This window comes from Paenibacillus montanisoli, assembly GCF_003268025.1.
GTDB classification, from domain to species: domain Bacteria; phylum Bacillota; class Bacilli; order Paenibacillales; family Paenibacillaceae; genus Paenibacillus_Z; species Paenibacillus_Z montanisoli.
Genome location: NZ_QLUW01000005.1, coordinates 230,687 through 346,029, shown reverse-complemented (window position 1 = coordinate 346,029; position 115,343 = coordinate 230,687). Strand labels below are relative to the sequence as shown.

The window sequence follows — 115,343 nt, the reverse complement described above, 5'->3', positions numbered from 1 at the left end:
CGATGAGGGCATCTCGGCGCTGCCGAACGTATGGCGCTCCGTTTGGATCACGGTAGAGGTGGAACGCGCCGATCAAGGCGGGACGTATCCGATCGAAGTCCGCTTCACATCTGCTGGAGGCGAGGCGATCGGCAGCGAAACGTTCGAACTGACCGTCATCCCGCGTGAACTTCCGGAGCAGAAGCTGATCCATACCGAATGGTTCCATTCCGATTGCATTGCAACGTACTATAACGTACCGGTGTTCAGCGAAGAGCACTGGGATTTGCTGGAGGCTTATATTAAGACGGCCGTGAAGCATGGCATCAACATGCTGCTGACGCCTCTTTTCACGCCGCCGCTGGATACCGCTGTCGGCGGCGAGCGCCCGACCGTGCAGCTGGTCGATGTCGAGAAGACGGGCGATCGATACGCATTCGGCTTCGATAAGCTGGATCGGTGGGCGGATCTCTGTCTGGCCGCGGGCATTCGCTACTTCGAATTTTCCCACCTCTATACCCAATGGGGAGCGAAGCACGCACCGAAAATCATGGCCGCAGAGAATGGGACGCACAAGCGGATTTTCGGCTGGGAAACGGAAGCCGCCGGCGAAGCGTACCGCAGCTTCCTCGGCCAGTTCGTGCCGGAGCTGCTGAAATGGGTGGAGAAACGCGGCCTTCAGCAGAAGGTGTACTTCCATATTTCCGATGAGCCGTACATGAATACCTTGGAAAACTACCGCTTGGCCAGCGACTTCCTGAGGCCGATGCTGAAAGGCTACCCGGTCATCGACGCTCTCTCGGATTTTGCCTTCTATGAGTCGGGTCTTGTACCCCGTCCGATTCCGGCGACCAATCATATCGAGCCCTTCCTGGAGGCGGGCGTCGCGGATTTATGGACGTATTATTGCTGCGGGCAGTACAAGGACGTAGCCAACCGGTTCTTCACTTTCCCGTCCGCCCGCAACCGGATCATCGGGGTGCAGCTGCACAAGTTCGGCATCACAGGATTCCTGCACTGGGGCTTTAATTTCTGGTTCAGCCAGTACTCGCGGAAGGCGATTGATCCGTTCGTTACGACCGATGCCGGCCACGCATTTCCTTCCGGCGATGCGTTCCTCGTTTATCCCGGAGAGGAAGGGCCGATTGAATCGATCCGCATGGAGGTCTTCTATGAAGCGCTGCAAGATATGAGAGCGTTCGCCCTGCTGGAAGAGCTGGGCGGCAAGGAAGAACTGCGGACGCTGATGGACGGCATTACGTTCAGCAGCTATCCCGAAGAGAGTGAATGGCTGCTTGCGCTGAGGGAAACCGTGAATCAGCGGATTGCCGCTTTCACCGAATAGGCTGGCCATGTAAGCGATCCGCCCTTGTGTTCGCCCCGGAATTTTGGGACAATACTAGTTAAAGTGTTCTAACGGGACGAAATTCATAGGGATTGAAATGAGGATAACGGATCATGCACAAACCATCCATCTACGGCTTCACATTCGACAAGCTGGCCGGCTGGCTTGCGGAGCGCGGACATAAACCATCGCGGGCGCGTCAGGTCTGGGATTGGCTGTACCGGAAGCGGGTCACGGCTTTCGCCGACATGACCGACGTGAACGCTGCTTGCCTTCAGCTATTGGAGGAGCACTTCGAGCTTCGGACGCTGTCCGAGCATACGAAGCAGGAGTCGGCTGACGGCACGGTGAAATTTCTGCTCAAGCTGCAGGACGGCAACCTGATTGAGACCGTGCTGATGCGGCATAAATTCGGGCTGTCCGTCTGCGTGACGACGCAGGTCGGCTGCAACATCGGCTGCAGCTTCTGCGCGAGCGGGCTGCTAGCCAAGAGCCGCGACCTGTCGGCAGGCGAAATCGTCGGCCAAATCATGAAGGTTCAGCTGTATCTGGATGCCGCGGGGCAAGAGGAGCGGGTCAGCCATATCGTCGTGATGGGCATCGGGGAGCCGTTCGACAACTTCGAAAACATGGTCGATTTCCTTGAAATCGTCAAGGATCATAAAGGGCTGGCGATCGGAGCAAGGCATATCACCGTCTCCACAAGCGGACTCGCGGACAAAATCGTCGAATTCACCGACCGCAATCTCGGCGTCAACCTGGCGGTATCGCTCCATGCGCCGAATGACGAGCTGCGCACGCGCATCATGAAGATTAACCGCGCCATTCCGATCGAGCCGCTGATGAAGGCGATCGATTATTATTTGAGCAAGAATAAGCGCCGCGTGACGCTGGAATATATTTTGCTGAGAGACGTCAATGACCGGATGGAGCATGCGCTCGAGCTGGCGGAGCTGATCGGCGACCGCCGCCCGATGGTGAACGTGAACCTTATCCCGTATAATCCGGTAGATGAGCACAGTCAGTACCAGCGCAGCGAGCAAGAATCGATCCGCGTCTTCTACGACACGCTCAAAAAGCAGTCCGTCAGCGTCAGCGTCCGGCTCGAGCACGGAACCGACATCGATGCGGCCTGCGGGCAGCTGCGCAGCAAGCAGATCAAAGCTTCCGTATAAACCGAACAACCATGAAGGCGTATCCCGCGAAAACAACCGGAGATGCGCCTTTTTTCATCCAACACCGCAAGAAAAGTCAGGTGCCGGATGCCGTCATGGCCTACCATTAGAGGCAAGGAGGTGATCCGAATGGAAAAAGACGACGAGCGGTATGCCGCGGTTTGGCGGACGGCCGCCTATGTGGAGGCGCATCTGCAGGAGGAGCTTCATCTGGAGGAGCTTGCCCGGATGGCGGGCTATTCCCCGTTTCACTTTCACCGGTTGTTCTATGCCTGCATGGGCGAGACGCTGTCGCAGTTCATTCGCGAGCGTCGCCTCGCGTATGCGGCGCGGAAGCTGAGGAGTTCGCGGCAATCCGGCACGGGAATCGGCTTCGATATCGGATATAACAGCCATGAGTCGTTCATCCGTTCGTTCATGAAGCGGTTCGGAGAGCCCCCGGAATCTCTACGAAGGAGAGCGTGTACGATGAGAGAGCCGAAACTGATCGAATGCCGGACGATGTATGTAGCAGGGGTCAAGTGCACGACGGATACGACAAAGGATCGCAATATTGCGCAGGCTTGGAAAGCGCTCAGCGGAATCTGGTCCGGGCTGCCGGGCAAGGCCGATGAACGGATCTGCTACGGGCTGGAGATCTACGACCCGCAATCGGCCGGCAGAGAGGGAGCGTTCGTCTATGTAGCGGGCACAGAGGTAGCAGACCCGGCGGGTCTTCCGGATGGCGCGCAGGCGTATGCCGTACCGGGCGGCCGGTATGCGGTCTTCACGCATATCGGCTCCACCGAGCTGCTCGGCGAGACATTCCGCTACATCTACGGCGAATGGCTGCCGGCCTCCGGGGAAGCGCTGCGCGGCTTGGACGATGCGGGCGGCAGCGGATTCGATTTCGAGCGCTACGACGAACGGTTCCGTGAAGGGCTTGCCGATTCCGAACTGGACATCTATGTGCCGCTGCGTCCAAGCGCCCCCGTGCCTTCCGAATAGGATAGCGTAGGAGCAAGCGACTACGCGATGAAAGAAGGATTCGGGAGATGGCGGGATTGAAAGCGAAGGATATCAGGAAAGAGAACCAGGTCTATTCGAGTCGGGTGGTTCGTTCGGAGTTCGACAGTAACTGGCGCGCGTTAATTGCCAGAAGCGGATATGTCGTGTACACGGCAACCCGAAACAACGCCAAGGTAACCGTCCTGCTCAGTACCGGGGCCTCTAAGCTGATTGTTTTTCCCAGGGGTGGGAAGGTGCTGGTGGGCGGCGGAGGAACGAGCCATTACAGCAAGCCGCACGCTGCCATCGACCTTTGACCGTCGCGCGCGTTTTTAACAATTTTTGCAAGGGCTGCCCTCTTATAGGGAGCTCTTTTTTTGTCAACAATTATTGAGGTGGGATCGAGGCGACGTATGGCCCCAAATCGGGTAAAATAGAGGTAATCCATGGAACGGGAGCGGTGAACATGTCCGGTGAAGAAATGATTCTGACCAAAGAAGGCTACGCCAAGCTGCAGGAGGAGCTCGACGATCTCAAATACGTGAAGCGCAAAGAGCTGGCCGAACGGATCAAGCTGGCTATCAGCTATGGCGATTTGAAGGAGAACAGCGAATATCACTCCGCGAAGAACGACCAGTCGTTCATGGAGACCCGGATTATAATGCTGGAGAAAATGCTGAATACCGCGCGCATTGTCGAGACGGACCCGAGCAATACGAATACGGTTCAAATCGGTGCGACGGTCGTCTTGAACGATGTGGAGTTTAACGAACGGATCGAGTACCAAATCGTAGCTCCCGCTGAGGCGGACGTTTCGGCGAATAAAATTTCGTACGAGAGCCCGCTTGGCAAGGAGTTGCTCGGGAAGAAGGTCGGAAGCAGGATCCAGGTCAATGCACCGATGGGTATTATCGAGTACGAGCTGCTAGAGATCAAAGCGCTCTAATCCGCGTACATAACATGCATCAAAGCTGCCGGGGCAATTGTCCCTAGGCGGCTTTTTTCATGCGGACAGCTGCCTCGCCGGCATCCGTCCCGTCCGGAAGACGGCTGAACAATGACAGGCTATCGCCTTCCATGGCAAGAGTACAGGCCACCTTGCTCGTTTGTGAATACGATGTGTTGTATTCCAAATCAGGAAGGAGCGAATACTTTGAAACGTAACTACTGGAATCAAATGATGCCGGTTGCCGGCGCGAACATGGGCCCAAGCAATGTTGCGGGCGCGAATATGGGCCCAAGCAACGTTGCGGGCGCAAACATGGGACCAAGCAACGTCGCTGGCGCGATGGACTTTATGCCGGACTGTCCGCCCCAAACAATCTATGATCAGCCGGAGACCGTATTAGAAGACGTTTACCATCCACAGCAAGTCAACGTCGTGCATCCTATCAATATCGTGAAGCAACATCACTGCTGCCCAGTATATAATCACTGCTACACGTATTCGGAGAAAGATGTCATGGTGTCGAGCGTAAAGCGCGGCAAACGTACTAGAACGTCCTCGAAAAGAAGCAAAAAAAGATAAGCCGCTAGAATGACCAAAAGACCCGCCGTACGGATAACCGTGCTGCGGGTCTTTTGCTGCCGGCGGGATGAGCCGGATGCTAGCCGATGGTACGTTCCCTCAGGAGCGAGCGGGCGACAAGCAGGGCGGCTTCGGTGTTGCCGGTGTCGGCATAATACTGAAACAGCTGCTTCTCCGACCGCTCGATCAGGAAGGCATAGCCGAATTTGCGGAAGACCGGAAGCGCCTCATCGCTTAGATAGCGGTAGTATTGAGCTTCTTCGCCGCGGATCAGATGAAGCAGCAGCGTGAAGAGCAGGATGAACAGTTTATCCTTGGCTGCCGAAGCGGACTTCAACCCTTCCTGCGTCAGTCTCTCCAGCTCGTCCTTCTCCAGCAGCTTGCCTTCGTAGCAGCTGCGGATATGGCCTTCTAAGGACAGGAGATAAGGCCTGGTGCGGGGCAGCTTGAGTTCCATGGACTGTTTATACAGCTTGCCCGACTTTACATACTCCTTGCGCCGGAAATACTCGAAGGCCAGGTTATGGACAACCTTCGCTTTCCGGTCCGGCGCATTGCACATATCACAGCTCTGGATTAAGTTCTCAAAGCGGGTGATCACTTCTTGAAAATTATGCCCGACGTCGTCTTTGACCTGGATGAGCATGATCATTTCCGCGTCGATGACCCGCAGGAAGCAATTGATGTCCTTGAAAAAATTGCGTGCCTTCTCGGCGCAGAAATAAGCCATCACCTCGGACATCAGCGTATGATAGGCAATGGCCATGTGGTGGTAATACTCAGGGTTATTGTATTCTTTCTCTTGAATCGTCTTCATCGTTTCGATCGCCTGCTGATAGTTATCCTGCGACAGATGATACATGCCTTCGATGTGTTTGAGCAGATTGCTTTCGAAGGGAGGCAGCCGCTCGGCCGTTTTACCGATCCGCTTGATGATCCGCAGCGCCTTGTCGGGCTCGATCTGCTGAAGCAGATACTTGGCCTGAAGCAGCAAATAAAGCGTCTCATACTCGGATATTTGCAGCAGCGCTTCCTGTTCAAGCTCCTCCTTGATGGCTTCCATCTCCGGCTTGATCTGCTTCACGATGGCGTCATGCCAGTCGTAAAGCCGTTGCTTGATGCGGCCGAATTTGGCGAGCTCGCGGTCCATGGAAATGCCGAGGCGCTCGCACAGCAAATCCAGCACCTCCTGCGAATAGTCGGTGATGCCGCGCTCGATCTTGCTGATATGGGTATCGGAGCAGATGCCCGTGCCCAGCTGATCTTGGGTCAGGTTCGCTTTTTCCCGGTAAAATTTGATGATCTTCCCCTCATGCATCGGGAGCCCCCCCTTTAAGCTGCATTACGGATACGTGATGGCATATGTAAAGCTATTGTACCAAAGTGGCGGCCGCTAGGTAAAATTGGGCTATAATAGAACGTATCAAACGGAAGAAGGAGTCTACTATGCAGGGCAACAGCTTTCATACCTATCCGCTCAGCGAGGACATTGTCCGCGCTTTAGACCAGCTTGGCTTTAAGGAGCCGACGCCGGTTCAGCGGGAAGTCATCCCGCAAGTGCTTGCGCAGCGGGACCTGACCGTCCGTTCCAAGACGGGCAGCGGCAAGACAGCCGCCTTCGGCATCCCGATCTGCGAGCTCGTGGAATGGGAGGAGAACAAACCGCAGGCGCTCGTGCTGACGCCGACGCGGGAGCTGGCCGGACAGGTGAAAGAGGACCTGATCGCGCTCGGCCGGTTCAAGCGCATTAAGGCGGTCGCCATCTACGGGAAGCAGCCATTCGCCCGGCAGAAGCTGGAGCTGCAGCAGAAGGTCCACATCGTCGCCGGCACGCCGGGACGGGTGCTCGATCATATTCAGCGCGGCACGATGGAGGTCAAACGGCTGCGCTATTTGGTTCTTGACGAAGCCGATGAGATGCTGAGCCGCGGCTTTATCGAGCAGGTGGATGCCATTCTGCAGGCGCTGCCCAAAAACCGCGTCACGCTGTTGTTCTCGGCGACGCTGCCGCCCGAAGTCGAGCGGCTATGCCAACGGTATATGAATAATCCAATAAGCGTCGAAATCGAGGCGGAGGGCGCGATGGCCGAAAAGGTCGTACATACGCTCTATATGGTGAACGAGGCGCAGAAGCCGGAGCTGTTGAAGGCGGTCACGACGATCCAAAACCCGGACAGCTGCATGATATTCTGCCGCATGCAGGAGACGGTGGACCAGGTAGCAAGGCTGCTTCGCCAAAACGGCTATCCCTGCGATAAGATCCATGGCGGCATGGAGCAAAATGACCGCTTCAGCGTTATGCACGCCTTCAGGCGTCGGGAGTTCCGCTACCTGGTGGCGACCGATCTGGCCGCCCGGGGCATCGATATCGACAAGATTACGCATGTAATCAACTATGACCTGCCGATGGACAAGGAAAACTTCGTGCACCGCATCGGCCGGACGGGCCGGGCCGGTCATAGCGGCATCGCCATTACGTTCGCTGCGCCCGGCGAGGACAAGTACCTCGCCGATATCGAGGGCTACATCGGCTTCGAGCTGCCGCGGGCGGAGCCGCCGAGCGCGGAGGAGGCCGCCTCGGCGAAGGCGGCGTTCGAGCGGAAGCTGCGCGCCGGAGCTGCCGTGCAGCCGGACAAACGGGAGCTGCTCAGCCGGGATATTACGAGGCTGTATTTTGGCGGAGGGAAGAAGAAGAAGCTGCGCGCGGTCGATTTCGTCGGGACGATCGCGAAGCTCGAGGGCATGACCGCGGAGGATATCGGGATCATCACGATCGAGGACAGCGCTACCTTCGTCGACATTTTGAACGGGAAAGGGCCGCTTGTGCTGCGCGCCATGAAGCAGACGACCGTGAAGGGGAAGCTGCTGAAGGTGCATGTGGCGAAGAAGTAATCGGACGGTTCAGGCTTTGCTTGGCGTTGAAGGTCCTGTTAGTCCTGCCGCATGCCGAGCAGCGTCTTATGGATCCAAATCGCCGCCTGGGCGCCTTCGCCCATCGCAATGGATACCTGCTCCGAATGAACGGCAACGTCGCCTGCGGCCCAGACGCCGGGAACGCTGGTCATTTTGCTGCGCGGGTCATTCCAGATATGGCTGTTCTCGTGCATCTTCGCGCCCAGCTGCTTGGCAAGCGATGATTTCACCTCATTGCCGCCATAAGCGACGAAAGCGCGCTCCGCTTCCAGTATGGTGCCGTCCGGCAGAATTACGCCATGGAAGTTGCCGTCGCAATCGGCGTTTACGCGGAGCTCGCGTTCATAGCGGTAAGCAATGGAAGCGGCCGCGAGCTGCTCCTGCATGGAGCCGCTTGCCGCTTGCCGCTGCTCGGCCGCCTGGTCGATGTACAGCAGCTTGTCGGTCCAAATCCGCAGCGTAAGCGCCATGCGCGCGCCGACATCGCCGGCTCCGAGTACGATTGTGCTGCGGCCTCGAATCTCGTAGCCGTCGCAGTCCGGACAGACGAATACGGTCAGCCCGAGGCAAGGCCGCAGCTCCGGATAGTCGGGCAGCCGGTCCATCACCCCGGTGGCGATCAGAAGCGTCTTCGCCTGATAAGCAGGAGCGCCCGGCTTGCTGCAGCGCAGCTCGAAGCCGCCGGGACTGCCCGGAATGGGACGAGCTTCCATGACGGTGTCCGTAACGACCTCGATGCCGTAAGCGGCCAGCTGAGAGCGCCCGGCTTGGCGCAGCGCGGTGCCGGACACGCCCTCGGGATAGCCGAGCAGGTTCCGGTAGCTCCGGCAAATGGCGGAGCGGCCGTCCCCCGCATCGATGACGAGCACGTTATGAATAGCGTAGCGGCCCAGCTGGATCGCGGCCTGAAGCCCTGCGATGCCGCCGCCGATGATGATGCAGTCCATCATGAGGAAAATGCCCCCTTGTCGCGTAACATATTTCAAGTGTGTCAGGTATGGGGACTTTCTATGTATTGCTAATGAATTCGAGAGATTGGAGAACCGGTATGATCAAACTGAAAGAAGGCCCGTTTACGCTGTTTGAGAGCGCGCTCTACAAAACGATGTCTGCCGTAATCGACCTAGGGGACGCCGTTCTCATCGTCGATCCGTGCTGGCTCCCGCACGAGGTCGAGGAGATTCGCGGGTACGCGGCCGATCTTGCAGGAGGAAGGAAGAACTATGTGCTGTTCACGCACTCCGACTATGACCACATCATCGGATACGGGGCGTTACCGGACGCGGAGGTGATCGCATCCGCCGCCTTGGCGGATAAGCGCGAAGAGGAGCGGGAAGCGATTTTGGAGCAGATCCGCGACTTTGAGGACAGCTACTATTTGGAGCGGGACTATGAGATTGCTTATCCAGTCGTTCAGCATCGGGTGGAACGGGACGGGCAAACGCTTCAGCTTGGGGATGCGAGGCTGACGTTTTATCTGTCGCCTGGACATAACGACGACGGCATCTATACCGTTGTGGAGCCGCTGGGCCTTCTGCTTGCCGGGGACTATTGGTCGGATATCGAGTTTCCGTACATCTATCACAGCAGCACGCTGTACGAAGAGAGCATCCGGAAGCTGGACGTGATGCTGGCTTCGCATTCGATCACGCGGCTGATTCCGGGACACGGCAATTCGACGATGGATAGGGGCGAGATGAAACGCCGTCAAACGGCTGATTTTGCTTACGTCGCAGCAATGCGTAAGGCTGTGCGCGAAGGGGATCAAGCCGCGATCGACGCACTAATCGACGGCTGTAAGTTCCCTCGCAATTTGCGGAAGTTTCACCGGGGGAATCAGGAGCTGTTCGAACGGGAATGGAAGGGCGATGCGCGGATCAAGGAATAAAAAAGAGGCTATCCCGGACGGCGGCAAGCTTGAAACTGCTTGCCTGCAACGGGATAGCCTTTTTTATGAGCGCTAGAGGCGAAGTTTGGCCAGGTCGAACGCAGGGACCAAGCCCTCCTTGGCGGCCCGTCCGAGCAGCGCTTCAACGGCTGCATAGCCGCTCTCGCCGAGATTGGCCGAGAAGTCGTTGACGTACAGCGCGATGTGCTGCTTGGCGACGTCCGGCGACATCTCTTGGGCGTGCTGCATGACATAAGCTGCCGATTCTTGAGGATGCGCCCATGCGTACTCGACGGAAGCGCTGATCCAAGCCGTCAGCGAAGCCGCGTCCAGCGACCTGCGGGCAATGATGGCGCCGAGCGGAATGGGCAGCCCGGTATCGGCCTCCCACCAGCTGCCGAGGTCGGCGAGCATGCTGAGCCCGTAATTCTGGTACGTGAAGCGGGCTTCATGGATGACGAGACCCGCATCGATGGCGCCGTCTCGGACGGCGGGCATGATTTCGTGGAACGGCATGACGACGATGTCCATGCCGCCCTCCGGAACGACTTGCGCCGCCCACAGGCGGAAGAGCAGGTAAGCGGTCGAGCGGTCGCTCGGAACGGCCACCTGTTTGCCTGCGAGCGCCGCGGGATTGCAGGCGGCGCCCTTCGTCAGCACGAGCGGACCGCAGCCGCGGCCAAGCGCGCCGCCGCAAGGCAGCAGCGCGTAGTCGTCCAGCACCCACGGCAGGGCGGCGTAGGAAATTTTCAATACCTCGGGGCCGGTATGGTTGGCAGCCCAATGGTTCGTAATATCGATATCGGCGTACGTAACATTAAACGCCGGGGCACCGGGAATGAGCCCGTGCACCAAGGCGTGGAAGACAAAAGTATCGTTCGGACATGGCGAGAATGCGATGTTCATGCTCACTCGAGCACCTCCTTTAGTATGGCGCAGCCGCGTTCGAGCGCCTGCAGCGCGTCGCCGATGCGCCACGCGTCGCGGTCGCGCGGGCCGACCGCGTTCGAGATCGCCCGCAGCTCCAGCACGGGCACGCCCATGTGCCGCGCAGCGGCGGCCACGCCGAAGCCTTCCATCGCTTCGGCCGCGGCCTCCGGCACCCGCCGCAGATGCTCCGCTGCTGTGGCGGCAGTGCCTGTTGCCGTGGTCACGGTGAGCACCGGCCCCGTGACGACCGGCAGTCCGGCCGCGCGAAGCGCCGCGGCCAAAGCGCCCGCCGTGCGGGTGCAGACCCCGGCGCGCGACGAGCCGAAGCCGAGCTCGTCGACGCTGGCGAAGCCGCCCGGGGTCTCGACCCCGAGGTCGGCGGCGATGAGCTCGTCCGCGACCACGAGCGCGCCCAGCGCGGCGCGGCCGGGAAAGCCGCCGGCGATGCCTGCGCTGACGACCAGGCGATAGCCGCCCGGTCGCTGCGCTGCTTCCGCCGAGGGCGGCATGCCAGCGCTGGGCGCGCTCGCGGCTGCACCGGCGCTGGCACCAGCGTTCGCACTGCCGCTCACCGCTCTGCCGCTCGTTTCGCTGCTCACCGGCTCTGCTCCGCCTTCCGCGGCCAGCGTTGCAGCCGTCACGGCCGCCGCCGCGGCAGGCCCGACGCCTGCCGCGATGACGCGGAACCGCGGATCGCCGCCGAGCCCGCGCAGCACCGCGTCGCGCTCAGCATCAACGGCGGTTACGATCAGGATTCGCCGCGTATCTTTTGTATCCCCGCTTGCTTGTACCACCGTCAACCATCTCCCCAGATCTCGCATTTTAACTTAGCCGAACCTTGCTCATATGGAGTATTGTATCACGTTTTTACACGAATCTCCTAAGAGCGGCCGCCTCGGCCCGACTTGAGACAAGGCTGCGGGAAGAGTAAGCTAGAAGGTAAATTCATATCCGAGGTGACGGACATCATGAAAGCGTTGGTTTTTCACTCATTCGGAGGACCGGAGGTACTGGCCCTTCAAGAGATCCCGGACCCGCCGCTTGCAGCGGGCTCGGTGAAGGTGCGGATGCGCGCCATCGGCCTCAATTATGCGGATATCTATCGGCGCCGCGGCAATTACCATCTGGTGGGCCAGCCGCCTTTCATCCTAGGCTATGAAGGAGCGGGCGTCGTCGAAGAGGTGGCGCCTGACGTAGCGGGCATCCAGGTCGGCGACCGCATCGGGTTCGCGGATGCGCCGCATGCCAACGCCGAAATCGTAGCCGTTCCCGCCGATCGGGCCATTAAGCTGCCCGAGGGAATCGGCTTTGAAGCCGCCGCTTCGGTTCTGCTGCAGGGACTGACGGCGCATTATCTCGTGAACGACAGCTATGCCGTGAAGCCGGGCGACAGGGTGCTCGTTCATGCCGCGGCCGGCGGCGTCGGCCAACTGCTCATTCAACTCTGCAAGGCCAAGGGGGCCAAGGTCGTCGGGCTTACCTCTAGCAGCGCGAAGCGCGAGATGGCGCTGGCAGCCGGGGCCGACGAGGTGTTACTTTATAATACCGACTGGGTGAGCCGCGTCCTGGAATGGACCTCGAAGATCGGCAGCGGCGCAGAGGCGGGGGCGGATGTCGCGTACGACTCCGTAGGCTCCACCCTAATGGACAGCTTCCGCAGCGTTCGGACGAAAGGGCACGTCGTCTTCTTCGGCATGGCCGGCGGCGATCCGGCCCCGGTCGATCCGCGTATGCTGATGGATACGAGCAAAACGTTGACCGGCGGCGATCTGTGGAACCACGTCACGACGGCCGAGGAGCGGCGCAAGCGGGGACAGGAGCTTTTCACCGCGATGCTGGAGGGCCAGCTGCGCTTGCAGCCGCCGAAAACTTTCCCGCTCGCTGACGGAGCGGAAGCGCACCGCTACTTGGAGAGTCGGGCCAGCACGGGCAAAATCCTCCTGATTCCGTAGCGTCCCGATTTTGAGAAACGGTTCGCGGCTGTGCTACAATATAGTCTGATGTTCCAAAATGAACCATAACGAGTAGGAGCTGACCTTACGTGAGCGAAGAGATCAATATGCAGGAGCTTGTCCAGTTCATTGCCGGCAAAACGGGTGCTGCGCCAAGCAGCATCGAGCTAGTGCTGAAGCATGAGCAAACGTTCATCAACAACGCGCAAGAGGACAAGAACGGCGACGTGAATATCGACAGCGACGAGCTGGTGGATTATATTTTGAGCCGTCCCGGCTTGAAGCTGGACGAGCCGACGGTGGAAACGATTTTGGATGCGGAAATGGATTATTTAATGGATAAGGGCATCGCCGGTTACATCGACTGATCCCTCCAAGCACAAAGGCCCGTAACTCTTCGATGAAGAGCTGCGGGCCTTTTTGGCATGCGCGAAAAAATCTGGGAACCACGCCATAGTGCCGTTTCCTCTTCTTCGCCGGCTGCACATACATAGTACTAGATTAATAGTTGTGGACCATTCCATTAAGGAGGATCGTATGCCTCATACCGCGTTGGCCCTATTATTCAAAGAGATGTATGTCGTCATCGAAGAAGCGAATCAGAGAAAAGTTCCTTTTGAACAAGTGATTTACGAATGGAAACGAAAAGCCGCCCATCCGCTCGCCCACCCCCCTTCATCGCCGGTTTTGTCCCATTTTCCGTCCGGAGTGTCCGCTTTCTCCTCACCCCCCGCAGCGCAGATCGCCATCGTCGGCGCAGGCCTTGCCGGTTTGACCTGTGCCTATCGGCTGGAGCAGGCAGGGCTTGAGCCCATCATCCTTGAAGCCGATCATAAAAAAATCCCCGGCCGCATCGATACGCGCCGCGGCGCGTTCGCCGAAGAGCAGTCGATCGAACGCGGCGGCATGCTGATCGATACCGGTCATTACGCGCTGCGCAGGCTGATCGAGGAGCTGGGTCTGACGCTGAATGATTTGATCGCGGCAGAGGCGGATGATACGGAGCCTTGCTATTATTTTGACGGGAAGCCATACACGTTTGGGGACGCTACAAGAGACTTTCAGGCGGTGGTGCCGAAGCTGAACGAGGATTTGAAAGCGGCGGGCTTCCCGACGCGATATAACCGGTTCACGCCGCGCGGACAGGAGCTTGACCGCATGTCGGTCGTCGATTGGATCGAAGAAAGCGTGCCTGGCGGGAAGGACTCGAAATTCGGGCGGCTGATCGATATCGCATGCAATATCGAGTACGGCGCGGAGTCATCGCAGCAGAGCGCATTGAATTTTCTCTATCTGCATGATCATGTCCCGGATGGGGAGCGGTTCAGTCCGTTCGGCGTATCGGATGAGCGTTTCCATGTGCGTGGCGGCAACGATCAAATCGTGCGGAGGCTGATGGACAGGCTAGCGCCCGGTGCGCTGCTGCGCGGACGGAGGCTGATTGCCATAGCGGAGGAAGCCGGCGGCTCCGGCTACCGGCTCACCTATCAGGACCGTGATGGCACGCATGAGACGAAGGCGGACCATGTCGTGCTTACGATTCCGTTCTCGATCCTGCGCAGCTCGGTCGATTTCAGCAAGGCAGGCTTTCGTCCGCTGAAGATGACGGCAATCGAGGAGTTGGGCATGGGGGCGAACAGCAAGCTGCACCTGCAGTTCATTGACCGCTATTGGCATGCGGCGGGGTGCAACGGCGATACGATCGCGGACAGCGGGTATCAAAATACATTCGACGTGACGCGCGGCCAGCCTGGCACCTCCGGTATTTTGGTCGATTACACGGGAGGCCATGTCGCGGAGGGGATGAATTTCGGCTCGCTGCCGGAGCGGGCGCAGCAGTTTCTTCGTCAGCTGGAGCCGGTCATGCCTGGCATTACCCAGCGCTGGAACGGCAAAGTTACCCGCGATTATTGGCCGGGCAATCCGTTCTCGCTTGGCTCGTATGCGTACCGCAAGGTAGGGCAGTACACCAAGTTCACCGGGATCGAGGAGGAGTGCGAAGGCCGGGAGGGCCGCTGCCATTTTGCAGGGGAGCACACTTCCGTGGTGTACCAGGGCTACATGAATGGCGCCGTCGAAAGCGGCGAACGCGCCGCTGCCGAAATTATCGCGGCACTGCAGGCGGAGCGAGGCGCGGATACGGGGTAGCGGGAGAGGACACGGTCCGCTAGGTGGTGGCGGCCAATGACTCGCGGGCGTTGGACTGCGGCCTGCGGTTGGCGGCTGAAATGCCCGAGCACTATGGCGGGAACGCGGGAACGAGCAAAGAGGAGCTTCAAAAGCACTACATTGGCGTGAGTTTGGCGGAAACGAGTAAAGAGGTGTTCCAGGAGCACTACATCGTCGTGAGTTTGGCGGTAACGAGCAAAGAGGAGCTCTAGGAGCACTAAATTGGTGGAGATATGGCGGGAACGAGCAAAGAGGTGCTCCAGGAGCACTACATTGGCGGAGATATGGCGGGAACGAGCAAAGAGGTGCTCCAGGAGCACTACATTGGCGTGAGTTTGGCGGAAACGAGTAAAGAGGTGTTCCAGAAGCACTACATTGGCGTGAGTTTGGCGGTAACGAGCAAAGAGGAGCTTCAGGGGCACTACATTGGCGGAGATTTGGCGGGAACGAGCAAAGAGGAGCTCCAGGAGCACTACATTGACCACAAAACAAGAGGCGGAGCAGTCCAAAACCTGCTCCGCCTCCTGCTCGTCTGAGTTACTTGTTAGTGCTGTGCTGCTTGTTGGCCAGTTGCTTCCCCGGGGAGCCTTTACCCTGCCGGTGCTTATTGCTTTCGGCTTTTGCCTGCGTATCGTGCAGCTTGTTTATGAAGTTCTGATCCACGTGATAACCTCCTTCTGAATGGACTCCCATAGTCTTCCCGCAGCAGCATCAAACATGCAGGAATCCCCCGTTTTACGCAGGCTTTGCGCCGCTGGCGTAGGTCTAACCGGAGGACGCCTTATTTCTGTATAATGGGAGAGGAAACGCTCACTTCACGAAACGAGGTACTTATAATAGCTATGCTTCAACCAGATGCTTTGTTATGGGACATTCCCACGCTGCTGCTGCTATTCGCGCTTGGGCTGATCGCTTCGACCTTCGGTGCGATCGTCGGCCTCGGAGGCGGCGTGATCATCGTGCCCGCGCTGCTGCTGCTCGGCCCGTCTATGCTGGGCATGACGATCGATACCGCGATGGCGGTCGGCGTCTCGCTCGGCGTTCTCGTATTTACGTCGCTGACATCGACGCTCACGTTTATGAAGGAACGCAAAACCGATCTGCGCTGCGCGCTGTTCTTCTCGCTCTCGAGCGCCCCGATGTCCATGGTCGGAGCGAGCTTGACCTCGCTGTTTCACCCGGAGGCTTTCCGGCGGGCATTCGGCGTGTTCATGCTGTTCATGGTCGTGCTGCTCCTGCTTCGCCACCGGATGAAACCGTTCAGCGGGACTTGGCGTTATGTCCGCACCTTTACTGATCCCAGCGGCTCAGAGCACCAGTATGGCTACAGCCTGCTTCCGGCTCTTTTGATCGGCGGAGCGGTCGGCCTGATCTCCGGCCTGCTCGGCATTGGAGGCGGCGTGCTGCTGATCCCTGCCATGGTGCTGCTCTTTCGGTTTCCGCCGCACATAGCGACGGCAACCTCCATGTCGGTCATCCTGGTTTCCGCGCTCTTCGGCAGCGGCATGCATCTGTATCGCGGCGAGTGGGATTGGCAGCTCGTGCTGCCGCTTGCCCCCGGAGCGCTGCTGGGCGGTTATCTCGGCGCGATCGTCTCCCGCCGTATCGGCAGCAAGATGCTAATCCGCATTATGTGCGCGGCGCTCGCCTTTTTTGCTTTGCGGATGATTTTGACGTAACTCCATAATGAGGCTTAAAAGCAGGTATTCGGTACATGAAAAAATCCCCTTATCCGGGCGGGGCAGCGTGAAGGCTGCCCGCTGGATGAAGGGGATTATTTTTTGGCTGCCGCGGCGGTTGCCGCTGCCGTCGCTTTGCCGGCCAGCAGCAGGAAAATCAGCAGCGCGAGGCATTCGAGTGCAGCGATGATCACGCCCATTGGAATGGCGGTACCGCTGCCGGCTATGCCGACAAACGGCGCAACGATGGAGCCGAACAGCTGCGACATCAGCCCTTGCAGGGCGGATGCGCTGCCTGCGGCTCGGCCTTGATTGCGCATGGCGAGCGAGAAGCCCATCGTGGTGACAATCCCGATGCTCGAAACCACGAAGAATAGCGGAATTAGGACAAGCAGCAGCGGCGCATGGATAAGCAGCATAAGCAGCAAGGCGACGCCTCCTGCCGTGGCTAGTCCCAGCCCGGTGAGGAAGAGCTTCGTCTCGTTTACGCGATCCGCCAGGCGGCCGGCCGTTTGGCTCGCGAGGATGATGCCGAGGCCGTTGATCGCAAAGCAAAGGCTGAAGGTTTGCGGCGATACGCCGTACACCTCCTGCAGCACGAACGGCGAGCCGGAGATGTAGGCGAACAGTGCCGCCATGACAAATCCTTGCGCGAGCGCGTAGCCCATGAACGTCCGATCGCTCAACAATCGGCGGAACGTTGCCAAGGTGTTTTTGATGCCGCCTTTTGCTCTGCGGCTGGCAGGCAGCGTTTCCGGCAAGCCGAACAGCACCGTTAGAAACATGATCAGTCCGATTGCGGCGAGAACGACAAACACCCCGTGCCACGTCGTGAAGCGCAGCAGTTGGCCGCCGACGATCGGGGCGGCGATCGGCGCGACGCCGTTAACCAGCATGAGCAGCGAGAAAAACTTGGTCAGCTCCGGCCCGGCGTACAAATCACGCGCGATAGCTCGGGCGATTACAATGCCTGCGGCGCCGGCCAACCCTTGCACGAACCGCAGCGCGATAAAGGTGCCGATCGTAGGCGCAAACGCGCATAGCAGCGAGGATGCCGTGTACAGCAGCAGCCCGATGAGGAGCGGCTTGCGGCGGCCGCGAACGTCGCTGATCGGGCCAGCGAACAGCTGCCCCAGCGCGAGCCCAATCAGGCAAGCTGTCAGGCTGAGCTGCGTGAGCGAGGTGCCGGTGTTCAGATCATCCGCGAGCTTAGGAAGGGCGGGCAAATACATATCGATTGACAGAGGCGCGAATGCGCTCAGCGAGCCGAGCACCGCCGCCGTCCAAAGCCGCCTGGACCGCGACATAGCGGCGGCTTCGCCGGTCATGAGGTTCATAGTTGCTGGTTCCTTTCTTCTGACGTGTGTAGAAAGCTCAATTCAATTATAGTACACCCCCCTGAGCTGTCAAAGAACGGGCAGCGGGCGGCCGCCCACCGTCGGTGCTCGCCATTGGTTCACTAATGTGTTGCACGAGGTGCGCCATTTCCACTACAATCTCGCCACAGAGAGGAAGTAGATTCAAACCGCCCAAGAGAGGAACGAGTTACCGCACATGAGCCCAAAACGGCCGCAGCCCCGCCCAAGAGAGGAACGAGTTACCGCACATGAGCCCAAAACGGCCGCAGCCCCGCCCAAGAGAGGAACGAGTTACCGCACAAGAGCCCAAAACGGCCGCAAACCGTCCAAGAGAGGAACGAGTTACCGCACATGAGCCCAAAACAGCCGCAAACCCGCCCAAGAGAGGAACCAGTTACCGCACATGAGCCCAAAACGGCCGAAGACCCGCTCAAGAGAGGAACGAGTTACCGCACATGAGCCGCGCTACGCCGCTCCACGCCAGTTCTGGAGGAATGAACCAATCTGAAAGTCCGCATACTACTCTCAAAGTTTCTATATTGGGGGGAATTGCAAAGATGACAGGCACAAACCGCTTCTATTTCGCGCTCGCTGCGACCGCGCTGCTGGCTTTCAATCTGTCGGCATGCGGCAAGCAGGAGTCGGGCAACGAGGCAAATGCACCGGGTAAAGCGACTTTGCTTGAAACGATCAAGTCCAACGGAGAGATTACGATTGGCACCGAAGGAACCTATGCTCCGTTCACTTTTCATGACAAGGACGGGAAGCTGACCGGCTTCGACGTCCAAATTGCCGAGGAGGTCGCCAAGCGGCTCGGGGTGAAAGCCAAATTCATTGAGACAAATTGGGACGGCATGCTGGCCGGGCTCGATGCGGGCCGCTACAATATGGTGGCGAACGAGGTAACGATCAAGGATGACCGCAAGGCGAAATACGACTTTTCCGATCCGTACATCGTTTCCAAAGCGGTGCTGATCGTGCAGGAGGGCAACACGGACATCAAGAAGCTGGCAGACTTGAAGGGCAAAAAATCCGGGCAGTCGTTGACGAGCAATCTTGCCGACATCGCGAAGGCAAACGGCGCGGAGATCGTTCAGATCGATGGCTTCAACCAGGCGATCGACCTGCTGACTTCGAAGCGGATCGATGCCACGATTAACGACGAGTTGAGCTTCCTAGATCTGAAGAAGCAGCGTCCGGACGTGCCGATCAAAGTGGTCGACGAGACGGAGAGCGCGTCGGAGAGCGGCCTGCTGTTCCAGAAAGGCAATGCGGATCTGGTCAGCGCCGTCAATAAGGCGCTCGCCGATATGAAAGCGGACGGCACCTATCTGAACATATCCAAAACGTATTTCGGCGAGGATGTGTCGAAGTAAAGGCGGTAAGTCATCATGAGCGATCGCACAGAGCGTCTGCTGCACATCTTTATCGAATCCTTCATGCCTCTGCTGAAGGCGGGGCTTCTCTTCACCGTGCCGCTTACGCTGATCTCGTTCGCGCTCGGCCTTGCACTGGCGATTGCGACCGCGCTTGTGCGGCTGTCGGATTTCCGCGCGCTGGCTGAGCTGGCGCGCTTCTATGTGTGGATAATCCGCGGCACTCCGCTGCTGGTGCAGCTGTTCATTATTTTCTACGGGCTGCCGAGCATCGGCATTACGATCGATGCCTTTCCCGCGGCGGTCATCGGCTTCACGCTCAGCGTGGGCGCATACGGCTCCGAAATTATCCGCGCCGCGATTATTTCGATACCGCGCGGGCAATGGGAGGCCGCTTACTCGCTTGGACAGACGCGGCTAACGACCCTGCGCCGGATCATCCTGCCGCAAGCCGCGCGGGTGTCCGTCCCGCCGTTATCCAATTCGTTCATCAGCCTCGTGAAGGACACCTCGCTGGCGGCGACGGTAACGTTAACGGAGATGTTCCGGAAAGGGCAGGAAATAACGGCGACGGTCTACGAGCCCTTGCTCATCTATTGCGAGGTTGCCTTAATCTATTTGATGCTGTGCACCGTACTATCCGCGCTTCAGCATAGGCTGGAGCGTTACTACGAACGTTATCACGCCAAGTAGGGAGCGTACCGATTATGATGCTTGAGGTTCAAAATCTAACGAAGTCGTTCGGAGACGCCTCCGTTCTGAATGGCATCGATCTGCAGCTGGAGCAGGGCCATGTTCTCGTGATCATTGGCCCGTCCGGCTCCGGCAAATCGACGCTGCTGCGCTGCTTGAACGTTCTGGAGACGCCCACCTCGGGCACGATCGCGATTGGCGCGCAGCGCATTCGCTTCGAGCCCGGCAGCAAGCCGAAGCATGCCGAAGTGCTGTTGCTGCGCCGCCAGACGGGGATGGTCTTTCAAGCCTATCATCTGTTCCCCCATATGACCGCGCTTCAGAACGTGATGGAGGGCCAGATTACCGCTTTGCGCCGCACGAAGACAGAGGCCGAGACGAGAGCGCTCTCGCTGCTCGAGAAGGTGGGGTTAACGGATAAAGCCGATGCTTATCCGCACCAGCTCTCCGGCGGCCAGCAGCAGCGGGTTGGCATCGCGAGGGCGATGTCCATCGATCCGAAGCTGCTGCTATTCGACGAACCGACCTCGGCGCTCGATCCCGAGCTTGTGCGGGAGGTGCTAAAGGTAATCCGTCAATTGGCAGCGGAAGGCCGTACGATGATAATCGTCACGCATGAAATGAGATTCGCCCGCGATGTCGCTGACCGCATTATGCTGATCGATGATGGCGTAATCGTCGAAGAAGGCCCACCCGAGCAATTATTTGGCAGCCCTCGGCACGAGAGAACGCGGCAGTTTCTATCGAAATTGTCTGAAAATTATAACTAATAATGGATCGATTGGTATTTATTTATAGTTGAAAGCCCCGTCCTGTCTAAGGACGGGGCTTTTTGACGTGCAAAATTCCCCCCATTTACCTCTAGCGGCAATGCAAGTAGATTAGAAGATAGGTATTCTAGCATTCTTTATTTTTTTACTTTTTTTTCAATTAAGGAGAGTCGGTATGCAAAAAAGCAGCAGGAATAAACTTGTCTCGAAAGTTGTCGTCGGCAGCATGCTACTATCGCTTGCCCTTCCCTTTAATGTTTTTGCAGCGAATCCGCACGAGGATCCGAGTTATCTTCTGAATCAATTGTCGCCGGAGCAACAAAACGCACTAAACCAGCTGGATTTCAAGCGGCCCGTCATTTCGCCCGACCTGAACCTCAAGAGCTCGGGTTCCGTCGCCGTCATCGTGGAATTTAAGCAGGCGCCGGCGCAGGTGGAAGTGCTCAAACAATCGTCCAGAGGCGTGAAAATTTCCCCCAATGAAGCGCTGGAGGAAGCAGAGGATGACCATGCGACGTTCAAAAGCTTTGTGCGGCAACTGGCAGAGAAGAAAGCGGCCGAGCAAGGCCCAGCTGCCTTTGGAGCAGAAGAGATAGCAATCACTAGAGAATATCGTCATGCCTTTAATGGCGTTGCCATGTCTTTGCCTGGCAAAGACATCGAAAGCCTGCTAAGTTCGGGCGTCGTCAAACATATTTATAAGGATAATGTCGTACAGCTGGACCCGAAAGAGATGGAGCTGCTAACCGGGGCGGAGACCGCCCAGCAATCGGATGCCCCGTCCACCGATAACTCGATTCCGCTGGATGGCATTTACGACCTGCATGCGAAGGGCATTAAAGGCCAAGGGATTAAAGTGGGCGTACTGGACACGGGGATTGACTATAATCATCCTGATTTGACGCACGCCTATAAAGGCTACCGCGCGCAAGAGGGCGTAGATCCGAAGACGATTGATCCAACTACCGTCAAAGGCTGGGACGCCATCGATAACGATGCGGACCCCATGGAAACCACCTATAAGGATTGGCAAGCCTCCGGTCAACCGGAGGATCAGGGAAGCGGGACCTACTATACGTCTCACGGCACGCACGTGTCCGGAACGATCGCTGCCCGCGCGGAGAACGGCGCGACCGATGCGCCGACGCTTGGCGTAGCCCCTGAAGCGGATCTGTATGCGTACCGTGTATTAGGCCCTTACGGCGGCGGCACGGAGAGCCAGATTATGGCGGGGATTGATAAGGCCGTTCAAGACGGCATGGATGTCATCAACCTTTCTCTTGGGGTTATGGTTAATGACCCGCTCATGGCCGAGGCCGTCTCGATCAACAACGCAACGCTGCTTGGCGTAGTATGCGCGGTAGCGGCAGGCAATGCAGGACCGGATGAGAAAACGGTAACCTCTCCGGGCACGTCGCCGCTCGGCATTACGGTTGGCGCAAGCGATTTTGCGATTACGCTGAAGACCATGACGGGCAGCGTGTCGGATGCATCGGGTTCGATTTCGCTGGATGAGATGCATGTTATTGCGTACAACTATTCCTCGATGGAAAGCTTGTTGAACACGGAACAACCCTTCGAGATCGTTGATGTAGGATTAGCGGATACGGCTGACTTCGAAGGCAAGGACCTTACGGGAAAAATCGCATTCATTCAGCGCGGCACGCTTTCCCTCCAGACCAAAGTGGAAAATGCGGCGAAAGCAGGCGCTATTGCCGCGATCATGTCGAATAACGCGGATGGCGATATTCCGTTTGTAGGCGATGGCTCTGGCTTGATCCCGACCTTCGGAACGACTCAAGCGGTAGGCGAAGCCTTGAAAGCAATGGCGGATCCGAAGGTGTCGTTCAACTCCATCGGAAGCACCGTTACCGAAGGCGGCCATTTGGCTAATTTCAGCGGCAGAGGCCCCGTTAACGGCAGCTACGATATTAAGCCGGATGTCGTCGGGCCGGGCGTGAACGTGTACTCGACTTACCCGGAGTATATTCACAGCCCTGAAGAAGGCATTGACTATTCGCATGCGTATGCGCGCATTTCGGGCACATCGATGGCAACGCCGCATGTAGCGGGTATTATCGCCCTTATTTTGCAGCAGCAACCCGACTACACGCCGTTTGACGTTAGAGCGGCTCTGATGAATACGGCGGACGATCTGAACGGCGACTACTCCGTTTATCAAGCGGGTGCTGGCGAAGTCGACGTGACGGAAGCCGTGAATGCGGATGTGTCTATAACGGTATTGAACAAAGTCCAGACGCTCGATCAGAAAGGAATGCCGGTTACGATTGACAACCCTACAGGTTCGATTTCCTTCGGCAACCATGCTAAGTTCCAGGAGATCGGCGAAAGCAGAAGCATGACCATCACGAACCGCGGCGCAATCAATAAAACCTTTACGATAGCTGCCGAGTATTTTGCGGGCGGCAGCGTGAACGCGGCGGACAACAACGTTTCGGTTGATGTTGGAGGCGTAGATTCCGTAATGGTTCCTGCCGGAGCATCGGTCACCTTGCCGGTAACCGTTGTCGTTCCGTCCACTGCGGCCAACGGCAGATATGAAGGCTATGTCCACCTTGCCAACGCGGAAAATGCAGAAGAGAAGTATCAGCTTCCGTTTGCGATTCGCGTCGTGGAGCCGGGCATCGACTATATGCGCCTGTTAAATCCGGCGTTCATGTCGGAGTATCCGTCGGTTGCTCATCCGTTCCAAGACAGCATGAAGTTTTTGATGTTCAAGCTGAACAGTCCTATGGTCTCCGTGGAAACCGTAGTGACGGATAAAGACGGAAATCCGATCGGAAGCTTCGCTGCACAACCCCGTGATGCAACGGATGCCCCGGTCGATGAAGAGCTTTGGATTCAAGTGGGCGAGCATATACTCCCGTATATCGGCGATCCAGCGGACAATCGGATTTCGACGCAATATGAGCTATTAAACGAAGGCGAATATAAGCTTCGTCTAATTGCGAAGGATGCAGAGGGCCGCACCTACACGAAGGAACAAATGTTTATTATCGATAATAAGCGCCCTACGCTGACGTTCAATGATTATGCGCCAGGCGTGTATGAAGTCGACGATTCGATGTTTACGACGGAAGAATTGCAAGGCACGAGCCACGATGCGATTTGGATTCATGCTAACCTGAGCGACGAGGGGACGGCAAAGCTGGCGCCGCTTGGCATCACGCAAGCCGCTAACCGTCTGTTCTATTACCAGAACCAGAATATCTACCCCGACGGCGAGTTCAAAGTCGAGGACAATGGCGATGTGAAGTTCGGCGTCACGCGCGAAGATTTGATCGATCCGGAAACGAAAAAGGACAAGCCGCTTACGCTGGCGCTATTCCCGATCGATTTGGCGACGAACGGTTACCTGGTCGCGGATTTCCAGCATTACGGATTTATCAAAGCGGGCTCCCCTTATGTTGTTCCAGAGTATGATAAGGACAAATTGTATTTAAACGATGAAGTCACCATGACGCTCAACCTTCATAATGTTGAGGATTTGATCGCAGGCACATACGATGTGAGCTACTACAGAGAACTTGAATTTGTAAATGTGAAAGTAAACGATGCATTCCAGGCAAAAGCAGACGAAGCAGGCGTAACCGTTAAACTGGATGAACCGGTCATTCACGAGGACCCGGTTTGGTCTTCCAAGAACGTAGTGAACGTCGGTGCCTCCGTAGTCGGCGATAACTTCGCCGGATTCGACGGAGACATGCCCTTCGTTGATGTGACGTTCAAATTGATTGATGACAGGTTGTACACCGGTCTCGATAAGATGAATATCGAACAGAACATCGAGAAGTTTTTCTATACGAAAGCCGGAGAGGAAGCTGCTGTGGAAATTCCTCTTTTCAATCAAGTCGACAGCTACAAAGTGGCAGCTAAGCATTCCAATGTAGAAGGGTCATTGTGGCCTGAAGCCTTCATGACCTTCGACGGTGATTTTGGCAATCTGGATTATTCCAAAGACTACGGCAAAATGGGAGCTAAAGTGACCGCGAACTTAGATGGTACTGCGTATGAGGGGACTATTGAGCGAAATGGCAGGGTCTTTTTCAATAATCTCCCGCTCAGCGAAACCGAGACGGAATTCACCATTGAAATTCCAGGGCATTTGACTAGCCAAGTCTCTATGAAAATCGGTAAAACGATGTTTGATGAACGTGTTGGGGAGAATGCTATGTTAGCTCAAGCCCTCAACCTTGCCGGCGATGTGAACGGCGATCATAGGATCGATATTCTGGATGCGCAGCGGGTGGCCGCTCAAGCCTATAAGCGCTCCGACACGAATTTCCCGGCGGAAGATTTGAACCAGGATGGGCTCGTTGACGAGAAGGACATGGCTTTTATCGTCAAGAACTTCCTGAAGGCAGACTTCGAGGCTACGGGAACGCCGCAAGAGACAGTCGGCGGTAAAGGCGTGCAGGATTTCGTCGATGAATTGGCAGATACTGCACCGATCAGCGACCTTATGAATAAATCGTTCAACGAGCATGAAGCTAAATTCAAATGGAGTGCTGCAGAAGGCGCGGAGGCGATCTCCATCGACCAGTCTAGCGATGACGGCGCTACTTGGAAGGTGGCGGAGACGGTAAAACCGCTTGCGCTGGACGCAACGACAGCAAAGGTACAAGGCTTGAAAGCAGGTACAGCCTATAAATTCAGAATCGTTGTAACAGGCGGGCCGAACGCGGGCATTTCCAATATCGTGGATGTGACGACACCAGTGACGCCAATCAGCGATTTCACGAACAAATCCGTTACCGAGAAAGAAGCTGAGTTCCAATGGAGCGCTGCATCGGAAGCATGGGAGCTTGCGATTGAACAATCGACCGATAATGGCGCGACTTGGACGAAATCCGAGGTGAAGGATGGGCTGGCTGCCGACGCCGCCGCAGCAACGGTAACGGGATTAACGGCAGGTACGGCGTATAAGTTCAGAATCGTCGTATCGGGCGGGCCGAACGCGGGTGTATCCAATATCGTATCGGTGAAGACTGCACGAAAAAATAAATTGAAATGATCGCTTCGGGGTTGTTGTTAAAGGCACTTCGGTAGCTTCGCGCCGAACGCTACGATTATGCGAGAAGAGATGGCGGTTATGCTGGCCGGCGCGCTAAAATTCGCGGGCAAAGCATCTGGTTCATCGACGAAGCTTTCGTTTACGGACAAGGGAAGCATCGCAAACTGGGCACAGGCTGCGGTCGCACAAGCGACTGGAGCAGGCATTCTGCAAGGCAACAAGGAAGGCGCATTCTTGCCGAAGGCGAGAGCGACTCGTGCGGAAGCTGCTGTCGTGTTGAAGCGTTGGCTGCAATACGTGGGCTTCATGAAGTAAACAGATGGGACTGGGCAGGCATGAATCTGCTCAGTCCTATTTTTTATGCCGACTTTATCGAATCTGGGCGATAGGCAATGATCTCGACCCGGCATCCGTCATTCCGGGGTATCTATCAAGCGTTGATAGATGATGGTTTTCATAGAGTTGGGGGTATTGTCCAGTACGAGCCATCTGTCTTGTACATATAAATACAGTAGATCACGGATAGAAAGGGGCGTGAGAAAGAGGAATCTATGAAAATAAGCACGGCAGCAAGCGTTGCGATTCGGTGTTGAAAGGAGACAAAAGACTAGAGATATGAACATCTGAAGAGAGGTAAAGACATGCACAACATGCACGACTTAATGGCTTTGATTACAGTGTGCACCTTCTTGCTTACCATCGGCTTCATCCTGTGGCGTCCTAACATCAATGAAGCCTACCCGGCAACGGTCGGCGCCTTTATCGTGTTCCTGACCGGCACCGTGACGTTCGCCGATCTCGGAGCCATCACGGAAACAATCGGCGGCGCCGCCATTACGATCATGGCGACCATCGTAATGGCGATCGTGCTCGAGAGCTTCGGCTTCTTCAACTGGGCGGCCGAAATCTTAACCCGAACGGCTCGCGGCTCCGGCATTCGTCTGTTTTGGCTGACAAACCTGTTCTGTTTTCTGATGACGCTCTTCGTCAACAACGACGGCAGCATTTTGATCACGACACCGATCCTGCTTATGCTTCTCAAGAACATGGGGCTCAAGAACCGCCAGAAAATTCCGTATCTCCTCTCCGGCGCACTGATCGCCACCGCCTCCAGCGCCCCTATCGGCGTCAGCAACATCGTCAATCTGATCGCACTGAAAATCGTTGATATGGATCTCTACATGCAAACAGCGATGATGTTCGTACCTTCCTTCCTGGGGCTCTTGCTGCTTACGGTGCTGCTGTTCGCCATGTTCTACCGGACGCTCCCGAAGAAGCTGCCCGCCGTCAAGAAATGGCATTTCCCGCCGGGAGGCCATCCGCTCAAAGGCGGTGTGCTGAACACGGAGAACCGCGGCAAGTTCATGCGGAACGTGCTCATCTTCATCTTCTGCGTGCGCGTTAGCCTGTTCGTCGCATCCTATATTCATTTCCCGGTGTCGCTCATGGCGGTGATCGGCTCGGCCGCTCTGCTCGGATGGCGCTGGATCTACTTGAAAATACCGCCGCTCGACATGGTCAAGAAAACGCCGTGGTATATTCTGATCTTTGCTTTCGGTATGTACGTCATTATTTACGGGTTGAAAAATATCGGCTTGACCGAATTGCTCATCCACTATTTACAGCCGCTCATCTCCGGCAGCCTATTGCATGCAAGCGTTCTAATGGGCGCCTTGATGACCATCATGTCCAACCTGTTCAACAATCATCCGGCCTTGATGATCGGTACATTGACGCTAACGAATATGGGACTCGATCCGCTTACGCTGAAAGTCTCCTACCTGGCAAGCGTCATTGGCAGCGACATCGGCTCGCTTCTGCTTCCGATCGGCACGCTGGCCACCATCATGTGGATGCACATCATTCGAAAAGGGGGCGTGAAACTCAACTGGGGCGAGTATTTGAAAGTCACGATCATCGTCATTCCGGTGACGGTGTTAGCAACGCTTGTTATGCTCACGTACTGGGTGTACTGGATTTTTTGATTATGCAGCAAACAAAAAAGGAGGGACTGGCTTGAACGAATTGTTACCCTATCTTGCGGAAAATATGATCGTGGAGGTGACCGGCAAACAGCTGCTACCGGGTAAGTTGGTCGATGTCGGTCCGGATATTCTCGTTCTGTATCACCAAGACAGGTACTTGTATATTCCGACCGCGCACGTGTACAGCTTAAAGCCTGACGCGGTTGGCAGCGACGATTCCATTGGCGGGACCGATGAGCCTTCCGTACTCTTGCATACGGATCCAATCACGCTTTCATCGGTGCTGCAGGAAGCGAAAGGATTGTTCGTCGAAATCTACGTCAGCGGCAGCAAACCGATCCATGGCTATTTGCACGGCATCATGAACGATTTCCTCGTCATTCATTCACCGATCTATAATGCGGTTTACGTCTCCACGCGCCACATGAAATGGCTCATTCCTTATCCGACATCCCATATCCCCTATGCAAGAAGCGTGGACAAAATGTCGATGAAGCCCCTTGCTCCGGTCGGTGCCGGAAGCTTCGAGGATTTATGTAAAAAAGAAGAAGGCAACATGGTGGTGATGGATGTAGGCGGCCAAACCGCTAAACTTGGCGTGATCAAGAAGGTGAACAGCGGGATTATCGATTTCATCGATGCGAACGGAAGCAATAAATTAATCAACGTTCACCATGTCAAAACCATGTATGCGCCTAAGTAACCCTCGCGGAACTGCGGACATGCGGGGTATTGTCGCGTTGATGGACAGCTTTATAAAAAAAAAAAGAAGACCCCCACAAGAAGGTCGCAGAAGAGATCCATGCACATCAATAGCTTATGTCACGTTGAATTTGCGCGACTGGGTATTTTGGTCAAGATTTTACAAGGCTTGAACAACTATTTGTTCAAGCTTTTGTTGTGGGCAGGCATTTTCTGGGTCATGCATCTATATAATTTTAGTATTTAGACGAGAGGTGCTGAAGTGATGCTGCATATTGTCGCCTGCATTAAGCAAGTGCCGGATACGAAAATCATCAAGATGAACCCCAAAACCAATACGATGGATCGTGCCAGCGCGCCGGCGATTCTGAATCCATACGACGCGCACGCGGTGGAGGAAGCGGTTCGGCTGAAGCAGCGCTACGGCGGAACCGTTTCGGTCCTTACGATGGGGCCGCCGCCGGCTGTCAAAGCGATTCGCAAATGCATCGAGATCGGCGCAGACGAGGGGTATATGATTTCGGACCGCGCATTCGCCGGAGCGGATACGCTCGCCACTAGCTACGCCTTAACGAAAGCGCTTAACAAAATCGCCAAGGAGAGACCGATCGACCTGATTATCTGCGGCAAAATGACGATCGACGGCGATACCGGCCAAGTAGGTCCGGGCATCGCGCGGCGGCTGGACATTCCGCCGCTTACCTCGGTGAAGAAGATTGTGGAGATCGACAAGGAGAAGGGCATCGCGATTCTTCACCGCAAGCTGGAGGACGGCTATGAGGTCGTTTCCTCGACGATGCCGTGCCTGTTCTCCGTCGAGAAGGATATTAACGAGGTGCCTTATTCGACGATGCCTAACATGTTAAGAGCAGCCCGGTATAACCCGCATATATGGTCCGTCAACGATTTGGAGGATGTCGACAAAGCGCAGCTGGGCTTGAAAGGGTCGCCGACCATCGTATCGTCGGTGTGGGCGCCGCAGAAGCCTCAGGGCGGGCAAATGCTGGATGGCAAGGCGGCGGATCAGGTCAGCCAGCTGCTTGGCATCATGTTGGAGAAGAAGGAGCTGTTCCAAGTGAAGGGGGAATCGACGTCATGAGCTTCGAGGATTACCGCGGCGTGTGGGTGTTCATGGAAGTGAAGGACGGGGCGATCGTACCCGTGGCGAAGGAACTGCTGGGCGCGGGAAGGCAGTTGGCCGACAAACGGAAGACGGAGCTGGCCGGCGTACTTATTGGCGATGGGGTGAGCGCGCTTGCAGAGGAAGCCATCTATTACGGTGCGGATCAGGTTTACGTCTATGACGCGCCGATTTTCAAGCATTACCGTACCGAAACGTACATGCGGGCGCTGCTCGCCTGCACGGAGAAATACAAGCCCGAGATTATCCTCTATGGCGCAACGTCGACGGGCAAGGATTTGGCAAGCGCCGTCGCCACGGACCTCCCGACAGGCCTCACCGCTGATACTACGCAGCTGGACGTGGAAGAGGACACAGGTCTCCTGCTCGCAAGCCGGCCCGCCTTCGGCGGCAACATCATGGCGACGATCCTATGCAAGAAATACCGGCCGCAAATGGCCACGGTAAGGCCGAAGGTCGTGCGGGCGCTTCCGCGCGACGCGTCCCGCATCGGGACGATCACCCGGGAGTCCATCGAGCTGCGCGAGGAGGATGTCCGGACGAAGGTGCTCGAGATCGTGCGCCAAACGGTGCAACGCGTGCGCATCGACGAGGCGGACATTATCGTCGCCGGCGGCAAGGGGCTCGGCAGCCCGGCCGGCTTTCAGCTCATCCATGAGTTTGCGGATGTGATCGGCGCCGCCGTAGGCGCAAGCCGCGACGTGGTCGAGGCCGGCTGGATCGGCCATCATCACCAGGTCGGCCAGACGGGCGTGACGGTGACGCCGAAGATTTATTTTGCCATCGGCATCTCCGGCGCCATTCAGCATATCGTTGGCATGCAAAACTCCGGCCTGATTATTGCGATCAATAAAGACCCTGGCGCGCTCATCTTCCAATCCTGCCACTACGGCATCGTTGGCGATGCCTTCGAAATCGTGCCGATGCTCATCGAGCAGTTCAAGCATGCGCTTGGGAAGGAGAGTTCATATGCCCGAAAAGTTTGATTGTATCGTCGTAGGCGCGGGACCGGCCGGCATTGCCTGCGCTTACGAGCTTGCGAAGGCCGGCGTGAACGTGCTGCTGCTGGAGAGAGGGGAGTATCCAGGCTCCAAAAACGTCATGGGCGGCGTGCTGTACCGGCAGATGATGGAGGATGTCATTCCCGAGTTCTACAAGGAAGCGCCGCTCGAGCGCCCGATCGTGGAGCAGCGCTTCATGATGATGGATAAAGAATCGGCGCTTACGTTCGGCTACAAGGGACTGGAATGGGCGCGCGAGCCTTATAACAACTTCACCGTCCTGCGGGCCAAGTTCGACCAGTGGTTTGCGGGCAAGGCGGTGGAGCAGGGCGCGCTGCTGATCAACGAAACGGTCGCGCTCTCCTGCATCGTGGAGAACGGCAAGGTGGTGGGCGTGCAGACCGACCGCCCGGACGGCCAGCTCTACGCCGACGTCGTCGTGCTTGCCGACGGAGTCAACTCGCTGCTCGCCAAGTCGCTCGGCTTCCACAGAGAGTTCAAGCCCGACGAAGTGGCGCTGGCGACGATGGAAATATTGAAGCTGGATAAGAAGGTGATCGAGGATCGCTTCAACTTGGAGGAAGGCCAAGGCTGCACGATCGAGCTGTTCGGCGACGCGACCAAAGGCATCCTCGGCACCGGCTTCCTCTATACCAACAAGGATACGCTGAGCCTCGGCGTCGGCACGCTGCTCTCGGGCATGATCAAGCATAAGCTGAAGCCGCACCATCTGCTTGATTACGTGAAGAACCACCCGATGATCCGCCCGTTTGTCCAAGGCGCGGAGTCGCAGGAATATCTCGCGCATTTGATTCCGGAAGGCGGCTACCATTCCATGCCGAAGGTGGTCGGCGACGGCGTGCTAGTCGTGGGCGACGCGGCGCAGCTCGTCAATGCGATCCATCGCGAAGGCTCGAATATGGCGATGACGTCGGGACGGCTGGCCGCGGAAACGATCGTGCTCGCGAAGCAGGCGGGCGATTTCTCGGAGGCGTTCCTGGACCGTTACCGGAAGGAGCTGATGGGCAGCTTTGTCGGGGAGGATTTGAAGAAGTACAAGGATTCCACGCATCACTTTGACAAATTCCCGCAATACTTCGAACAATACATCCCGATGATGAACCGCGCCGCAAGCCAAATGTTCACCGTGGACGGAACCTCGAAACGGGAGAAACAGAAGAAGATCTGGCGGGATATCGGCTCAGCCAAGGAGAAGGTGAAAATCGCGCGGGATATGTACCGGGCTTGGAAGGTGATGAAGTAAATGAGCGAGTTGCCAAAAGGCCAGTCCATCGAGGAGAAGCAATATCTCCTGCGGTTCAATGCCGACACGAAGTCGCATTTGACCGTCCTTGACGCAGAGGTGTGCATGTCGAGCTGCCCGGACAAATTATGCACCATCTTCTGTCCGGCCGAGGTGTACAAGTGGGAGGATATCCGCATGCATGTCGGCTACGAAGGCTGCCATGAGTGCGGAAGCTGCCGGATCGGCTGTCCGCATCAGAACATCAAATGGGAATATCCGAAAGGTGGTCACGGAATCGTTTTCAGACTGGGGTGATAACGATGTTCGAGGTCGGGGATTATGTCGTGTTCTTGCTGGACGGTACGAGAGGGACGATTATGGAAATCGAGGGCGGATTATGCCATATCGCGTGGGAGGACCAGTTTGTCAGCTGGGAGCTGATCGAGCTGTTGGAGAAGCTTTAACGCGCGATTGCGCCGCATGCCGCCTAATTCGCGCTTAGACCGCAACCGGGTGGAGTTTGTATGCGCTCCTGCGCTCGTGCTCTAGCATGAAGAAGGGCTGACCCCTTGGGGAGTCAGCCCTTTTCTGCTGCCAATTCATACTCCGGTGAATGGTTGCTTAGGATGCGAGGAATCGAATCCGCCTTCTGAGGCGGGTAATACAGGTAGCCTTGAATATCGTGACAATGATTATGCTGCAGGAAAGCCAGCTGATCTTTCGTTTCGACGCCCTCCGCTATGATGGTCAATCCCAAGTGGCTGGCTAACAGCAGAATAGCCTGAATGATAGCCTCATCCTTGGGCTCCTTCGAGATGCCGCCTACGAAAGAGCGGTCGATTTTGATTTTGTCGATCGGCAGCCGTTTCAAGTAGCTGAGCGAGGAGTAATGGGTCCCGAAGTCGTCGATCGAAATCGTAATCTGCAGATTGCGCAGCTCCTGGAGCGTTTCCGCGTTCTCGTCCTGCATGGCGAGGTTCTCGGTAATCTCCAGCTCCAGATAGGCCGGGTCCAGTCCCGTTTCGGCCAGAATCGTCTTGATCATCTCCGTCAGCTTGCCCCGCTGCTTGAATTGGCGGGCGGATAGATTGACCGCGACCCGGATCGGGTCGGCACCGGCGTCCTGCCAGGCTCTGCTCTGTTTGCAGACGGTTCGCAGCACCCATTCCCCGATCGGCTCGATCAGGCCGCATTCTTCCGCGATCGGGATAAAGACGGAAGGGGGAATGGGCCCTCGCTTCGGATGGTTCCACCGGATGAGCGCTTCCAGACCGATGATTTCCCGGCTCTTGATTTCCACTTGAGGCTGATAGTAGATGTCGAACTCGTCGTTGTCGAGCGCGCGCCTTAAGCTGTTTTTGATATAAATCTTCTCTTCCGCATCCACGTTGAGCGTATCGTCGTAGATCCGGTAATTGTTCTTGCCCTCATCCTTCGCGCGATACATCGCCGCATCGGCATACTTCATCAGCTGCTCGGCCCCGTCGCTGTGATCCGGGAAGATGGTCACGCCGATGCTTGCGGTGACGTAGTACTCGATCTGCTGAAGGATGAACGGCTGCTGAAACAGGTTCATGACTTGCTGCGCCGTATGCTGCACGTGCGCTAAGTCCTTCATCACCGGCATGATGATCGTAAATTCGTCCCCGCCGATCCGCGAGAGCGATTCGCCGCACGTCAGCAGCATCGACAGCCGCTGGCCGACTTTCATGAGCAGCAGGTCGCCGTATGAATGGCCGAGCGTATCGTTGATGAGCTTGAATTGATCCAGATCGATGAAGAGCAGGGCGAAGCGGCGGTTTTTGCTTTTGGATGACAGGATTGTCTCTTCCAGCCGTTCCTGAAAGAATACCCGGTTGCCCAGTCCCGTCACCGCGTCGCGGTAGGCCACCTGTCTGAGCGTCTGCTCGGTGCCCACCAGCAAGCGGTACTGCGTCCGAAGCTCATCCTCGGTTGCGATCAACTCCTCGTACGTCGCCTCCAGCTGCTGGTTGGCTAATGTCAGGTTATTGGTGCGCTCCCGGACCATCACCTTCAGCTTATGTTTCTGCGTCAGCTGAATATAGATAAGATAGACGAGCAGAACGAGCCCTAGGAGACAGATCAGCTGAATGATCTGCATCTTCGTATCGGCCGCGTCGAGCTTCGATTTGTTTGGCAGAGCGGCGATTTCCCAGCTGCCTTCGACGAAAACCACTTTATCGAGGAGCGGAGAACGGTCAAAGAGATGCGGATCTCCGAAAATCACGTTTCCGTTCGCTTTCACGGCCAGGTCGATGCCCTTATTGGCCCTCGTCAGGCCGGCTTCCTCCAGGATCGGCGGCACATCCAGCACGATAGAGACGAAGCCCCAGAACTGCCCGTCAACGAAGATCGATTGCCTCGACAGCATGCCAAGCCCGCCTTGCGTCAGTTCGAAGGGGCCGACGATCGTCTTCGTACGAAGTTCCTTCGTCCGGACCGCATTGTCCCGGATGCCGGGGTCCGGATCAGCAAAGAGATCAAGCCCGAGGATGCTCTTGTTGCTCTGAAGCGGGTACACGAATTTCGCCACGCCGCCCGGGTAGACCGATAAGTTGCGAATGCAGCGAATGCTCCCGATAAAGTTCTCCGAAAATCTCTCAAAATGCTGCTGGTCAAGCGATCCGCCATCCATCAGCGATGTATCGACAAACGCCTTCAGACCGTCCGCCAATAGCAGCTTGCGCTCAAGCGCAAGCGTCAGCGAAGAAGCATTTGCGGCAAGCTCGTGAGAGGCGTCATGATAAACTTCTTTATGCAGCCAGCGGCCGTAGGCGCCCATGATCAACCAGAAGCAGCTGCCAAGCGCAATCGTGATCAGCAGAAGGAGGAACCATGTTCTTCGAGGAGTCGCGTACCGCAATTGCATATCGTCATTAAAGCTATCCAAGGTACACAAACTCCTTCCAAGCGGAACCGGGAAATTATACCCAGTTCGCTTGGTAATGTAGTTCGTCACCAATCGACAGAATCCTCCAATGTCCGATATAATAGGCTATCTTCTTATCAAAACCTTTCCAATTGGCTACACTAGCGAAACAATACATAACGAAAGGAAGTTTCGGATGAAGAACAAATGGCATCTGTTGCCGAAGGTGGACCTACATGTTCATCTGGACGGAAGCTTAAGTCCGGAGACCGCCCTTGAGATTGCGGCGGCCGAGGGGATAGAGCTGCCGGCTCGCGATGCTGCAGGCTTGGTCCCCTATATGCAGGTGGATGAAGAATGCCGCAGCTTGGTGGAATACTTAAGCAAGTTTGACTTCACGACGCGCTTCCTTCAGTCAGGCGCGGCGCTTGAGCGCGTTGCATACGAGACGCTGGCGCGGGCCGCCGCGCACAACTGCCGCTATATTGAGGTGCGGTTTGCGCCTCAGCTGCATACGCGGCACTGGCTTCACCCGGAACAGGCGATTCATCATGTTATCGAGGGCATCAAGCGGGCGGAGAAGGAACACGATATCGTGGGCCGCGCCATCGCCATTTGCATGCGCCACCACGAACGCGAGGACAATCTCGAGGTGATCGAGGCCGCCGCGAAGTACGAGGGTCGCGGCCTGGTTGCCGTCGATTTGGCGGGGGACGAGGCTTCCTTTCCTCCGGAGCTGTTCCGCGAGGTATTCGCGCTTGCTCATAAGCGGTCGCTGCCTGTCACGATTCATGCCGGCGAAGCGGCCGGGGCAGAGAACGTCTACGTTGCCGTGAAGCATCTCGGCGCCTCCCGGATCGGGCATGGCGTCAGACTGCGGGAAAATCCGGCTATTCTGCAGATGATGCTGGAGCAGCGCATTCCGCTGGAAATGTGCCCGGTCAGCAACATTCAGACGAAGGCGGTGGCGGACTGGGACGTGTATCCGATTCGCGACTACTATGATCAAGGGCTCGTCATAACGCTCAATACCGACAATCCCGGCGTTTCGGGCACCGACATTACGCGCGAGTACCGCATTGTGTCGGAGAAGTTTGATTTTACGGATGCGGAGCTGGGGGCGATAATCCGCAACGGCGTGAATGCAGCTTTCCTGGAGGATACCGCGAAGAAGGCGCTGAAGCAGCGGGTCGATCAGGAGCTGCAGGCGCTCGGGATAAAATAAAATGCGAGCATCCGTTCGGGTATCGGCAGGAATTCGTTACCATTTAGGCGAAGAATATGGAGAAGGATTCAGCCATATTAGCCAAGGAGGAATTCACTTAAATGGGAAAACGGGTTGTTTTGTTGATCGGAACGAATAAAGGGGTATTTCAATATACCTCGAACCTGGAGAGGAAGGAATGGAAGCTAAGCGGTCCATTCTTGCCGGGCTGGGAAGCGTATAGCGTGCTAGGCGACAGCAGGCACGGCAACCGGATTTATGCAGGCACTTCGCATGCCGCTTACGGCGCATCCATACGCGTATCGGATGATATGGGCGAGAGCTGGAGGCAAATCGAGAACGGCCCGTCCTATTCCCAGGAAAGCGGATTCGCCTTGAACCGGATCTGGCAGCTCGTACCCGGTCCGGCATCGGAGCCGGATACGCTGTACGCCGGGGCCGAGGAAGCGGGCTTGTTCGTCAGTTATGACCGAGGCGAGAATTGGCGCGAGATGAAGGGCTTGACGTCGCATCCGACGCGGCCGAATTGGTACCCTGGCGCAGGCGGCATGTGCCTGCATACGATTATCATCGATCCGGACAATAAACAGCGCATGTGGGTCGCCATGTCGGCAGTCGGCGTCTTCCGGAGCGAGGACGGCGGCGAAACGTGGAAGGCGTGCAATAAAGGGCTGGGGCGCGTGCCGACAGGGCAGCCGGAAGACGAGATCGGCTACTGCATTCATAAGATGGTTATCAACCCGGTTGACCCGAACACCCTCTACATGCAGGAGCATGGCGGCGTGTTCAAAACGACGGACGGCGGAGACAATTGGTTCCCGATCGAGGAAGGCTTGACCTTGAAAGGCGATGACGCGCCATTCGGCTTCCCGATCAGCGTTTCGCCGACGGGCGATCTGTTCCTCGTGCCGCTGGAGAGCAGCGAGCAGCGTTCGATGAAAGGCGGCAGGATGCTGGTTTACGGCATGCGGCCGGGAGAAAGCCGCTGGGAGCCGATCGGCGATGTCATGCCGGACGAGGAGCGCCATGTCAGCGTGCTTCGCGACGCGATGGCTGTCGATTCGCTCGACCCATACGGCCTCTATTTCGGCACAACATCGGGCGAGATCTACTGCTCGCTTGACCGCGGCGTGACGTGGGACAGGCTGCCGGGGCAGTTTTCCCGTATTTTGACCGTCAAACCTTGGATCATAGAGGAGTAATGCGCGTGCGTATTCAAGTATCTGTGCCGCTTCTGCTCAGCGATTGTACGAAGGGCAAGACGAAATTCGAGCTGGAAGCACGGACGCTTCAAGAAGCGCTGCAGCTGCTCGTGCAGGAGTATCCGCTGTTGAGGGTGCATTTGTACACGGAGCAAGGCGAGGTGCGCAAGCATGTGCTGCTTTACTATAACGACGACAATATTGCTTGGCTGGAGAAGCTGGATATTCCGCTGGCCGCAGGGGATAAGCTGCGCGTGCTGCAGGCTGTCTCCGGCGGATAACCGGAACCATTTATGGAGCTGCCCTCACTAGAGAGGGCGGCTCGACTTGCCCGGAGAGGAGTACGATTGTGCGTGAGCGTTTTTGATGAACAATATCCGTCGCCGCCAGCCCATGATGAGGATCAGCCGTCTGCGGAGCTAGAGTGTTTCGACGGTCTCGTGGAGGAGGACGGCAGAAGGTCCGCAGGTGCTTCTATGGACCCGGACCGGCAGAGAGAGCGCTATTCCAGGCAAATGCTGTTCCCGCCGATCGGCAGGAGCGGCCAGCAGAAGCTTGAAGCGGCAACGGTTGCCGTCGTCGGGATGGGCGCGCTCGGCACCGTCATCGCGAACCATATGGCCAGAGCGGGCGTTGGCACGCTGCGGATTATCGACCGCGACTATGTGGAGCGGAGCAATTTGCAGCGTCAGATGCTGTACGACGAAGACGATGCCCGGCAGGCTAGACCCAAAGCCGTCGCCGCCCAGCGGAAGCTCGCGCGCATTAACGGCGACGTCTTCGTTGAGGCGATCGTCTCGCATGTGACAGCGGAGAATGCGGAGGAGCTGCTGGATGGCGTCGATCTCGTGCTGGACGGGACGGACAATTTCCAGACGCGGCTGCTGCTGAACGACGTGTGCTTCAAGCGGGGCATTCCGTTCATCTATGGCGGCGCCGTAAGCTCGCACGGCATGACAGCCGTATTCATACCCGGCAAGACGTCTTGCCTCCGGTGCCTGCTGGGCGCCGGCGACAGCGGCGGAGACACTTGCGATACAGTAGGCGTCATATCGCCAATCGTTGATATCATCGCTTCGTTTCAAGCGGTGGAGGCGCTGAAATTTATCGTAGGCGCAGAGGGGGCGCAGCGGAAAGGGCTGCTCTCGCTTGAGATCTGGCAGTATCAGAGCATGGATTTGAAGCTGCCGCCGCCAAGACCGGACTGTCCGACCTGCGGTTTGCGGGAGTACCCGTCGCTGCATGCGGCGGGCGACGGCGGAGCCGTGACGCTGTGCGGCAGAGAAACGGTGCAAATCAACGGAAAGAAACCGCTTGATCTGGAGCAGATGAGCGCGAAGCTTGCGCCTGCCTGCGACGTGCAGCGCAATCCGTATCTTCTGAAGGCAGCGCTCCCGGAGGGAGAGCGGCTTGTCCTGTTTGCCGACGGTCGCGTGCTCGTGCAGGGAACGGAAGATCGGGCGCGGGCCCAATCGTTGTATGATCGTTATGTCGGATCCTGAATTTTTTTGTCCATTCGCGTATGGAAGCGGCAGCGGCCGGTCATAATAGCAAAGGGCAAGCATCTTACTTGCTTGCGCTTTGCGGCCGGATCACAATTGAATTAGACATACTCGCTAACAAATGGTACCACATTGCTTTTCACATATGGTTATGCTAATATGATCTTAGTCATAAAAGAACGAACCTGAATTCACATATTGAAAAGGGTTGTCATTTGTGCGAGATGGTACCTTTTTCAATGTGTGATTTTTTTATTTCGCAAAAACGAAGAAAAAAGTACATGTTAATTTAATTTTGGAGGTAATTCCTAATGCAAACAGGAACAGTTAAATGGTTTAACGCAGAGAAAGGTTTCGGCTTCATCGAAGTTGAAGGCGGCAACGATGTATTCGTACACTTCTCCGCAATCGTAGGTGAAGGCTTCAAAACGCTTGACGAAGGCCAACGCGTTGAGTTCAACGTTGTTCAAGGCAACCGTGGACCACAAGCAGAAAACGTTGTAAAACTGTAGTTTTATAACGAGCCATAAACAGCCCTTAACGAATTTTCGTTAAGGGCTGTTTTTTGTCTGCCCGCACATGATCTGTGGTACAATGGAGGAACAAATGTTCTAATACGGCTTGAGGGAGATGCCATGCGGGAAAGAGTGGAGCTGTCGGTGCGCGCTTTGGTGGAATACGCCTACCGGGGCGGCGATATCGAATCGGGGTTTCATGCGGTCTGCTCGATGACCGAGGGAACGAAGGCACATCAGCGCATTCAGAAGCAGTACGGCGAGCTGGACGAGAAGGAAGTGTACGTCAGCGCGGAGATTGCGATGGAAGGACTTCTCTTTGTCATCGACGGACGCTGCGACGGATTGCTCGCCGCGGATGATGAGGACGGGCTTATTGTCATTGACGAGATCAAGTCCACCGCGGGGCGGCTGCCGGAGGAAATCGGGCATACGTATCCCGTGCACTGGGCGCAGGCTAAGAGCTACGCCTACATGATCGCCAAGGACCGGGGGCTTGAAGAGCTGGCTGTGCAGCTTACCTATGTGCAGGTGGAGAGCGAAGAAGAGCGCCGTTTCCGGCAGACAATGACGCTAGCGGAGCTGGCGCGATTCGTCCAGGAGATGGTCAGCTGCTACTACGCTTGCGCCGCGCAGCAAATTCGGCATGAAGCGCTGCGGGACCGGAGCATTAAGGAGCTGGCGTTTCCTTTCTCATCTTACCGGGAAGGACAGCGGAAGCTGGCGGGGGCGGTCTATCAGTCCATAGCCGGCGGGCATAAGCTGTTTGCCAAGGCTCCCACGGGCATCGGCAAAACGATCTCGACGATCTTTCCATCCGTTAAGGCGATCGGTGAAGGAGTGCTGCAGCGTTTCGTGTATTTGACGGCGAAGACGATTACGCGCACCGCGGCGGAGGAGGCCTTTGCCTTGCTGCAGGCCAAGGGGCTGCATATTCAAGTCGTAACGATGACGGCTAAAGAGAAGATCTGCTTTCAGGAGGAAGTCCGCTGCACGAAGGAGCATTGTCCCTTCGCTGACGGGCATTACGACCGGATTAACGAGGCGCTGCTGGACCTGCGCTCGAATGAGACGTTGATCACGCGCGAGGTGGTGGAGCGGTATGCGCGCAAGCACCGCGTCTGTCCGTTCGAGTTCTCGCTCGATGCGGCTTACGGGGCGGATGCGATGATCGGCGACTACAACTACGTGTTCGATCCTCGCGTCAGCTTGAAGCGGCTATTCGAGGAGCAGAAGCGGCGGACGGCCGTGCTTGTTGACGAGGCGCATAACCTGGTCGACAGGGCGCGGGAAATGTATTCGAGCGAGTTGAACAAAGCGGATTTTCTAGAGGCGCAGCGCGCGTTCAAAGGCGTTTCCGCCGAGATCCATAAGGCGGCGAAGGCGGTCAACGATTATTACATCGCGCAGCGCAAATCGATCGGCGAATCGCGTCAGGATGTAACGGAGGAGCTGCCGCAAACGCTGGTGGAGCTGGTGGGGCATTTTGCGGCGGCGGCGGAGAGGGAGCTGCTGGCCGGCGGCGGCGGAAGCGGCGGAAGCGGGGGGAACCCGCAGCTGCTGGAGCTGTATTTTCGCTGCCAAAGCTTCGTGCGCATCGCGGAGTTGTTCGATGAGCGGTACATCGCTTATACGGAAGTTGTGCGCAGTGACGTGCAGACGAAGCTGTTCTGCCTTGACCCTTCGCATCTGCTGCGCGTAATGAGCAAGGCCTATAAGGCGATGGTGTTTTTCTCGGCGACGCTGACGCCGCTTCACTATTTCATGGATATGCTGGGCGGAAGCGGGGGCGAGGGCGGCGATTATTCGATCGTCATTCCGTCGCCGTTCTCGGCGGAGCAGCTGGAGGTGACGATCGCGCCGCTGTCGACCCGGTACCAGGATCGGGAGCGGACAAAGGCGCCGATCGCGTCGCTCATCGGCAAGCTGACGAAGGAGCTGAAGGGCAATTATTTGGTGTTTTTCCCATCGTACGCCTACATGAAAGACGCCTATGAGCAGTACTGCATATATGTCGGCTGCGATGGGGATACGGGGGGCGAGCCGGCAGGCGGCGTTCGAACGATCATACAGACGCAAGGGATGGCCGAGGAGGAGCGGGAGGCGTTTCTGTCTGCATTTCAAGGGGGCTCCGAGGATACGCTGGTTGGTTTTGCCGTGATGGGCGGCATGTTCTCCGAGGGGATCGATCTGGTCGGAGACCGGCTGACGGGCGTCGTTGTGGTCGGGGTCGGGCTGCCGCAAATCGGGCTGGAGCGCGACATTATGAAGGCATACTTCGACCGCAGCGGGCGAAACGGCTTCGAATACGCGTTTCTGTATCCCGGGATGAATAAAGTGCTGCAGGCAGGCGGGCGCCTTATCCGCTCCGAGCAAGACCGCGGATGCTTGCTGCTGATTGACGACCGCTACCTGCAGCCCCAATATAATCGGCTTTTGCCGCCGGAGTGGCGGAATTACAGCGTACTGCGGCGCGGCGATGCGGCTCAGACCGACCCGAATACCTTTGTGCCGCGCGGCTGATCGCCCCGGTCATCCGGTTCAATCGTAATGCCGATGCTGTCAAAATCCAGTTTCGCCGACGCCATCGGCATCGCCAGTAAACCAATGCCTCGATCCGCCTCGCCGACGCGGAAGGTGCCGGCGCTTGTGCGCAAGCCGTCCTTGATCAGCCATACTTGGTAAGCCTCCTCGCCCTTCGTCGGCGCCGCGCCGAATAAGTAGACGACGAACTGGCGGCTCTTGCCGTTGTCCACGATGCAAGCGACGCCGGTGGATTCGCCGGCGAGAGGCCCTTGCGCCTTCAGCGAGACGAGCTCGGTGATCTGGGCTGCGGATACCTGCAGCGCCTGCTCGACCGGCAAAGGAGCGGCTTGCTGATTATTCAGCAGCTGCACATTCCAGGCGGCCATCAGGACGATGCCCGCAATCGAAGCTGCCAGCAGCGCGGGAAGCAGCTTCTTTCCTCCAAAACGTTTGGTCTGCTTCTCCGGCTGTTCCGGAAAACGGCTTGCGGTATAGTGCTGGTTACTGTCTTCCGGCCGCACGGCCAGCGCCGCGCTCATCACTTGCTTCTTGAGATCGCGAGGCGGCTCGATCCACTCGATATCGGTCGGAAGCGCCTCCCAGGCGGTACGCAATTCGTCCAGCTCCTTCCGGCAGCTGCGGCAGTGAGGGAGATGATGCTCGAAAGCGAGCGATTCTTCTTCCGTGCAAGCGCCCGAGACGTATTCCAGGCAAAGCTCGCATGGAGATGCGGACGGCATATTTTTGTTCTCCATCACATTCCCTCCTCTTCCGCCGGCAAATGTCTGCGTAATATTTTGAGCGTTTGATGCAGCCTATTCTTCACCGTGCCGAGCGGCTGGTTATAGGCGGCGGCCAGCTCGCTTAAGCTGTAGCCCTGCCAATAGAAATGCTCCAGGAGCATGATTTGCTGCGAGCTTAAATGGCGGTATGCGCCGCGGATTTGTTCCTTGAGCGATTGCCGCTCGGCGCTTTCCTCCGGCGAAGCGACGGCTGCATCCGGGATGCGCTCCAGCTCCTCCGGCGCATACGGGAGAAGCTGGGCGTTGATGCGCCGCTGCTTGCGCAGCCAGTCGGTCGTCATATTCCGGGTCACGGTCAGCAGCCAGCTCGTGAAGCGGCCTTTGTCCGGGTTATAGTCCGATTCCGTCGTCCACAGCCGCATGAATACGGATTGGACGATGTCCCGCGCGGACTGCTCCTCCTTTAGCGCCTTCAGGGCGAAGGAGTACACAAGCGCCGCGTACCGGTCGTACAGGACGGAAAGCGCCTTGTGCTGCTTGGCTTTGATGAGCAGCATCAATTCGTGATCGGCAAGATTGTGCATACCTCAGCCTCCAGAACAGACTTCATGCCTAAATCTTATCAAAATAACGCAGAGAGGGTAACCGTTTTATGGCGGTTACCCTTAATCGTGCGGATCGGATTGCTGCTACTTGGCAGAGACGATAATGGTGGCCTGCATCGCCGGATGGGGCGCGCAGTGGTAAGGGAATTCGCCTTCTTTGTCAAAGGTGACCGTCTTCTCCTCGTCTTGGCCGAGGAGACCCGTATCGAAGCTGCTTCCGTCATCGGCGGTAGCCGTGTGCTTCACTGTGTCGCGGTTGATGAATTTGACCGAATCGCCCGGGCGGATCGTGAGGCTGGCCGTGGCAAAAGCGAACTCCTTGATCTCGACGACATACGTCTTCGGCTTCGTGTCGACAGGAGCGGGCTTCGGCTTAGGCGCCGGCTTCGGAGTTGGCTTTGGTTTAGGGGCCGGCGGTGGATCCGCCTTCGTGTCTTTGGCCGGTTCGGCCTTCGCATCATCCGGCTTCTCTCCGGCATCCTTCGGCGGCTCCGCATTTTGCTTGCCGTCATTTCCGGCCTTCGCGTCGGATGGATCTGCAGCCGATGCGTTGCCGCCTGAGCCGCTGTCATCGGTTTGCGGAGCAGGATCCGTCGCAGGCGTATTGCCGCTTGAAGCGCCATCGTCCGCTTGCGGAGCAGGATCGGCGGCAGGTTCGTCGCCGGTCGAAGCCCCATCAGCTGCCGCATTGCCAGTGCCTTCATTCGCGGTCCCGTTCACCGCCATGTCATTGTGGCTGCCATGATCCGCCGTGTTCGGGCTGTCGTTCCTGCCGCAAGCGGCCAGTACTAGACTAAGCAGCAGGAACAAAGCGGCCAGCGTTCCTGCAGACATCGCGACTCTTCGCTTGTTCCGTGCAACCTTCCTCATCGGCATTCACTCATTTCACTATAATTTGACCCGTCATGAACTTCTTATGGGCTTCGCAGAAATAATCGTACGTACCCGGTTTATTGACCGTGATCGTATACGATTCGCCCTTCTTAAGCATCGGCGTGCTGAAGCTGCCGTCGGCCGCAACGGCGTTATGCTCCATATCGTCGTAGTTGGTGAATACGATTTTGGAACCGGCTTCGACCGTTAACGGACCGATGCCGAACGAATAGTCCTTGATGTCGACGCGATAGGTTTTGACCGCCGCGGCGGCCGTCGTGCCTTTGAACGTGGCGGGGTTAATGACATACCACACCTTATTGACATCTTGACCGTTGAAATCGCCGTGCTTGGTGTCCTTAATGAAATAATAGAGCGGGTAGCCTTTATAAGTCGATTGCTTGCTGCCGTCCGAACGCGTGATGGTGCCGAAATCGCCGCTTGCAACGCCGGTCGGCGCGCTGTCGCCATCAGCGTGGTAAGCCGGCCAATTCACGAGGCACTGGCCTTCGCACACGCTGCGATCCGGTGTATCCTTGTCAAAATAGTACAGAGTCCGTCCGTTCGCGTCCGTCAAATAGTTGCCGAGCTCAACAGACGTGCCGAGCATGGCGGCATAGTCCGATTTAGCGACGAACCAGACGCCGTTCACGTTCTCGCCCAGCACATCGCCGGCCTTGGCGTCTTTGACGAAGTAGTAGAGCGGCCATCCTTTATAAGTCGATTGCTTCGTGCCGTCGGCACGGGTGTAAACTCCGAAGTCGCTCGCGTTCAGCGAGGCCGGAATTTGCAGTTGGTCGGCATAGAAGATCGGCCATGCCTGCAAGCATTGACCTTGGCAGGCTTCCAGATTGGCGGCGTCCTTCGTGAAGAAGTACAGCGTCCGCCCCTTGCTGTCCGTTAAATAGGTGCCTACATCGGCCGCCTTGCCGAGGCCGATCCGCTCGCCGGACGGAAGCTGGGCCGATGCGTCGATGACCTTTCTTTGCTGCAGCTGTGCGAAGAGCGTGGAGCCCGCGCTGCCGGTCGCGTTCAGCGCCTCGATCAGCGCCGTAGCGATGTCGGCGTTCGACAATGCAGAGGCGCCCGCAATGTTCTTCAGCCCTTTGCCCGCGGCAAAAGCAAGCGTGCCGCTGTAAGTATAGGCCGTGCCGGATTTGTACCCCAGTACCTCCAGCAGCACTTTATAGAACTGCTGCGCGGTAATGGTTGCGAGCGGGTCGAATTTGCCGCCGCCCGTGCCGTTCCAGCCGAGCTCGGCATGATGATGCAGATAGGCGAGAATCTTTCGGTTGGTCGTGCCTACGAGAGAAGCGTCCTTGAAGCTGCTTCCGTCGCCTTTATAGGCCTCTGCTTCAGCGAGCTTGCCTTGAAGGCGCAGGGAAATGATCGCGGCTTGCATGCGCGTGGAGGTCTTAGCCAAATACGCGTCCGAAACGCCGCTGCCATCACCGAGCAGCAGGCCGAGCTTAGCGGCCGTTTGCGCGTCCGTCGTGACGGACGCACTCGATGTTCCGGCTGCCGAGGCGCTTGCCATTGGCAGCAGTGCAGCTAAACAAACGGTTAAAGATAACAAAAAAAGCCCAAATCGTCGTGCCTTCCTCATCGATCTTCCTCCTTGAATGATTCGTTCTCATAGGGAGGTAACGCAGGGAAGAGCCTAGCGGTTTGAGCCTTCGCAGAATAATTTAATATTTATTTTTCCGGGGCGAGCGATTTCTCGTAGACATTGATCCAAAACCCGTCTATTACGGAGGCTCCGCGGTGCGCGTAGCCGTTATTGAGGAAGAGCCGCTTGGCGCCAAGCTGATTCGTTAAGGCATCTAAGTAGATATGACGGAAGCCAAGCTCCGCCGCCCGCCGCTCCAGCCTAGTCAGCATCTGCAGGCCGTACCCTCGCTGCTGGTAGCTTGGGTGGACGCGCAGTCTTTTAATCTCAGCCGCTTCATTGTCCAGCTTCTTCAGCCCGCCCATCGCCACGACGAGGCCGTCCGGCCCGGTGCCGATAAGAAAATCGCCGCCGTTGTTAAAGTACTCCTCTTCAATATGAAAAATATCGTGGTAATGCTGGTGGGTCGGCTCTACGCCCGCTGCCGGGATCGCAAGAAGATGAAGCTGCCAGATGTCGTCATGGTCTGCGGTGGAATAACGCCTAATGTTGAACATCGCACTCGCTCCTTTTTCCAACCGGATGTAAGCAAGCAAAGCTAAGCCTATTGTAATATAATCTAACATAGGATAAGGCTAGAGTGACAAAACTTTATTGTATATAGCAAGTAAACGAACGGCCATCGTTTGAAACAGCATGTGCATGTCAGGTTGTACATTTGGAATGGATAACTGTTGAATACATGGTGCTTTTGCACAATAATGAAGGTAATAGATAGCGGACGGACGGGCGGCGCGGAAAATGGCGGTCTGCCGGGCACGCGGAGTAAGGGGCTGAAGGCGGCATGAAAGTGGTCGTAGTATCGGACACGCATATGACGCGGATGGCGAAGAAGCTGCCGGAACGGCTGATTCAGGAGCTTCGGGATGCGGATGCGATTTTGCACGCGGGGGATTGGACGGCGTTTTCGGTATTGGACATGCTGCAGGCTTATGCCACAACCGAGGGCGTGGCGGGGAACAATGATGGCGACGAAATCATTGCGAGATTCGGCCACCTCAAGGTGCTCGATATCGGCGGCGTACGGATTGGGCTTGTGCATGGGCATATCGGGACAGGGAAAAGAGAAGATACGGTGACGAATGCGTTCAAATCGTTCGGGCCGGGCAGCGTGGATGTCATCGTTTTCGGCCATTCGCATGTGCCGGTTATTCAAAAGCGCAACGAGGTGCTGATGTTTAACCCGGGCTCACCGACAGATAAGCGGAGGCAAAAGCAGTATTCCTTCGGCGTGTTTACGATTGAGGAAGGCGCGCTTGTTCGTGCCGAGCATGTTTTTTACGACGACAAGAGCTAAATCAGGGGGAGATTGGAAGCTATGAGCGCGCACATGCGTAATGTTGGCATATTCGCTCACGTCGATGCGGGCAAAACGACGACGACCGAGCAAATGCTCTATCAGAGCGGGCATATTCGCGCGCTGGGCAGCGTGGATACGGGAACGACGCACACGGATTGGCTGGACGTGGAGCGAGAGCGCGGCATTTCCGTGCGAGCTGCCGTGACGCGGTTTGCATGGAAGGATGTCGCGATCAACCTCGTGGATACGCCGGGGCACGTCGATTTTCTGTCCGAGGTGGAGCGGTCGCTGCGCGTCATGGACGGCGCGGTACTGATTGTATCCGCCGTGGAAGGCGTACAGGCTCAGACGGAGGTCATTTGGCAGGCGCTGCGCGACCTGTCGATTCCGACCCTGATCTATGTGAACAAAATGGATCGCGTCGGCGCCGATGCTTCCGCGGTTCTCGCCCAGCTGCAACGCCTGCTGTCGCGGCAGTCGGTGCCGGTGATGGCCCCGATCGGAGCAGAGGCCGCATTCGACGGCTGCGTGCCGGTATTGGCCGAGCGGTCGGCGGCTCTGCATCCTTGGGCGGAGCCTTACCGGCGCATGCTGCTCGAGGCCGCGGCAGAGCAGGATGAGGCGCTGCTAGAAGCTTATTTGGAAGGGCAGCCGCTGGACGATGCGCAGCTGGAGCGCGTGCTCGTCGAAGGTGTGCATCGGTGCACGCTGTTTCCGGTGCTGTTCGGGGCATCCAACCGGGGCATCGGGGTGAAGGAGCTGATGGATGCGGTGCTGGCGTATTTGCCGGCTCCGGGAGGCTCGGAGGATGCGCCGGTTTCCGGCGTTATTTTTAAGATGGAACGGGACCCCGTCATGGGTAAAATCGCTTATGTCCGACTCTACGACGGAGTGATCCGCAATCGCGATACGGTGCTGAACTACAGCCGCGACATGCAGGATAAAGTGACGCAAATCCGCCGCGTGCAGGGGCAGAAGACCGAGGATATCGGCGTGCTGAAGGCTGGCGATATCGCGGCGGTCTACGGCTGGAGCCGCGCGCGGATCGGCGATATTATCGGCTCGCCGGAAGGCGTGCCGGGTGAGAAGCGGCTTGCGGTGCCTTTGCTAACCGTACAGGTGCAGTGGCAGAATGAGGCGGAATACCCGGCGGTCGTTGCGGCATTCCAGGAGCTGGCGGACGAGGATCCGCTGTTGGATTTGCAGTGGCTGCAGGATGAGCGGGAGCTGCATTTGAAGGTGATGGGGCCGATTCAGATGGAGGTGCTAACCTCCATTCTGATGAGCCGCTTCAAGCTCGCGGTCAGCTTCGGCGCGCCATCGGTCATATACAAGGAGACGCCGGCCGCGGCAGGGGAAGGGTTTATCGCGTATACGATGCCGAAGCCGTGCTGGGCGATTTTGCGGTTTACGATTGAACCGGGGGAGCGGGGCAGCGGGCTGCTGTACAAGTCGGTCGTGCGCAACGAGAGGCTGCTCGATAGCTACCAGAACGAGGTCGCCCGCCGCGTGCCGGAGGCGCTGCAGCAGGGGCTCCGCGGCTGGGAAGTCACGGATCTGCGCGTGACGCTCATCGAGGGCGAGCACCATGTGTGGCATACCCATCCGCTCGACTTCGTGATCGCAACGCCCATGGGCATCATGAACGGGCTGGCGAACACGGGCACGAAGATGCTCGAGCCGATGCTTCGCTTCCGGCTGTCCGTGCCGGAGGAGTATGGCGGCAAGGTGATGAACGAGCTTGTCCTCATGCGGGGCGAGTTCGGCGCGCCTGTCGTGCGCCAGGAGCGGATGGAGCTGGAGGGGACGCTGCCGGTCGCGACGACGCTCGACTTCCCGGCGCGCCTCGGCTCCATGACGAAGGGCCGCGGCACGCTCACGACCTTCTTCGCGGGCTACAACGAATGCCCGCCCGACGTCGACGTCTCGCGCCAGCGCCGCGGCGTCAACCCGCTCGATCAGGCGCGGTACATCCTCGCCGTGCGCAATGCGCTGAGCGGGTAGTGGGCGGCGATTGAGAGGCAGCAGTTACCGCACATTGGCGGGAAAGCGGTGGAAAGCAGCCCAAGAGAGGCACCGGTTACCGCACATTGGCGGGGAATCGGTGGAAAGCAGCCCAAGAGAGGTACCGGTTACCGCACATTGGCGGGAAATCGGTGGAAAGCAGCCCAAGAGAGGTACCGGTTACCGCACATTGGCGGGAAAGCGGCGAAAAAACTAGGGGGGCGATATTGTGGATGCGCGCATTCAAATCCGGCAGATGATTAGCGATGATGTGGATTTGGTTTTCCATGCACTTGAAGAACACTATATGGGCAAACCGCTAGATTACATTAACAAGTGCTGGGAAGAAAATAAATCGGGTGCAAGAATTACGCTTATAGCCTTATACGATCAGAAGTTTGCAGGATGGCTGCACCTTTTATCGACATCCTATTATCCGTATTTCGTCGATGAAGGAATCCCGGAAATCAACAATTTTGAGGTCGTCCCGACGCTGCGCCGCAAGGGGATCGGCAATGCCTTAATGGATGCCATTGAACAAATCTCGTTCGATAAGTATGGAATTGTCGGAATCGGCGTCGGACTTTATTATGATTACGGAAATGCGCAGCGGCTCTATGTTAAGCGAGGATACATCCCTGACGGAAGAGGAGTCTTCTATGAAGGTAAATACGCGGAGCCTGGCCGTTTCGTGCAAATCGGGCATGAACTCGCGTTGTATTTGACGAAAGAAAAGCCGGCGGGCCGCTAGAACGTAACAGACAAAAAGCTGAGGGCGCAGACATCTAACTGTCTGCAGCCTCTCAGCTTTTTCACGTTCAACCCGTTACGCGGTCACCGCGCGTCGTCGGTGACGAGATGACGAGGAACTCCACCGCTTCGACTGTGGAGCCGAGCATTTGATGCGGCGTCAGCGGCGGCACCTCCACGCCATCCGAAGGGCCAAGAACGACGGGTACGCCGTCTATTTCAAGCGTCGCCGTACCGGCCAGCATGAAGAAAAACTGCCGCGCCCGCTCGTGGTAATGCCGCACCTCGCTGGCTCCGGCCTGCATGCGTTCATGAATGACGCTAAGCCCGTCTTGCTTCACGAGATGCCAGCCGTCGCACAGCCCGCCCCACACGTAATGCTCCGCATTCTGCTTGCTTATCTTCATCCGGGCACCTCGCCGACGGCCTTAATAGCCGCGCTGATATTGACGCGGAATGAATGCCGCCGCTTCGCCGGAGCCCTTCTCTTCGACGGCCTGCAGCGCATGCAGCGCCCAGTACGGGTCGCGCAGCATGCCGCGGGCAACGGCGACGAGATCGGCATGGCCATGGGCGATCGTAGCGTTCGCGAGCTTCGGCTCGTCGAGCAAGCCGACGGCAATGACCGGAACGCCTAGCGCATCCTTCAGCGCCCGGGCAAAAGGCACCTGGTACCCGGCATAGATGGCCGGCCGGGGCGCTCCGCCCAGCGGCGCTTCGCCGCCGCTCGAAACATGGAACATGTCGATGCCGGCATCGCGGTACCGGCGGAAGATCTCGATGCCCTCCTCTAAGGAATAGCCGCCCGGCGAGAACTCGGCCGCGGACACGCGAATGAGAAGCGGCATATCCGCAGGCATAACGCTCCGAACCGCCTGAATGATTTCCACGCCGAACAAAGCGCGGTCGGCGCCGTACTCATCATCGCGTTTGTTAGTGACCGGCGAGTGGAATTGATGGATCAAATAACCGTGAGCGCCGTGAAGCTCGATCGTATCGACGCCGGCTTCCACCGCGCGGCGGGCAGCCTCGCGGAATTTGACGACAAGCTCTTTCACTTCCTCCGTCTTCAAGGCGCGAGGCGTACGGTAAGCTTCGCTAAAGGCAATGGCGGAAGGAGCGACAGGCTCGATCGCATCCTCGGCCTTGCGTCCGGCATGGGCAATTTGAATGCCGATCTTCGCGCCGTAGCGGTGCACTTCCGAAATAATCCGGCGGTAAGCCGGAATCTGCTCATCCGACCATAAGCCGAGGCAGCGGTCCGAAATGCGGCCGTCCGGCTCCACGTCCGTCATCTCCATAATGATGAGACCGGTACCCCCAACCGCGCGGGATACATAATGAACATAATGCCACTCATTCGGCGTGCCGTCCTTGGCCTCAACGGAATACTGGCACATCGGCGCCATGACGATCCGGTTTTTGAGCGCAAGATTTTTCAATGTAAACGCATCTGCTAATCGATTCAACTTCCTTCACTCCTTCATAGCCCCAAAATTAAGGTCAACTAATGCCCAGTATACCCTTGTCACTTACATTTTGAAAGTAGAAATCCATCCACAATTCGTCCACGGGCATTCCAACCGCGTATCCGCTATAATGGAGTCACCATGATTCGGACAGGCAGGAGTCACATCATATGCATAGACATCAAGCTGTTTTAGGCAACGCGCAGCTGCTGCAGAATGCGGAAGCCTATATCAGGCAGTACGGCAGCGAGCTGCAAATCGACGAGGCGGCTACGGCAGCGAGAATAGCCGAGGCTGCGGCGGAGATCGCCGAAAAAGGCACCTACACCCATACCTACGAGGAGCTGGCCTACGGGGCAAAGCTGGCATGGCGCAACAGCAACCGCTGCATCGGCCGGCTGTTCTGGGATTCGTTAACGGTGCAGGATGCCAGGGAAGCGAGAACCGCGGGCGAGATTGCCGAGGCGGTTTTCCATCATATTGAATATGCCACGGGCGGAGGTAAAATATTGCCGACCATTACCGTATTTGCTCCCACGGAAGACGCGGATCGGCCCAACGTCCGGATTTGGAACGACCAGCTCATCCGATATGCCGGCTATGAACAGCGCGACGGCACGGTGCTCGGCGATCCGATTTCGCTGCAATTGACGCGCAAGTGCATGGAGCTTGGCTGGCGCGGCGCCGGTACCGCATTCGACGTGCTGCCGCTTGTCATCCAAGTCGGCACGAAACCGCCGGAGTGGTTCGACATCCCGAAAGACATCGTCCTGGAGGTGCCGCTGACGCACCCGGACTACCCGGCTTTCGAAACGGAGCTGCAGCTCAAATGGTATGCGGTCCCGTTCGTCTCGAACATGCGGCTTGAGATCGGCGGGCTTCATTATACGGCGGCACCGTTCAACGGCTGGTACATGGGGACCGAGATCGGCGCCCGCAACTTGGCCGATCCGTTCCGTTACAATAAGTTGCCTGCCGTCGGGTCGCTGTTGGGTCTGGATACAAGCAGCGAGGTTACGCTGTGGCGGGACCGGGCGCTTGTGGAACTGAACGTGGCGGTGCTGCATTCCTACAAAACGCAAGGCGTGGCGATCGTCGACCACCATACCGCTGGCAAGCAGTTTATGCTGTTCGCGGAGAAGGAGCGGCAGCAAGGGCGGACGCCCACGGGGCGGTGGTCATGGCTGATTCCGCCGATGTCTCCGGCGACGACGGCGATTTATCATAACCGGTACGAGGATACCGAGCTGACGCCGAATTATTTTTATCAACAGTCCCCCTTCGACCAGTGAAAATAAGCGCAGTCTGCATGGACTGCGCCTTTATTTTTGCATAGGCGTTAGATTTCGTGAATAGCGACGGGTTTGGCGGCGTTTCCCCCGGAAGGCCGTTTCTTCGCGCCAGCGGAGCGTTTGGTTGCGCGGACTGCGGTTAGCCCTAGAATGAGCAGAGCCGACAGGGCGTACAGCATCCGTATGATGGGCAGTTCGCTGTCTGTGCCGAGGAAGAAGCCGTGAACGAACGCGGTGGCGTAAATCGGATAGGACAGCAGGTGAAACAACAGCCAGAGCGGCCGTTTCAGCTTGTTGCGCAGGTCCGTGGTCAAAATCACAATCAGCATGCCATAGCCGCAGAGCGTGCCGAGTCCGCTTAATATCGGAGCATGGGCGGCCGAGAAGGGGATCAGCAGATCGCGCCAAGAGTACGGACTGTAGGTATCGATAACCGTAGTGGCGCCGTGCAGGAGGCCAATGGCCGTACCGGCAATGGTCAAAAAAGAGTGGACCCGATAGACGCTTCGTTTGGCCGACTTCCACCAGAAGGAGTACGAGATGCCAAGCGCCATGCCAAGCGTCAGCAGCAAGAAGGCGGCTAAGCCGGCGACACGAATGATCTGCCATGTAGAAAGCTGCAATAAGAATTCAATCAAGACGTTCACCTTCTTTTTATCGTAATGGAGTATTAGGCAATATGATCGATCTGCACATTGCGCCAGGTGGTATGAACGGACGAAGGGCTGCCGTAGAAAATAATCCGTTTATCGCGTCCGAACAGGAGCGCTTCGACTGGAGCGGCGCGGCGTGCCAGCAAAGCGAGGCCGGCTTCGCTGCCGAGGATGCACAGCGTCTTCGCCCATATTTCGCAGGCGACTGGATCGCTGCCGGCGGTTGTACATTGCACGATATCGCTGCTGCTTGGAAGCAGCGTCGCAGGATCGATGAGATGATGCATGCGGCCGAGTTTCGTCTGCCATTGCCGGCCAAGCGTGCTCGAGGTGGCGGATGCGCCGTTCGTGAAACAGATATGGCCGATATCGGCCCTGCTGTCCCAGGGATTCTCAATGCCGATGCGCCAAGGCTTCGCTTCGGGCAGTCCCCAGGCGGTGAGGTCGCCCCCGGCATTAATAAGGCCGAATGCGGCCTGGCGCTTGGTGCGGAACCAGCCTGCGAGCCGCTTCACGGCCCAGCTCTTGACGATGCCGCCTAGATCGAGCGAGCTGCCCGCGGGCAGCGTAACGGAGCGCATGGCCGCATGAAGCGTGAAGGGCTGCCGCACCGCCAAAGGCTGCGACGGCTGAACAGGCGATGCAGCCGTCCCGGCTGCGAGCTTCTCGAAGGAACGGCTGTATCCGCAGAGCCGCAGCGCTTCATGGACGAAAGGGTCGAATGCGCCGTCGGTCAGGTCTTGATACAGCGAGGATAGCTGCAGCACCTCCAACATCGCCGCGGAGACGAGGACAGGGCTTCCGGCATGCCGGTTCAGCCGGCTAAGCTCGCTGTGGGGCAGGAAACAACTGAAACCGCTCCTCGGCCTGGTCGAACCAGGATTGCGCCTCGCGCTCAAGGAGATCGGCTTCCGCTTCGCAGCTGCATGGAAGAGTGCAGGTAACCGCGGTGTTCATCGACTCGAATTGAAAGGTTACCGTGTCGTTCAGGCTTTTCATCACGGGGTTACACTCCTTTCCTAAGGGGTAAGGCTTCGATATCAGGAGCGGCTTGTACGGGTATCGGAGCCGCCGTCTGATGAAGAGAAGCCGGAATCGCCGCGCCCCGAGAAATGGCGGCTTCCTCTTCGCTGCTGCCGATCGCCGCCGGGGGCGTCGTCACTGACTGACGATTGCCACTCTTGCATAACCGAATCATCTTGCCCTTGCTGGAATGCGGGCGTATCTTCGGGGGTGTTTTTAGCTGCTGCAACCCGGTCAAGCTGAAGCTCGAATTGCGGACTCGATTTGACGAGCTGGAACACAACGACGAGGAGCGCGGCGCAGACGGCGCCGATTTTCCATTTCAGCCATTTTGCTGCGTGCATGGAGAAAGGCCTCCTTTTTACTTGAATTCATCTTGATGATCATTGTAGCGCTTCAAGATGAAATTTAGGTGAAAGGCATTTTGAAGAGAGAATGGGAAGATCCGTTACATGAGCGGGTCCATAATGTGGTAGGATAGGAATGCCGGTTTTTTTTGGAGACGGGAAAGGCTTTTATAACTAAATGAGGTGGATGTATTGGCGGATTTTGAACAATTGGGTATTGCCAAGGAGCAAGTGCAGTCGCTGCGCAACGAAGGAATTCACGAAGCGACGCCGATCCAGGAGGGCGCAATACCGGTTATTATGCAGGGCAGCGACGTGATCTGTCAGGCGCAGACAGGTACGGGCAAAACGCTCGCGTTCCTGCTTCCGATGCTGGAGCGGATCAAGGCGGACCGCGATGAGCTGCAGGGGTTGATCTTGACGCCGACACGGGAGCTGGCTCTGCAAATTACGACGGAGCTGAAAAAGCGGGTTGCCGTGAATAAAGCGATCAGCGTGCTCGCGGTATATGGCGGCCAGGACGTGGAATCGCAGCTGCGGAAGCTGAAGCGCGCGGTTCATATCGTCGTGGCGACGCCGGGCCGGCTGCTGGACCATATCCGCAGAGGAACGGTTAAGCTTGGTTCGGTCAAAATGCTCGTGCTCGACGAGGCCGATCAAATGCTGCATATGGGGTTCTTGACGGAGGTCGAGGAGATATTGAACCAGACGCCTTACCGCAAGCAGACGATGCTGTTCTCGGCTACGATGCCGGGCGGCGTCCGCTCGCTGGCGGCGCGGTTCATGATCGAGCCGAAGGATATTACGGTGCGCGCCCCGCAGGTGACGGTGAAGGCGATTCGCCAGCTGGCGGTCGAAGTCAGCGCGCGCAACAAGCAGGAGCAGCTGAAGCGGCTGTTGGAGGAGCATAATCCGTATTTAGGCGTTATTTTTTGCCGCACGAAGAAGCGGGTGAACGCGGTCAACGAATACCTGCAGGAGAATGGCTTCAACAGCGCCGAGCTGCACGGCGACCTGTCGCAGGCGAAGCGCGAGCAGGTCATGAAGCGGTTCCGCGACGCGAAGATTCATTTGCTGGTCGCGACGGACGTTGCGGCCCGCGGCCTCGACGTGGAAGGCGTGACGCATGTTTTCAACTTCGACATACCGGAAAATGCGGAGAGCTATATTCACCGGATCGGACGGACGGGACGCGCGGGCGAAGAGGGATTGGCGATTACGCTCGTGTCCCCGCATGACCGGCATGAGCTGGCGGCGATCGAGCGCGGCATCCATCAGACGATACCGCGGGAAAACATCAACGGCGGCAAGGGTAGAGCTTTTCCCCAGGACAGCGATCTGCAGCTGGACGAGAAGCCGGAGCGCCAAGGCGGCGCTCGCCGCGGCGCGGGCCGCAGAGGCGCGGCCGCGGCAGGCGGCCAGCGCGCGGCGAAGAGCGGCGGGCGCTCGGGCCAGCAAGGCCGCGGCGGCGAGAAGCGCGCCAGCACCGGCGGCGCGTTCGCGGGAGCGGCTAAGCGCGGCGAAGCGCGCCGAGCGGGCTCCGCTCGCGGCGGTGCGGACGAGCCGCCGCAATGGGGCGCGGCGGCCCGTGCCGCGGAAGCGCCACGCGGCCGCGGCGGAGCGGGCGCACGCGATGGCGCAGATGCCGGCGGACGCGTGCGCTACAGCATGCCGGCGCGCGAGGAAGGCGCACGCGGCGAGTTCGGCGGCGCAGCAGCGCGCAGCGGCAACCGCGGTGCAGCCGAGCGCAGCGGCAGCAGCCGCGGTGCAGCTGAGCGCAGCGGCAGCCGTGGTTCAGCCGAGCGCAGCGGCAACCGAGGCGCAGCCGCTCCGCGCGGCGGACGCGCAGGCGCGCCGCAGTTCCCGAACGCGGGCGGCGGCGGTGCCCGCGGCCGTTCAGGCGGCGGGAAGCAAGGGCCGGGCGGGCGCCCGCAGCGTACGCGGTCACGCTAGCATTTCGGTTGGAGGCAGGCGCAGGAGCAGTCATCCGGCGGGCTGCCTCTTTTTTTACGAAGGAGGAGAAGCGATATGGTCCATCTAGTGAAGCCTTCAGTCGGGCTGCGGGAGTCTTATATGGCGTTCTACCGGGAGTGGGTAGAGAGCAGGGAAGATATCGTGCCTTGGATCGTCGGGCAAGACCCGAGCGACTTTGAGGACTATGTCCGCTTCACGAACGAAGCGGATAAGGAGGAGAATATCCAAGAGGGCTTCGTGGCGCATTCCACATACTGGCTGCAGGATGAGGAAGGCCGGATCGTAGGCGCGACCAACATCCGCCATCGGCTCAATCAGAAGCTGCTCGAAAGCGGCGGCCATATCGGCTATGGCATTATCCCTTCGCAGCGACGCAGGGGCTACGCGACCAAGCTGCTTGAGCTTGCGCTTCTGAAGACGGATGAGCTCGGCATCGAACGGGCGCTGCTCGTCTGCGACGAAAGCAATGCCGCATCGGAGCGCACGATTCTGCGCAATGGCGGGCAATTCGAATCGACCTTTACGGAAGGCAGCGGCAATGTGGTCAAACGGTTCTGGATTCATCGAAATCTATAATGAGGGAGGCAAAAACATCATGACAAAGCTTCGTCCATACTTGTATAGCGAGAACGCACAAGAACAAGCGAACTTTTATGTGGAGGCGCTGGGCGGAGAGATCATCAGCCTCCAAACGTACGGCGAAATGCCGGGCGCCGACCCGGAGATGAAAGACAGTATCTTGCATTTGGTGCTGCAAGCGGCCGGTCTGCTCTTCTATATGGCCGATGCCGGACCGATCGAGCGCGGAAACGGGATGGATCTGACGCTGGAGTTCGAAACCGAGGAAGAAGCGGAGGATGCCTTCCGCCGCCTGTCGCAGGATGGCATCGTGATGATGCCGTTCGAGCGGATGTTCTGGGGCAGCATGTTCGGCCGGGTGCAGGACAAGTACGGCGTCCGTTGGCAAATCGCCACGCAGCCGGGCCATTAATGACAAAAAAGCCGTTCAAGAAGGAGCGCATGCGGCGCCTTTCTTGAACGGCTCTTTTTTACGATTGGGCAGGTACGGTCAGGTTGGCGCTTCGAACGGATGACGTCCATTCCACTTGCAGGCCGAAAGCTTGCGCAGCAGCGCGCAAAGGCAGGTACAGCCTGCTGTTGATGAGGACGGGCTTGCTTCCCGTTCCGGTAAGCCGCTTGCCGTTCTCCCAGACGGAGAGGGCGCCGCCTGCTTCGCTCAGCTGATCGCCAGTCGGCATGGGAGACCCGAGCAGTGCCGCTTTGCGGGCGGAGTCCCAGGCCGCCTGCCAGCCGAGCTTATCGGCAAGCGCGCGCATCGGAAGCAGCATGATGCCGTTCTGCACAACCGGCTTCAGAGCGGGGTCGTTCACCGGCTTGCCGTTTATGGAGAGAATCGGCTTCGCCGGCGCGAGAACGGTCAGCTCCTTCATGCCGGCTAAGCTGCCGGTGTCGTAGAAGATCCAAGACTTCCCCGGCTTAAGCGGCTTTAAGGAGCCGTTAACGTCGATTCCGTAGGCCGGCATCGTAAACGTGAAATCGTACCGGCCGTTCACGATAGGGGCTTCATGTACGAGCAACGCGCTTTTGGTCGGGAACGATATCCCATTCACGGCTCTTACGCTGCTGAACATGCCGCCTTGCCCGACGAAGATGCGGATTGTGCCTTTTTCGGACATCGCATTATTGCCCTTGATGCGTACAGCGGCACCGATCTGCGGCTTCGTCGTGCTGAAGTACGTCTGATCCGGAACGACGAGCAGCTTTTGGAGTGATTGAATCGCCGCGCTATCCTCCGCCGAGTAGTCGGTGCCACCATAGATGAAGTACACCTTCTTCTGATCGGCGATCAGCATGTTGAAGAAGGAGCCGTCCTTTAATGTAACGTCAATTTTGGTAGAGAAGAAAGCCTGCTCGGAATCTAAGGAAGACGTATCTTCCTTGGCTTTGCCCATTAAGCGGGTCATGAGGGAAGCGACCTGCACAATAGCGGGCTTGTCTTCCTGGCGCGAGCTGAACAGCGGAATGTAAGCCATATCGGAATGGCGCATATGAACGGTTGATATTTGCTCAGCCTGGAACTGTGCGGCGACTGCTTCCGTCTGTGCCGCGGGAGCAGCGTTAACGCCCAAAGGGAGAACGCCGCTGCCGGCAATCATGAGGGCGGATAAGCCGATCATGAGCTTGCGTGAATAGGTCATGACGGTACCTCCTTAACGGATGAGATACCTTATAGACTCCGCTCCCCGCCAAAAGGTTTCGGCCGCGGCCAAAATAAGCGCCGGCCTAGTTATTCCTACTGAAGCTTCACCAGTCCGTTCTCGAAGGTGTACGCGAGATGGAGCGGATGGAGGGGCGAGCCGTCCTTCGCGCCCGAATCGTAGATCGTTAAGACACCGGTCGTGCTGGTCGGCGCTTCCGTGAGCGTGACCGTAAATTCGAAATCGCCCCACTCCGGCGCCCCCTTATCCGCCGTGGCATGCCCTTCGGCAAGCACGTTGTGCCCGTCCTCGAGGGAGTAACTGAACGCCGCCTCGAAGACGCGCGCTTGCCCTTTCACCGTAATGGCTTTGCCCACGACGCTTCCCTCCGCGGGCTCGAATATCCGGAACGCTTCGTTGCCGGCCACGATCTGGGGCGAATGCCCATCCTGCTCGTCGGCATCGGCAGCATTGCTTATTACTGGCTCGTGATCGGGGACGTAGGCGCGGTGCTCGGCGCAGCCGTTCATCAGTGTTGCGGCCAACAGCAGCGCTGCAAGCCGGGGCCGTATGATTTTCATAGAATCGACCTGCTTTCGGCGATAATGTACTTATAAATCCTCTCGCAACATGCTTCAAAATAGTATACGCTTGAGGAAATGGCTTCCATTCACCAAAAGCGGTTACCGGGACAAAATAATCACGAAGAGCAGGGGGAGTGCGCATTCATGTTTGAATGGCGTCGGTTGCTTCGGTTCAACAGATACATAGGACGAGAGCATGAGCCCATCGATTATCAGTGGCCTGCGGCCAAGTTTCCGATTATCAGCATCCGTTCCAGCGTCGGGCAAGGCAAGCCGAAGGTCGCGATCGGACTCGTTGCGCTTGGCGATATCGCCGTCGGACTGATTGCCGGGGGAGCCATATCGGTCGGCATTTTCTCCGTCGGCGCGGTTGCGATGGGCTGGATGCTGGCACTCGGCGCCGTAGCGATATCCAGCGGCTTGTCAGCCGGCGCGGTAGCGATCGGGGAACTGGCAATCGGCGCGGTCGCCATCGGCCAGTCGGCCGTCGGGGCTGTGGGCATCGGCCAAAATGCGCTCGGCGCGGTAGCGATCGGGGAGCATGTGCTCGGGGCGGTGGCCATCGGCGAGCGCGTGTACGGGATTGTCGCCATCGGGGAGCATGGCTTCGGGCTTGTGCCGATCGTAGGCGATTTCATCCGGTGGATTGCCGGGCTGTTCCGCTGATTTCAATTGAATTGACCATTTATGCTACAATATGAGACAGCATGAGTGTATGGAGGAAAAACTAGCATGAATACCGTCAATATATTGGGCGTTCCGTTCTCGAAGCGGACGCTCCTTCAAACGGTGGCGCTCGTTCAAGCGCAAATCGCAGCAGAGGGCAAACCGCTCTTTCACTTGATTACGGCGAACCCGGAGATCGTAATGGCAGCCCGCTCGGACCAGCAGCTGGAAACGATTGTGAAAGAAGCGGATATGGTTACGCCGGACGGCATCGGCGTCGTGCTTGCGGCAAAATGGCAGGGAGAGCCGCTCCAAGAGCGCGTAACCGGCTATGATCTGCTGATCCGTTTGTTCGAGGAAGCGAAGGAGCACCGATTCTCGCTTTATGTCGTGGGAGCGGACGAGGAAACGAACGCGAAAGCGTCGCAAATTATCGCCGATAATTACGAAGGCGTGACCGTGGTCGGCAGGCATAACGGCTTTTTCAAGCCCGGCCAGGAGGAAGCGCTTGTCGCGGATATCGAGCAGAAGCGCCCGGACGTGCTGATCGTAGCCCTCGGAGCGCCGAGAGCGGAGCGTTGGATCTATAAATACAAGAGCCGGCTGAAGGCGAAGGTCGCCTTCGGTGTCGGCGGCAGTTTGGACGTTATTGCGGGCAAAGTAAAACGCGCGCCCGTGATTTGGCAGAAGCTGAACGTGGAGTGGCTGTACCGTCTGCTCAAGCAGCCGTCCCGCTTGCGCCGCCAGCTTGTGCTGCCGAAGTTCGCGGTCACCGTTTTGAAGACGCGCCGCAAGTAAACGATGAAGAGACCCGACGTGTCGGGGTTCTTTTAAAGTTTGAAAGGCTGCGTCTAACGAACTCCAGATTGCTTATTTAGGCGAAATCGCCGGATTCTCAGATCTAACGAACTCCAGAGACGTTATTTGAAGCGAAAATGCTGAGAACCGCCTCTACATGGCTAAATAGCGACGCTGCGGTTTGTTAGATCGATTTTGCGGGCTTTTCGCGCAAATAAGCGTTATACGGTTCGTTAGCTCGAGGCGGGAGCCGCCGATACATGCCGCCGACCGCTGTGCTGAGTGTCAGGGTGGCGCAGCCGCCCCGCGGCGACAGCCAACTAAAAAAGGACAGCCATCGTTGGCTGTCCTTTTAAGCTTGTACCCGCTTAAGCGTTCGTCGGCGGCACGAACGTCCGCTGAGCGAACTCGTTATCGAGCATGAAGAAGGCGTTGCTGTCTTGATCGATGCGCTTCAGCTTGTTGATGATGCTGTCGAACATCGATTCCTCCTCCACCTGCTCGTCAATGAACCATTTCAAGAACTGGATTGTCGCATGCTCGCGGTCGTTCAAGGCTAGGTCGGACAAGTGGTAGATCCGCTTGGTCACTTCCTGCTCATGCTGATACGCCTGCTGGAAGGCATCTTGAATCGAGCTATATTCATTGTTAGGTGTGCTCATGCCGACTAGTTTGACGCGTTGCCCGCGATCGTTCAGATATTTATAGATCTTCATCGCGTGGAAACGTTCTTCTTCGGCTTGAACAATAAAGAAATTCGCAAAACCGTCAAGGCTCTCTCCGGAGCAGTAGGCGGCAATTGCCAAGTACACGTGCGCGGAGTAGAACTCGAAATTCAATTGATCGTTCAAAGCTTGGCTGAGTGTTTCGTTTATCATCGGCCGCACCTCCCTTTCGACATTATTATAATTAAAAAAGAGACGAAGTATCAAACCTCTCTAAGGGGGCTCGACAACCTCATCTCCCATATTACCATACTATTCCACATTATCCTATCCGGTGCTTCAGCTTCGCATACAACACTTCCGCGGTCGGAGCCACGACGACTTCCGTCTTGCCGATCATTACGATGCATTGCTTGGAACATAGCTTGCAGTTGCCAAGGCAGTCCTTCTTCTTCTGCTTCAAATCGGGATATTCCTGCTTTAACGTCTTGAACACCGATTTGGAGCCGTGCTTGAAGTTCCTGCAACAGTATTTGATCTTCTTCATCCGCACGTTACCGACCTCTCTGGATGGTGTTGTGTTGCTCTATAGCCAATGATAGTAATTCTCATTATCAATGTCAATCGTTTCTTTAAGAGGTTTCCGCATTTCTTTACTTCGTTTCTCGTCTGGCCTATTATAGGGAGCAAAACCAACTGCTTTGTCAAAAGGAGACGTAGTGACCATGAGCTTAAACGGACAGCAGCGCTCGGCCATTCGGCCGGGGCTTACCGTAGATATTGTATTGAAGAAGGATCAGGCATCGGGCAAAACGACCCGTGGGATCGTGAAGGATATTTTGACGAATTCGCCTAACCATCCGCATGGCATTAAAGTACGGCTCCAAAGCGGCGACGTAGGCCGGGTAAAAGCGATCATAGAAGGGGCGTAACGACGATGATATTCAGCGATTTGACGAATTGGGAGCGGGAGCGGCATACGTTCCCCGCGCCGGTGCGCCGGGCGATCGAGCGGCTTCAGCAGACCGATCTGGATGGGCTGCCTGCAGGCCGGCATGATTTCGGGGAGCCTGGGATGTTTCTTCTCATAAATGAGCCGGTCACGAGAGACTGGCGCGAAATTAAGCCGGAGACTCATAGGCTGTATACCGATATTCAGCTGCTGCTGAGCGGACGCGAGCGGATGCGCGTGGCCAAGGTGTCGGAGGAGCAGGTTGTCACCGATGACAAGTACGAGGCGCAGGACATCGCTTTCTATGAGAACGTACATAACGAGAATACGATTGATATGGTGCCGGGTGATTTTATCGTGCTGTTTCCTACGGATATTCACCGTCCGAATTGCTCGGTGGAGGAGGATATGCCGATCCGCAAGGCGGTCGTAAAGGTGCACCGCGATCTATTTGCAACCGAGCTGTAAAATGAGTAGGATTAGAGAAAACAGCGCTTTCTTGGATGAAACTTGGTTTCTTCCTGCGGGCATGAAAGGAGCTGCGTCATTATGAGCTTTTTCCCACAATCGTTTTCTCTGCCTCATCTGGCTTCTATCGTCTTGACGCTGCTCTCGGGCGCTGCAGTAACGTTTCTTCGGCTGCGCGCCAGCAACCGGCCCACGACGCTGCGCAAAATCATTATTCCGCCTATCGGCATGTCGACAGGCTTTCTCATGTTCGCCGTTCCGGAGACGCACGTGCCGTGGCTGTGGGCGATCGCGGCGTTCTTGGTCGGGGCAGTGCTGTTTTCGTATCCGCTGATCCGCACGTCCAAGCTGGAGCGGGTCGGGAACGACATCGTTCTTAAACGGTCCAAAATGTTCATCTTCATTCTGCTGGGCTTGCTGACCGTGCGCCTGCTGATTCACGATTTGGTGGAGCGGTCGGTGAGCATACCGCAAACGGGAGCCCTTTTCTTCGTTCTGGCGTTTGGCATGATCGTTGTTTGGCGAATCGCGATGCTTCAAGCTTATTTGAAAATAAAGCGGGGGGAAGCGAAATGACGAAGGAAGCGTCCATAAGGCGATTGATTGATTTAAGCGCAGCGGGAGAAACCGCCCTCATCGAAGACCTGCTCCGGAACGAACCCGATCTGGCGCAGGGAGGCTGGGGGTATTTCTCGCCGCTGCATTTTGCCGTTCGGGAGGGCCGCCGCGATGCGGTTGAGCTGCTGCTGGCGCACGGCGCGGATGCCGCCGAGAAGCCCGTACTGAGCTGGCAGGATTCGCTGCTGCAGAAGGCGCGGGACCGCGGGTATGCGGACATCGAGGCGCTGCTTGGCGCTCATTTGGAGCGAACGCTGCAGGTGAAGCCGATCGGCGATACGGCAGCGGAGCTGATTCGCGCAGGCAAGCGAGGAGAGCTGCTAGCTTGGCTGGAAGCGCACCCGGAAGCCGTACGCGCAGGCGATGAGCGCGGCAACACGCCGCTGCACTGGGCCGTGATGACGCGCTGGATCGAGCTGATCGATCTGCTGCTGGCTAAAGGAGCGGACCCGCTTGCGACGCGGTCGGACGGGTGTCAGCCGGTTCACCTGGCGCTTGAGGGCGATTACTTCTACCGTCCCGGAAGGGACCTGCCTTCCGAGGCGGTTCGGGATAACCGGTTTCTGCTTGGCTATTTGATCGGAAAAGGAGTCCCATACGATCTCTTCATCGCGGCTGCGGTTGGCGATGCGGCAAAGGTGAAGGAACTGCTGGCGGCTGATCCGCAGCTGGTGAGCGCCCGAGACACGTCTGGTCGCTCTGCGCTTTATTATGCCGCCAAGCAGGGCTATGCCGAAGTCGTGCGCAGCCTGCTCGATTCCGGCGCCGACCCGAATCAGGCGGAGAGGGATGCCGCCGGCGGCGCAGCGCTCTATGCGGCCGTAAGAGGGAGACATACCGACTGCGTGAAGCTGCTGCTGGCGCATGGCGCGGATCCGAACGCGGAAATCGATGCGAGCGGCAATTCGGTCTATGCCGCGATGCAGCAAGGCGCGCAGGAGCTGTTGGAGCTGCTCTACGCGCACGGCGGCACCGTGACGATGGCCGGTGCCTGCGCGCTCGGCCGCATCGACTTGGTCGGCGAGCTGCTTGCGGTCAATCCGGCCGCTGCGAATGACGGTGATTACGGCCCGCTCGCCCAGGCGGCAAGCTGCGGCTATACATCGATCGTGAAGCTGCTGCTGCGGCATGGCGCTGAGCTCAATGGCCCCTGGTACGCCAGCAATTATATGGTGTACGCCTGCCGGTACGCGGACAAAGAAATGGTAGAACTGCTGCTTCGCCAAGGAGCCGATCCGAATGTCCGCAACTGGATAGGCATCAGCTATCTGCACCTGGCAGCCCAGGCAGGGGATATCGAGCTGGCGGAGCTGCTGCTTCGCTTTGGCGCCGATCTTCATGCGGTAGATGAGGAATACGCCACGACGCCGCTCGGCTGGGCGGCCAAATACGGCCAAACCGGCATGATCGAATATCTGCTTCGGAAAGGCGCTGCCATCGAGCCGGCAGACGTTCCGGATTGGGCGCGGCCGCTTGCGTGGGCAAGACGGAGAGGGCACCATGCCGCGGAGGATTTGCTGGCTGCCCGCACGAAGGGCGCCGTCTAGCTGTTGACATTGGCTGCGGCAGCTGATATTCTAACGGCATAAATTGCATGCAATTAAATTGTGTTATTTACTATAAATGGTTATCCGACAAGAGAGAGGAAGACTGCAATGGAACAAGGCGCCCAGCTGGAGCTCGACAATCAGCTCTGCTTTGCCCTCTACGCCTGCGCCCGCGAAGTGATGAAGCTGTATCGGCCGTATCTGGATGAACTCGGCATTACGTATACGCAGTACGTAACCTTGCTTGCGCTGTGGGAGAAGGACGGCGTTCCCGTGAAGGAGCTTGGCAGCCGATTGTACCTGGATTCCGGTACGCTTACGCCGCTCTTGAAGAAGCTCGAGGGCATGGCCTTGATCCGCCGCGAGCGCGATCGGGGCGACGAGCGCAGCGTCATCGTCCGGCTGACCGAGCAAGGACGCGAGCTGAAGACGCGGGCGATGACCATTCCGGAGCGTGTCTACTGCCAGACTAGTATACCTGAGGAGGAAATCGTGCAGCTAAGGGACCAGCTGCGCAAGCTGACGGCTGCCGTTCATGAGCAGTCGTGCGGTCCTGCATCATCCTAACATAACGATGAGAGACGATTTTATGCAATAAGGCCATTTCAGCACTGCGGAAGCAGGGCGGCTGAGATGGTCTTTTTTTTGTGGTGAACAGATAATTCCACATGATAATTTCAATCAAATATATAGCGCTTTCATTATGAATCGGCTATATTCAAATTCAAGTTGCAAGACATCATTTGCCGGGGGGAAGCCAGTTGAAACGGCTGCGGGGGATATCGCTTCAGAAGAAGCTGCTGATCATGATGATATGTATATATTTTCCATTACCCGTGATCGGGTGGATTTGGTACGAACGAACTTATAACGTGATTGAACGCAATGCGGTGGATTCCAGCATTCAGATGGTGAACCAGGTGAATGCCCACTTGGAGACTTATTTTACCGAAGTGCAGCGGACGATGCTGCCAATGCTGGCCAGCAGCTTGACGGCCGAGTTTCTCACTAACCAAGATGATGACCCGATTAAGCGTTACGAGCTTTCCTATCAGATCGAGAAAGAGTTTGCCAAAATCGTCATGAACCGCCAGGATATCTATGGCATTTCGCTCATTTCGGATAAGGCAAAAGCGACATCCAGCTCCAGCTTCATCATGGCGGAGCAGCGCTATACCTCTTATGTTGGCCGGCTGAAGTCTTCCGGGCGGTTTGCCATTATGGGGCTGGAGAAGACGCCAACCAATGAGGTTGTGGCGATGGCAATGAAGTTTACGCCGCCGCAAAGCCATATGAAGCAAGGGATGCTGATCGTCGATTTGAAACGGGACGAGATGGTCAGCGTCATCCGGAACGTCCAGCTCGGCCAAACCGGCTTTGTATGGGTAGCGGATTCCTTCAATCAGGTGCTGTACTACCCTCAAGGAGACTCTATGCCGAAGGTTGTGCCCGCCAACTATCTTAAAGAGATGGGCGCGAAGAAGAGCGGCGCTTTTACGGTCCAAACGGACAAGGGCAAGAAACTGGTTGTCTTTATCCGCTCCGACCGGACGGATTTGACCTTGATTTCCGAAGTGCTGATCTCGGAGCTGAACCGCTCGATCGTGACCGTCAGCCGAATCTCGATCGTCGTGCTGCTGCTGCTGTTCCTGCTCTCCATGCTGGCTGCAAGCGGCATCGTTTATTCCATGACCAAGTCCCTTCTCAAGCTGCTGCGGCTCATGAAGAGCGCGGAGATGGGCGACTTTACCGTAAAGGCTCCGGATGAAGGCACGCATGAAATCGGCAGTCTGTTCCGAGGGTTTAACAAAATGGTCGAGGAAATCAAGCGGCTTATTGAAATCGTGCACGTGTCGGAGCTTCGGGAAAAGGAGCTTGAGGTGAGGCAGAAGGAATCGCTGCTGCATGCGATGCAGGCGCAAATCAACCCGCATTTTCTATATAACACGCTCGAATTTATTAATTCCAACGCGATCATTGAAGGAAATGAGAAGATTAGCAATATGATCGTCTCTCTTGGGGACATGTTTCGCTATAATGTTCAAAATCCGAACGGCCTCGTCTATCTCGCAGATGAAATCAAACATATCGAAGTCTATCTGGCCATTCAGTCCGAGCGCTACCCGTCTTTCACCTACAGTATTGAGGTCGACCGTCAAATGGCAGCGCTCATTCCGGCGGTTCGTTCCACGCTGCAGCCTATTGTGGAGAATTGCTTTAAGCATGGCTATGAGCGCCATAAAATACGTCCGGGGATGATTCGAATTGCGGGCTTGATGACCGCAGATCAGCATTACTTACTGGAAATCAGCGACACAGGAAAAGGTATGCCGCCTGAAGTAATGGAGCGATACAACGCGTCTTTTGCTTTCAACGAGTCTGAGGAGCCGGGCGGCTTGAAACTAATGGCCGGCAGTACGCCTTCCATTGGCCTGCATAATGTTCACAGCCGGCTTCGCATGCTTTTCGGCCAATCCTGCGGACTCTACATCGCCGCCTCGGGCGAGAGCGGTACCACGATACGAATTACTCTGCCGTTTCAAGAGACAGCTAAGGGGGATCACGATAACGATGAACTACCGCATCTTGCTGGTTGACGATGAACCGATGATTAAGCTGAGCCTGCGCAAAATCATTACCGATACCCATCCCGATTTCGTGATTGTCGGCGATGCATCGGATGGGCAGGAAGCGCTTGAAATCGCGGAACGGGAAAAACCTCACGTCATCATCACCGACATCAGCATGCCGGTCATGAGCGGCTTAGAACTGCTGCAGGCGGTACACGAGCGGGGATGGAAGCCGGAGCTCGTCATTTTGTCCGGCTACGGGGAGTTTGATTACGCGCGGGAAGCGTTGAGATACGGCGTGGTGGATTACATTTTAAAACCGGTTCGTATCTCCGCAGTGAAGGATTTGATGCTCGGATTGTACGCCAAGCATCGGGAGAAGATGGAGGCAAGCTGTGCTAAGAGCGAGCTCATGTGCCGGTGTTTGCATGTTGCCGGCCAGCTGTTTGAGCGCATTTGGATGGTGGACGAGCCCGGCATGAACACGGTGGCCGAAGAGCTGCTGACGACGGTAACCGACTACCGGCTGCCGGATGAGATCAAGAAAAGCGTGCTCCTGGATATGGCGTCGGCTTTGCGCCATCAATCCGAGGATCGGGGAACGCCGATCGTCTTTGAGCTTGAATGGAGCGACAAGTATAGCGAGCTGATCCTGCGCTTTCGGGCTATGCTGCAGCAGGCATTAACCCAGGTCAGAAGCAGCCGGAATTGGGGGAAGCAGGGTGCCATTCACGACGCTGTTCAAGTGATTCATGCCCGCTATGCCGACCCGGAGTTCAAGCTCGAAGAGCTGCTGTCGCAGCTGAATATGTCGGTCACCCATTTCTATAATTTGTTTAAGCAAGAGACGGGGAAGTCCTTTATAGCCTACCTGATTGAGTGCCGGATTGAGAAAGCAAAGGAGCTGCTCGCCCGGTCGAATGGCTGCAAAACGTACGAAATCGGGGAGCAAGTGGGCTATCCCGATTATCCGCATTTTACGAAGTTGTTTAAGAAAGTCGTGGGGGTCACGCCGAGCGAGTACAAGAAACGGGTGTGCACGTAGCCAACCGAGTGATGAAAAACACAATAACTTGAAGATATGTACATCCTAAAGCTTTCCGTCTTCTCCTAATATTTTAGATGTAAGCGCAACCAAGAAACGGAATGAATTCCAAACTAGGGGGAGAACGAAGCATGAGGCTAAGAATAAGCACGGCTTTGGTATTGGGCTCGGTACTGCTGACCGGCGGATTGCTGGCGGGCTGTTCGAGCAACGGCAATGAGTCAAGTAATGGAAACCAAGCGAATCAGCCGGCAAATGACGCGCAGCAGACGACGAATACGGCTGCGGAGCCTAAAGTCAATGAGTATGGCTGGACGGTGCCTGAGAAGACCATCAACATCGATTATTACTCGGCCGATAAGGACAATCCCGACAAATCAGCCAAGAAATTGGCGGCCATTCACGATTACCTGCTGGAACAGTTCAACGTAGACGTCAAGAAAACTCAGTACGACGTGGACGGCAAAGAGAAGCTGAACCTAATGCTGGCCTCCAATGATTATCCGGGCGTGATTTCGTCCATCGACAGCGATACGATGGATAAATGGCGTTCGCAGGGCAAGCTGATCGATCTCGCCCCGCTCGTAGATAAGTACGGCTCGAACATTAAGAAGGAGCTTGGCGATAAGTACAACTCCTATCTCGATAAGGACGGCAAGCTTTGGGGCATTCCGAGAGGCTGGGGCTACCTGCCGATTCCGGATTTCAGCGCGCATATCCGCTGGGATTGGTATCAGGAAATGGGATCGCCGAAGATCGAAACGCCGGAGGACTACTACAATGTGCTGAAGCAAATGGTAGCGGCGCATCCGAAGAATGCCCAAGGGGAGAAGACGTACGCGATTTCCTGGAACGATCAAATCGGCATCAATAACGTGATGGGGATTTGGGGATTAAAGGACGGTTATAAAGATGATGCGGACCACAATCTGACGCACTGGCTCAAAACGGACGAAGGATTGGAAGCGGTCAAATATTATAACAAGTTCTACCGCGAAGGTCTCATGGATCCGGACAGCTTCTTGAACAAGTACGATGACTGGAAGCTGAAATTTTCGAACGAACGGATTTTAGGCCATATCGGTCCTTGGTGGCATTCCTGGAACGCCGGACATGAGGTGTGGAAGACGACGATGGAGGGTTGGACGGATAATCAGCGCTATGTCCAAATTGGCCTGAAAGCACCGAACGCCGAAGCGTCGTACTTATCGCCGAAGGATACGACAGGCTGGAACTATACCGTCATTACCGACAAAGAAGCCAAGCCGGAAGATATCATTAAGTTCCTCGATTTCGAAATCACGCCGATCGGTACGCGCCTGCTGGGCTGGGGCATTCCGAACCTGCCGGATTCGGTCTGGAACTATGAGCAAGGCGGCAAGTGGTCCTTCAACGATGCGCAGAAACAGAAGCTGTTCGCAGGCACGTTCGAATACGACAAGACGGATGAGGTTACGGGCAGCAACCAAATCTGGCTCTCTCACCCGCAGGGCATAATGAGCGACGACAACAAGAGCACGGCTTGGTACGACCAGAACTTCAACATGGAAGACAAGTGGAAAGCGCTCATGAATACGAACCTCAAGGACACGATCTATGACAACACGGCAAGACGGATCGTCTTCACCGCCGATAACCCGCTGACGATCGTAAATCAGCAAATCGAAGACCTGATTAAGACCGGCTTCGCAAAAGCCGTCATGAGCAAGACCGAGCAGGATGCCGTCAATGCCTTTAACGATATGCGCGATAAGGCCATTAAGATCGGCTTAGAGGATATTGAAGCATTCCGCACAGAGGCGTACAAGGCAAATTTAGCTAAAGTCCAATAGGCGTCAAGCGGGGGAAACGTTCCTGTTCCGAACGAATCCCCCGTTTCGTTTGAGTGACCGGAAAAGGAGGTTTACGTATGGCTGAAGTATGGAAAAGAGTACGGCGCGAACGGCAAATTTGGCTCCTTTGCATCCCGATGATCGCATGGGTGCTTATCTTCTCGTATTATCCGATGTACGGGCTTCTCATTTCGTTCCAACACTACGTGCCGGGACAATCCATGTTCTCGAATTGGGTCGGCTTCGATCATTTTGTCCGTTTTTTCAATGAGCCTGATTTTCTGCAAATCATTCGCAATACGCTTGTCATTAGCTTGCTCAATCTGGCGATCGGCTTCCCGGCGCCGATTATTTTGGCGCTGCTCCTTAATGAGGTCAGGGGCCGCCTGTTCAAAAAGACGATCCAATCCTTGTCGTACATTCCCTATTTTATCTCGTGGGTAGTCGTGGCCAATATCCTCTTCACGCTCTTGGGAAGCGATGGGATTCTGAATGATATGCTGCAAAGGCTTGGCATTATCGATGCGCCGCTGGAGTTCCTGACGAAGGGCAGTTATTTCTGGGGTATTCTTGTCGCGAGCAACGTGTGGAAGGATATGGGTTTCTCCGCCATTATCTATTTATCCGCCATCGCCGGTATCGACAAGGAGCTGTATGAAGCGGGGCGCGTGGACGGGCTTGGCCGATTCGGACTGATCCGTCATATTACGCTGCCCGGCATACGCTCGACGGCCGTGCTTCTGTTCATTCTGGCCATCGGCGGCATCTTGAATGCGGGCTTCGAGCAGCAGCTGCTGATCGGCAATCCGCTGACGCAGGATCACTATGAGGTCATTGACACCTATGTGTACCGCTTCGGCGTACAGCTCGGCAACTATTCCTACGGAACGGCCGTTGGCTTGATGAAGAGCGGCATTGGGCTTGTGCTTGTCATCCTTGCCAATCGCCTGTCTAAACGCTATATGCAATCCTCGATATTCTGATAAGGAGGCTGTTCGATATGGAATACCGATCACGCAGAGGATCGTTAACAAACCTTGCAGCCGACGCCGCGATCATCATCGTTCTGCTATTGCTCGGTTTCGTTGTGGTCTATCCGTTCATCAACCTGCTGGCGCTTTCTTTTAATGACGGTAAGGATGCGGCGCGGGGCGGCATTTATTTTTTCCCGAGGAAGGTCTCTTTCTCCGCTTATAACATGCTGTTTGAGAACAAGAAGCTGCTTTCAGGGCTGGGCTGGTCCGTTTTGCGCGTGGCGGTCGGAACGGTCACCTGCTTGTTCGTAACTGGTTTGCTGTCTTATATCATCAGCATCCGGACCTTCTCCGGCCGGAAGTTTATGCGCGTGTTGTTCTTTATGACCATGTACTTCAGCGGCGGGATCATCCCTACGTACATTCTCATGAACCAGCTGCATCTGACCAATACGTTTCAGGTGTATTGGATTCCGGGGCTGATCAATGCTTACTTTATGCTGCTAATGGCGTCGTATATTTCCGACTTGCCCGAGGCGCTGTTTGAATCGGCTCGTATTGACGGAGCGGGGGAACTGCGCATCTATATGCGCATCGTCATCCCTGTCGCCATGCCGGTGTTTGCCGCTGTTTCGATCTATGCCGCCGTTGGCCACTGGAATTCGTGGTTCGACGTCATTCTTTACAATTTCAACGGTCAATTCGATACGCTTCAGGTTTATCTGCGCCGGCTCTTGCTGGAGGTAGAGGCGACGCAGCAAATTCGCGACCAACAGCTGCTGCTGCACAAGTTCCAAGGCCTATCGCCGCAAACGCTGCGCGCAGCAACGACCATTCTTGTTACGGTACCGATTCTTTGCGTGTATCCTTTCTTGCAGAAGTATTTTATCGGGGGCATTACGCTGGGTTCCGTGAAAGGATAAGCTCCGTTCTACATTTGTACGTATAGGGAGGCAGGCTTAGCCATGTCGATTACGAGTCCGTTTAAACTGAAATCCTCATCGCCTGAGCTTGAAGCAGCGGTCCAATGGGCCAAGGATCAGGCGCTGGCCTGTGCATCGGATCGCGATCCCGTCGGATTGTGGTATGAAGCGGCGCTGCCGGGGCGCGCGGCATTCTGTATGCGCGATGTAGCGCACATGAGCACAGGCGCGGCCGTGCTTGGGTTAGGCGAGTATACGAAAAATATGCTGTTGAAGTTTGCGGAGAACATCAGCGAGTCCAAAGATTGGTGCACCTATTGGGAGATCACCAAGGATGGGCAGCCTTGCCCCGACGATTATACAAGCGATGCCGATTTCTGGTACAACCTGCCGGCCAATTTCGATGTCGTGGCATGCTGTTTCCGGCAATATCTATGGAGCGGCGACGCCGATTATTTGAACGATGACCGGCTGCTTCACTTCTATGAACGGAGCTTGAACGAGTATGTAGAGCGCTGGGACCGCGACGGTGACGGCATCCCCGACCATGTGAGAGGCGAGGGCAGGCGAGGGATTGCGTCTTATGTGGAAGACGCGCTTACGCCTAAGGCCGGCGGCGATCTAATCGCCGCTCAATACGCCGCCTATGCCGCTTACGGTGCGATGGCCAAGCTTCGCGGAGAAGAGAGCAACGCCGCTCGGTACGGCAGCCTGGCCAAGCGACTGCAGCATATCTATGACACGCAGTGGTGGAATGGGGAGATTGAGCGTTTTAGCTCGGCTATTCTACAGGACGGCAGCTATTATACGAAGTACTACTTGTCCGCTCAATATATGCCGATCTATTTCGGATTGATCGATTCCGAGGAGAAACGCCAGCAGGCCGTCCGGGATATTATTCGAAACGGCGTCTCGAACGTAGAGGAAATGTCGCACTTACCGGAAGTGTATTATGCAACGGGCGAGAAGGAGGAGGCTTATCAAGTCCTTCTCAAGCTTTGTGACGAGCGGACCAAGCGCAGAGAATATCCGGAAGTGTCCTATGCCGTCATCGGCAGCGTTGTGACCGGCTTATTGGGAGTAAGGCCGCTGGCCGAGCGGGCGGTCGTGGAGATTGCTCCGCAGCTGCCGGACGGCATGGAGTGGGTGAAGGCGGAAGGGATCGCCTTGTTTCGCAATAAACTCGCAGTAGAAGTTCGCGAAGGCCGGGTTACGGTAACGAACCAGGATGGGCCGGCTGTTCAGGTATGTATCGGCAATCAAACGTTTAGGATCGGCGAGAAGGAGGAGATAAACGTATGGCAGTAAGGAGCATTCAGGCACAGGCTCAGGTTCAGGCGGGCGGGTATACCGTTACGTTGGAAAAGGAGGCGGCAGTGCATGCTTTCGAAGTGACGCTTACGGCCTCTGAGTATAGTGATGGCGTTCATGTTGTCCATTTGCGATTGGCAGCAGCAGTGGCGGCCGTCCCGCCTGTCTTGCAGCTGAAATGGACGCTGCCCATCGTGGATATGCATGGCTTGTGGCATCCGGGAGCCGACCGCAATCGCTCTTTTCCCGCCGATTGGGCACACGGCCGCACGGTGAAAGCGACAAGCTCGGCGCCTGTAGGCTGCATCTACAATAACGAGGGCTTGAATCGGCACACCTTTGCGTTCTCCGATACCTTATCGCCGATCGGAATCAAGGTTGGCGTTCACGAGGAAACGGCGGATTTCCATTGCGTCGTTTCGCTTTTCCATGAGCCTACTGCTCCTATTGCCGAATACGAAGCTTCGCTGCTGCTGGATACCCGGGAGCTGCCTTATTATGATTGCCTCGGCGATGTTTCCCGTTGGTGGGCAAGCATGAAGGGCGTGGAGCCGGCATTCGTACCGGCTGCGGCAAGAGAACCGATGTTATCGACGTGGTACAGCTTCCACCAGCGTCTGACACCGGAGGCCATTGAAGCTGAATGTGCGCTTGCCAAAGCGATTGGCTGCGAGGCGGTCATCGTAGATGACGGCTGGCAAACGTCCGACAACGAGCGGGGATACCTGTACTGCGGCGATTGGGAAGCGAGCGTAGAGAAGTTTCCGGATATGCGGGCTCATGTCGATCGCGTTCATGCCGTAGGCATGAAGTATTTGCTATGGTATTCCGTTCCCTTCATCGGCAAGAAGAGCCGGGCATGGGAGCGGTTTGAAGGAAAGCTGCTGTACGTCAATGAAGAGCTCGGCGCCGGCGTCATCGATCCGAGGTACCCCGAAGCCCGTGAATACCTGATTGGCTTGTACGAGCAAGCCGTGCGGGAATGGGATTTGGATGGTTTGAAGCTGGACTTTGTCGATATGTTCGCGCAACGGGCGGATGCCGATCGGAACGGCGGCGAAGGCATGGATTATATTTCGGTGCCGGCCGCCGCGGACCGGCTGTTGACGGATGTGATCGGGCGGCTACGCGAGCTCAAGCCGGATATCCTTATCGAGTTCCGTCAATCCTATGTCGGGCCGCAGATGCGCAAATACGGGAATATTTTCAGAGCGGCCGACTGTCCGAATGACCCGGTCACGAATCGGATCCGTACGCTCGACATTCGACTCTTATGCGGTAATACCGCGGCGCACGCCGATATGATCATGTGGCATGTTAACGAGCCGGTCGAGTGTGCCGCCATGCATCTCCTTAATGTACTGTTCGCGGTGCCGCAGATATCGGTGCGGCTTGACCGCATTCCCGAAGATCACCGGCGTATGCTGGCCTATTGGCTGGCGTTCTTCCGCTCGCATCGGGAGACGCTGCTGGATGGAAGGCTGGAGCCGTTTCGTCCGGAGCTGCTGTATCCGCTTGTCCGGGCAACCTCGGCCGACCAGCAGATTATTGCGGCCTATAACGATAGCGTCATTCCAGCTGGCAGCGGTCTCCCGCCCGAGCTGGTCGTTGTGAATGGAACGGCAAAGGAGCGGCTCATTCTGGAGTTCGAGGAAGCACTGGAGAACGTAACCATTGAAGTGCACAATTGTATGGGAGAGATCGTCCGCAGGGAGGAGGCTGCCGCAATTGGCCAAGGCCTCTATGTACTGGAGGTTCCGAGTTCGGGAGCTGCGTATTTGAGACGGAATGTTATTTAATGGCGAAAAAGGTTCTCCATGACGGAGAACCTTTTTTTTATTCATGGAAGCTTAAGCCTGCTTGGAAGCTTCGATTTCAATCGTGAACTTCACTTCGTCGCCGATCAGTACGCCGCCGGTTTCAAGCGCCGCGTTGTACGTCAGGCCGTAATCGCTGCGTTTGATCGCGCCTTTGCCGCTGAAGCCGACCTTCTCGTTGCCCCATGGATCTTTGCCGCTGCCTTCGTATGTCACCGAGAACGTTTCCGTGCGCGTTACGCCGTGCAGGCTCAGCTCGCCCGTAATGTCGTATTCGCCTTCATCGGACTTGGAAATCTTCGTCGAACGGAAGGACATCGTCGGATGCTGCTCGATATCGAAGAAATCGCCGGAGCGCAGGTGGTTGTCGCGGTCGGAGTTGCGCGTATCGATGCTCGTCAGCGCGACGTTAAATTCGATGTTCGCCGTCGTCAGATCGGCCGGATCAGCCTCAATGACCGCATCGAAATCGTGAAACGTTCCTTTCACTTTCGCAATCATCATGTGTCTAATCGTGAAATCAACACTGCTGTGGCTTGCATCGACGATCCATTTGGACGTGGACATTATAATAGGCCTCCTAAATTAACTTACATATGTTTATAAACTTAATAATATAAAGTAAGTTTAATTGGGGAAGCTCATCCTTGTCAATAGCCATCACGAAATTTTCCTGACCGATTACTGAGCCTCCGGATAAGGAAACAAATCAACGATCCGGGTCGTCTGGCCGCTTTCGTTCGTGTAGACGACATGCTCCCGCCGCAGCCCTTTCGGGCTTTCCAGCCCGCATGCCGCAGACAGCGAGAACAAGCCTTCCCTCAGCTGCAAAATATAGTTCATGACGCGCCACTGCTTCTCTTCCGGCGCCAGCGCGGCCTGATACTTGGCATCGGTCGTCGTGATGCCGGTCGGGCATTTGCCGGTATGGCATTGCAGCGCCATAATGCAGCCGTTCGCCATCATGAAGCCTCGCGCCGAGTTGACGCAGTCGGCGCCGAGCGCGAGGGCGATGGCGACCTTATCCGGCGTAATGAGCTTGCCGGAGGCGAAGATGCGGATACGGTCGCGGACGCCGAATTTGCGGGCGGTGTCGTCGAGGATGATGAGCGCCGCGTAGAGCGGCAGACCCATGCCGTCGGCCATCGCCTTGAACGTTGCGCCCGACCCGCCCTCGGAGCCGTCCACCGTAATGAAGTCGGGGTAGATGTTCAGCTCCAGCATAGCCTTAAACAACGGCTCGAGCCGCTTCGGATCGCCCACCACGATCTTAATGCCGACCGGTTTGCCGCCGGCTTCCTGCAGCGTGCCGATGAAACGGAGCGCTTCCTCGGGGCTCGTTAGAAACTCGAAGCGGTTTGGGGAATTGACCGTTTTTCCGATGGGAACGAGCCTTGCCGCAGCTACCGCTTCGGTAACCTTTGAGCCCTCGAGGTGCCCGCCGCGGATCTTCGCGCCCTGATGGAATTTCAACTCGAACGCCTTGATGTTCGGGTGGCTTGCTTTGCGCTTGTATTCCTCTATGGAGAATCGGCCTTCATTGTCGCGGAAACCGAACATACCCGGCCCAATCTGCGAAATGACATCCGCCCCGGAGGCGAGATGAACGTCGGCGACGCCGCCCTCGCCGGTGTTAATCCACGATCCGCCCGCCATCGCGGCGCCATTGCCCGTCGATTGGATGTAATGCTCGCCGACCGCGCCGAAGGAGGTGGCCGATGCGCCGAACATCCCTTTAAGCCGCCACGGCTCGCGGCGTTCGGCGCCGACAACGATGACGTCCTCATCCGCGAGAAGCCAGCGCTTGACGCTCTCGTCGACGGTTTTCTCCTTGCGGGTGAACAGACCCTCGTCGGTAATGACGTATTTTCGGCCCGGGACAAGCTCCAGGTTGTCGACCTTCAGTTCGCTCGTCAATTTCGGAAACATCGCGTTGGACAAGTAGAAGCCCGGCTTCTCGTAGTCGCGCCGGCCGCCGAAGGAAATCAGATCGGTGCGGTATTTGGCCGCATACACGATGCCGACGAAATCGGCCCGCGAGAACGGGCGGCCTTCCGTATCGTTGTCGAACCAATATTGCCGGAATTCCGGTCCGAGCTTCTCGAGCAGGTAGCGGATCCAGCCGAGAAACGGATGCGAACGGATAATGGAATGCTTGGGACGTCTGGACAGGATGTACATGTAGCCGAAGAACGAGAGCAGGGGCAGCGCGATTAGAACAACGAGTGCTATCAGCAGAATCGTGGTTACCATGGTCGGAATTCCTCCAGTTTACAAATTGACTTGAAATAAATCCCATTTCAGTATACCATGCACGTTCAGCTTTTAACCGCGATACGACAACTGGGACGTGAAAATAGAAAAAGCCTCCATATCCATCCCGAAACAGGTGGATATGGAGGCTTGATGCGATCGTTTAGCTGACGTCCTGCCGTTTACGGCTGCTGAACTGGCTTTCATACAGGTCGGCGTAGAAGCCGCCGGCCGCCAGCAATTCCTCATGCGAGCCTTGCTCGATCACCGTGCCATGATTCATGACGAGGATGAGATCGGCATCGCGGATCGTTGAGAGGCGGTGCGCGATAACGAAGCTGGTTCTGCCGCGCATCAGCTCATTCATCGCATGCTGGATATGAATTTCGGTTCGCGTATCGACGCTGCTGGTCGCCTCGTCGAGAATAAGGATGGCCGGATCGGCCAGTACGGCACGGGCTATCGTAAGCAGCTGCTTCTGGCCTTGAGAGATATTCGAGGCCTCTTCATTGAGCACGGTGTCGTAGCCTTCCGGCAATGTGCGGATGAAATGGTCCGCATAAGCGGCCCTGGCAGCGGCGACTACCTCGTCCTCGGTAACGTCGGCGCGCCCATAAGCGATGTTGTCGCGGATCGTCCCGTTGAACAGCCACGTGTCCTGGAGCACCATGCCGAACAGGCTCCGCAGCTCGCCCCGCCGAAGCTTCGTCAAGTCGGCGCCGTCGATCGTAATGCTCCCGCCGTTCAGCTCGTAGAACCGCATCAGCAGGTTGATCAGCGTCGTTTTGCCTGCGCCGGTCGGGCCGACGATCGCAATCGTTTGGCCGGCGCGGACGTGAATGTCCATGTCTTCGATAATAGGCGTGTCATCCTTGTAGCGGAAGCTCACGTGATTGAAGCTGACGTCGCCTTTGGCCTTCGCAGATTGGCCTAGGCCAGCCGCGATCGTGACCGGACTCGCTGCTTCCTGCACTTCCTCTTCCTCATCCAGCAGCTCGAAAATCCGTTCCGCCGACGCGATCGTCGACTGAATGATGTTGGCGATTTGGGCCGTCTGCGTAATCGGCATCATGAATTGGCGCGAGTAGGAGATGAAGGCCTGCACGTCGCCGATCGTTATCGATTTGTGCAGGACGAAGATGCCGCCCGCCACGCTGACGAGCACGTAGCCGATGTTGCCGATGAAGCCCATGATCGGCATGATCATGCCGGAGACGAACTGCGCCCGCCAGCCTGATTCGTAAAGCTGCTCGTTGACGGCGTTGAACTTGTCGACCGACTTGCGCTCATGGCCGAACGCCTTCACGATGTTGTGCCCCGTATACATCTCCTCGACGTGCCCGTTTAGCTCGCCGAGCGCTTTTTGCTGGCCTTTGAAATACAGCTGCGAGCGTCCGGCTATCAGTTTAATCGCGAGGAAGCTGAGCGGGAGCGTCACGATCGTGATCAGCGTCAGCAGCGGACTGATTGTCAGCATCATGACAATGACGCCGATCAGCGTCACGAAGGACGTGATGAATTGGGTCAAGCTTTGCTGCAGCGTGCCGCTGATGTTGTCCACGTCGTTGACGGCGCGGCTTAGAATTTCCCCGTGCGTGCGGGAATCGAAGAACTTCAGCGGCAAGCGCGCCAGCTTCTCGCTGACATCCTTGCGCAAGCCGTAAACCGTCTTCTGCGCGACGCTTGCCATGACATATTGTTGAATGAATCCAAATAGTGCACTGATGACGTATAAGACCGCAAGGACGACGAGTATGTGCCAGATGTAGCCGAAATCGATCTCCGCGCCGGGAACTTTATTGTACTTGGCCATAAGTCCTTCAAACAGCTTCGTCGTTGCGTTCCCCATGATCTTCGGTCCGATGATGGAAAACACGGTGCTGAGCACCGCCGTCAGCAGGACGACGAACAAGGAGAACCGGTACGGGCGCAAGTAGCCGGTCAGCCTGCGCAAGGTGCCTTTGAAATCCTTCGCCTTCTGCACCGGCATGCCCATCATGCCGCCTGGACCGCCGCGTCCCGGTCCGAAGCCGAAGTTGCCCGGTGCAGGGCCGCCCGGGCCGCCAGGCCGCTGGCCGCCGGATCCTCCGGTACCGCCCGGTCCGCCGCCCGCAGGGCCTCTATGCCGTTCACTCATGCGATCTCCTCCTCTGACAGCTGTGACGTTACGATTTCGCGGTAAACCTTGGATGTCGAAAGCAGCTCCCTGTGCGTGCCGATAGCCGAAATGCGGCCGTCATCGAGTACGATGATGCGGTCGGCATCCATGACGGTGCTGACCCGCTGGGCGACGATCAGCACGGCCGCGTCGGTCGTCTCGCTCCGCAGCGCCTCGCGAAGCTTGGCGTCGGTCTTGAAGTCTAGCGCGGAGAAGCTGTCGTCGAACAGGTAGATGGCCGGCTTGCGCACGAGCGCGCGGGCGATGGACAGCCGCTGTTTCTGACCGCCGGAGACGTTCGTTCCGCCTTGTGAGATCGGAGAGTCGAAGCCGTCTTTCATCTCGGAGACGAAATCGTAGGCTTGGGCGACAACCGCCGCATGGCGGATTTCCTCGTCGGTGGCATCCTCTTTGCCGAAGCGGATGTTATCGGCCACGGTGCCCGTGAAGAGCACCGCCTTCTGCGGAACAAGGCCGACCAGGGCGCGAAGCGATTCCTGCTTCATCCGGCGTATGTCGACGCCGCCGATCGTAATGCTTCCTTCCGTCGCGTCATAGAAGCGGGGAATGAGATTGATGAGCGTCGATTTACCGGAGCCGGTCCCGCCGATAATCGCAGTCACTTCGCCGCGTCCGGCTTTGAACGAAATATTGGAGAGCGCAGGCATTTCCGCGCCCGGGTAGTTGAACGACACATTGTTGAAGGCCAGCTCGCTGTTTGAAGCATCGTTGGATTCGGACGATGACTCCGGGTCCGTAATGTCCGGATTCATGTTCAGCACCTCGTTGATGCGGGCGGCGGAAGCGGACGCGCGCGGAATCATGACGAACATCATGGAGGCGAAGATGAGCGAGAACATGATCTGCCACGCATACTGAATGAACGCCATCAGGTCGCCGACCTCCATATGTCCGCCGTCGATGCGGATGCCGCCGTACCAAACGATCGCGAGGCTCGCTATATTAAGCACGAGCATCATCACCGGCATGAGCGACGCCATGATGCGGTTTACCTTGATCGCGGTTTCCGTCAAATCGGCGTTGGCTTCGTTGAACCGGTCCTGTTCATGCACGGTCCGGTTAAAAGCGCGGATGACGCGGATGCCGGTCAGATTTTCGCGGAGCACGAGGTTCAGTTTGTCGATCTTCGTCTGCATCGCCTTAAACAGCGGAACGCCGCGGCTGACGATGGCATAGATGATGAGCGCCAGAATCGGTACGATTCCGATGATGATGAGCGACAGCGTGGCGTCCTTGTAGAGCGCCATAATGATCCCGCCGAAGCACATCATCGGCGCCATGACCATGACCCGCATCATCATCGTCAGCACCTGCTGCACCTGCGTAATATCGTTGGTCGTCCGCGTAATGAGCGATGCGGTGCCGATTTGGTCGAATTCATGCAGCGAATACTGCTCGACATGACCGAACACGCGGCTGCGCAGATCGCGGCCGAAGCCGCCCGCCGCCTTGGCGGACAGGTAGCTGGCGCCGATCGAGCAGAGGCCGCCGCCAAGCGCGATGAGCAGCATGAAGCCGCCGATCTGCCATATGTAGGAGGTGTCCCCTTGGACGACGCCCTTATCGACGATATCCGCAAGCAGCGTAGGGAGATACAGATCCGATAGCGACTGAAGAAACACGAAGAACAGCACGAATACAACAGGAATGCGGTAAGGCTGCAGCATGCGAAGCAGTTTCAACATAAGCGCTATTCACCTTCTTTAGTAGTGGTTGATTGGGTTTCGTCCGAGTCTTCTCCTTGATAGAATGCGTAAACATCGTCAAGCAGCTCGACCAGAAGCTTGGCGCGGTCATCGCCGAGATAGCCGATGAGCGCCGTCATCTTCGCGTGCATGGCCTCCCGGGCCAATTGCGTCAGGCGGGCGCCCTCCTCCGTCAGTTTAATCCGCACCACCCGGCGGTCGGACGGATCCGCGCTGCGTTCAAGCAGTCCTCGGGCCGTCAGCACGTTGACCGTCTGCGTGATGGTCGGCGAAGCGACGTTCATCATGGCGCTCAGCTCCGACGCTTTCAACCCGTCCGGATGGGCGCACATGCCTCTGCCGATGCAGAACAGCGTCATCGTTTCGGCCGGCGTGCAGTTCTCGATCGGCCTGCGGTTGTTCCACGCAATATTCCGTAGCTGGCGCATCACGCGGATAAGCTCGCTTGCGGTACTGTTGTTATGAAGGTGGTCTCCTTTCATGGGGCTTGAACTCCTTTTGCGGCATTTAATTTAGTTAGCTAACCTAAGTATATGGACGCGGTTAAATGAAAGTCAAGTTGGCTATTTATAAACACTCTGAAAATTGTGTATGATAGTAGGATAACATTTAGGTTTTGAAAGGTTGGTCGTTTATGGAAAACAAGACATCATCCTCTAATTTTATCAAGAACATCGTGGCTGATGATTTAAAGGCCGGCAAAGTAAGCGAGGTGGTCACCCGCTTCCCGCCGGAGCCGAACGGCTATCTGCATATTGGCCATGCCAAGTCGATCTGCCTGAACTTCGAGCTTGCCGACGAGTACGGCGGGAAGACGAACCTGCGCTTCGACGATACGAATCCGGTGAAGGAAGATACGGAATACGTAGAATCGATTCAAGAAGACGTTACCTGGCTTGGCTTTGAATGGGATGAACTTCGGTTCGCCTCGGATTATTTTGAAGAAATGTATAACCGGGCGGTGCTTCTCATTAAGAAAGGGAAGGCGTTCGTCTGCGACCTGACGGCGGAGAAGGTGCGCGAAATGCGCGGCTCGCTGACGGAGCCGGGCAAGAACAGTCCGTACCGCGACCGCAGCGTGGAAGAGAACCTGGATTTATTCGCGCGCATGCGCGCAGGCGAGTTCAAGGACGGCGAGCGGATCCTGCGCGCCAAGATCGATATGGCTTCGCCGAATATCAACCTGCGCGACCCTGCGCTGTACCGGATCGCGCACGCGCATCATCACCGGACGGGCGACGCTTGGTGCATCTATCCGATGTACGATTACGCGCATCCGATCAGCGATGCGATCGAAGGCGTCACGCACTCCGTCTGCACGCTGGAATTCGAAGACCACCGTCCGCTTTATGACTGGGTAATCGAAGAATGCGAAATGTCGTCGCGGCCGCGCCAATATGAGTTTGCCCGCTTGAATGTCACGAACACCATTATGAGCAAGCGTTACCTCAAAATGCTGGTCGACCAAGGCGTCGTCGAGAGCTGGGACGACCCGCGCATGCCAACGATCAGCGGCCTGCGCCGCAAAGGCTTCACGCCTGAAGCGCTGCGCGCGTTCTGCCGCGAAATCGGCGTCGCCCGCGCGTACAGCGTCGTGGACGAGCGGATGCTGGAGTTCTTCATCCGCGAGGACCTGAAACTGAAGGCGCCGCGCACGATGGCGGTGCTAGCGCCATTGAAGGTCGTCATCACCAACTACCCGGAAGGGCAAGTGGAGATGCTGGAGGCCGAGAACAACGCCGAGAACGAAGAGATGGGCAGCCGCCAAATTCCGTTCTCGCGCGAAATCTATATCGAGCAGGACGACTTCATGGAGAACCCGCCGAGCAAATATTTCCGTTTGTTCCCGGGCAACGAGGTTCGTCTGAAGCACGCTTACTTCATCACTTGCCAAGAAGTAATCAAGGATGAGGCGGGCAATGTCGTGGAACTGCGCTGCACGTACGATCCGGAGACGAAGAGCGGAACGGGCTTTACCGGCCGCAAAGTGAAGGGCACCATCCACTGGGTGGAAGCATCCCAGGCGGTCCCTGCGGAATTCCGCTTGTTCGAGCCGCTGCTCCTCGACAATCCGGAGGACGAAGGCAAGGAATTCCTCGAGCGCATCAATCCGAACTCGCTTGAAGTGCTGCAAGGCTTCGTTGAGCCGAACATGAAGGAAGCGCGCGGCCAGGATAAGTTCCAATTTTTCCGCCACGGCTACTTCAACGTCGATCCGAAGCATGCAAGCGATTCGAAGGTTGTGTTCAACCGCATTGTGTCGCTGAAGAGCTCTTTTGATCCGAAGGCTTGATCGCAAGGATGAAAGGTAAGCAAGGCCGAAGGCCGCCCCTTAAGGGCGGCCTTTTGGTTGTCGAAAACGTAATTAGGATCAATCGCGAGTCCGGATGCTGCCACGCATACGCTAACGGTTGCCACGCACGCTATTTAGCCTCAAATGGCCCTTTTGAAAGGCTAACGGTTCTAGGAAACGCTATTTGGCGATTGGGGCAGCAAATTCTTTCGATTTGGGCCAAGTAACGCCTCTGGCAACCGTTAGATGTTAAGAAAGGCGATTTATATGCAAATAAGCGCTGGAGCATTCGCTAGAATTTTCGGGCGTTCTCTCGTGCTGCCGCGCACACGCTAACCATATAAAAGTCAACAAACCCTCCAAATTAAACGTTGGTAGGTTCTCTACAACCTGAGGCGCGCCCAACGGGCCGTTAAAGAAGCCGACCCATCCGGCGGTAATCCGTCGGCGCGGCGCCCATCCATTGATGGAACGATTTGGTGAAGACGTGCAGCGAGGAATACCCGTATCGCTCGGCGATCTCCGTCACGGAATCGTTCGTGCCGAGCAGGTCGGTCTGCGCTTTCCGGATGCGGCATTGGTTCCAATACCTCTTGGGCGTCATTCCGGTCTGGGCGCGGAATAGAGCATGGAAGTGGCTGCGGCTTAATCCGAGCGATTCCGCCCAGCCGTCAACATCCCGGTACGCTCCTCCGGCGTGCTGCTCCATGGCCGCCAACAATTTCGCGATTCGCGGATCCATCGGATCGTTCTGTCGCTCCGCAAGCTGATAGACCTGGTGCAGCAGGATGTGGAAATGCCCGTTAACGGCAAGCGTCCGCGGATAATCGCCAGCATGGAGCACCTGATAATTCGTATCCGCCGCTTCGAACAGCCCTTTCCAATACGGAACGGAGTCGACCGCGAGACGTTCGGGCAAACCGCATTCAAACGGTTCGTCCAACAAGTCTTCTTCGTTCTCGGCCCGGGTTTGACTAAGTAAATCGAGGGTTACGCGAAGCGTCGGTTTCGGACGGTACGACCACTCGAAGAACACGCAGCGAAAAGCAAACGGATCGGGTCCCTCAATCACCCAGGTATGCGCGATTCCGGGCTGCAGAAAAAACAAGGCGCCCGTTTGCAAGCGGACGGCCTTTCCGTCCTCGAATAATACGGTGGCGGAGCCGGACTCTACAAGATAGAGGGATGGGACGTAGCAGTACCGCGGGCCGTGCCGTTCACCCGGCCGAAGAGGCACTCGAATGGCAAATCGCACAAAAGGGCAAATCGGAACCATAATGCGCCTAACCTCCTGCAGATGGGCGAAATATTGTAAGACAAAAGGATAACTATCATACTTCTCGATAAAGACGGAAACTCCTTCCGAGTGTCATACTTGAGGCAGCGTTGCAGCGATCTTATGAGGAGGACGAAGAAAATGCCATATGCCAACGGAATGCCCACACCGGAAGACATAGCTTTTTTTAAGGAAAACGGATATTGGATCTCGCCGAAAATCATCAGCGACGAGCGGCTCGAGAAGCTGCGCGACCGGATGGAGAGGGTGTACAAACACGAATTCGAGACCGGAATATCGCCGACTGCCGCTTGGAGCCACGAAACTTCGCGACCGAACTCGCTTCGCAAGACGGACAACGCGCACTGGTCGGATTTGACGATCCGCGCGCTCGCCTACGATCCCTTGATCGGGAAAATCGCCGCCGCTTTGTCGGGGGCGGACACCATTCGTTTCTGGGAAGATCAGCTGCTGCTAAAGCCTGCGCGCTCCGGCGGAAACGCAGCCAATGTCGGCTGGCATCAGGACTACCATTACTGGCCTTGCTATCAGAATTCGGAGACGCTGCTCACGGCATGGGTCGCCTACGATGACGTGGACGAAGAGAACGGATGCATGCAAATGGTGCCTGGAAGCCATCGATGCGGAGTCCTGCAAGGCAGCGACTTTTACGAGCAGGACCTCCGCAAACAAATGGATTATATAGCCGCGACAATGGAGCAATGCGCCGGTCCCGTCCCGATCGTCATGAAAGCGGGACAGATCAGCTTCCATCACAGCTTGACGATTCATGGCAGCGGGCCGAACGTATCGGACCGGGTCCGCCGTTCGTCGGCGCTTCATTATGTGACCGGGGAGACTCGTTATCGGGCCGGATACGCCGACGGGTACGCGGAGATTCAACAGTTTGTCGCTGCCGGCGGCAAAGACGGCGATATTGTTCACGGCGAAATGTTTCCGGTCGTTTATAAGAGAGCCTAACATACGTAAAAAAGCCATGTGCACCGGCGAGTGCACATGGCTTCTATTTTTGCTAGATGTTCGACGATGCCAGCCTCTTCTGGTTCTCCCGGATCTCCTCGATGAACGCAGGCCACCATTCCTTTTGCTCCGACCACGTTGCCGTTTTCGCTGCCGCTTGCCCCCAGGCTCTCATGGCATGATCCGCGATTTCCGTCGTAGCCGCCAGGCTGCCGTAATCCGGCACGAGCCATTTGCGGCCGATCTGGGCATGAAGCACCTCGTCCGCCCAATCGTAATCCTGAATCAACTGCGAAATCGGATTGCCGGTTTCGCTCGCGATCTCCCATTCCTTCTGCTTGCCGGTCTGCTTCGGCATAAGGCTCTGCTCGATCCGCCACAATATCAGGTGCGCTTCCGTAGGGGTGAGATCCGTGTTGAGGATCATGGAGGCTCCCAGTGGAATCGGGTATTTATAGAACGGGACGCCGCCGTAATAAAGGCCGATTTCCCCGAGCATCGCATGTCTCGTTTCATCCCACAGCTGCCGGCTCAGATCGGTGTAGTACTCCCACGGCTTGCCTTCGATCCGGTACAGAATCGGCCCCATCCATTCCGGCACGTCCATCTCGCGGAGCCGTTTATAGATGAGCGAGTAGGCCTTCTCCTCCGGAGAGCTGTCCTCCTCCCAGGGGTAAGAGTCGATCTTCGCGGACGTATTGTAGGGATCGATAAACCGCTCGTCTCTTTGCGGTGCCGGGTCCATTTCGTACCGTTGTCCGTCCGAGCGCGGCACTGCCGTGCAAGGCTCTGAAACGTCGCTGCCGTCAACGCCTCCGGCTGCTTTCAGAAATGCCCGAAGATGGGCTTCCCACTGCGCCGCGGACGCGGTTTGTTCCGGGGTTTGAACGAGCGCTTCCAACGCTTGCTCGCCCCATGCGACCATCTCTTCCTCTTCCTGCAGCATGCCGCGAAGCAGCCGGTAGGTAGGGTGTTCGGCGATGCGGTTCATCTCGTTTAAGTAGCGGTTAAAGGCCAGGATCAATTCCGGCCTGATGACGCGATAAACGCCGACGAGCAGCTCGACGGTATTCTCCGCGCGGATGGCCTCATCGAGCCAATCGTGAAGCCGTTCATCCGGCACATGGTCAAGCCCTAGCGGAGGCTCGCGCATTTCCGATACCCGTTTGCGGATCGCGGCGCTGTGCTCGGCGTCCAGCCACAGGTGATAGCCGAAGGCGCACTTCACTTCCCATTCGGGCACCCGGGCCAGATGCGCGGCCAGCGTTTGATTCAACATTTTCGCGATATAGTTGAACCGCTTCAGCAGCTCGACGCTCCGATCGACGGTAAAACCGGGCTTGCACGCTTCTTCATATGTGCAAATGCCTGCTAGAGGGGGAATACCTTTATTGTCAATAATAGCTCTGTTCAAAGCATGCCACTCCCTTAACAATATGATAATATCTTTATTATATTAGCCGTAAGGGAGTTAATCTTGGTCTAAACGAGCTCAATTCATTGTCAAAAACAGTTGTTCATAAAGGGAGGAAACCGTGAGCGATACATTCGACCACTATGTTCAAAGCCATCCGATAGTGCCGTATATCCGTCTGGCCGATTATGCGGTAAGAGAGCCGTGGTTTATTCCTGAGCGGAGAATTTTGGATTACTTGCTCGTTTACATCCAAGAAGGGCAGTGTTTGTTTGAGGTCGATAAAGTACCCTATCACCTAGGCGCCGGAGAGCTGTGCCTCATTCAGCCGAACTCGGTCCTGGCTTTGCGGGGCTTGACGAAAACGTTGACGCCCTTTGTTCACATGGATATTTTCTACAATGCTCAAAGGGAGCTCAGCTTCTCTACGCTGCCCGGGCAGCTTGACTTAAGCGCCTACGACCATCTCCTTCAGCCCGGGCTTAATGATTTTACCGATCTCAACCTCCCCGTCGTTATTAAGCCGAGGCATGCCGTTCCATTTATCGATCAATTCATGAAGATGATCGGTCTGTGCTTATCCGGCCAACCCTACAGCGCTCTTGAGGTGCAATCGATTGCAACGGAGCTGGTGTTGAGCCTTGTCCGGCAATACGGCCAGAGCAAGCCTTCTGCTTCGCCAGCACCGCAGGACTTAAACTGGATCACCTCTTATTTCTCATTCCATCTATCCGAAAATATTTCCGTGCACGATATGGCAAGGCGGGCGAATCTATCGACATCGCGATTCTCCAAGCTGTTTCTGAAGACGTTCGGCGTTTCGCCGTACCAGCACTTGCTTCAGCTGCGGTTGAAGCACGCGAATGAATTACTGCGCGGCGGCAGCTTAAAACTGCATCAAATTGCCGAGTACTGCGGTTTCGCGAATGAACAGCATTTCAGCAAGGCTTACAAGAAGGCTTTCGGTATATCGCCGGGTAGTGCCAGAAAGCAAGATGAATAGTGAGTTAGTTTTCTCCCTGATACGGCAAAGGGATGCTTCTCGTGCGATAAGCAATCGGCGGCATTCCTTCAGCCATTTTGAATGCGCGGCTGAACGCATGGATGCTGCCGAACCCCAGCTGGTCGGAGATATGCTGAATGGAGAGGTTAGAGTAGCGCAGCAGCTGTTTTGCTTTATCGATCCGAATTTGACGATGGTATTGGATCGGCGTCGTCTGATAGTGCTTTTTGAAGATGCGCACCAAGTAATACTTGCTGATGTTAAACTGGTCGGACAACTCCTCGAGCGTCACCTCTGCTTCCCATTTAGCATGAAGGTGCCGTCGGACGGCTTGAATATCCGGACCTGGAAGCGACGCACTTAGCGTGTTTTGCCGGATGAGATAGGTGAGTAAAGCGAGCAGCAATCCCTTACATGAGACCTCATAAAGTGTTAACTTCATTTGGAACTCCTCGATTAATTCAAACAGCATCGCCTCGAACCTTTTGGGATGGCGGAGCCGGATATGGTTCGGCAGCGCAAGCGGGCCCTCTGACATCAAATCCGGTCGAAACCACCTTAGCTGTTCCTCTGTCATTTGGCCGGACATCTTGTAAGAAACGGTCAGGTCCGGACTGTCAGGCTGCTCAAACAAGTCGAAGTGCACATGAGGCTGGCTGACCTGTTTGCCGTCTGCCACGCGTATGGAATGGCGCTGGCGTGGTTTGAACACGAAAATATCTCCCGGTATCCCCTCGTATTTCTCATCCTCAACGGTTACGATTAATCGCCCCTCCTGCAGATAAAGAATCTCGTAATCCCAAATTTCCCGTTCGCGCAAAACCCAGGTACCTGGCGCTAAGTTTTCCATGGCAACCCGTATGTAAGGACTTAGTTTTTCGATGGCTTCATGTTCCTGCAACGTCCGTAAGCCTCCTCAAGCTGTAAGAATGAGAGCAATGATTGTTAAAAACTCAATTTAGTTTGGTAAATACTTTCGCTGAAACCGTTCTATATAATCAAGCTATCCAAACAAGATCATCTGCTATCCAGCCACTTAGACCCGAAAGGAGAGACGTATGTTAAACCATATCAGCAAGATACAGCCGGGCATTAAGACAAAGCGAATTTCAAGCTATGACCGTTCCGGGGGGAACGCGGATTTTATCACTATTCCTGCAGGTGAAACGGCGGACATTGCCGTCATTGCAGGGGCAGGCATCATTAAGCATATTTGGATTACCATCAGCACGCCTGACCGGTTCATTCGCCGGAATGCCGTCATCCGCATGTACTGGGACGGGGAAGAATCCCCAAGCGTTGAGGCTCCGATCGGCGATTTCTTCGGTCAAGGATGGGGAGAAGAGTATAATTTCGCCTCACTCCCGCTGGCAGCGGCTCCGGCCAAGGGAAAAGCATTTAACAGTTATTTCCCGATGCCATTCGGAAACGGCGCTCGAATTTCGATCGAGAACCAGTCTTCGGAGCCGATTAACAGCTTTTACTACTATATCGATTTCGAGGAACATCAGTCGATTCCTGCCTCCGAGGGCAGATTCCATGCATGGTGGAACCGTGAAGTTACAGGCGTTCATCCTGAAGAGGGAGAAACCGAATGGGGCGTCATCGGTCCACAGGGGCAGAATCCAACCACCGAGCACAACTATGTGTTCGCGGATATCGTCGGCAGCGGGCAGTTTGTAGGGATTAATTACTATGTGGATAATCCGGGTCCGATGTGGTACGGCGAGGGAGATGACATGTGGCTGATCGATGGCGAAGATTGGCCGGGCTCGCTGCACGGAACGGGGACGGAGGATTTCTTCAACAGCTCCTGGTGTCCGAACGAAGAATACGCGCATCCTTATTTCGGCTATGCCAAGGTTCCATCGAAGCTGGGCTGGATGGGACGCACGCATTGCTACCGCTTCTTTCTGGAGGATCCGATCCGGTTCGAGAAATCGCTTCATGCAAGTATCGAGCACGGTCATGACAACAGTTTGACCTTGGATCTGTCCACCGTTGCCTACTGGTACCAGAGCGAGCCGCATAAGCCGTTTCCTGCGCTGCCGGCAAAGGATCAGAGAGGCAACATGCCGGAAATCAACGTTAGGGCCGTCCATCAATGGCGGCACGAATGGCGCAAGTCTAAAGGGAATGAACCGATGTTGTGGGGAAATGAGGAATAAGTGCCTTTCGGCACTTTATTTCTGGCTGTTTTAGATAGCGCTTTCATTATTTAAACTTATGCAATCGAAATAAACAAAAATCAAACTTATCGGTTTGTACATTCATTCGGGGAGGAATAACAATGGACAAAAAGCGTATCGTTTCCAAAACAGTCTCTTCGGCTGTTCTATTATCCCTAGTATTAACCGGATGCTCTTCTTCGAATTCAACAGACAATGACGGCACGTCCGCAGAGAACACAGCCCAAACGAATGATGCGGCCAAGACCAACGACGCCGGCGCAACGAATGGCGAGAAGCCGAAAGAAAAAGTGACGACGGAGCTTTGGGTATACAAATTCGAAGACTATAACATCGACTGGTATACCCGCTATGTAGACGAATACAACAAAACACATGAGAACCATCAAGTGAATCTGACGGTCGTGCCTGGCGACGCGTGGGATACGAAAATCAAAGCGGCTCAGGCCGCAGGGAATCCGCCGGATATTTGGAACACTTACTACGGCGATATCGGAGCGAGACAAGCTACCGGCCAAATCCTGGGACTCGATCAATATACAACTCCGGATATATGGAATGACCTGCTCGATAACGTCAACAAAATGGTCTCGATCAAAGGCGACCACTACGCGTTCCCGATGCTGGTGGAGCCTTCCGTAGTCCTCTTCTATCGCAAAGATTTGTTCAAGGAAGCGGGCCTGGATCCTGAGAAAGCGCCTGTGACATGGGATGAGTTGTTCGATTATGCGAAGAAGCTAACGACAGGCGACCGATTCGGGCTGCAGATGGCTTCGAAAGCCTACGATTATTCCTGGACCAACTGGGGCTTGCAGGTTGGCCATCTCGGACACCGCGTTATCAGTGACGACTGGTCGAAAGCGACCGTAGCGGACGAGCAGTATTTGAACCTGCTGAACTTCTATAAACGATTCTATGACGCAGGCGTCGTGCCGAAGGAATCGCTGGGCGGCATTAAGGCGCTGGCAGAAAGCAAGGTGGCCATGCAGATCAGCGGCTCATGGGAAATTTCCGAGCTGCGCACGACCTATAAGGATATGGCAGATAACGTCGGCGTAGCCGTTATGCCATCGCCGGACGGCGACTACACGAAAGCAACGGCTACCCTTGGCGGATGGACGCTGGTCGTCGATTCCAAATCCAAGCATCCGCAAGAAGCCGCGGACTTCCTCTCCTGGTTTATCGGCGGAGATCCGAAGATTATGATGGACTTCTTCCAGAAAGGCCATTTCGCCAAGTTTCCTACGCGCAAATCCGTTAACGATCTGATTAGTCAGGATCCGGCTTCCGCGAATGATGAGTGGCGCAAGCTGATTACGGATAAGATCGTTCAATATGCGGCAAGCGAACCGCTCTATCCTTGGGAAGTCAGCTTTGCATTCGGAAGCGCTGTTGAGCGTTCACTTCTGACCGGTCAGGATCCGATGGAATCGCTCAAGCAAGCGGAGAAAGAAATCAACGATATTATTAAGCTGAAAGAATTGGCGGGAACGAATCCGGCGCTGCAAACGCAGTAACCGTCAGACATTGAATTCGATATCGAATGGGGCATGCGCGGAAGAGAGACTCTTCCGCGCGCATCTCTTTGACACTGGAAGGTGGACTTAACATGCGGATCTCTACGAAATGGAATACATGGTTAACCGCATATCTAATGATTTTACCGCTGATCGGTTTGCTTACCGTGTTCGCCGTAATTCCTTTTTTGTACGCTTGGTATGTCAGCTTCTCGGACTGGAGCTTCTATGATCCTTGGAAATTTGTAGGACTCAAAAATTACCGCCAGGTCCTTCTGGATCCGAAGTTTACGAAATCCGTCATTGTAGGCTTGAAATTCTCGCTGTACGTGGTGCCTGCCAGTCTCATACTTGCTTTCCTTTTCGGCCATTCGATGAGACATCTGCGAGGGAAGTCGGCCGATTTTGTTAAAACATCGATCTATATACCGACCATCATGTCTGGCGTCATCGCATCAATCATTTTCTTGTTTATCTATGAATATCAAGGCGGGTTCCTGAATTATGCCGTTGGCCTGTTGGGCGGGGACAAAATCGCATGGCTAAGCAATACCAAGACCGTGCTGATCGCGATTGCCGTTCCGGCCATTTGGCTTGGTTTCGGTTTGACCGCGCTTATTATGCTCGCAGGTCTGCTGGATATTCCGGAATCCTATTACGAAGCGGCTGAACTAGAAGGTGCCGGATCATTCACGAAGATGTTTAAAATTACGCTGCCGCTCATGAAGAACGTCATCTTATTCCTACTGGTGCTAGGATTCAACGGATCGATTCAAGAGCTGGTTCTGCCGATGGTCATGACGCAGGGCGGGCCGCTGGAAGAATCGCAAACCCCCAGCCTATACATATTCAATCACTTCCGTGACGATATCCTAATGGGCAATACGATCGCCTCTGCCATTCTGCTGTTTATCGTGTGCGGATCGGTGGCGGCTGTCTTGTTCAGGCTTGTAAATTCGGAGAAAGCCGCAGACTGACGAATGTGAGGTGTTCATGGTGACCGGACGTAAGAATGCTCTCCTTTGGATTCATTATCTGGTTTGTTTCATAGTGGCCGCCGCGGCATTGTTTCCGATCGTTTGGATGGCGATCGCGGGGTTCAAGAGCAAGGCTGAAGTGCTCGTCACGCCGTTCCGGTTCTTCCCGAAAGAATGGATAACGAGCAATTACGCCATGATTCTTAAAGATCCCGTCTTTTCCAGATCGATGCTGATTACGTTCGTAGGCGCGGTCATATTTATGTTCTTGTCCATTATTATCGCATCTCTATCCGCTTTTGCGTTCGCCCGTCTTGAATTTCCTTTCAAAAACACGCTGTTTGTGTATGCGATCATCACGATGTTCATTCCGGGAACGGCACTCTTGATTCCGATCTTTATCGTGGTGACGAAAATGCATCTGCTCAATACGATGGCGGGGTTGATCATACCCGGTATTGCATCAGCAGGCCATATGTTCTTCGTGCGGCAGTTCTACCTTAATATCCCGTCCCAGCTGGAGGAAGCCGCGTTAATAGACGGCAGTACCCGCTTTGGGACCTACCGGCATATTTTCTTGCCGCTCTCCTACCCTCCGTTCGTCATTATCGGTATTTCTTCTTTCCTGGGGTATTGGAACTCATACATTTGGCCGGTACTGATCATTACGGAACCGAAGCTGTTTCAAGTCACCCAATTCATTGGCAATTTCCGCTCGGAGCGCAGCTCGGAGGAGGCCTTGCTCATGGCCGGGGGGACGCTAACAGTCATTCCGGTTATTCTTGTCTTCCTCTTCTTCCAGAAGCATCTTGTGCAAGGTATAAAGCTGTCCGGCATCAAATAGTCGGTGAAACGAGGCATCGATCAAACTATGCAAAGGGGATGTTTCCATGAAAAAGCCATTATCGATCTTATTTGTAGGGGAGTCGGTCGTCGCGCACACGATCGAATTTAAAGGCTACGACAGCTTTACATCGACAAGGTACCATGAATCCGCCATCGTCATGAGAAAAGTGTTTGAGAAAGAGGGTCACCGGTTTACCCATATCCCCTGTCACCGGGTTCATTTGGATTTCCCGACGGATCTGGACAGCCTCAGCCGATATGACGTTGTCCTCATGAGCGATGTCGGTTCCAATACGATGCTATTGCACCCGGAGACGGCGAGATTTTCAAAACGCACCGTCAATACGCTCAAGCTGATCAAAGAGTATGTGGCAAACGGCGGCGGGTATGGGATGATCGGCGGTTATATGACGTTTCAGGGGATTGAAGCAAAGGGGAAATACAAGGGCACTCCGATCGAAGAGATTTTGCCGGTGACGCTTCTTCCGTATGACGACCGCGTGGAAATCCCGGAAGGGGCGGACTTGCGCGCCAATCCGGAGTCGCATGTGATATTGAACGGATTGCCGGAAGCTTGGCCGTATATCCTTGGCTATAACCGGTTGATTCCGAAAGCCGGTGCTGAGGTACTGGTAGCAAATGAAGATGATCCCATCATCGCTGTCGGCACATACGGCAAGGGCCGGACGCTAGCTTACGCGACGGACTGCGCCCCGCATTGGGCACCGCCGGCATTATGCGAGTGGGAGCATTACAGCGTGCTGTGGGATCGTTTGGCGCGCTGGCTTGCGCAAGAGCTAAGCGAATAGATGCGGGAATCAGATCGGAGGAGAGGGAATTGATTCAGAAGGGGAAGCTGGAGAAAGCGGTCGAGCTCCTGCAGGAGCTCGACATCGATATGTGGCTTACCGTTTGCAGAGAATCAATGATGAATACCGAACCGGCGCTGCCTTTCATTTTCCGCGGCGATGTCGTTGGCACTTCAGCATTTCTAGTGACAAGGACCGGCAGGAAAATCGCGATTGTGCATGAGCTTGATGTTGAAGGCGTCATTAGACAGGGTTTATATGACGAGACGGTCGGCTATGGGGCGCAGCCCTTCAAGGAAAAGTTTATCGAAGTGCTGCAAGCGCTGAATCCCTCCTGCATCGCTTTAAACTATTCGGAACATGACGTGTCTGCCGACGGCCTAACCTATGGCATGTATGTATTTTTGCAAAGCATATTTGCCGAAATGAATTATAAAGGCAGTATCGTTTCGGCTATCGAATTGATTGCCGGCGTGAGAGGGCAGAAAACCAAGGAAGAGCTGGCGCTCATCCAAGAGGCGATTGAAGCCACCTCGCGAATCTATGAAGAGGCCGCGAGTTTTATTAAACCGGGCATGAGCGAGGTCGAGATATCCGATTTCTTTCGTGAGCGAATGAGGCAATGCGGCGCGGCGTCCGCATGGTCGGACAACTACAATCCAATCGTTATGGTCGGGACGGCAACGGTCGTGGGGCATACGGGCCCCAGCCCCCATATTAAGGTCAGGCGGGGCGATGTCATTAATGTCGATTTTGGGATAAAGCTTAATGGTTACTGCTCGGATTTGCAGCGGATTTACTATGTGCTGGAGGATGGCGAGTCGGAGGCGCCTGAAGAAGTGCAACGCGCGTTTCGCACCGTCAGGACCGCCATTCGCGAGGCGGCAAGCAAAGTAGTGCCCGGCGAGTATGCAGAAGAAGCCATTGAAGCGGTGCAGCAGACCTTCGGGCAAGCCGGCTATCCGAAATGGAAGGGCGGACTGGGCCATCAACTGGGGTCATTCGGTCACGATGGCGGAATCAGTCTAAAACTGGGCGTTCCACAAGCGGCATTGAAAGAGAACATGGTCTTCACGATTGAGCCGTCCATCATGACGTCAAGAGGATGCGTGGGACAGGAAGAAATCGTTGTGGTGACAAAAGACGGCGGCAGGTTTATCAGCACGCCGCAGTCCGATATTTTTTTGATCGGCAAGTAACGCAAGGGCTCCCCGGGATGCGGCATGATCGCATTTACGGGGAGCCTTTTATGTTCTTTATGACTCAATAGATTCCTGGGAGCATGATATACTTGGATAAATGAATGGGTTTATGGAGGGAAAGCAATGTCGCGATCGCAACCGAACATCCAGGGTGTTATTCTTGCGGGAGGGCACAGCACAAGGATGGGAACGGATAAAGCGCTGCTACCAATTGGGGATCATGGGACGGTATTACTTCGCATCATTGCGGAACAAATGGCTGATCTGAGCATTGACCGGATTATTGTCTCTGTCGGTAACCGGGAGCGGGAGGAATCGTATAGGCAGCATCTTAACGGTTTGCAGAGCCGGGTTCAATTTGTTCATGACCGGTATCCCGATTGCGGTCCGCTTGCCGGTCTGCACGCATCGTTGTCGGCGCTGCCGGAGCCTGGCTATGGCTTCGTGATGGCCTGCGACATGCCGCTGCTGTCGCCCTCGCTCTTCCGCCGAATGGCGGAAACGGCGGCCGCTGCCACCGCCAAAGAAGCGGCCGGCAAGCCGGATGTCATCCGAACGGACGGCCAGCCGTTTCATGCCCTTTATCACTCCGGCATCGTGGATGCCCTCGCCCAGCGGCTCGAGCGAAGAGATCTGCGCGTTATGGGGCTCCTCGGCGAGCTCGACACGGTGTTGCTTGCATGCGAACCGGAAGAGGAAGCGGCATTCATTAACTTGAACAATCCCGAGCTGTACGATCAATTCTTGCGGCAGTTGAATAGCTAAAAAAAGGACACCCCCGTTTAAATGCGCGATTGGCGCTCTTCAAACGGGGGTGTTTTGCATTACGGCGCCACCCGCTCAAGGCGGACGGTGCACAGCTTGAATTCCGGCATGCGGCTGATCGGGTTCAAGGCATCGCTTGTCAGCTTGTTGACGGAGTGCTCCCCGCCCCAGTGAAACGGAACGAACACGGTCGTCGGGTGGATATCCTGCACCACCTTCACATCGATGACCAACGTGCCGCGGCGCGTTGTTAGGCGGAGGCGGTCGCCCGGGCGCAGCAGCAGTTTCTCGGCTGCGGAAGGGTGGATTTCCGCGACGGGAACCGGCGCTTTCTTCATGAGCGCAGCCGTACGCCGCGTCTGGGTGCCGCTCAAGTAGTGGTTGCCGAGCCGGCCCGTCGTCAGAATATACGGGTAGTCGCGGCAAGTCGTCTCGGCGGGCTTCTTCGGCTCGATGCCGTGCAGCTTGGCGCGTCCGTCAGGATGGTAGAAGACGCCGTTCTCGAACATGCGTGGCGTTCCCGGATGCTCCGGCGACGGGCACGGCCAGAACAGCCCTTTTCTTTCCTTGATCCGCGCGTAGCTCATGCCGCTGTAATCCGCTTTGCCGCCGGCGGTCGCGCGGCTCAGCTCATCGAACACCGCTTCCGGCGAGCCGTATTGAAAATATTGCCCGCGGCCCAGCCGGTCGGCCAGCATCGAGATCAGCTTATAATCCTCCATCACGCCGCCCGGCGTCTGCAGCGCGCGCGGCCGGTGGAAAACGCGGCCTTCCAAGTTGGTCAGCGTGCCTTCCGCCTCCAGAAACGTCGAGCCCGGCAGCAGCCAGTGCGCATAAGCGGCGGTTTCCGTTTCGAACAGATCGATCACGACGAGCAGCTCCAGCTTCTTCAGCGCCTCCTCGACGCGGGTATTGTTCGGGCTCGATACAAGCGGATTGGAGCCGAGGACGATCATCGCTTTGATTTCGCCTTCATGAATCCGATCGAACAGCTCGTACGCGGATACGCCTTTGCCCGGCAGCTCCTCTGGTTCGATTCCCCATACCGCGGCAACGTGCCGCCTTGCTTCGGGGTCGTCGATCATGCGGTAGCCCGGCAGCTGGTCGGCCTTCTGCCCATGCTCTCGGCCGCCTTGGCCGTTGGCTTGGCCGGTGACGGGGCCGAAGCCGCAGCCGGGACGGCCCATTTTGCCGGTTAACAGACAGAGATTGATGTAGTTCAGCGTGTGCTCCACGCCGTTGATTTGCTGCTCAATGCCGCGCGCGGTCAGCACTACGCCGGTCTCCGCACGTGCGAACCCGCGCGCGATGGTACGGATCACTTCCTTCGGAATGCCGGTATATTCGGACACCGCATCGGGCGGGAAATCCCGCACTGCCTGCCGCACGTCCTCGATGCCGGTGGTGTAGGCGTCCACATAAGCCTGGTTGTAGAGATTTTCGTTCAAAATGACATGCAGCAGGCCATTGACGAAGACGGAATCGAACCCGGGCTGCAAGCTGACGTGGATGTCGGCCAGCTTGGAGGTCATCGTTGGGCGCGGATCAATGGTGACGATGATGGCGCCGCGCTTCTTGGCCGCCAGCAGATACGGAACCATTGTCGGCTGGCATTCGGCAATGTTCGTTCCCGCCAAGATGATATAGTTCGCCATCGGCAAATCGTCAAGCGGGACGTTCATGCCCCTGTCGATGCCAAAGGCGCGCATTTGCGCGGCGGCGGCGGAGGACATGCAGTAGCGTCCGTTATAATCGATATATTTGGTACGCAGCGCCACGCGCGCAAACTTGCCGAGCAAGTAGCAGACCTCGTTCGTCAGCGAGCCGCCGCCGAATAGGGATACGGCATGCGGGCCGTACCGTTCTTGAATGGAGCGGATCGAGGAGGCGATTCCGTCAAGCGCCTCTTCCCAGCCGGTCTGCTGCCAGGGCGCACCCGGCAAGGCCGGACCGCTGCGGCGATAAGGCGCAAGGAGCCGTTCCTCATGAACGGTATGGCCTAAGGCGTTCAACCCCTTCTGGCACAGCCGGCCGGCAGCGACCGGAAAGTCCGGGCTGGGCTTGATTTCGAATCCGGCCGGACCGGAAGCCGGATGCAGCTCGATGCCGCACTGCATGCTGCAGAAGCAGCAGTGGGAGCTGATGCGTTCTGCTTCGGGGTCCGCTGCTATCGGTAATCCGCGCATGATGATTCCTCCTTTTCCGCTGGCGGGTGTGGGCTAGCTTGTCATCCGGCTACGATGCGACGGTGTTTTGCATGGCCGGCGAATCGATGCGCGCTTTGCCGCCGCTGCCGATCCAGGTTTTCTTCCAAGCGCCTTGCACGAGGAAGATGAGAAGGATGCAGAGCAGCGCGACGCCGCTAAGAATCAGGAAGCCGGGCGTATACGAGCCGGAGGAGAGCTTCAAATTGCCGAGCACCTTCGGGAGAAAATAGCCCCCGAGCCCGCCCGCGGCGCCGACGATGCCGGTTACGATGCCAATCTCATTCTGGAAGCGCTGAGGCACCAGCTGGAAAACCGAGCCGTTGCCCATGCCAAGCGCCATCATCGCGATGAACAAGAGCGCGATCATGGCCGCGAGCGGCGGCAGCGTGGAGATGCAGGCCATCATGATGGCCACAACCGCGTACAGCGCAATGAGCATGCGGATGCCGCCGAGCCGATCGGCCAGCCACCCGCCCACCGGACGGAAGAAGCTGCCCGCAATGACGCAGACCGTCGCGAAATCAGCGGCCCGGACAGGGCTAAGTCCATACTGCGTGTTGAAGAAGATCGTCAGGTAATTGGACATGCCGACGAAGCCGCCGAACGTAACGGCATACAGCATGCAGAACATCCACGTATCGCGCTGCCGCAGCACCGCTCCATAATCGGAGAGCTTGCGCGGTGACGGCTGATTCGGGCTGTCTTTGGCCAGCAGGGTAAACACGATGAATACAAGCGCGATAGGAATGAGCGCAAGTCCGAAAACAACCTGCCAGCCTCCGAAATGCTGGGCAATCCGATTGGCAAACAGCGTCGCAAAGACGGTCCCGCTGTTGCCTGCGCCGGCGATGCCCATCGCCAGCCCTTGATACTTCGGCGGATACCACCGGCTCGCCAGCGGCAGCGCGGCGGCAAACGAAGCGCCGGCCACGCCGAGCAGCAAGGCGACGATATAGAGCTCGTTTAGCGAGTCGACGAATTTCCAGCCCCAGACGAGCGGCACCATGGTAAGCGCAATGCCGATTTGTCCGGTCCGTTTCGGTCCGATCACGTCCGTGAGGTAACCGAGCACTAGACGAAGAATGGAGCCGCCCAGCACCGGCAGCGCGACAAGATTGGCCTTCTGCGCGGCATCCATCGGATAGTCGCCCATAATAATGACGGCAAGGGGGCCAAGCAGCACCCATACCATAAAGCTCATGTCAAAGTACAGAAAAGCGCTTAGCAAGGAAGGGGTGTGTCCGCTCTTTAAAAAACCATCGCGATTCATCATTGTTTCAATCTCCTCTCAAACATTCGGAATGTAAGCGTTTCTAACAAAAGAAAAGGCCGCATTGCAGGGGTTATCTGCAATACGGCCTCTTTGCCAGCGGCTCCACGTCGGTGTGGAAGCCAAATTGTATTCGTCCGATTCACGTCATTGTGATCTTAGTTGCCATTATAGGGGTGGTGTAAAAAGAATGTCAATATATCTAACACATAAATTACATAAATTTTTATCGGTAAGGCCGGGGGAGACAAGGTGTGACCGTGTATTACCCGTGAATCAATTGGTACACTTTCACGATCGAAGCCGCAATATCACCGATCCGCTTACGCTCATTCATCGCCTGCTTCCTGAGAAAATCGTACGCTTCCGCCTCGGTAATCCCTTTGATTTCGCAGAGAACGGCTTTCGCCTGATCAATCCATTTCCGTTCGTCGATCCGCTGGAGGAGCTGCTCCCGTTCCTCGGCCCAGCGCTTTCGCTGCAGGAACACGCGCTGTCCCCATTTGAGCGCGACCCCCATTTCCAAGGTGTTCATCGAGCTGAAGAGAACACCGTCAAGCATGAAGCCGAAGTCTATTTCGCCGGGCACGGCCTTCTCGGAACACAGCCACAGCGTCGGCAGCCGCTTCATGCCGGCAATGGCCGACTGCCAATGCTGCATTCTCTCCAGCGGTACATGCATCACGGCCGCATCCGCAACGCTGATGAAGCCCTTTGCCTCATCCTCATTTGCGACCCGGTGAAACGTTCGGCAATTTTGCTGCAAGCTATGCATCGACACAGGCGGTCTTCCCTCTTCAACCACGAGGATTGATTTCATCATCGCTCACCTCGGCTAGGCACACTGCCTGCAATTTGTAATAAAATATAACATACCCTCCCTCTGAATGTCGACGGTCAATTGGAACCTTTCCCCAATTTATGCGGCGCCAAATTCTTTGTGTCACATAATTTACAATTTTATGTTATATATATTGACATAAGAATTTTCGCGGTCTATACTTAGCCATATACTTTACGACGGCACAATGGCGTGCCCTCTTCATCCGGCAATGGAGCCTATCTGATTCGTCAACTGCGACGAAAAGGTAGGCTTTTTCTGTTTACTTGCTGCTGCCGGAAAGCGATAGGAGAAGCGTTTGTTTGCTTCCGTAAAAAATGGGTAGGGGAGATAAGCCATGAGAAGAAAATTAGTCATGATCGGGAACGGAATGGCGGGCGTTTCCTTCGTCGAACAGCTGCTGAAGCTCAATCCGCAGCGTTATGAGATCACCATCATCGGGGCTGAGCCTCACCCCAACTACAACCGCATTATGCTCTCCTCCGTGCTGGCGGGAGAGGCCAGTATGAAGGATATTATTTTGAACGATTGGAACTGGTACCGCGATAACGGCATTGCGCTGCATACCGGGCAGCTGGTGACATCGGTGGATACGGAGGCACGCATGGTCACGACGGACCAAGGCTTGGCGCTGCCGTATGATGAGCTTGTTTTTGCGACGGGCTCGCTGCCATTCATGCTTCCTTTGCCTGGCGCGGATAAGGAAGGGGTTATTGCGTTCCGGGATATTAAGGACTGCGAGACGATGATCGAGACGGCCAAAAACTACCGCAAAGCGATCGTCATCGGGGGCGGCTTGCTCGGCATCGAGGCGGCGCGCGGATTGGTCAATCTCGGCATGGAAGTCAGCGTTGTGCATATTTTCGGCTATCTGATGGAGCGGCAACTGGATGCGACGGCTTCGCGGATGCTGCAGGCGGAGCTGGAAGGGCAGGGGATGAAGTTTCTGCTCGAGAAGCAGTCCGATTCCATTACGGGCGAAGATCGGGTAACCGGGCTGACGTTCAAGGACGGGACGCACGAAGAAGCCGATCTGATCGTTATGGCAGCCGGTATTAGGCCGAATGTGCAGCTGGCGAAGAGTGCCGGACTTGAAGTAAACCGCGGCATCGTCGTGAATGACCATATGGAGTGCAGCATTCCTAACATCTATTCGGTAGGTGAGTGTGCCGAACACCGCGGCGTTGTTTACGGGCTGGTTGCGCCGCTCTACGAACAAGGCGCGGTTCTTGCGAAGAAGCTCGCAGGCGTTGAAAGCGACGGCTACCAAGGCTCGGTATTGTCGACGAAGCTGAAGGTATCCGGCGTGAACGTGTTTTCGGCCGGCCATTTCGTGGATGGACCCGGGACGAAGGCGCTGCGCGTGCAGGATGATTTGGACGGTGTCTACAAGAAGGTCGTGTTCGAGAACGGCAAAGTAATCGGCGCCGTCTTGTTCGGAGACACGAGCGACAGCTCCAGACTGTTCTCGGTTATACGGAGCGGGAAGGATTTTACGGGGAACGAGAAGGAGGTCTTGTTTGGGCCGTCCGGCGGAGGCGGAACGGGCAAGGCGCCAAGTACGGCCGAACTGGTAAGCGCCATGAGCGGCGATGAAATCGTGTGCGGCTGCAACGGCGTGACGAAGGATACGTTGGTGGAGGCAATTACGGAGAAGGGCTGCGTAAGCGTAGGCGAACTAAAGGCATGCACGAAGGCTTCCGGCGGCTGCGGCGGCTGTAAGCCGCTTGTGGAAGCTATTCTGACAACAACGCTGGGAGCCGATCAAGTGGCCGTGGTCAAGGAAGGCATTTGCGGCTGTACGACGCTGACCCGCGACGAGGTCGTCGCCGCGATCCGGAAGATGCATCTGACGACGACGAAGGAAGTCATGCATGTGCTGGAGTGGAACAATTCGGAAGGCTGCTCCAAGTGCCGTCCTGCGCTTAACTACTATCTCGGGATGGCGTTCCCGGAGGAGCATGAGGATGAGTTGGAGTCGCGTTTTGTGAACGAGCGCAATCATGCCAACATCCAGAAGGACGGCACGTTCTCGGTCGTGCCGCGCATTTACGGAGGCGTGACGACGCCGGGGGATCTGAAGAAAATCGCGACGGTGGCGGAAAAGTACGAAGTGCCTCTAGTCAAAATAACCGGCGGACAGCGCATCGACCTGCTGGGCGTCAAGAAAGAAGATCTGCCCGGCATGTGGAAGGACCTCGATATGCCGTCCGGTTATGCCTACGGCAAGGCGCTGCGCACGGTGAAGACTTGCGTGGGCAATACGTTTTGCCGGTTCGGGACTCAGGATGCCATTAAGATGGGCATCGACCTCGAGAAGAAGTTCGAGCGGCTGAATACGCCGCATAAGGTGAAGCTTGCCGTCTCGGGTTGCCCGCGCAACTGCGCGGAGGCGACCATCAAGGATCTTGGAGTGGTCGCGATTGACGGCGGATGGGAGATCTACGTGGCCGGCAACGGCGGTACCCGGGTGCGGGCAGCCGATTTGCTGACGAAGGTGAAAACCGAAGAAGAAGTGTTGGCGTGGACGGGCGCTTATCTGCAGCTTTATCGGGAGACGGCCAACTATATGGAGCGCACGAGCGAGTGGTCGCTCCGGATCGGGCTTGATGCGATTAAGGCGGCTCTTGAGAAGCAGGAGGACCGGGACGCCCTCAACGCCAGGATCGACCGGACGCTCGATTTGATGAAAGACCCGTGGCGGCAAATTATCGAGAATGACGATTTGCGCAGCGCCTTTGATGCGCTGACGGCGCCGGTCGATGCGGCAGCGGCGGCAGCGGCGGACGGAATTGCGAAGTCATAAAATAGAAAACGGCGCTGCCGCCTGCATGCGGCAGCCGCGATAGGAGCGGATGAGAGAATGAATGAAATCGTCATTGGCCATATTTCGGAATTTCCGGAGCGGGCGGGTCGCGTCGTACGCCTGGGCGACGTGGAGCTGGCGCTGTTCAAGCTATCGGACGGCTCGGTTCGGGCGGTCGAGAACCGGTGTCCGCATAAGAACGGCAAGCTGTCGGAAGGTATCGTGTGCGACCACCATGTCTATTGTCCGCTTCATGATTGGAAGATCGATTTGCATGACGGACTCGTGCAAGCGCCGGATGAGGGTTGTGTCGCCGCGTACACGACCCTTGTGGACGGAGCGGGGAATGTCGTGCTGCGGGTGCCGGAGGGGATTGGCGCGAGAAAGGTATCCTAGGAAGAGGACGGCGGTTAAGCGGCGCGAATGGTTTGAAGCGAAGGAGGCGGCGGCGATGGCGCGTTTGGAAGGCAGGAGAATTGCGGTTACAGGGCCGCGCAAAGCGGATGAGCTCAGCAAAATGATCGCCAAGTTCGGCGGTGCGGCAGTGCTGCGCCCAGCGCAGGGAACGGTGTTTCTTGACGATTCGCGGGTGGGCGGGCAGCTCGGCAGGCTGATCGCGCGCCCGGCCGATTGGCTGGTATTGACGACCGGCGTCGGTACGGAGGCGCTGCTGCAAACGGCCGAGCGGCTCGGTCTGGCGGAGCGGTTTGTACATGCGCTGGGCGCGATGCGCATCGCCTCTCGCGGCTACAAGACGGTCAACGTACTGCGTAAGCTCGGCATATCGCCCGAGGTCCGCGACGATGACGGCACGACGGCCGGGCTGCTGCGCGCGATGAGCGCTCACGATCTGTACGGGCGGAGCGTCGCCTTGCAGCTGTACGGCGATCCTGCGCCAAGGCTGATCGGAGAGCTTGCCGGACGCGGCGCGCTCTGCGAGGAGCTGCTGCCATACCGGCATATTCCGCCTCAGGGCGATATTGTAGAAACGCTCATTGATGAGATCGTTAGCGGCCAAGTGGATGCCGTCGCGCTCACGAGCACGGTGCAGGCGCGTTACGTCATGGGTATCGCAGCAAAGCTGGGCAAGCTGGATGCGGTGCGTGCCGCCTTCGCGGATCGGGTGCTGGCGGTTGCCGTAGGCAAGGTCACCGCGGAAGCGATGCATGAAGAAGGCGTGGAGCGTGTGCTGTTTCCGGAGGAAGAGCGGATGGGCAGCATGGTGGTTGCGATGAGCAAATATTTCGGCGGCGGCGGGTCTTCTGCGGAAGGTGGGGCTGAGCTGGGCGCAGCCGTGGGCGACTGCGCGGGCGGGCGGTCCAGTGCCGGTCCGGGCGCGGGCTTGGGTATGGATGCGAGTGAAAGCGCATAGAGGCGGCGAGATGGTTGGCCGGAGCGAGAAAGTAAACTTAACGGGCGCCAGTCCGGGTGATCGGGACATGCGTGCATTCGCCGGCCTGAAAGCATCTCGACACTCGGTGTTATTATATATGACATATAGACAAAAGATGACATGATTTGTCAAGTTAGGCCAGATGCAGAGCCGATTTATGTTGGCAAAGCTACCGGCCGCCATACGATGATGCAGCTGAAATGACGCTGTAGCCGGCTGAGGGTTCCAAATAGACACTCAGCCGGCTTTTTTTGTATTCTGGTCTGCCGCTAACTGAGTTATTTCCCGGGTGATGAATGTGATCAATGTGAAAATCTCCCATCGACTTTGTTATAATCGGGACAAAGGGGCTGATTGTAAACATGTCTGTTGAGATACAACAAAACACATATACAAGGAAGATGGAAGCCATGCTTCGAGCTCACGCAAGCCGGGAAATCTCGGAGCCAATGGAGGCGTACATGCGCCATCTGTTTCCGTTCCTCGGCATTCGGACGCCGGAGCGGAACGCGCTGGTGAAGCAATTCATGAAGGAGCATGGCGTGCCGGCAGGCGAGGAGCTGGAGGCAATCGTGCGCGAGCTGTGGGCATTGCCGGAACGGGAATTTCATTATTCCGCAATGATGCTGCTGGAGAAGCGGAAGAAGGATGCGTCGGCTGCCCAGATCGAGCTGCTGGAAGAGCTGATTACAACGCATTCATGGTGGGACACGGTCGATTTGCTGGCGAGCCACCTTGTCGGAAACGTGTTTACGCGATACCCCGAGCTGGTGCCGGTGTATGCGGAGAAATGGATCTCCTCGGACAATATGTGGCTGCGCCGCACCGCGATCTTGTTTCAGCTAGGTTATAAACAACGGACTGACACGGAGCTGCTCTTCTCGCTGATTCGCCGGGCAGCCCATGAGCCGGAGTTCTTCATCCGCAAAGCGATCGGCTGGGCGCTCCGGGAATATGCGAAGACGGACGCGGAGGCGGTGCAGAAATTCGTCGCGGCAACAGAACTGTCGCCGCTAAGCATGCGTGAGGCGCTTAAGCATGTCGGCCCTGGCGATGGTCAAAAAGCGGATTGACGTCAGCGTATTTCCCATGTTATTCTTAATTCCAACAAAGTAGGTAGGAATTATAGGAATAAGGTGGTGCCGATTATGAATCATCCGATCACAATCCGCAGCGGCGACCTGGAATTGTCCGGCGTCCTGCAATATCCCCGTATTGAAAGCGAAGCCATGAATGCGGCCAAATATCCGCTTATCATCATTTGCCATGGCTTTATCGGCAACCGGATGGGAACGGACCGGTTGTTCGTCGAGGCGGCTGACCGGATGACCCGCAGCGGCTATCTCGTGCTGCGCTTCGATTACGGCGGCTGCGGCGAGAGTACGGGCGACTATGGAAGCGGCGGTCTGGATGAGCTGATCGGGCAAACTCGTACGGTCATCGACTACGCCTTAAGCCTTGACATGGTCGATGCAGAGCGTCTGATCCTGGTCGGCCACAGCCTTGGCGGCGCGGTAGCGGTGCTGACGGCAGCCCGCGATTCGCGCGTGAAGTCGCTCGTCATGTGGGCGCCGGTCGCCCATCCGTTCATGGATATCCGCAACATTATCGGCACTAAGGCGATACAAGAGATCGAAGAAACCGGGTCGACGGACCATATGCACTACCAGTTTACGAAGCGCTTCACCGATTCGCTCGCGCAGTATCAGCCGCTCACGGAGCTTCGCGGCTACACAGGCGATGTGCTGATCGTGCATGGTACGGCGGATACGGTCATTCCCGTTGACTATTGCTTCCTCTATCAGAAAATGTTCTGGCTGCGCAAAGAGGGCAATTGCGATAAAGAAGTCATTTTGCAGGGCGACCATACCTTCTCTTCGAAGGCTTCCCGCGACCAGTTGTTCGACGTGACGCTGCGCTGGGTCGATGCGTCCGGCAAGAGGCGGGGCGATTGGAGTTTATGGACGATCTAATCATAAAGGCAGGAAATCCTTGCGTGATCAAGGGTTCCCTGCCTTTTTCGATTTCATGAGGGAAGATTTGGAGATACTGACAAGAGGTAATCATAAAGAGGTGAGAAGAAAGAAGGTGAGCGATTCGTAATGAGAAGGCTCATAATTACGATGCTGGCGGCGACAGTTATTGGGTTAACGGGCTCATGCGCAACTCATCGCTTGGCTCAACCGGCCGAACCGACGCAACCGGCAGAGCAGCCTACAGAGCAACCTGATCAACCGGCAGAGCAACCTGCGGAGCAGCCTGCAGAGGAGTCAGCAGAGCCTGCGCAGCCTACCCCGGAAGAGCTTGTGGCAAAGGTGGTAGCGAGCATGTCGCTGGAGGAGAAGCTGGGCGCGATGATCATTGCCGGCGTGGACGGCACGAAGGCGAGCGCGGCGGCGAGGCGGATGATTGAGCGGCAGCATGTGGGCGGCGTGATTTTCTACGGGAACAATGTGAAGACGCCGCAGAGCGTGGCCGCTTACGTCAATCAACTGAGGGCGTGGAACAAGAGCAATAAGTCGCCGCTCCTTGTTACCGTTGACGAGGAAGGCGGGCGGGTGAGCCGGCTGCCCGGGCTGGTAAAGCTGCCGAGCGGGAGGGCGGTCGGCGATACGGGCGACCGTTCGTATGCAGAGGAGATCGGCGGCTTGCTCGGACAAGCCAGCAAGTCGATGGGCTTCAACGTGGATTTCGCCCCGGTGCTGGACATTAACAGCAATCCCAACAACCCTGTCATCGGCGACCGCTCTTACGGGGCTACGGCCAAAGTCGTGACCTCCATGGGGGTTGCCGTCATGGAGGGCTTGAAAGCGGAAGGCGTCATCCCCGTCGTGAAGCATTTTCCGGGACATGGCGATACGTCGGTCGATTCGCACCTCGAGCTCCCGGTCGTAAACAAGAGTCTCGCTCAGCTGAAGTCGTTCGAGTGGGTGCCGTTCAATTCGGCGATCGAGAAAGGCGCGGACGCGGTCATGATTGCGCACATCCTGTTTCCGAAGATCGACAAGAGCGTGCCTGCATCGTTGTCCCGTACGATCATTACCGACCAGCTGCGCGGTGAGCTTGGCTTCAAAGGGGTCGTCATGACGGACGATCTTACGATGGGCGCCATAGCGAAAAATTACGGGATGGGCGAAGCGGCAGTGCTTACGGTGAAGGCAGGCAGCGATATTTTACTGGTGGCGCATAAGTATGAGAACGTGGATGCCATTCTTGCGGCGCTTATGAACAGCGTAACGCGAGGCGAAATAGCGGAGGAACGGATCGACGAGAGCGTGAAGCGCATTTTGATGCTGAAGGAAACCTATGGGCTATCGGATGCCAAGACGCCGTCCGTACCGGATTTAAGCGCGCTGAATGACGACATCCGCAAAGCCGAAGCCAGGCACTAGAAAAGAGGGGCTGTCCATTTAGGACAGCCCCGTATTACGGCTCAATAATTTGTCTGCCCACATTCACATCGTCTACCTTCCATTGGTTATCAACAAATTTATAGAAAACATAACGATCAACAAGCTCGAGATTGATTGGACCACTGTCAAAGTAAGCAGATTGGCGCATGCTCGCCGCTGTGGTGCCGCTGTAGTTAATATCGGCCTTTTTTGTTAGTATAGCGTTATTTTTAATGCCATTATCATGAAGAATCTTGTTTATAAATGAGTCCGTGAAATAAGGTCTGAAATAGGTTCGAATTTGCGAATAGCTTGAGAGATCGGAGGCTTCATTTATCTTTGCATTAAGTACGTTTATTCTCTCCTGACTCATTCTCCAAGGCTTGAGCGGCTCTGTATGGATAAAGACCTGTTCCAGACCGATCGTAATGGTTGCTTTTCGTTTTTGTTCGGACCACAGCGCTGTACCGCCAAAGGCTTCAGCAAAAACACGTGCGGGTACATAAGTTGTTCCATTATCAATTTTTGCTGGCTCATCAAGGCTGAAAGCAGCGTTATTTAAGAAAGCAGTGCGAGAATTAACATGCAGCAATAGCTCTCGTTTGCCACGAATAATCGTAATGCTTTTTTTTGCCTGGTTCCAGATCACTTCTGAATTGAACCTCTCTGAAACAGCACGTAATGGAATCAGCATGCGTCCATTTACGATTTTTCCGTTGTCAACCGTATTCGAAAAGTCATTGGCGAAGCTTGTCGCTGGATTGCCGATTAGTAAAGCACACACTAAAGAAAGTGTCAGCGCGATTATTGTTTTTTTCATAGATGATTCCTCCCGCGGTTCTATAGATCTTAGCACAATTCTTGTCGTCGAAAATTTTTTGCGATACGCTCCCTGCAGTTAGATAAACGCAATCTGATGGATAATGTTGCAGGATACGCTTTGCCGAAATTGACAAGATCTTGATTGATTAACCGATTCAAACCCGCGAGAAAAGCTAAGGGGCTGTCCATTTTGGACAGCCCCTAATTTAACTTATTTCTTCATCATATCGGCAACGGTTTTATCGAACTTCGCAAGCAGCTGGTCTTTGTTGATCGTGCCGCCTTGATATTCCTGCATGGCAGCGCCGAAGCCTTGCGTTGTGCCGTCCGGGAAGCGATCCCAGTACCAGCCGAGCGCGTCTTTGGATTGTGCTTTGACGGCAACGGCAATTGGGCCGATGTCAGCTTCGGTTGCGTCGATGTTGGTTAGAGCCGGCATGAAATGGAATTGCTTCGTCAGATAGCTTTTGCCCGTATCCGAGCTGACCATCCAGTTCAAGAACTTTTTCGCTTCATCCGGATTGGCGGATTTGGTGTTTACGATCCAGTTGTTTGGAACGCCGACGTACACATGGCCCGGCTGATCGTTGATCGGCAATGGCAGCATGCCGAGCTTGAGATCCGGATTGATTTTGTCGATATCGGCTTGCGTCCAATTGCCTTGCTGCATCATCGCCGCTTTGCCGGCCGCGAAGCTGGCTACCTGCGTTGCGTAGTCGGTCGTCAGCATACCTTTCTGAGCGTTCTTGAAGATCAGGTCAACGAGATTCAGCCATTCTCCGAACACTTTGTTGCCGGCCGCCTTCACTTTGCCCGCTTTCCAATCTTCAACGAATGCAGCTGGATCCGGCTGGTTGGCGATGGCTACGTCGGCTAAGTGAATGCCGAGCGACCACCATTCGTTCGTCGTTTCAAACGGCGTGATGCCTGCCGTTTTCAGCTTGTTGACGGCGTCCGTCAGCTCGGGCAGCGTCTTCGGCTCGGTAGTGATGCCGGCTTTTTCGAACAGGTCCTTGTTGTAAATAAGACCGAAGCCCTCGGTGTTCATCGGCATGCCATACAGTTTGCCGTCCACCGTAGTAGGTGCTTTTGTCGTTTCGAGCAGGTTGGCGACCCAAGGCTCGCCCGTCAGGTCGGTTGCGCGATCCTTGTACGGAACAAGCGAGTTATAGCCGCCGTTGTTGAAAATCTCCGGTTCGGAGCCCGCCGCGAAGGCTGCTTTCAGCAGCGCGCCGTAGTCTTCGCCGCCGCCGTGCGTTTCGACTTCCACTTTAACGCCGGTTTCCTTCTCGTACTCCTCCGCCATTTGGTTCAGCTGGTCGGCGATTTCGACTTTAAATTGGAATACTTTGATGGTTACGTCTTTGGCTGGCGCTTCTCCTGCGGTTTCTCCATTGTTGGCGTTGTTCTTGGCGCCGCAGCCGGATGCAAGCATGGCGACAAGCGCGGTAGACAGCGCAAGCAAGGCGATTTTTTTCATGTCTGACCCTCCATTAAATGGTTGTAGTGTGGAACGTATGGATTACCCTTTGATCGAGCCGGCTGTAATGCCTTCAACAATATACTTCTGCAGGAAGAGGAAGAACGCGATGACCGGAGCGATGCCGATGGCAAGTCCGGGCAGCGCCAGATTCCATTGTTTCGTGTATTGGCCGAAAAATTTCGTAATACCGAGCGGAATCGTCGTCAAATTCTTATTGCCTCCGATAACAAGCACCGGCAGCAGGTAATCGTTCCAAATCCACAGCGTATTGAGAATAACAACCGTCACGATAATCGGGGAAAGCAAAGGAAACACAATGCGCCAAAACACCCCGTAAGGCGAGCTTCCGTCAACGACGGCCGCTTCCTCAATCTCGATCGGCACGCTTTTGATAAAGCCGTGAAACAAAAACATCGAGAGCGGCAGACCAAATCCGAGATAACACGCGACAATCCCGTACATATGCCCCCGCAGTTCAATCAGCGAGGTTACGCGCACAAGCTGCAGCATGATGGATTGGAATGGAATGATCATCGAGGCCACTAAAGCGTTAAATAAAAGATTGTTGAAGGCCGTCGGTCTCCGTACGAGACGGTACGCGCACATCGTGCTGATCAGGACGATGCCGGCTACGCTGAACACCGTGATAAGCAGCGAATTGGTGAAGACGAGCGGGAAGTTGATTTGCTTCCATACCTTCGAATAATTATCCCAGTTATACTCGGTCGGCCATGAAGCCGCATTGATCAGAATTTCACCCAATGTCTTGAATGAATTCGCGATAATAAAATAGAACGGCGTAAGGAAAAGCAGCGCAAGCAAAGCGGCTGCAAGCTCAAGCACCAGAATGGGGGCGGAATACCGCTCTCTGCGTTCCATTACGCTTCAACCTCCTTCCGCTTGGTCAGCCATACCTGCGTAATGGTAATGATCGATACGCCGATAAAGAACAGCATCGCCTTCGCGGTTCCAAGTCCGTAGCGGTTGTTATTGAGCGCTTCCGCATAGACGTTGAAAGCGAGCGATTGGGTCGAGGTCCCCGGTCCGCCCTTGGTCAGCGACAGATTCAAATCGAACATTTTGAACGCATTCGAGGTGGTCAGGAACAAGCAGATGGTGATCGCCGGCATGATCATGGGAACGGTCACGCTGCGCAGCAGCTGCCAATAGTTGGCGCCGTCGATTCTCGCCGCTTCCAGAAGGTCCTTCGGAAGTCCGGCCAATGCCGCGATATAAATAACCATCATATAGCCGGCGGTCTGCCAGACGAAAACGATGACGATCCCCCAGAAGCCGGTTCGCGGGGTCCCGAGCCACGGCAGATTGAAGAATGGCAGATTCGTCAGCTCGCCAATCGTGCTGAAGCCTTTGGTGAAAATAAATTGCCAGATGAAACCGAGCAGAATGCCGCCGATGACGTTCGGCAGGAAGAAGATCGTACGCAAAATATTTCTCGTCTTTAACGGCTTCGTCAGCACGAGGGCTAACAGAAAAGCCAGCACATTGGCCGCGATTACGGTAACGACGGTGAATTTGATCGTAAACCAGAAGGAATTCCAGAAATTCGTGTCGCTTGCGATCAGTTCGAAGTTGTGGAGTCCTGTCCACCTGGCCTTATCCATATCGAGTCCGTTCCAGTCCGTGAACGAGTAATAGAAGCCGAGCAGGAACGGGATAAAAACAATAACGATGAAAAACAACAGGCCTGGCCCGACAAACACGGTTTGCTGAAGCCACTCGCTGTATCTTTTCATGGAAGTTCTCCTCTCTTTCTTGTGATCAACGGGTCACTATTCCTATCCTGCCCTAAATATGAAATCCGGCAGCGGCTGCCTGAAATGGAGCGTCGATGCCTTCTCCGGCATTATTTTTTACGAACATATAGACACTCTATTCATGAAAGTGCGGCTCAAACGAAAAAGCGCCTCATACGGGCGGCTGCAAGGCCAACCGTATGAGGCGCTTCTAAGAAGAAACGGCAGACGCCCCTGATGAGCGCCCTGCCGTTTCTTACTTGGAGTCAGTTCTCCTGATACTTGGATTAATCGACGATTCCCGCACGATCAAGCGGTGCGGAATAATAATGTGGTTCTGGAGCAGCGGCTCATCCTGCACGACGCGCAGAAGCGACTGCGATGCCGTATAGCCGAGCTGGTACGTGCCGATGTCGACCGAGCTGATCGGCGTGGAGGCGAGCTCCGACAGCGGAATGTTATTGAAGCTGACGATGCTGATGTCTTGCGGCACGTCGTAGCCAAGCTCCGTCAGCCCGCGCAGTACGCCGAAGGCGAGCAAATCGTCGAAGATAACGAGCGCGGTCGGCCGGTCCGGGAGACTCATGAAGAAGGACATCGCTCGGAAGCCGCTCTGCTGCAGCAAATCGCCTTCCAGCACCCACTCTTGGTTAAATGGTAAGTTCGCTTCTTTAAGCGCCTTTTTGTAGCCGGCGAGCCTGTCCTGCGAGACGACGAGATTGGGCGGCCCGCTGATGAACCCGATCCGCTTATGGCCTTGCGCGATGAAGTGGCCGGTTGCATCGTAGGCAGCCTGGATATTGTTGTTGTCGATCGACAGCACATCCGGGAATTCGTCGCTTCGCCCGATCAGGACGAACGGGAAATTTTGCTGCTTCAGAAAGCCGATAATCGGATCCGACGTACGCGAGGACAACAGCAAAATCCCATCCACGCGGCGGCCAAGCACGAGACGCGAGATGGCATCAAGCTCATTGGAGTCGGATGTGGCCGTCGTCATTAGCATATCGTATCCGGCCCTCGTGGCCTGCGTGACGATGCCGCGGATCAATTCGCCGAAGAAGAAATTAAGGAACAGTTCTTCGGCTGGCCGAGGCAGAACGATGCCGATGGTTTGCGTAGTTTTAGAGACCAGGCTCTTCGCCATCATATTCGGATGATAGCCGAGCTGGTCCATGATCGCTTTGACCTTGCGGGCCGTCTCCTGGCTGATGCGCGGGTGATTCGAGACGACTCTCGACACCGTGGAAGGAGAAACGCCGGCAATCTTGGCGATATCTTTAATCGTGACTGACATAAAATCCCCCAATTTGCGCAAACGTGTGCACTTTCCATTGTTTATGTAGCCGATGTAATTTCTTATTGTTAGTTAGAGTATATCACTGAAAAGATTTTCATGCACAAATTTAATTTCGTGAGATAGAGCGAGGAAAACGAAGAAATCGAAAGAACAATGTGTAATAAGCCGTGCAAACGGACTGTGCAAACGTTTTCCCATCCGATGGGCCGTAGTGTATAGTTAGGTCGTTGCTAAAACGCTTTCTTTTACTTAAAAAAGGCATTTACAACCTATAATTACCATTACAATTGCCTTTTGTACAAACGTTTGCACAATTACGGGCTTTCGTGTACAATGCAAGAGCTGCAATTTCGCGGTGATGATGTCCTGTCATTCGCTTCATGCAACGGTTCGTCATACAAAGCCGTTAATGGGTTGGGTAGGTTAGCAAATAAGCCGCTTTAAGGCAGATGGCGTGAAAGGCTTTACGGGTCGATTTCAATGCTTAATCAAAAGAGAGGGGTTAAATAGAATGAAAAAATCGGTATCTATGCTTCTTGTCTTGACGATTGCCGCAACGTTGACGGCATGCGGTTCAAAGAACAACGAAAATACGGGTGAAACGAACGCCGGCACAGTCAACAACACGGGCACGGCCAACAACGGAACGACGAACAATGCGCCTGCGGAGGATGCGGAGCTTGTTCCTGAAGAAGGCGCGACGCTGCTCGTATGGGAATCCAAGGAAGAGCGTCCGTTCGTTGAAAAAATGATGAAGGAATTTACGGAAAAGTACGGCGTTGAAGTGAAAATGGAAGAGCTCGGCGCTGGCGACCAAGTGGCGAAGCTGACGACTGACGGCCCTGCCGGCATCGGCGCGGACGTTGTTCTGTTCCCGCACGACAACCTGGGTAAAGCAGTTGCTGCCGGTCTTGTACTGCCGAATGACGAGTATGGCGACCTGGCCGTATCCGAGAACAGCGAAGTAGCGGTTCAAGCGGTTACTTATGACGGCGTTCTTTACGGTTACCCTCGCGCTGTTGAAACGTACGCGATGTTCTACAACAAGGACCTGATCGCTACGCCTCCAACAACGTTCGATGAAGTGAAAGAATTCGCTAAAACGTTCAACGATTCAAAAAATAATAAATACGCGTTCATGTGGGATATCGGCAACTTCTACTTCAGCTATCCGTTCCTGGCAACAACAGGCGGCTTTGTATACGGCAAAGACGGCCAAGACAAGAGCGAAATCGGCTTGAACAACGCAGGTGCCGTTGAAG

108 protein-coding genes (2 of these 108 running past the window's edge) are annotated in these 115,343 nt (G+C 56.2%); 70 read left to right on the top strand and 38 right to left on the bottom strand.

Translation table 11 applies throughout. The features are described from left to right. The 6 genes from DL346_RS24205 to DL346_RS24180 form a co-directional block, all read left to right on the top strand. Positions 1-1,324, top strand: the 3' portion of a protein-coding gene (locus tag DL346_RS24205) for a DUF4091 domain-containing protein (protein ID WP_112884961.1). 329 nt of this gene lie to the left of the window's left edge; only the last 1,324 of its 1,653 coding nucleotides appear in the window; its start codon lies beyond the left edge, outside the window; it ends in the stop codon at positions 1,322-1,324. 113 nt (positions 1,325-1,437) lie between these two features. After that, entirely contained in the window at positions 1,438-2,499 is a 1,062-nt protein-coding gene (gene rlmN / locus DL346_RS24200) for a dual-specificity RNA methyltransferase RlmN (RefSeq protein ID WP_112884960.1), read from the top strand. 129 nt (positions 2,500-2,628) lie between these two features. Beyond that, entirely contained in the window at positions 2,629-3,486 is an 858-nt protein-coding gene (locus DL346_RS24195; protein ID WP_165822651.1) for an AraC family transcriptional regulator, read from the top strand. Between the two features lie 47 nt (positions 3,487-3,533). After that, positions 3,534-3,803 (top strand): hypothetical protein, encoded by a 270-nt coding sequence (locus DL346_RS24190; RefSeq protein ID WP_112884958.1) that lies wholly within the window; start codon positions 3,534-3,536, stop codon positions 3,801-3,803. A gap of 149 nt (positions 3,804-3,952) precedes the next feature. Then, complete coding sequence (gene greA, locus DL346_RS24185; RefSeq protein ID WP_112884957.1) at positions 3,953-4,432, top strand: transcription elongation factor GreA; 480 nt, start codon at positions 3,953-3,955, stop codon at positions 4,430-4,432. Between the two features lie 207 nt (positions 4,433-4,639). Then, positions 4,640-5,014 (top strand): hypothetical protein, encoded by a 375-nt coding sequence (locus DL346_RS24180; RefSeq protein ID WP_112884956.1) that lies wholly within the window; start codon positions 4,640-4,642, stop codon positions 5,012-5,014. A 79-nt stretch (positions 5,015-5,093) separates the two neighbouring features. Here the strand turns inward: DL346_RS24180 and DL346_RS24175 are convergent, their stop codons facing one another. Further along, the gene (locus DL346_RS24175; protein ID WP_112884955.1) at positions 5,094-6,332 is read right to left on the bottom strand and encodes a helix-turn-helix domain-containing protein; all 1,239 of its coding nucleotides are present in this window, start codon (positions 6,330-6,332) and stop codon (positions 5,094-5,096) included. 128 nt (positions 6,333-6,460) lie between these two features. On the opposite strand from DL346_RS24175, the gene DL346_RS24170 reads away from it, so the two are divergent. Next, entirely contained in the window at positions 6,461-7,906 is a 1,446-nt protein-coding gene (locus DL346_RS24170; RefSeq protein ID WP_112884954.1) for a DEAD/DEAH box helicase, read from the top strand. 38 nt (positions 7,907-7,944) lie between these two features. Here DL346_RS24170 and DL346_RS24165 read toward each other — a convergent pair whose 3' ends face one another. Then, positions 7,945-8,877 carry an NAD(P)/FAD-dependent oxidoreductase gene (locus DL346_RS24165; protein ID WP_112884953.1) on the bottom strand — a complete coding sequence of 311 codons (933 nt, stop codon included), beginning with the start codon at positions 8,875-8,877 and terminating at the stop codon, positions 7,945-7,947. Between the two features lie 98 nt (positions 8,878-8,975). On the opposite strand from DL346_RS24165, the gene DL346_RS24160 reads away from it, so the two are divergent. Next, complete coding sequence (locus DL346_RS24160) at positions 8,976-9,815, top strand: MBL fold metallo-hydrolase (protein WP_112884952.1); 840 nt, start codon at positions 8,976-8,978, stop codon at positions 9,813-9,815. Between the two features lie 72 nt (positions 9,816-9,887). On the opposite strand, the gene DL346_RS24155 is transcribed toward DL346_RS24160, so the two are convergent. Both DL346_RS24155 and DL346_RS24150 read right to left on the bottom strand, forming a co-directional pair. After that, complete coding sequence (locus tag DL346_RS24155; RefSeq protein WP_112884951.1) at positions 9,888-10,721, bottom strand: 1,4-dihydroxy-6-naphtoate synthase; 834 nt, start codon at positions 10,719-10,721, stop codon at positions 9,888-9,890. A gap of 2 nt (positions 10,722-10,723) precedes the next feature. Continuing rightward, on the bottom strand, positions 10,724-11,539 hold the full coding sequence (locus DL346_RS24150; RefSeq protein WP_240633389.1) for a futalosine hydrolase: 816 nt from the start codon (positions 11,537-11,539) through the stop codon (positions 10,724-10,726). Between the two features lie 174 nt (positions 11,540-11,713). Here DL346_RS24150 and DL346_RS24145 point away from each other — a divergent pair, with 174 nt between their 5' ends. The 5 genes from DL346_RS24145 to DL346_RS24125 all read left to right on the top strand — a co-directional run bounded on the left by DL346_RS24145 (position 11,714) and on the right by DL346_RS24125 (position 15,402). Beyond that, positions 11,714-12,697 carry a quinone oxidoreductase family protein gene (locus DL346_RS24145; protein WP_112885094.1) on the top strand — a complete coding sequence of 328 codons (984 nt, stop codon included), beginning with the start codon at positions 11,714-11,716 and terminating at the stop codon, positions 12,695-12,697. An 89-nt stretch (positions 12,698-12,786) separates the two neighbouring features. Then, entirely contained in the window at positions 12,787-13,065 is a 279-nt protein-coding gene (locus DL346_RS24140) for a hypothetical protein (protein ID WP_112884949.1), read from the top strand. Positions 13,066-13,234: 169 nt separating this feature from the next. Beyond that, positions 13,235-14,845 carry a flavin monoamine oxidase family protein gene (locus tag DL346_RS24135; RefSeq protein WP_112884948.1) on the top strand — a complete coding sequence of 537 codons (1,611 nt, stop codon included), beginning with the start codon at positions 13,235-13,237 and terminating at the stop codon, positions 14,843-14,845. A 23-nt stretch (positions 14,846-14,868) separates the two neighbouring features. Beyond that, entirely contained in the window at positions 14,869-15,078 is a 210-nt protein-coding gene (locus DL346_RS24130) for a hypothetical protein (protein ID WP_112884947.1), read from the top strand. Between the two features lie 21 nt (positions 15,079-15,099). Continuing rightward, the gene (locus DL346_RS24125; protein ID WP_112884946.1) at positions 15,100-15,402 is read left to right on the top strand and encodes a hypothetical protein; all 303 of its coding nucleotides are present in this window, start codon (positions 15,100-15,102) and stop codon (positions 15,400-15,402) included. 1 nt (position 15,403) lies between these two features. Here the strand turns inward: DL346_RS24125 and DL346_RS24120 are convergent, their stop codons facing one another. Continuing rightward, positions 15,404-15,529: a DUF4023 family protein gene (locus DL346_RS24120; protein WP_240633387.1), complete on the bottom strand. Its 126-nt coding sequence runs from the start codon at positions 15,527-15,529 to the stop codon at positions 15,404-15,406. A gap of 179 nt (positions 15,530-15,708) precedes the next feature. Here DL346_RS24120 and DL346_RS24115 point away from each other — a divergent pair, with 179 nt between their 5' ends. Then, positions 15,709-16,545 carry a sulfite exporter TauE/SafE family protein gene (locus DL346_RS24115; RefSeq protein ID WP_112884944.1) on the top strand — a complete coding sequence of 279 codons (837 nt, stop codon included), beginning with the start codon at positions 15,709-15,711 and terminating at the stop codon, positions 16,543-16,545. A gap of 95 nt (positions 16,546-16,640) precedes the next feature. On the opposite strand, the gene DL346_RS24110 is transcribed toward DL346_RS24115, so the two are convergent. Further along, positions 16,641-17,882, bottom strand: coding sequence for a multidrug effflux MFS transporter (locus DL346_RS24110; protein WP_112884943.1), 1,242 nt, complete (start codon positions 17,880-17,882; stop codon positions 16,641-16,643). A gap of 578 nt (positions 17,883-18,460) precedes the next feature. Between DL346_RS24110 and DL346_RS24105 the strand changes: the two genes are divergently transcribed. The 12 genes from DL346_RS24105 to DL346_RS29185 all read left to right on the top strand — a co-directional run bounded on the left by DL346_RS24105 (position 18,461) and on the right by DL346_RS29185 (position 32,316). Continuing rightward, on the top strand, positions 18,461-19,279 hold the full coding sequence (locus DL346_RS24105; protein WP_112884942.1) for an amino acid ABC transporter substrate-binding protein: 819 nt from the start codon (positions 18,461-18,463) through the stop codon (positions 19,277-19,279). Positions 19,280-19,294: 15 nt separating this feature from the next. Continuing rightward, on the top strand, positions 19,295-19,972 hold the full coding sequence (locus tag DL346_RS24100; RefSeq protein ID WP_112884941.1) for an amino acid ABC transporter permease: 678 nt from the start codon (positions 19,295-19,297) through the stop codon (positions 19,970-19,972). 17 nt (positions 19,973-19,989) lie between these two features. Next, a complete protein-coding gene (locus DL346_RS24095; RefSeq protein ID WP_112885093.1) occupies positions 19,990-20,742 on the top strand; it encodes an amino acid ABC transporter ATP-binding protein in 753 nt (250 codons plus the stop codon). Between the two features lie 175 nt (positions 20,743-20,917). Next, entirely contained in the window at positions 20,918-25,777 is a 4,860-nt protein-coding gene (locus DL346_RS24090; RefSeq protein ID WP_112884940.1) for a S8 family serine peptidase, read from the top strand. A 57-nt stretch (positions 25,778-25,834) separates the two neighbouring features. Beyond that, positions 25,835-26,092: an S-layer homology domain-containing protein gene (locus DL346_RS24085; RefSeq protein WP_112884939.1), complete on the top strand. Its 258-nt coding sequence runs from the start codon at positions 25,835-25,837 to the stop codon at positions 26,090-26,092. Between the two features lie 335 nt (positions 26,093-26,427). Next, a complete protein-coding gene (locus DL346_RS24080) occupies positions 26,428-27,762 on the top strand; it encodes an arsenic transporter (RefSeq protein ID WP_112885092.1) in 1,335 nt (444 codons plus the stop codon). Between the two features lie 31 nt (positions 27,763-27,793). Next, complete coding sequence (locus tag DL346_RS24075; RefSeq protein WP_112884938.1) at positions 27,794-28,465, top strand: hypothetical protein; 672 nt, start codon at positions 27,794-27,796, stop codon at positions 28,463-28,465. Between the two features lie 264 nt (positions 28,466-28,729). Next, on the top strand, positions 28,730-29,563 hold the full coding sequence (locus DL346_RS24070) for an electron transfer flavoprotein subunit beta/FixA family protein (protein WP_112884937.1): 834 nt from the start codon (positions 28,730-28,732) through the stop codon (positions 29,561-29,563). Further along, a complete protein-coding gene (locus tag DL346_RS24065; RefSeq protein WP_112884936.1) occupies positions 29,560-30,591 on the top strand; it encodes an electron transfer flavoprotein subunit alpha/FixB family protein in 1,032 nt (343 codons plus the stop codon). The genes DL346_RS24070 and DL346_RS24065 overlap by 4 nt, the downstream gene beginning before the upstream one ends. Further along, positions 30,575-31,870: an FAD-dependent oxidoreductase gene (locus tag DL346_RS24060; protein WP_112884935.1), complete on the top strand. Its 1,296-nt coding sequence runs from the start codon at positions 30,575-30,577 to the stop codon at positions 31,868-31,870. Before DL346_RS24065 ends, DL346_RS24060 begins: the two co-directional genes overlap by 17 nt. Further along, positions 31,871-32,167: a ferredoxin family protein gene (locus DL346_RS24055; RefSeq protein WP_112884934.1), complete on the top strand. Its 297-nt coding sequence runs from the start codon at positions 31,871-31,873 to the stop codon at positions 32,165-32,167. A gap of 5 nt (positions 32,168-32,172) precedes the next feature. Next, a complete protein-coding gene (locus DL346_RS29185) occupies positions 32,173-32,316 on the top strand; it encodes a hypothetical protein (RefSeq protein ID WP_165822650.1) in 144 nt (47 codons plus the stop codon). Positions 32,317-32,429: 113 nt separating this feature from the next. Here DL346_RS29185 and DL346_RS24050 read toward each other — a convergent pair whose 3' ends face one another. After that, entirely contained in the window at positions 32,430-34,763 is a 2,334-nt protein-coding gene (locus DL346_RS24050; RefSeq protein ID WP_112884933.1) for a bifunctional diguanylate cyclase/phosphodiesterase, read from the bottom strand. Between the two features lie 175 nt (positions 34,764-34,938). Between DL346_RS24050 and add the strand changes: the two genes are divergently transcribed. The 6 genes from add (at position 34,939) to DL346_RS24020 (ending at position 41,709) form a co-directional block, all read left to right on the top strand. After that, the gene (gene add / locus DL346_RS24045) at positions 34,939-35,967 is read left to right on the top strand and encodes an adenosine deaminase (RefSeq protein WP_112884932.1); all 1,029 of its coding nucleotides are present in this window, start codon (positions 34,939-34,941) and stop codon (positions 35,965-35,967) included. Between the two features lie 101 nt (positions 35,968-36,068). Next, positions 36,069-37,169 (top strand): WD40/YVTN/BNR-like repeat-containing protein, encoded by a 1,101-nt coding sequence (locus DL346_RS24040; protein ID WP_112884931.1) that lies wholly within the window; start codon positions 36,069-36,071, stop codon positions 37,167-37,169. A 5-nt stretch (positions 37,170-37,174) separates the two neighbouring features. Next, positions 37,175-37,450, top strand: a complete 276-nt coding sequence (locus tag DL346_RS24035) for a MoaD/ThiS family protein (protein WP_165822649.1) — start codon at positions 37,175-37,177, stop codon at positions 37,448-37,450. Between the two features lie 195 nt (positions 37,451-37,645). Next, complete coding sequence (locus DL346_RS24030; RefSeq protein ID WP_112885091.1) at positions 37,646-38,671, top strand: ThiF family adenylyltransferase; 1,026 nt, start codon at positions 37,646-37,648, stop codon at positions 38,669-38,671. Between the two features lie 311 nt (positions 38,672-38,982). Beyond that, a complete protein-coding gene (locus DL346_RS24025) occupies positions 38,983-39,183 on the top strand; it encodes a cold-shock protein (RefSeq protein ID WP_112884929.1) in 201 nt (66 codons plus the stop codon). 123 nt (positions 39,184-39,306) lie between these two features. Continuing rightward, entirely contained in the window at positions 39,307-41,709 is a 2,403-nt protein-coding gene (locus tag DL346_RS24020; protein ID WP_112884928.1) for a helicase C-terminal domain-containing protein, read from the top strand. On the opposite strand, the gene DL346_RS24015 is transcribed toward DL346_RS24020, so the two are convergent. The 5 genes from DL346_RS24015 to DL346_RS23995 form a co-directional block, all read right to left on the bottom strand. After that, the gene (locus tag DL346_RS24015; protein WP_112884927.1) at positions 41,673-42,467 is read right to left on the bottom strand and encodes an anti-sigma factor; all 795 of its coding nucleotides are present in this window, start codon (positions 42,465-42,467) and stop codon (positions 41,673-41,675) included. The two genes, DL346_RS24020 and DL346_RS24015, sit on opposite strands and share 37 nt — an antisense overlap. After that, entirely contained in the window at positions 42,467-43,039 is a 573-nt protein-coding gene (locus DL346_RS24010) for an RNA polymerase sigma factor (protein ID WP_112884926.1), read from the bottom strand. Before DL346_RS24010 ends, DL346_RS24015 begins: the two co-directional genes overlap by 1 nt. Positions 43,040-43,144: 105 nt before the next feature. Next, the gene (locus tag DL346_RS24005; protein ID WP_165822648.1) at positions 43,145-43,930 is read right to left on the bottom strand and encodes a cupredoxin domain-containing protein; all 786 of its coding nucleotides are present in this window, start codon (positions 43,928-43,930) and stop codon (positions 43,145-43,147) included. A 10-nt stretch (positions 43,931-43,940) separates the two neighbouring features. Beyond that, positions 43,941-45,539, bottom strand: a complete 1,599-nt coding sequence (locus DL346_RS24000) for a cupredoxin domain-containing protein (RefSeq protein ID WP_112884924.1) — start codon at positions 45,537-45,539, stop codon at positions 43,941-43,943. Positions 45,540-45,628: 89 nt separating this feature from the next. Further along, positions 45,629-46,099 carry a GNAT family N-acetyltransferase gene (locus DL346_RS23995; RefSeq protein WP_165822647.1) on the bottom strand — a complete coding sequence of 157 codons (471 nt, stop codon included), beginning with the start codon at positions 46,097-46,099 and terminating at the stop codon, positions 45,629-45,631. Positions 46,100-46,386: 287 nt separating this feature from the next. Between DL346_RS23995 and DL346_RS23990 the strand changes: the two genes are divergently transcribed. From DL346_RS23990 to DL346_RS23980, 3 genes are all read left to right on the top strand, one after another. Next, a complete protein-coding gene (locus DL346_RS23990) occupies positions 46,387-46,899 on the top strand; it encodes a metallophosphoesterase family protein (protein WP_112884922.1) in 513 nt (170 codons plus the stop codon). Positions 46,900-46,920: 21 nt separating this feature from the next. Beyond that, positions 46,921-48,906 carry an elongation factor G gene (locus tag DL346_RS23985; protein WP_112884921.1) on the top strand — a complete coding sequence of 662 codons (1,986 nt, stop codon included), beginning with the start codon at positions 46,921-46,923 and terminating at the stop codon, positions 48,904-48,906. Between the two features lie 229 nt (positions 48,907-49,135). Further along, complete coding sequence (locus DL346_RS23980; protein WP_240633386.1) at positions 49,136-49,657, top strand: GNAT family N-acetyltransferase; 522 nt, start codon at positions 49,136-49,138, stop codon at positions 49,655-49,657. A 67-nt stretch (positions 49,658-49,724) separates the two neighbouring features. Here DL346_RS23980 and DL346_RS23975 read toward each other — a convergent pair whose 3' ends face one another. Beyond that, complete coding sequence (locus tag DL346_RS23975; protein ID WP_112884920.1) at positions 49,725-50,063, bottom strand: cupin domain-containing protein; 339 nt, start codon at positions 50,061-50,063, stop codon at positions 49,725-49,727. A gap of 21 nt (positions 50,064-50,084) precedes the next feature. Continuing rightward, positions 50,085-51,125 carry an NADH:flavin oxidoreductase/NADH oxidase gene (locus DL346_RS23970; protein ID WP_276311581.1) on the bottom strand — a complete coding sequence of 347 codons (1,041 nt, stop codon included), beginning with the start codon at positions 51,123-51,125 and terminating at the stop codon, positions 50,085-50,087. Between the two features lie 170 nt (positions 51,126-51,295). Here DL346_RS23970 and DL346_RS23965 point away from each other — a divergent pair, with 170 nt between their 5' ends. Next, a complete protein-coding gene (locus DL346_RS23965) occupies positions 51,296-52,417 on the top strand; it encodes a nitric oxide synthase oxygenase (protein WP_112884919.1) in 1,122 nt (373 codons plus the stop codon). Positions 52,418-52,464: 47 nt separating this feature from the next. Here the strand turns inward: DL346_RS23965 and DL346_RS23960 are convergent, their stop codons facing one another. From DL346_RS23960 to DL346_RS23950, 4 genes are read right to left on the bottom strand one after another with little or no spacing between them, the layout of a single operon-like run. Further along, positions 52,465-53,055 (bottom strand): ferric reductase-like transmembrane domain-containing protein, encoded by a 591-nt coding sequence (locus DL346_RS23960; RefSeq protein WP_112884918.1) that lies wholly within the window; start codon positions 53,053-53,055, stop codon positions 52,465-52,467. Positions 53,056-53,087: 32 nt separating this feature from the next. Continuing rightward, the gene (locus tag DL346_RS23955) at positions 53,088-53,969 is read right to left on the bottom strand and encodes an FAD:protein FMN transferase (RefSeq protein WP_165822646.1); all 882 of its coding nucleotides are present in this window, start codon (positions 53,967-53,969) and stop codon (positions 53,088-53,090) included. Further along, positions 53,893-54,072, bottom strand: a complete 180-nt coding sequence (locus DL346_RS28840) for a hypothetical protein (protein ID WP_133257567.1) — start codon at positions 54,070-54,072, stop codon at positions 53,893-53,895. The genes DL346_RS23955 and DL346_RS28840 overlap by 77 nt, the downstream gene beginning before the upstream one ends. 38 nt (positions 54,073-54,110) lie before the next feature. Next, positions 54,111-54,437, bottom strand: a complete 327-nt coding sequence (locus DL346_RS23950; RefSeq protein ID WP_112884916.1) for a hypothetical protein — start codon at positions 54,435-54,437, stop codon at positions 54,111-54,113. Between the two features lie 186 nt (positions 54,438-54,623). On the opposite strand from DL346_RS23950, the gene DL346_RS23945 reads away from it, so the two are divergent. The 3 genes from DL346_RS23945 (at position 54,624) to DL346_RS23935 (ending at position 57,405) form a co-directional block, all read left to right on the top strand. Beyond that, positions 54,624-56,393 carry a DEAD/DEAH box helicase gene (locus tag DL346_RS23945; RefSeq protein ID WP_420849597.1) on the top strand — a complete coding sequence of 590 codons (1,770 nt, stop codon included), beginning with the start codon at positions 54,624-54,626 and terminating at the stop codon, positions 56,391-56,393. 75 nt (positions 56,394-56,468) lie between these two features. After that, positions 56,469-56,990: a GNAT family N-acetyltransferase gene (locus tag DL346_RS23940; protein WP_112884914.1), complete on the top strand. Its 522-nt coding sequence runs from the start codon at positions 56,469-56,471 to the stop codon at positions 56,988-56,990. A gap of 19 nt (positions 56,991-57,009) precedes the next feature. Continuing rightward, the gene (locus DL346_RS23935; protein ID WP_112884913.1) at positions 57,010-57,405 is read left to right on the top strand and encodes a VOC family protein; all 396 of its coding nucleotides are present in this window, start codon (positions 57,010-57,012) and stop codon (positions 57,403-57,405) included. Positions 57,406-57,463: 58 nt separating this feature from the next. Here DL346_RS23935 and DL346_RS23930 read toward each other — a convergent pair whose 3' ends face one another. Both DL346_RS23930 and DL346_RS23925 read right to left on the bottom strand, forming a co-directional pair. Next, positions 57,464-58,633, bottom strand: coding sequence for a copper amine oxidase N-terminal domain-containing protein (locus tag DL346_RS23930; protein WP_112884912.1), 1,170 nt, complete (start codon positions 58,631-58,633; stop codon positions 57,464-57,466). Positions 58,634-58,728: 95 nt separating this feature from the next. Beyond that, positions 58,729-59,214, bottom strand: coding sequence for a Gmad2 immunoglobulin-like domain-containing protein (locus DL346_RS23925; protein WP_112884911.1), 486 nt, complete (start codon positions 59,212-59,214; stop codon positions 58,729-58,731). 147 nt (positions 59,215-59,361) lie between these two features. Between DL346_RS23925 and DL346_RS23920 the strand changes: the two genes are divergently transcribed. Both DL346_RS23920 and DL346_RS23915 read left to right on the top strand, forming a co-directional pair. Further along, a complete protein-coding gene (locus DL346_RS23920; RefSeq protein ID WP_112884910.1) occupies positions 59,362-59,883 on the top strand; it encodes a hypothetical protein in 522 nt (173 codons plus the stop codon). Positions 59,884-59,949: 66 nt separating this feature from the next. Next, positions 59,950-60,681: a WecB/TagA/CpsF family glycosyltransferase gene (locus tag DL346_RS23915; protein WP_112884909.1), complete on the top strand. Its 732-nt coding sequence runs from the start codon at positions 59,950-59,952 to the stop codon at positions 60,679-60,681. 368 nt (positions 60,682-61,049) lie between these two features. On the opposite strand, the gene DL346_RS23910 is transcribed toward DL346_RS23915, so the two are convergent. Beyond that, positions 61,050-61,559, bottom strand: a complete 510-nt coding sequence (locus DL346_RS23910) for a ferritin (RefSeq protein WP_206098580.1) — start codon at positions 61,557-61,559, stop codon at positions 61,050-61,052. Between the two features lie 109 nt (positions 61,560-61,668). Next, positions 61,669-61,893, bottom strand: coding sequence for a DUF1450 domain-containing protein (locus DL346_RS23905; protein WP_112885087.1), 225 nt, complete (start codon positions 61,891-61,893; stop codon positions 61,669-61,671). A 178-nt stretch (positions 61,894-62,071) separates the two neighbouring features. On the opposite strand from DL346_RS23905, the gene DL346_RS23900 reads away from it, so the two are divergent. The 12 genes from DL346_RS23900 (at position 62,072) to DL346_RS23845 (ending at position 75,385) form a co-directional block, all read left to right on the top strand. Continuing rightward, positions 62,072-62,278, top strand: coding sequence for a YwbE family protein (locus DL346_RS23900; protein WP_112884908.1), 207 nt, complete (start codon positions 62,072-62,074; stop codon positions 62,276-62,278). Positions 62,279-62,283: 5 nt separating this feature from the next. Then, on the top strand, positions 62,284-62,766 hold the full coding sequence (locus DL346_RS23895) for a NanQ anomerase/TabA/YiaL family protein (protein WP_112884907.1): 483 nt from the start codon (positions 62,284-62,286) through the stop codon (positions 62,764-62,766). An 81-nt stretch (positions 62,767-62,847) separates the two neighbouring features. Further along, complete coding sequence (locus tag DL346_RS23890) at positions 62,848-63,342, top strand: CcdC family protein (RefSeq protein WP_112884906.1); 495 nt, start codon at positions 62,848-62,850, stop codon at positions 63,340-63,342. Then, positions 63,339-64,931, top strand: a complete 1,593-nt coding sequence (locus DL346_RS23885) for an ankyrin repeat domain-containing protein (protein WP_112884905.1) — start codon at positions 63,339-63,341, stop codon at positions 64,929-64,931. The genes DL346_RS23890 and DL346_RS23885 overlap by 4 nt, the downstream gene beginning before the upstream one ends. 108 nt (positions 64,932-65,039) lie before the next feature. Beyond that, positions 65,040-65,498, top strand: a complete 459-nt coding sequence (locus DL346_RS23880) for a MarR family winged helix-turn-helix transcriptional regulator (protein WP_112884904.1) — start codon at positions 65,040-65,042, stop codon at positions 65,496-65,498. 194 nt (positions 65,499-65,692) lie between these two features. After that, entirely contained in the window at positions 65,693-67,528 is a 1,836-nt protein-coding gene (locus DL346_RS23875; protein WP_112884903.1) for a sensor histidine kinase, read from the top strand. Further along, positions 67,503-68,546, top strand: coding sequence for a response regulator transcription factor (locus DL346_RS23870; protein ID WP_165822645.1), 1,044 nt, complete (start codon positions 67,503-67,505; stop codon positions 68,544-68,546). Before DL346_RS23875 ends, DL346_RS23870 begins: the two co-directional genes overlap by 26 nt. A gap of 131 nt (positions 68,547-68,677) precedes the next feature. Next, positions 68,678-70,378 carry a type 2 periplasmic-binding domain-containing protein gene (locus DL346_RS23865; RefSeq protein ID WP_112884901.1) on the top strand — a complete coding sequence of 567 codons (1,701 nt, stop codon included), beginning with the start codon at positions 68,678-68,680 and terminating at the stop codon, positions 70,376-70,378. 77 nt (positions 70,379-70,455) lie between these two features. Beyond that, positions 70,456-71,361, top strand: coding sequence for an ABC transporter permease (locus DL346_RS23860; protein WP_112884900.1), 906 nt, complete (start codon positions 70,456-70,458; stop codon positions 71,359-71,361). Between the two features lie 17 nt (positions 71,362-71,378). After that, positions 71,379-72,275 carry a carbohydrate ABC transporter permease gene (locus DL346_RS23855; protein ID WP_112884899.1) on the top strand — a complete coding sequence of 299 codons (897 nt, stop codon included), beginning with the start codon at positions 71,379-71,381 and terminating at the stop codon, positions 72,273-72,275. 42 nt (positions 72,276-72,317) lie between these two features. After that, a complete protein-coding gene (locus DL346_RS23850; RefSeq protein ID WP_112884898.1) occupies positions 72,318-73,583 on the top strand; it encodes an alpha-L-rhamnosidase-related protein in 1,266 nt (421 codons plus the stop codon). After that, entirely contained in the window at positions 73,574-75,385 is a 1,812-nt protein-coding gene (locus tag DL346_RS23845) for a glycoside hydrolase family 36 protein (RefSeq protein ID WP_112884897.1), read from the top strand. The genes DL346_RS23850 and DL346_RS23845 overlap by 10 nt, the downstream gene beginning before the upstream one ends. 51 nt (positions 75,386-75,436) lie before the next feature. On the opposite strand, the gene DL346_RS23840 is transcribed toward DL346_RS23845, so the two are convergent. The 5 genes from DL346_RS23840 to DL346_RS23820 form a co-directional block, all read right to left on the bottom strand. Then, positions 75,437-75,970 (bottom strand): YceI family protein, encoded by a 534-nt coding sequence (locus DL346_RS23840; protein WP_112884896.1) that lies wholly within the window; start codon positions 75,968-75,970, stop codon positions 75,437-75,439. A 114-nt stretch (positions 75,971-76,084) separates the two neighbouring features. Next, positions 76,085-77,656 (bottom strand): FMN-binding glutamate synthase family protein, encoded by a 1,572-nt coding sequence (locus DL346_RS23835; RefSeq protein ID WP_112884895.1) that lies wholly within the window; start codon positions 77,654-77,656, stop codon positions 76,085-76,087. Positions 77,657-77,819: 163 nt separating this feature from the next. Then, positions 77,820-79,793 carry an ABC transporter ATP-binding protein gene (locus DL346_RS23830; protein ID WP_112884894.1) on the bottom strand — a complete coding sequence of 658 codons (1,974 nt, stop codon included), beginning with the start codon at positions 79,791-79,793 and terminating at the stop codon, positions 77,820-77,822. Beyond that, the gene (locus DL346_RS23825) at positions 79,790-81,520 is read right to left on the bottom strand and encodes an ABC transporter ATP-binding protein (RefSeq protein ID WP_112884893.1); all 1,731 of its coding nucleotides are present in this window, start codon (positions 81,518-81,520) and stop codon (positions 79,790-79,792) included. The genes DL346_RS23830 and DL346_RS23825 overlap by 4 nt, the downstream gene beginning before the upstream one ends. Positions 81,521-81,525: 5 nt before the next feature. Beyond that, complete coding sequence (locus tag DL346_RS23820; RefSeq protein ID WP_112884892.1) at positions 81,526-82,023, bottom strand: MarR family winged helix-turn-helix transcriptional regulator; 498 nt, start codon at positions 82,021-82,023, stop codon at positions 81,526-81,528. A gap of 152 nt (positions 82,024-82,175) precedes the next feature. Between DL346_RS23820 and DL346_RS23815 the strand changes: the two genes are divergently transcribed. Beyond that, complete coding sequence (locus DL346_RS23815) at positions 82,176-83,834, top strand: glutamine--tRNA ligase/YqeY domain fusion protein (protein ID WP_112884891.1); 1,659 nt, start codon at positions 82,176-82,178, stop codon at positions 83,832-83,834. Positions 83,835-84,246: 412 nt separating this feature from the next. On the opposite strand, the gene DL346_RS23810 is transcribed toward DL346_RS23815, so the two are convergent. Then, entirely contained in the window at positions 84,247-85,110 is an 864-nt protein-coding gene (locus tag DL346_RS23810) for a helix-turn-helix transcriptional regulator (RefSeq protein ID WP_112884890.1), read from the bottom strand. Between the two features lie 141 nt (positions 85,111-85,251). Between DL346_RS23810 and DL346_RS23805 the strand changes: the two genes are divergently transcribed. Beyond that, positions 85,252-86,091, top strand: a complete 840-nt coding sequence (locus tag DL346_RS23805; protein WP_165822644.1) for a phytanoyl-CoA dioxygenase family protein — start codon at positions 85,252-85,254, stop codon at positions 86,089-86,091. Positions 86,092-86,143: 52 nt separating this feature from the next. On the opposite strand, the gene DL346_RS23800 is transcribed toward DL346_RS23805, so the two are convergent. Beyond that, the gene (locus DL346_RS23800; protein WP_112884888.1) at positions 86,144-87,505 is read right to left on the bottom strand and encodes a hypothetical protein; all 1,362 of its coding nucleotides are present in this window, start codon (positions 87,503-87,505) and stop codon (positions 86,144-86,146) included. 121 nt (positions 87,506-87,626) lie between these two features. On the opposite strand from DL346_RS23800, the gene DL346_RS23795 reads away from it, so the two are divergent. Then, positions 87,627-88,508, top strand: coding sequence for a helix-turn-helix domain-containing protein (locus DL346_RS23795; protein ID WP_112884887.1), 882 nt, complete (start codon positions 87,627-87,629; stop codon positions 88,506-88,508). A 4-nt stretch (positions 88,509-88,512) separates the two neighbouring features. Here DL346_RS23795 and DL346_RS23790 read toward each other — a convergent pair whose 3' ends face one another. Then, complete coding sequence (locus tag DL346_RS23790) at positions 88,513-89,409, bottom strand: AraC family transcriptional regulator (protein ID WP_112884886.1); 897 nt, start codon at positions 89,407-89,409, stop codon at positions 88,513-88,515. Between the two features lie 157 nt (positions 89,410-89,566). On the opposite strand from DL346_RS23790, the gene DL346_RS23785 reads away from it, so the two are divergent. The 7 genes from DL346_RS23785 (at position 89,567) to mobA (ending at position 96,813) form a co-directional block, all read left to right on the top strand. Next, entirely contained in the window at positions 89,567-90,676 is a 1,110-nt protein-coding gene (locus DL346_RS23785; protein WP_112884885.1) for a glycoside hydrolase family 172 protein, read from the top strand. A gap of 122 nt (positions 90,677-90,798) precedes the next feature. Continuing rightward, positions 90,799-92,214, top strand: coding sequence for an extracellular solute-binding protein (locus DL346_RS23780; RefSeq protein WP_112884884.1), 1,416 nt, complete (start codon positions 90,799-90,801; stop codon positions 92,212-92,214). A gap of 92 nt (positions 92,215-92,306) precedes the next feature. Beyond that, positions 92,307-93,191, top strand: a complete 885-nt coding sequence (locus DL346_RS23775; RefSeq protein WP_112884883.1) for a carbohydrate ABC transporter permease — start codon at positions 92,307-92,309, stop codon at positions 93,189-93,191. A 16-nt stretch (positions 93,192-93,207) separates the two neighbouring features. Then, complete coding sequence (locus DL346_RS23770; protein WP_112884882.1) at positions 93,208-94,035, top strand: carbohydrate ABC transporter permease; 828 nt, start codon at positions 93,208-93,210, stop codon at positions 94,033-94,035. Between the two features lie 46 nt (positions 94,036-94,081). Next, positions 94,082-94,846, top strand: a complete 765-nt coding sequence (locus DL346_RS23765) for a glutamine amidotransferase (RefSeq protein WP_112884881.1) — start codon at positions 94,082-94,084, stop codon at positions 94,844-94,846. A 29-nt stretch (positions 94,847-94,875) separates the two neighbouring features. Then, positions 94,876-96,045, top strand: coding sequence for a M24 family metallopeptidase (locus tag DL346_RS23760; RefSeq protein WP_165822643.1), 1,170 nt, complete (start codon positions 94,876-94,878; stop codon positions 96,043-96,045). Between the two features lie 126 nt (positions 96,046-96,171). Next, positions 96,172-96,813, top strand: a complete 642-nt coding sequence (mobA, locus tag DL346_RS23755; RefSeq protein WP_112884879.1) for a molybdenum cofactor guanylyltransferase — start codon at positions 96,172-96,174, stop codon at positions 96,811-96,813. 59 nt (positions 96,814-96,872) lie between these two features. Here mobA and DL346_RS23750 read toward each other — a convergent pair whose 3' ends face one another. The 3 genes from DL346_RS23750 to DL346_RS23740 form a co-directional block, all read right to left on the bottom strand. Further along, positions 96,873-98,999, bottom strand: a complete 2,127-nt coding sequence (locus tag DL346_RS23750) for a molybdopterin oxidoreductase family protein (protein ID WP_112884878.1) — start codon at positions 98,997-98,999, stop codon at positions 96,873-96,875. Between the two features lie 49 nt (positions 99,000-99,048). Further along, complete coding sequence (locus DL346_RS23745) at positions 99,049-100,290, bottom strand: nitrate/nitrite transporter (RefSeq protein WP_112885086.1); 1,242 nt, start codon at positions 100,288-100,290, stop codon at positions 99,049-99,051. 265 nt (positions 100,291-100,555) lie between these two features. Further along, positions 100,556-101,113: an ANTAR domain-containing response regulator gene (locus tag DL346_RS23740; RefSeq protein ID WP_240633384.1), complete on the bottom strand. Its 558-nt coding sequence runs from the start codon at positions 101,111-101,113 to the stop codon at positions 100,556-100,558. Positions 101,114-101,468: 355 nt separating this feature from the next. On the opposite strand from DL346_RS23740, the gene nirB reads away from it, so the two are divergent. The 6 genes from nirB (at position 101,469) to nagZ (ending at position 108,722) form a co-directional block, all read left to right on the top strand. Next, complete coding sequence (gene nirB / locus DL346_RS23735) at positions 101,469-103,937, top strand: nitrite reductase large subunit NirB (protein WP_112884876.1); 2,469 nt, start codon at positions 101,469-101,471, stop codon at positions 103,935-103,937. 57 nt (positions 103,938-103,994) lie between these two features. Further along, positions 103,995-104,333: a nitrite reductase small subunit NirD gene (nirD, locus tag DL346_RS23730; protein ID WP_112884875.1), complete on the top strand. Its 339-nt coding sequence runs from the start codon at positions 103,995-103,997 to the stop codon at positions 104,331-104,333. A 55-nt stretch (positions 104,334-104,388) separates the two neighbouring features. After that, positions 104,389-105,309 (top strand): uroporphyrinogen-III synthase, encoded by a 921-nt coding sequence (locus DL346_RS23725; RefSeq protein ID WP_112884874.1) that lies wholly within the window; start codon positions 104,389-104,391, stop codon positions 105,307-105,309. 431 nt (positions 105,310-105,740) lie between these two features. Beyond that, entirely contained in the window at positions 105,741-106,403 is a 663-nt protein-coding gene (locus DL346_RS23720; protein WP_240633383.1) for a DNA alkylation repair protein, read from the top strand. A 75-nt stretch (positions 106,404-106,478) separates the two neighbouring features. Further along, positions 106,479-107,303, top strand: coding sequence for an alpha/beta hydrolase family protein (locus DL346_RS23715; protein ID WP_112884872.1), 825 nt, complete (start codon positions 106,479-106,481; stop codon positions 107,301-107,303). A gap of 129 nt (positions 107,304-107,432) precedes the next feature. Continuing rightward, the gene (nagZ, locus tag DL346_RS23710) at positions 107,433-108,722 is read left to right on the top strand and encodes a beta-N-acetylhexosaminidase (RefSeq protein WP_240633382.1); all 1,290 of its coding nucleotides are present in this window, start codon (positions 107,433-107,435) and stop codon (positions 108,720-108,722) included. A gap of 34 nt (positions 108,723-108,756) precedes the next feature. Here the strand turns inward: nagZ and DL346_RS23705 are convergent, their stop codons facing one another. The 5 genes from DL346_RS23705 to DL346_RS23685 all read right to left on the bottom strand — a co-directional run bounded on the left by DL346_RS23705 (position 108,757) and on the right by DL346_RS23685 (position 114,078). Next, positions 108,757-109,542 (bottom strand): stalk domain-containing protein, encoded by a 786-nt coding sequence (locus tag DL346_RS23705; protein WP_112884871.1) that lies wholly within the window; start codon positions 109,540-109,542, stop codon positions 108,757-108,759. 213 nt (positions 109,543-109,755) lie between these two features. Continuing rightward, positions 109,756-111,024: an ABC transporter substrate-binding protein gene (locus tag DL346_RS23700; protein ID WP_112884870.1), complete on the bottom strand. Its 1,269-nt coding sequence runs from the start codon at positions 111,022-111,024 to the stop codon at positions 109,756-109,758. A 42-nt stretch (positions 111,025-111,066) separates the two neighbouring features. Further along, positions 111,067-111,906: a carbohydrate ABC transporter permease gene (locus DL346_RS23695; RefSeq protein ID WP_112884869.1), complete on the bottom strand. Its 840-nt coding sequence runs from the start codon at positions 111,904-111,906 to the stop codon at positions 111,067-111,069. Next, positions 111,906-112,781 carry a carbohydrate ABC transporter permease gene (locus tag DL346_RS23690; protein ID WP_112884868.1) on the bottom strand — a complete coding sequence of 292 codons (876 nt, stop codon included), beginning with the start codon at positions 112,779-112,781 and terminating at the stop codon, positions 111,906-111,908. The genes DL346_RS23695 and DL346_RS23690 overlap by 1 nt, the downstream gene beginning before the upstream one ends. Before the next feature lie 256 nt (positions 112,782-113,037). After that, positions 113,038-114,078, bottom strand: a complete 1,041-nt coding sequence (locus DL346_RS23685) for a LacI family DNA-binding transcriptional regulator (RefSeq protein WP_112884867.1) — start codon at positions 114,076-114,078, stop codon at positions 113,038-113,040. Positions 114,079-114,592: 514 nt separating this feature from the next. Between DL346_RS23685 and DL346_RS23680 the strand changes: the two genes are divergently transcribed. Next, positions 114,593-115,343: the 5' portion of a sugar ABC transporter substrate-binding protein gene (locus tag DL346_RS23680; protein ID WP_112884866.1), read on the top strand. The gene runs 566 nt beyond the window's last position; the window shows 751 of its 1,317 coding nt (coding positions 1-751); its start codon is at positions 114,593-114,595; its stop codon lies off the right edge, out of view.

Bases quoted from the DNA above. Each gene is read 5' to 3' on its own strand.
- DL346_RS23905 (WP_112885087.1), bottom strand. From the start codon at position 61,893: ATGAAGAAGATCAAATACTGTTGCAGGAACTTCAAGCACGGCTCCAAA.
- DL346_RS23995 (WP_165822647.1), bottom strand. From the start codon at position 46,099: ATGTTCAACATTAGGCGTTATTCCACCGCAGACCATGACGACATCTGG.
- DL346_RS24115 (WP_112884944.1), top strand. From the start codon at position 15,709: ATGCTTCAACCAGATGCTTTGTTATGGGACATTCCCACGCTGCTGCTG.
- DL346_RS23910 (WP_206098580.1), bottom strand. From the start codon at position 61,559: ATGATAAACGAAACACTCAGCCAAGCTTTGAACGATCAATTGAATTTC.
- DL346_RS23785 (WP_112884885.1), top strand. From the start codon at position 89,567: ATGTTAAACCATATCAGCAAGATACAGCCGGGCATTAAGACAAAGCGA.
- DL346_RS24015 (WP_112884927.1), bottom strand. From the start codon at position 42,467: ATGGAGAACAAAAATATGCCGTCCGCATCTCCATGCGAGCTTTGCCTG.
- DL346_RS24040 (WP_112884931.1), top strand. From the start codon at position 36,069: ATGGGAAAACGGGTTGTTTTGTTGATCGGAACGAATAAAGGGGTATTT.
- DL346_RS23780 (WP_112884884.1), top strand. From the start codon at position 90,799: ATGGACAAAAAGCGTATCGTTTCCAAAACAGTCTCTTCGGCTGTTCTA.
- DL346_RS24070 (WP_112884937.1), top strand. From the start codon at position 28,730: ATGCTGCATATTGTCGCCTGCATTAAGCAAGTGCCGGATACGAAAATC.
- DL346_RS23920 (WP_112884910.1), top strand. From the start codon at position 59,362: ATGTTTGAATGGCGTCGGTTGCTTCGGTTCAACAGATACATAGGACGA.
- DL346_RS23705 (WP_112884871.1), bottom strand. From the start codon at position 109,542: ATGAAAAAAACAATAATCGCGCTGACACTTTCTTTAGTGTGTGCTTTA.
- DL346_RS24195 (WP_165822651.1), top strand. From the start codon at position 2,629: ATGGAAAAAGACGACGAGCGGTATGCCGCGGTTTGGCGGACGGCCGCC.
- DL346_RS23885 (WP_112884905.1), top strand. From the start codon at position 63,339: ATGACGAAGGAAGCGTCCATAAGGCGATTGATTGATTTAAGCGCAGCG.
- DL346_RS23770 (WP_112884882.1), top strand. From the start codon at position 93,208: ATGGTGACCGGACGTAAGAATGCTCTCCTTTGGATTCATTATCTGGTT.
- DL346_RS23715 (WP_112884872.1), top strand. From the start codon at position 106,479: ATGAATCATCCGATCACAATCCGCAGCGGCGACCTGGAATTGTCCGGC.
- DL346_RS23855 (WP_112884899.1), top strand. From the start codon at position 71,379: ATGGAATACCGATCACGCAGAGGATCGTTAACAAACCTTGCAGCCGAC.
- DL346_RS24165 (WP_112884953.1), bottom strand. From the start codon at position 8,877: ATGATGGACTGCATCATCATCGGCGGCGGCATCGCAGGGCTTCAGGCC.
- DL346_RS24010 (WP_112884926.1), bottom strand. From the start codon at position 43,039: ATGCACAATCTTGCCGATCACGAATTGATGCTGCTCATCAAAGCCAAG.
- DL346_RS23935 (WP_112884913.1), top strand. From the start codon at position 57,010: ATGACAAAGCTTCGTCCATACTTGTATAGCGAGAACGCACAAGAACAA.
- nirD (WP_112884875.1), top strand. From the start codon at position 103,995: ATGAATGAAATCGTCATTGGCCATATTTCGGAATTTCCGGAGCGGGCG.
- DL346_RS23815 (WP_112884891.1), top strand. From the start codon at position 82,176: ATGGAAAACAAGACATCATCCTCTAATTTTATCAAGAACATCGTGGCT.
- DL346_RS24110 (WP_112884943.1), bottom strand. From the start codon at position 17,882: ATGAACCTCATGACCGGCGAAGCCGCCGCTATGTCGCGGTCCAGGCGG.
- DL346_RS24145 (WP_112885094.1), top strand. From the start codon at position 11,714: ATGAAAGCGTTGGTTTTTCACTCATTCGGAGGACCGGAGGTACTGGCC.
- DL346_RS23750 (WP_112884878.1), bottom strand. From the start codon at position 98,999: ATGCGCGGATTACCGATAGCAGCGGACCCCGAAGCAGAACGCATCAGC.
- DL346_RS23880 (WP_112884904.1), top strand. From the start codon at position 65,040: ATGGAACAAGGCGCCCAGCTGGAGCTCGACAATCAGCTCTGCTTTGCC.
- DL346_RS24005 (WP_165822648.1), bottom strand. From the start codon at position 43,930: ATGAGGAAGGTTGCACGGAACAAGCGAAGAGTCGCGATGTCTGCAGGA.
- DL346_RS23825 (WP_112884893.1), bottom strand. From the start codon at position 81,520: ATGTTGAAACTGCTTCGCATGCTGCAGCCTTACCGCATTCCTGTTGTA.
- DL346_RS23965 (WP_112884919.1), top strand. From the start codon at position 51,296: ATGCATAGACATCAAGCTGTTTTAGGCAACGCGCAGCTGCTGCAGAAT.
- DL346_RS23830 (WP_112884894.1), bottom strand. From the start codon at position 79,793: ATGAGTGAACGGCATAGAGGCCCTGCGGGCGGCGGACCGGGCGGTACC.
- DL346_RS23700 (WP_112884870.1), bottom strand. From the start codon at position 111,024: ATGAAAAAAATCGCCTTGCTTGCGCTGTCTACCGCGCTTGTCGCCATG.
- nirB (WP_112884876.1), top strand. From the start codon at position 101,469: ATGAGAAGAAAATTAGTCATGATCGGGAACGGAATGGCGGGCGTTTCC.
- nagZ (WP_240633382.1), top strand. From the start codon at position 107,433: ATGAGAAGGCTCATAATTACGATGCTGGCGGCGACAGTTATTGGGTTA.
- DL346_RS29185 (WP_165822650.1), top strand. From the start codon at position 32,173: ATGTTCGAGGTCGGGGATTATGTCGTGTTCTTGCTGGACGGTACGAGA.
- DL346_RS23745 (WP_112885086.1), bottom strand. From the start codon at position 100,290: ATGAATCGCGATGGTTTTTTAAAGAGCGGACACACCCCTTCCTTGCTA.
- DL346_RS23690 (WP_112884868.1), bottom strand. From the start codon at position 112,781: ATGAAAAGATACAGCGAGTGGCTTCAGCAAACCGTGTTTGTCGGGCCA.
- DL346_RS24100 (WP_112884941.1), top strand. From the start codon at position 19,295: ATGAGCGATCGCACAGAGCGTCTGCTGCACATCTTTATCGAATCCTTC.
- DL346_RS24190 (WP_112884958.1), top strand. From the start codon at position 3,534: ATGGCGGGATTGAAAGCGAAGGATATCAGGAAAGAGAACCAGGTCTAT.
- DL346_RS23850 (WP_112884898.1), top strand. From the start codon at position 72,318: ATGTCGATTACGAGTCCGTTTAAACTGAAATCCTCATCGCCTGAGCTT.
- DL346_RS23805 (WP_165822644.1), top strand. From the start codon at position 85,252: ATGCCATATGCCAACGGAATGCCCACACCGGAAGACATAGCTTTTTTT.
- DL346_RS23840 (WP_112884896.1), bottom strand. From the start codon at position 75,970: ATGTCCACGTCCAAATGGATCGTCGATGCAAGCCACAGCAGTGTTGAT.
- add (WP_112884932.1), top strand. From the start codon at position 34,939: ATGAAGAACAAATGGCATCTGTTGCCGAAGGTGGACCTACATGTTCAT.
- DL346_RS24135 (WP_112884948.1), top strand. From the start codon at position 13,235: ATGCCTCATACCGCGTTGGCCCTATTATTCAAAGAGATGTATGTCGTC.
- DL346_RS23975 (WP_112884920.1), bottom strand. From the start codon at position 50,063: ATGAAGATAAGCAAGCAGAATGCGGAGCATTACGTGTGGGGCGGGCTG.
- DL346_RS24105 (WP_112884942.1), top strand. From the start codon at position 18,461: ATGACAGGCACAAACCGCTTCTATTTCGCGCTCGCTGCGACCGCGCTG.
- DL346_RS24160 (WP_112884952.1), top strand. From the start codon at position 8,976: ATGATCAAACTGAAAGAAGGCCCGTTTACGCTGTTTGAGAGCGCGCTC.
- mobA (WP_112884879.1), top strand. From the start codon at position 96,172: ATGTCGCGATCGCAACCGAACATCCAGGGTGTTATTCTTGCGGGAGGG.
- DL346_RS23940 (WP_112884914.1), top strand. From the start codon at position 56,469: ATGGTCCATCTAGTGAAGCCTTCAGTCGGGCTGCGGGAGTCTTATATG.
- DL346_RS23865 (WP_112884901.1), top strand. From the start codon at position 68,678: ATGAGGCTAAGAATAAGCACGGCTTTGGTATTGGGCTCGGTACTGCTG.
- DL346_RS24030 (WP_112885091.1), top strand. From the start codon at position 37,646: ATGGACCCGGACCGGCAGAGAGAGCGCTATTCCAGGCAAATGCTGTTC.
- DL346_RS23915 (WP_112884909.1), top strand. From the start codon at position 59,950: ATGAATACCGTCAATATATTGGGCGTTCCGTTCTCGAAGCGGACGCTC.
- rlmN (WP_112884960.1), top strand. From the start codon at position 1,438: ATGCACAAACCATCCATCTACGGCTTCACATTCGACAAGCTGGCCGGC.
- DL346_RS23870 (WP_165822645.1), top strand. From the start codon at position 67,503: ATGAACTACCGCATCTTGCTGGTTGACGATGAACCGATGATTAAGCTG.
- DL346_RS23860 (WP_112884900.1), top strand. From the start codon at position 70,456: ATGGCTGAAGTATGGAAAAGAGTACGGCGCGAACGGCAAATTTGGCTC.
- DL346_RS24055 (WP_112884934.1), top strand. From the start codon at position 31,871: ATGAGCGAGTTGCCAAAAGGCCAGTCCATCGAGGAGAAGCAATATCTC.
- DL346_RS24090 (WP_112884940.1), top strand. From the start codon at position 20,918: ATGCAAAAAAGCAGCAGGAATAAACTTGTCTCGAAAGTTGTCGTCGGC.
- DL346_RS24155 (WP_112884951.1), bottom strand. From the start codon at position 10,721: ATGAACATCGCATTCTCGCCATGTCCGAACGATACTTTTGTCTTCCAC.
- DL346_RS23740 (WP_240633384.1), bottom strand. From the start codon at position 101,113: ATGATGAAATCAATCCTCGTGGTTGAAGAGGGAAGACCGCCTGTGTCG.
- DL346_RS23925 (WP_112884911.1), bottom strand. From the start codon at position 59,214: ATGAAAATCATACGGCCCCGGCTTGCAGCGCTGCTGTTGGCCGCAACA.
- DL346_RS24080 (WP_112885092.1), top strand. From the start codon at position 26,428: ATGCACGACTTAATGGCTTTGATTACAGTGTGCACCTTCTTGCTTACC.
- DL346_RS23845 (WP_112884897.1), top strand. From the start codon at position 73,574: ATGGCAGTAAGGAGCATTCAGGCACAGGCTCAGGTTCAGGCGGGCGGG.
- DL346_RS23890 (WP_112884906.1), top strand. From the start codon at position 62,848: ATGAGCTTTTTCCCACAATCGTTTTCTCTGCCTCATCTGGCTTCTATC.
- DL346_RS24060 (WP_112884935.1), top strand. From the start codon at position 30,575: ATGCCCGAAAAGTTTGATTGTATCGTCGTAGGCGCGGGACCGGCCGGC.
- DL346_RS23725 (WP_112884874.1), top strand. From the start codon at position 104,389: ATGGCGCGTTTGGAAGGCAGGAGAATTGCGGTTACAGGGCCGCGCAAA.
- DL346_RS24125 (WP_112884946.1), top strand. From the start codon at position 15,100: ATGGCGGGAACGAGCAAAGAGGTGCTCCAGGAGCACTACATTGGCGGA.
- DL346_RS23775 (WP_112884883.1), top strand. From the start codon at position 92,307: ATGCGGATCTCTACGAAATGGAATACATGGTTAACCGCATATCTAATG.
- DL346_RS23985 (WP_112884921.1), top strand. From the start codon at position 46,921: ATGAGCGCGCACATGCGTAATGTTGGCATATTCGCTCACGTCGATGCG.
- greA (WP_112884957.1), top strand. From the start codon at position 3,953: ATGTCCGGTGAAGAAATGATTCTGACCAAAGAAGGCTACGCCAAGCTG.
- DL346_RS24020 (WP_112884928.1), top strand. From the start codon at position 39,307: ATGCGGGAAAGAGTGGAGCTGTCGGTGCGCGCTTTGGTGGAATACGCC.
- DL346_RS24175 (WP_112884955.1), bottom strand. From the start codon at position 6,332: ATGCATGAGGGGAAGATCATCAAATTTTACCGGGAAAAAGCGAACCTG.
- DL346_RS23950 (WP_112884916.1), bottom strand. From the start codon at position 54,437: ATGCACGCAGCAAAATGGCTGAAATGGAAAATCGGCGCCGTCTGCGCC.
- DL346_RS23695 (WP_112884869.1), bottom strand. From the start codon at position 111,906: ATGGAACGCAGAGAGCGGTATTCCGCCCCCATTCTGGTGCTTGAGCTT.
- DL346_RS24170 (WP_112884954.1), top strand. From the start codon at position 6,461: ATGCAGGGCAACAGCTTTCATACCTATCCGCTCAGCGAGGACATTGTC.
- DL346_RS23930 (WP_112884912.1), bottom strand. From the start codon at position 58,633: ATGACCTATTCACGCAAGCTCATGATCGGCTTATCCGCCCTCATGATT.
- DL346_RS23820 (WP_112884892.1), bottom strand. From the start codon at position 82,023: ATGAAAGGAGACCACCTTCATAACAACAGTACCGCAAGCGAGCTTATC.
- DL346_RS23810 (WP_112884890.1), bottom strand. From the start codon at position 85,110: ATGGTTCCGATTTGCCCTTTTGTGCGATTTGCCATTCGAGTGCCTCTT.
- DL346_RS24000 (WP_112884924.1), bottom strand. From the start codon at position 45,539: ATGAGGAAGGCACGACGATTTGGGCTTTTTTTGTTATCTTTAACCGTT.
- DL346_RS23990 (WP_112884922.1), top strand. From the start codon at position 46,387: ATGAAAGTGGTCGTAGTATCGGACACGCATATGACGCGGATGGCGAAG.
- DL346_RS23720 (WP_240633383.1), top strand. From the start codon at position 105,741: ATGCTTCGAGCTCACGCAAGCCGGGAAATCTCGGAGCCAATGGAGGCG.
- DL346_RS23900 (WP_112884908.1), top strand. From the start codon at position 62,072: ATGAGCTTAAACGGACAGCAGCGCTCGGCCATTCGGCCGGGGCTTACC.
- DL346_RS24095 (WP_112885093.1), top strand. From the start codon at position 19,990: ATGCTTGAGGTTCAAAATCTAACGAAGTCGTTCGGAGACGCCTCCGTT.
- DL346_RS24065 (WP_112884936.1), top strand. From the start codon at position 29,560: ATGAGCTTCGAGGATTACCGCGGCGTGTGGGTGTTCATGGAAGTGAAG.
- DL346_RS23835 (WP_112884895.1), bottom strand. From the start codon at position 77,656: ATGGTAACCACGATTCTGCTGATAGCACTCGTTGTTCTAATCGCGCTG.
- DL346_RS23685 (WP_112884867.1), bottom strand. From the start codon at position 114,078: ATGTCAGTCACGATTAAAGATATCGCCAAGATTGCCGGCGTTTCTCCT.
- DL346_RS24085 (WP_112884939.1), top strand. From the start codon at position 25,835: ATGCGAGAAGAGATGGCGGTTATGCTGGCCGGCGCGCTAAAATTCGCG.
- DL346_RS24025 (WP_112884929.1), top strand. From the start codon at position 38,983: ATGCAAACAGGAACAGTTAAATGGTTTAACGCAGAGAAAGGTTTCGGC.
- DL346_RS23895 (WP_112884907.1), top strand. From the start codon at position 62,284: ATGATATTCAGCGATTTGACGAATTGGGAGCGGGAGCGGCATACGTTC.
- DL346_RS23765 (WP_112884881.1), top strand. From the start codon at position 94,082: ATGAAAAAGCCATTATCGATCTTATTTGTAGGGGAGTCGGTCGTCGCG.